Origin of the sequence: Helicobacter saguini (genome assembly GCF_000762875.2) — a bacterium.
GTDB lineage: Bacteria > Campylobacterota > Campylobacteria > Campylobacterales > Helicobacteraceae > Helicobacter_A > Helicobacter_A saguini.
In genome coordinates this window covers 1-115,343 of record NZ_JRMP02000001.1, presented here as the reverse complement: position 1 = coordinate 115,343, position 115,343 = coordinate 1, and the positions used below count along the sequence as shown (strand labels likewise).

Annotated in this window: 117 protein-coding genes, 1 other RNA gene and 4 pseudogenes (1 of these 122 running past the window's edge); 59 read left to right on the top strand and 63 right to left on the bottom strand. The window is 34.5% G+C overall.

Annotated elements, in window-relative coordinates; genetic code table 11:
• Positions 1 to 177: the 3' end of a TlpA family protein disulfide reductase gene (locus tag LS64_RS00565; protein ID WP_034570695.1), read on the top strand. The gene continues 459 nt to the left of window position 1, outside the view; the window shows 177 of its 636 coding nt (coding positions 460-636); its start codon lies off the left edge, out of view; the stop codon is at positions 175 to 177.
• Positions 170 to 667, top strand: a complete 498-nt coding sequence (locus tag LS64_RS00560) for a NuoB/complex I 20 kDa subunit family protein (protein WP_034570692.1) — start codon at positions 170 to 172, stop codon at positions 665 to 667. The genes LS64_RS00565 and LS64_RS00560 overlap by 8 nt, the downstream gene beginning before the upstream one ends.
• A gap of 29 nt (positions 668 to 696) precedes the next feature.
• On the opposite strand, the gene LS64_RS00555 is transcribed toward LS64_RS00560, so the two are convergent.
• From LS64_RS00555 to LS64_RS12235, 3 genes are all read right to left on the bottom strand, one after another.
• Positions 697 to 1,134, bottom strand: a complete 438-nt coding sequence (locus LS64_RS00555; RefSeq protein ID WP_034570690.1) for a hypothetical protein — start codon at positions 1,132 to 1,134, stop codon at positions 697 to 699.
• A gap of 145 nt (positions 1,135 to 1,279) precedes the next feature.
• Positions 1,280 to 1,528 (bottom strand): flagellar biosynthesis anti-sigma factor FlgM, encoded by a 249-nt coding sequence (locus LS64_RS00550; protein WP_034570688.1) that lies wholly within the window; start codon positions 1,526 to 1,528, stop codon positions 1,280 to 1,282.
• Positions 1,529 to 1,603: 75 nt separating this feature from the next.
• Entirely contained in the window at positions 1,604 to 1,774 is a 171-nt protein-coding gene (locus LS64_RS12235; protein WP_160659253.1) for a hypothetical protein, read from the bottom strand.
• Positions 1,775 to 1,951: 177 nt separating this feature from the next.
• On the opposite strand from LS64_RS12235, the gene LS64_RS00545 reads away from it, so the two are divergent.
• Entirely contained in the window at positions 1,952 to 3,628 is a 1,677-nt protein-coding gene (locus LS64_RS00545) for a peptidoglycan DD-metalloendopeptidase family protein (protein WP_052062369.1), read from the top strand.
• A 44-nt stretch (positions 3,629 to 3,672) separates the two neighbouring features.
• Here LS64_RS00545 and infA read toward each other — a convergent pair whose 3' ends face one another.
• Together infA and fliS are read right to left on the bottom strand one after the other, a co-directional pair.
• Positions 3,673 to 3,897 carry a translation initiation factor IF-1 gene (gene infA / locus LS64_RS00540; RefSeq protein WP_034570686.1) on the bottom strand — a complete coding sequence of 75 codons (225 nt, stop codon included), beginning with the start codon at positions 3,895 to 3,897 and terminating at the stop codon, positions 3,673 to 3,675.
• A gap of 210 nt (positions 3,898 to 4,107) precedes the next feature.
• Positions 4,108 to 4,506 (bottom strand): flagellar export chaperone FliS, encoded by a 399-nt coding sequence (fliS, locus tag LS64_RS00535; protein ID WP_034570684.1) that lies wholly within the window; start codon positions 4,504 to 4,506, stop codon positions 4,108 to 4,110.
• Positions 4,507 to 4,793: 287 nt separating this feature from the next.
• Here fliS and metG point away from each other — a divergent pair, with 287 nt between their 5' ends.
• Positions 4,794 to 6,926, top strand: coding sequence for a methionine--tRNA ligase (gene metG, locus LS64_RS00530; protein WP_034570681.1), 2,133 nt, complete (start codon positions 4,794 to 4,796; stop codon positions 6,924 to 6,926).
• An 82-nt stretch (positions 6,927 to 7,008) separates the two neighbouring features.
• On the opposite strand, the gene LS64_RS13875 is transcribed toward metG, so the two are convergent.
• Complete coding sequence (locus LS64_RS13875) at positions 7,009 to 7,422, bottom strand: CZB domain-containing protein (RefSeq protein WP_237416300.1); 414 nt, start codon at positions 7,420 to 7,422, stop codon at positions 7,009 to 7,011.
• Positions 7,423 to 7,476: 54 nt separating this feature from the next.
• Positions 7,477 to 8,028 (bottom strand): annotated as a pseudogene (locus LS64_RS13870) (methyl-accepting chemotaxis protein); the annotation flags it as partial.
• Positions 8,029 to 8,450: 422 nt separating this feature from the next.
• Between LS64_RS13870 and nth the strand changes: the two are divergent.
• The 3 genes from nth to LS64_RS00515 all read left to right on the top strand — a co-directional run bounded on the left by nth (position 8,451) and on the right by LS64_RS00515 (position 10,613).
• Positions 8,451 to 9,089, top strand: a complete 639-nt coding sequence (gene nth / locus LS64_RS00520; RefSeq protein ID WP_034570675.1) for an endonuclease III — start codon at positions 8,451 to 8,453, stop codon at positions 9,087 to 9,089.
• A 95-nt stretch (positions 9,090 to 9,184) separates the two neighbouring features.
• Positions 9,185 to 9,331 (top strand): hypothetical protein, encoded by a 147-nt coding sequence (locus LS64_RS12230; protein WP_160659254.1) that lies wholly within the window; start codon positions 9,185 to 9,187, stop codon positions 9,329 to 9,331.
• 52 nt (positions 9,332 to 9,383) lie between these two features.
• Entirely contained in the window at positions 9,384 to 10,613 is a 1,230-nt protein-coding gene (locus tag LS64_RS00515; protein ID WP_034570672.1) for a hypothetical protein, read from the top strand.
• Positions 10,614 to 10,737: 124 nt separating this feature from the next.
• On the opposite strand, the gene LS64_RS00510 is transcribed toward LS64_RS00515, so the two are convergent.
• From LS64_RS00510 to galE, 7 genes are read right to left on the bottom strand one after another with little or no spacing between them, the layout of a single operon-like run.
• The gene (locus tag LS64_RS00510) at positions 10,738 to 13,446 is read right to left on the bottom strand and encodes a hypothetical protein (protein ID WP_118949026.1); all 2,709 of its coding nucleotides are present in this window, start codon (positions 13,444 to 13,446) and stop codon (positions 10,738 to 10,740) included.
• A gap of 36 nt (positions 13,447 to 13,482) precedes the next feature.
• Positions 13,483 to 16,026 (bottom strand): hypothetical protein, encoded by a 2,544-nt coding sequence (locus LS64_RS00505; protein WP_118949027.1) that lies wholly within the window; start codon positions 16,024 to 16,026, stop codon positions 13,483 to 13,485.
• A gap of 20 nt (positions 16,027 to 16,046) precedes the next feature.
• A complete protein-coding gene (locus tag LS64_RS00500) occupies positions 16,047 to 16,313 on the bottom strand; it encodes a Txe/YoeB family addiction module toxin (RefSeq protein WP_034569653.1) in 267 nt (88 codons plus the stop codon).
• Positions 16,306 to 16,593 (bottom strand): type II toxin-antitoxin system RelB/DinJ family antitoxin, encoded by a 288-nt coding sequence (locus tag LS64_RS00495; RefSeq protein WP_034569656.1) that lies wholly within the window; start codon positions 16,591 to 16,593, stop codon positions 16,306 to 16,308. Before LS64_RS00495 ends, LS64_RS00500 begins: the two co-directional genes overlap by 8 nt.
• A gap of 35 nt (positions 16,594 to 16,628) precedes the next feature.
• Positions 16,629 to 18,089 (bottom strand): FAD-dependent oxidoreductase, encoded by a 1,461-nt coding sequence (locus tag LS64_RS00490; RefSeq protein WP_034569658.1) that lies wholly within the window; start codon positions 18,087 to 18,089, stop codon positions 16,629 to 16,631.
• The gene (locus LS64_RS00485) at positions 18,086 to 19,099 is read right to left on the bottom strand and encodes a GtrA family protein (RefSeq protein ID WP_138127216.1); all 1,014 of its coding nucleotides are present in this window, start codon (positions 19,097 to 19,099) and stop codon (positions 18,086 to 18,088) included. Before LS64_RS00485 ends, LS64_RS00490 begins: the two co-directional genes overlap by 4 nt.
• Positions 19,086 to 20,048 (bottom strand): UDP-glucose 4-epimerase GalE, encoded by a 963-nt coding sequence (galE, locus tag LS64_RS00480; protein WP_034569663.1) that lies wholly within the window; start codon positions 20,046 to 20,048, stop codon positions 19,086 to 19,088. Before galE ends, LS64_RS00485 begins: the two co-directional genes overlap by 14 nt.
• A gap of 16 nt (positions 20,049 to 20,064) precedes the next feature.
• On the opposite strand from galE, the gene LS64_RS13495 reads away from it, so the two are divergent.
• The gene (locus tag LS64_RS13495; RefSeq protein WP_272916631.1) at positions 20,065 to 20,193 is read left to right on the top strand and encodes a hypothetical protein; all 129 of its coding nucleotides are present in this window, start codon (positions 20,065 to 20,067) and stop codon (positions 20,191 to 20,193) included.
• Here LS64_RS13495 and LS64_RS00475 read toward each other — a convergent pair.
• A complete protein-coding gene (locus LS64_RS00475; RefSeq protein ID WP_118962121.1) occupies positions 20,183 to 20,716 on the bottom strand; it encodes an NAD-dependent epimerase/dehydratase family protein in 534 nt (177 codons plus the stop codon). The genes LS64_RS13495 and LS64_RS00475 overlap by 11 nt on opposite strands.
• 142 nt (positions 20,717 to 20,858) lie before the next feature.
• Between LS64_RS00475 and flgE the strand changes: the two genes are divergently transcribed.
• Positions 20,859 to 23,015 carry a flagellar hook protein FlgE gene (flgE, locus tag LS64_RS00470; protein WP_034569471.1) on the top strand — a complete coding sequence of 719 codons (2,157 nt, stop codon included), beginning with the start codon at positions 20,859 to 20,861 and terminating at the stop codon, positions 23,013 to 23,015.
• Between the two features lie 369 nt (positions 23,016 to 23,384).
• Here the strand turns inward: flgE and LS64_RS00465 are convergent.
• The 7 genes and pseudogenes from LS64_RS00465 to LS64_RS00435 all read right to left on the bottom strand — a co-directional run.
• Positions 23,385 to 23,855 (bottom strand): annotated as a pseudogene (locus LS64_RS00465) (phosphomethylpyrimidine synthase ThiC); the annotation flags it as partial.
• 23 nt (positions 23,856 to 23,878) lie between these two features.
• Entirely contained in the window at positions 23,879 to 24,484 is a 606-nt protein-coding gene (locus LS64_RS00460) for a YceI family protein (protein ID WP_034569627.1), read from the bottom strand.
• Between the two features lie 86 nt (positions 24,485 to 24,570).
• Positions 24,571 to 25,098: a MarR family winged helix-turn-helix transcriptional regulator gene (locus LS64_RS00455; protein WP_052062302.1), complete on the bottom strand. Its 528-nt coding sequence runs from the start codon at positions 25,096 to 25,098 to the stop codon at positions 24,571 to 24,573.
• Between the two features lie 160 nt (positions 25,099 to 25,258).
• The gene (locus LS64_RS00450) at positions 25,259 to 28,171 is read right to left on the bottom strand and encodes a TonB-dependent receptor (RefSeq protein WP_118949029.1); all 2,913 of its coding nucleotides are present in this window, start codon (positions 28,169 to 28,171) and stop codon (positions 25,259 to 25,261) included.
• Positions 28,172 to 28,705: 534 nt separating this feature from the next.
• Positions 28,706 to 30,235, bottom strand: a complete 1,530-nt coding sequence (gene purD / locus LS64_RS00445) for a phosphoribosylamine--glycine ligase (RefSeq protein WP_237416210.1) — start codon at positions 30,233 to 30,235, stop codon at positions 28,706 to 28,708.
• Positions 30,236 to 30,512: 277 nt separating this feature from the next.
• Entirely contained in the window at positions 30,513 to 30,704 is a 192-nt protein-coding gene (locus LS64_RS00440; RefSeq protein WP_034570613.1) for a hypothetical protein, read from the bottom strand.
• A gap of 39 nt (positions 30,705 to 30,743) precedes the next feature.
• Positions 30,744 to 31,403: an outer membrane beta-barrel protein gene (locus tag LS64_RS00435; protein WP_034570616.1), complete on the bottom strand. Its 660-nt coding sequence runs from the start codon at positions 31,401 to 31,403 to the stop codon at positions 30,744 to 30,746.
• 637 nt (positions 31,404 to 32,040) lie between these two features.
• Between LS64_RS00435 and LS64_RS00430 the strand changes: the two genes are divergently transcribed.
• Positions 32,041 to 32,244 carry a hypothetical protein gene (locus LS64_RS00430; RefSeq protein WP_034570619.1) on the top strand — a complete coding sequence of 68 codons (204 nt, stop codon included), beginning with the start codon at positions 32,041 to 32,043 and terminating at the stop codon, positions 32,242 to 32,244.
• A 62-nt stretch (positions 32,245 to 32,306) separates the two neighbouring features.
• Here the strand turns inward: LS64_RS00430 and LS64_RS00425 are convergent, their stop codons facing one another.
• The 4 genes from LS64_RS00425 to LS64_RS00410 form a co-directional block, all read right to left on the bottom strand.
• Positions 32,307 to 32,528 carry a type II toxin-antitoxin system RelE family toxin gene (locus LS64_RS00425; RefSeq protein ID WP_034570621.1) on the bottom strand — a complete coding sequence of 74 codons (222 nt, stop codon included), beginning with the start codon at positions 32,526 to 32,528 and terminating at the stop codon, positions 32,307 to 32,309.
• Between the two features lie 214 nt (positions 32,529 to 32,742).
• The gene (locus LS64_RS00420) at positions 32,743 to 33,564 is read right to left on the bottom strand and encodes a hypothetical protein (protein ID WP_034570623.1); all 822 of its coding nucleotides are present in this window, start codon (positions 33,562 to 33,564) and stop codon (positions 32,743 to 32,745) included.
• 37 nt (positions 33,565 to 33,601) lie between these two features.
• Entirely contained in the window at positions 33,602 to 34,258 is a 657-nt protein-coding gene (locus tag LS64_RS00415) for an outer membrane beta-barrel protein (protein WP_034570625.1), read from the bottom strand.
• Positions 34,259 to 34,390: 132 nt separating this feature from the next.
• Complete coding sequence (locus tag LS64_RS00410) at positions 34,391 to 35,107, bottom strand: hypothetical protein (RefSeq protein ID WP_034570628.1); 717 nt, start codon at positions 35,105 to 35,107, stop codon at positions 34,391 to 34,393.
• Between the two features lie 214 nt (positions 35,108 to 35,321).
• On the opposite strand from LS64_RS00410, the gene LS64_RS13865 reads away from it, so the two are divergent.
• From LS64_RS13865 to LS64_RS00350, 12 genes are all read left to right on the top strand, one after another.
• Positions 35,322 to 38,306 (top strand): hypothetical protein, encoded by a 2,985-nt coding sequence (locus LS64_RS13865; RefSeq protein ID WP_052062364.1) that lies wholly within the window; start codon positions 35,322 to 35,324, stop codon positions 38,304 to 38,306.
• A gap of 388 nt (positions 38,307 to 38,694) precedes the next feature.
• Entirely contained in the window at positions 38,695 to 39,954 is a 1,260-nt protein-coding gene (locus tag LS64_RS00400; protein ID WP_064773694.1) for a M23 family metallopeptidase, read from the top strand.
• A 4-nt stretch (positions 39,955 to 39,958) separates the two neighbouring features.
• Entirely contained in the window at positions 39,959 to 41,014 is a 1,056-nt protein-coding gene (locus LS64_RS00395) for a M23 family metallopeptidase (RefSeq protein ID WP_034570631.1), read from the top strand.
• Complete coding sequence (locus LS64_RS00390) at positions 40,912 to 41,331, top strand: bactofilin family protein (protein WP_034570633.1); 420 nt, start codon at positions 40,912 to 40,914, stop codon at positions 41,329 to 41,331. The genes LS64_RS00395 and LS64_RS00390 overlap by 103 nt, the downstream gene beginning before the upstream one ends.
• A gap of 140 nt (positions 41,332 to 41,471) precedes the next feature.
• Entirely contained in the window at positions 41,472 to 41,909 is a 438-nt protein-coding gene (locus LS64_RS00385; RefSeq protein ID WP_034570635.1) for a thioesterase, read from the top strand.
• A 345-nt stretch (positions 41,910 to 42,254) separates the two neighbouring features.
• Positions 42,255 to 42,824 (top strand): hypothetical protein, encoded by a 570-nt coding sequence (locus LS64_RS00380; protein WP_034570638.1) that lies wholly within the window; start codon positions 42,255 to 42,257, stop codon positions 42,822 to 42,824.
• A 24-nt stretch (positions 42,825 to 42,848) separates the two neighbouring features.
• Positions 42,849 to 43,445 (top strand): DUF4156 domain-containing protein, encoded by a 597-nt coding sequence (locus LS64_RS00375; protein WP_034570641.1) that lies wholly within the window; start codon positions 42,849 to 42,851, stop codon positions 43,443 to 43,445.
• A 31-nt stretch (positions 43,446 to 43,476) separates the two neighbouring features.
• Positions 43,477 to 44,067 carry a DUF4156 domain-containing protein gene (locus tag LS64_RS00370; protein WP_052062365.1) on the top strand — a complete coding sequence of 197 codons (591 nt, stop codon included), beginning with the start codon at positions 43,477 to 43,479 and terminating at the stop codon, positions 44,065 to 44,067.
• 399 nt (positions 44,068 to 44,466) lie between these two features.
• Entirely contained in the window at positions 44,467 to 44,751 is a 285-nt protein-coding gene (locus LS64_RS00365) for a ComEA family DNA-binding protein (protein WP_034570643.1), read from the top strand.
• A 131-nt stretch (positions 44,752 to 44,882) separates the two neighbouring features.
• A complete protein-coding gene (locus LS64_RS00360; RefSeq protein WP_052062366.1) occupies positions 44,883 to 45,602 on the top strand; it encodes a glycosyltransferase family 10 domain-containing protein in 720 nt (239 codons plus the stop codon).
• A 304-nt stretch (positions 45,603 to 45,906) separates the two neighbouring features.
• Positions 45,907 to 46,239: a hypothetical protein gene (locus tag LS64_RS00355; protein ID WP_052062367.1), complete on the top strand. Its 333-nt coding sequence runs from the start codon at positions 45,907 to 45,909 to the stop codon at positions 46,237 to 46,239.
• A gap of 81 nt (positions 46,240 to 46,320) precedes the next feature.
• The gene (locus LS64_RS00350; protein ID WP_034570646.1) at positions 46,321 to 46,659 is read left to right on the top strand and encodes a cupin domain-containing protein; all 339 of its coding nucleotides are present in this window, start codon (positions 46,321 to 46,323) and stop codon (positions 46,657 to 46,659) included.
• 7 nt (positions 46,660 to 46,666) lie between these two features.
• On the opposite strand, the gene LS64_RS00345 is transcribed toward LS64_RS00350, so the two are convergent.
• A complete protein-coding gene (locus tag LS64_RS00345; RefSeq protein WP_064773695.1) occupies positions 46,667 to 47,821 on the bottom strand; it encodes a glycosyltransferase family 2 protein in 1,155 nt (384 codons plus the stop codon).
• On the bottom strand, positions 47,814 to 49,178 hold the full coding sequence (locus LS64_RS00340; RefSeq protein WP_118988416.1) for a hypothetical protein: 1,365 nt from the start codon (positions 49,176 to 49,178) through the stop codon (positions 47,814 to 47,816). The genes LS64_RS00345 and LS64_RS00340 overlap by 8 nt, the downstream gene beginning before the upstream one ends.
• Before the next feature lie 726 nt (positions 49,179 to 49,904).
• Here LS64_RS00340 and LS64_RS00335 point away from each other — a divergent pair.
• Positions 49,905 to 50,258, top strand: a complete 354-nt coding sequence (locus tag LS64_RS00335) for a hypothetical protein (RefSeq protein ID WP_034569802.1) — start codon at positions 49,905 to 49,907, stop codon at positions 50,256 to 50,258.
• A gap of 402 nt (positions 50,259 to 50,660) precedes the next feature.
• On the opposite strand, the gene LS64_RS12225 is transcribed toward LS64_RS00335, so the two are convergent.
• The 7 genes from LS64_RS12225 to thiC form a co-directional block, all read right to left on the bottom strand.
• A complete protein-coding gene (locus tag LS64_RS12225; protein WP_160659258.1) occupies positions 50,661 to 50,819 on the bottom strand; it encodes a hypothetical protein in 159 nt (52 codons plus the stop codon).
• A gap of 172 nt (positions 50,820 to 50,991) precedes the next feature.
• A complete protein-coding gene (locus tag LS64_RS00330) occupies positions 50,992 to 51,195 on the bottom strand; it encodes a DUF4006 family protein (protein ID WP_034569799.1) in 204 nt (67 codons plus the stop codon).
• Positions 51,196 to 51,204: 9 nt separating this feature from the next.
• A complete protein-coding gene (ccoP, locus tag LS64_RS00325) occupies positions 51,205 to 52,092 on the bottom strand; it encodes a cytochrome-c oxidase, cbb3-type subunit III (protein ID WP_034569796.1) in 888 nt (295 codons plus the stop codon).
• Positions 52,076 to 52,318: a cytochrome c oxidase, cbb3-type, CcoQ subunit gene (locus tag LS64_RS00320; protein WP_237416211.1), complete on the bottom strand. Its 243-nt coding sequence runs from the start codon at positions 52,316 to 52,318 to the stop codon at positions 52,076 to 52,078. The genes ccoP and LS64_RS00320 overlap by 17 nt, the downstream gene beginning before the upstream one ends.
• Positions 52,319 to 52,339: 21 nt before the next feature.
• Positions 52,340 to 53,038, bottom strand: a complete 699-nt coding sequence (ccoO, locus tag LS64_RS00315; RefSeq protein WP_034569793.1) for a cytochrome-c oxidase, cbb3-type subunit II — start codon at positions 53,036 to 53,038, stop codon at positions 52,340 to 52,342.
• 10 nt (positions 53,039 to 53,048) lie between these two features.
• Positions 53,049 to 54,512: a cytochrome-c oxidase, cbb3-type subunit I gene (gene ccoN, locus LS64_RS00310; RefSeq protein WP_034569790.1), complete on the bottom strand. Its 1,464-nt coding sequence runs from the start codon at positions 54,510 to 54,512 to the stop codon at positions 53,049 to 53,051.
• 489 nt (positions 54,513 to 55,001) lie between these two features.
• Complete coding sequence (gene thiC / locus LS64_RS00305) at positions 55,002 to 56,366, bottom strand: phosphomethylpyrimidine synthase ThiC (RefSeq protein WP_118949031.1); 1,365 nt, start codon at positions 56,364 to 56,366, stop codon at positions 55,002 to 55,004.
• 188 nt (positions 56,367 to 56,554) lie between these two features.
• Here thiC and LS64_RS00300 point away from each other — a divergent pair, with 188 nt between their 5' ends.
• From LS64_RS00300 to mreC, 8 genes are all read left to right on the top strand, one after another.
• Complete coding sequence (locus LS64_RS00300) at positions 56,555 to 56,791, top strand: hypothetical protein (protein ID WP_034570036.1); 237 nt, start codon at positions 56,555 to 56,557, stop codon at positions 56,789 to 56,791.
• A 2-nt stretch (positions 56,792 to 56,793) separates the two neighbouring features.
• Positions 56,794 to 56,940: a hypothetical protein gene (locus LS64_RS12220; RefSeq protein WP_160659259.1), complete on the top strand. Its 147-nt coding sequence runs from the start codon at positions 56,794 to 56,796 to the stop codon at positions 56,938 to 56,940.
• 30 nt (positions 56,941 to 56,970) lie between these two features.
• Positions 56,971 to 58,404, top strand: coding sequence for a 2-C-methyl-D-erythritol 2,4-cyclodiphosphate synthase (gene ispF, locus LS64_RS00295; RefSeq protein WP_034570033.1), 1,434 nt, complete (start codon positions 56,971 to 56,973; stop codon positions 58,402 to 58,404).
• Between the two features lie 94 nt (positions 58,405 to 58,498).
• A complete protein-coding gene (locus tag LS64_RS00290) occupies positions 58,499 to 58,735 on the top strand; it encodes a DUF2442 domain-containing protein (RefSeq protein WP_034570031.1) in 237 nt (78 codons plus the stop codon).
• A complete protein-coding gene (locus tag LS64_RS00285) occupies positions 58,669 to 59,136 on the top strand; it encodes a hypothetical protein (protein ID WP_160659260.1) in 468 nt (155 codons plus the stop codon). The genes LS64_RS00290 and LS64_RS00285 overlap by 67 nt, the downstream gene beginning before the upstream one ends.
• Complete coding sequence (locus tag LS64_RS00280) at positions 59,124 to 60,008, top strand: DNA-binding transcriptional response regulator (RefSeq protein WP_034570026.1); 885 nt, start codon at positions 59,124 to 59,126, stop codon at positions 60,006 to 60,008. Before LS64_RS00285 ends, LS64_RS00280 begins: the two co-directional genes overlap by 13 nt.
• Entirely contained in the window at positions 59,986 to 61,173 is a 1,188-nt protein-coding gene (locus LS64_RS00275) for a sulfate adenylyltransferase (protein ID WP_034570023.1), read from the top strand. Before LS64_RS00280 ends, LS64_RS00275 begins: the two co-directional genes overlap by 23 nt.
• Positions 61,174 to 61,258: 85 nt before the next feature.
• Positions 61,259 to 62,065, top strand: coding sequence for a rod shape-determining protein MreC (mreC, locus tag LS64_RS00270; protein WP_238699457.1), 807 nt, complete (start codon positions 61,259 to 61,261; stop codon positions 62,063 to 62,065).
• Here the strand turns inward: mreC and LS64_RS12215 are convergent, their stop codons facing one another.
• The gene (locus tag LS64_RS12215; protein WP_160659261.1) at positions 62,066 to 62,215 is read right to left on the bottom strand and encodes a hypothetical protein; all 150 of its coding nucleotides are present in this window, start codon (positions 62,213 to 62,215) and stop codon (positions 62,066 to 62,068) included.
• A gap of 81 nt (positions 62,216 to 62,296) precedes the next feature.
• On the opposite strand from LS64_RS12215, the gene LS64_RS00265 reads away from it, so the two are divergent.
• The 7 genes from LS64_RS00265 (at position 62,297) to LS64_RS00240 (ending at position 66,128) form a co-directional block, all read left to right on the top strand.
• On the top strand, positions 62,297 to 63,841 hold the full coding sequence (locus tag LS64_RS00265; RefSeq protein ID WP_034570017.1) for a flagellin B: 1,545 nt from the start codon (positions 62,297 to 62,299) through the stop codon (positions 63,839 to 63,841).
• A gap of 247 nt (positions 63,842 to 64,088) precedes the next feature.
• On the top strand, positions 64,089 to 64,220 hold the full coding sequence (locus tag LS64_RS13490; protein WP_272916630.1) for a hypothetical protein: 132 nt from the start codon (positions 64,089 to 64,091) through the stop codon (positions 64,218 to 64,220).
• A gap of 36 nt (positions 64,221 to 64,256) precedes the next feature.
• A complete protein-coding gene (locus LS64_RS00260) occupies positions 64,257 to 64,496 on the top strand; it encodes a hypothetical protein (protein WP_118949034.1) in 240 nt (79 codons plus the stop codon).
• Position 64,497: 1 nt separating this feature from the next.
• On the top strand, positions 64,498 to 64,761 hold the full coding sequence (locus LS64_RS00255) for a type II toxin-antitoxin system RelE family toxin (protein WP_238699456.1): 264 nt from the start codon (positions 64,498 to 64,500) through the stop codon (positions 64,759 to 64,761).
• A 76-nt stretch (positions 64,762 to 64,837) separates the two neighbouring features.
• Complete coding sequence (locus LS64_RS00250) at positions 64,838 to 65,077, top strand: hypothetical protein (protein ID WP_118949035.1); 240 nt, start codon at positions 64,838 to 64,840, stop codon at positions 65,075 to 65,077.
• Positions 65,070 to 65,342, top strand: coding sequence for a type II toxin-antitoxin system RelE family toxin (locus LS64_RS00245; protein WP_034570507.1), 273 nt, complete (start codon positions 65,070 to 65,072; stop codon positions 65,340 to 65,342). Before LS64_RS00250 ends, LS64_RS00245 begins: the two co-directional genes overlap by 8 nt.
• 168 nt (positions 65,343 to 65,510) lie before the next feature.
• Complete coding sequence (locus LS64_RS00240; protein ID WP_034570510.1) at positions 65,511 to 66,128, top strand: hypothetical protein; 618 nt, start codon at positions 65,511 to 65,513, stop codon at positions 66,126 to 66,128.
• A gap of 44 nt (positions 66,129 to 66,172) precedes the next feature.
• Here the strand turns inward: LS64_RS00240 and LS64_RS00235 are convergent, their stop codons facing one another.
• Positions 66,173 to 67,126: a purine nucleoside phosphorylase YfiH/LACC1 family protein gene (locus LS64_RS00235; RefSeq protein ID WP_052062355.1), complete on the bottom strand. Its 954-nt coding sequence runs from the start codon at positions 67,124 to 67,126 to the stop codon at positions 66,173 to 66,175.
• A gap of 51 nt (positions 67,127 to 67,177) precedes the next feature.
• On the opposite strand from LS64_RS00235, the gene LS64_RS00230 reads away from it, so the two are divergent.
• From LS64_RS00230 to LS64_RS00220, 3 genes are all read left to right on the top strand, one after another.
• Positions 67,178 to 68,194 carry a tRNA nucleotidyltransferase/poly(A) polymerase-related protein gene (locus LS64_RS00230; RefSeq protein WP_034570513.1) on the top strand — a complete coding sequence of 339 codons (1,017 nt, stop codon included), beginning with the start codon at positions 67,178 to 67,180 and terminating at the stop codon, positions 68,192 to 68,194.
• A gap of 49 nt (positions 68,195 to 68,243) precedes the next feature.
• Positions 68,244 to 68,340, top strand: an RNA gene (gene ffs, locus LS64_RS00225) — signal recognition particle sRNA small type.
• Positions 68,341 to 68,536: 196 nt separating this feature from the next.
• Positions 68,537 to 69,715, top strand: a complete 1,179-nt coding sequence (locus LS64_RS00220) for a pyridoxal phosphate-dependent aminotransferase (RefSeq protein WP_034570515.1) — start codon at positions 68,537 to 68,539, stop codon at positions 69,713 to 69,715.
• A 77-nt stretch (positions 69,716 to 69,792) separates the two neighbouring features.
• On the opposite strand, the gene fliW is transcribed toward LS64_RS00220, so the two are convergent.
• The 5 genes from fliW to LS64_RS00195 form a co-directional block, all read right to left on the bottom strand.
• Entirely contained in the window at positions 69,793 to 70,188 is a 396-nt protein-coding gene (gene fliW / locus LS64_RS00215) for a flagellar assembly protein FliW (protein WP_034570518.1), read from the bottom strand.
• 274 nt (positions 70,189 to 70,462) lie between these two features.
• Positions 70,463 to 71,443: a hydroxymethylbilane synthase gene (hemC, locus tag LS64_RS00210; protein ID WP_052062356.1), complete on the bottom strand. Its 981-nt coding sequence runs from the start codon at positions 71,441 to 71,443 to the stop codon at positions 70,463 to 70,465.
• 94 nt (positions 71,444 to 71,537) lie between these two features.
• Positions 71,538 to 72,788: an ArsS family sensor histidine kinase gene (locus LS64_RS00205; RefSeq protein ID WP_034570522.1), complete on the bottom strand. Its 1,251-nt coding sequence runs from the start codon at positions 72,786 to 72,788 to the stop codon at positions 71,538 to 71,540.
• A gap of 45 nt (positions 72,789 to 72,833) precedes the next feature.
• Complete coding sequence (locus LS64_RS00200) at positions 72,834 to 73,358, bottom strand: hypothetical protein (protein WP_034570525.1); 525 nt, start codon at positions 73,356 to 73,358, stop codon at positions 72,834 to 72,836.
• Between the two features lie 266 nt (positions 73,359 to 73,624).
• Positions 73,625 to 74,059: a Dps family protein gene (locus tag LS64_RS00195; protein WP_034570528.1), complete on the bottom strand. Its 435-nt coding sequence runs from the start codon at positions 74,057 to 74,059 to the stop codon at positions 73,625 to 73,627.
• 220 nt (positions 74,060 to 74,279) lie between these two features.
• On the opposite strand from LS64_RS00195, the gene LS64_RS00190 reads away from it, so the two are divergent.
• Positions 74,280 to 75,302 (top strand): aspartate-semialdehyde dehydrogenase, encoded by a 1,023-nt coding sequence (locus LS64_RS00190; protein ID WP_034570531.1) that lies wholly within the window; start codon positions 74,280 to 74,282, stop codon positions 75,300 to 75,302.
• Positions 75,303 to 75,349: 47 nt separating this feature from the next.
• On the top strand, positions 75,350 to 76,192 hold the full coding sequence (locus tag LS64_RS00185; RefSeq protein ID WP_064773692.1) for a 3'-5' exonuclease: 843 nt from the start codon (positions 75,350 to 75,352) through the stop codon (positions 76,190 to 76,192).
• Between the two features lie 3 nt (positions 76,193 to 76,195).
• Here LS64_RS00185 and LS64_RS00180 read toward each other — a convergent pair whose 3' ends face one another.
• Together LS64_RS00180 and LS64_RS00175 are read right to left on the bottom strand one after the other, a co-directional pair.
• Entirely contained in the window at positions 76,196 to 77,470 is a 1,275-nt protein-coding gene (locus tag LS64_RS00180) for an adenylosuccinate synthase (protein ID WP_034570535.1), read from the bottom strand.
• A 3-nt stretch (positions 77,471 to 77,473) separates the two neighbouring features.
• Positions 77,474 to 78,328, bottom strand: coding sequence for an ATP phosphoribosyltransferase regulatory subunit (locus tag LS64_RS00175; protein ID WP_034570538.1), 855 nt, complete (start codon positions 78,326 to 78,328; stop codon positions 77,474 to 77,476).
• 212 nt (positions 78,329 to 78,540) lie between these two features.
• On the opposite strand from LS64_RS00175, the gene LS64_RS00170 reads away from it, so the two are divergent.
• Together LS64_RS00170 and glmS are read left to right on the top strand one after the other, a co-directional pair.
• Entirely contained in the window at positions 78,541 to 79,311 is a 771-nt protein-coding gene (locus LS64_RS00170) for a hypothetical protein (protein ID WP_034570540.1), read from the top strand.
• 31 nt (positions 79,312 to 79,342) lie between these two features.
• A complete protein-coding gene (gene glmS / locus LS64_RS00165) occupies positions 79,343 to 81,580 on the top strand; it encodes a glutamine--fructose-6-phosphate transaminase (isomerizing) (RefSeq protein ID WP_237416212.1) in 2,238 nt (745 codons plus the stop codon).
• 1 nt (position 81,581) lies between these two features.
• Here glmS and LS64_RS00160 read toward each other — a convergent pair whose 3' ends face one another.
• On the bottom strand, positions 81,582 to 82,829 hold the full coding sequence (locus LS64_RS00160) for an aminotransferase class I/II-fold pyridoxal phosphate-dependent enzyme (RefSeq protein WP_034570543.1): 1,248 nt from the start codon (positions 82,827 to 82,829) through the stop codon (positions 81,582 to 81,584).
• 74 nt (positions 82,830 to 82,903) lie between these two features.
• On the opposite strand from LS64_RS00160, the gene LS64_RS00155 reads away from it, so the two are divergent.
• The 3 genes from LS64_RS00155 to LS64_RS00145 are packed head-to-tail and all read left to right on the top strand — an operon-like array spanning position 82,904 to position 85,416.
• The gene (locus LS64_RS00155; RefSeq protein WP_052062357.1) at positions 82,904 to 83,461 is read left to right on the top strand and encodes a phosphatase PAP2 family protein; all 558 of its coding nucleotides are present in this window, start codon (positions 82,904 to 82,906) and stop codon (positions 83,459 to 83,461) included.
• Positions 83,448 to 84,164, top strand: a complete 717-nt coding sequence (locus tag LS64_RS00150; protein WP_034570546.1) for a hypothetical protein — start codon at positions 83,448 to 83,450, stop codon at positions 84,162 to 84,164. Before LS64_RS00155 ends, LS64_RS00150 begins: the two co-directional genes overlap by 14 nt.
• Positions 84,165 to 84,171: 7 nt before the next feature.
• Positions 84,172 to 85,416: a hypothetical protein gene (locus LS64_RS00145; protein ID WP_052062358.1), complete on the top strand. Its 1,245-nt coding sequence runs from the start codon at positions 84,172 to 84,174 to the stop codon at positions 85,414 to 85,416.
• A 45-nt stretch (positions 85,417 to 85,461) separates the two neighbouring features.
• Here LS64_RS00145 and LS64_RS00140 read toward each other — a convergent pair whose 3' ends face one another.
• Positions 85,462 to 86,070, bottom strand: coding sequence for a LysE/ArgO family amino acid transporter (locus tag LS64_RS00140; protein WP_034570549.1), 609 nt, complete (start codon positions 86,068 to 86,070; stop codon positions 85,462 to 85,464).
• Between the two features lie 129 nt (positions 86,071 to 86,199).
• Between LS64_RS00140 and LS64_RS00135 the strand changes: the two genes are divergently transcribed.
• Complete coding sequence (locus tag LS64_RS00135) at positions 86,200 to 87,285, top strand: FkbM family methyltransferase (protein WP_052062308.1); 1,086 nt, start codon at positions 86,200 to 86,202, stop codon at positions 87,283 to 87,285.
• Between the two features lie 134 nt (positions 87,286 to 87,419).
• Here the strand turns inward: LS64_RS00135 and secY are convergent, their stop codons facing one another.
• The 10 genes and pseudogenes from secY to LS64_RS00085 all read right to left on the bottom strand — a co-directional run bounded on the left by secY (position 87,420) and on the right by LS64_RS00085 (position 97,564).
• A complete protein-coding gene (secY, locus tag LS64_RS00130; RefSeq protein WP_034569706.1) occupies positions 87,420 to 88,679 on the bottom strand; it encodes a preprotein translocase subunit SecY in 1,260 nt (419 codons plus the stop codon).
• Between the two features lie 517 nt (positions 88,680 to 89,196).
• Positions 89,197 to 89,568 (bottom strand): hypothetical protein, encoded by a 372-nt coding sequence (locus tag LS64_RS00125; RefSeq protein WP_034569708.1) that lies wholly within the window; start codon positions 89,566 to 89,568, stop codon positions 89,197 to 89,199.
• Between the two features lie 212 nt (positions 89,569 to 89,780).
• A complete protein-coding gene (locus LS64_RS00120; RefSeq protein WP_034569710.1) occupies positions 89,781 to 90,371 on the bottom strand; it encodes a hypothetical protein in 591 nt (196 codons plus the stop codon).
• Positions 90,372 to 90,398: 27 nt separating this feature from the next.
• Entirely contained in the window at positions 90,399 to 92,315 is a 1,917-nt protein-coding gene (locus LS64_RS00115; RefSeq protein WP_118949039.1) for a hypothetical protein, read from the bottom strand.
• Complete coding sequence (locus tag LS64_RS00110; protein ID WP_034569444.1) at positions 92,315 to 93,424, bottom strand: DNA methyltransferase; 1,110 nt, start codon at positions 93,422 to 93,424, stop codon at positions 92,315 to 92,317. Before LS64_RS00110 ends, LS64_RS00115 begins: the two co-directional genes overlap by 1 nt.
• Positions 93,421 to 94,260, bottom strand: coding sequence for a DNA methyltransferase (locus tag LS64_RS00105; protein WP_034569441.1), 840 nt, complete (start codon positions 94,258 to 94,260; stop codon positions 93,421 to 93,423). The genes LS64_RS00110 and LS64_RS00105 overlap by 4 nt, the downstream gene beginning before the upstream one ends.
• A 52-nt stretch (positions 94,261 to 94,312) precedes the next feature.
• A pseudogene (locus LS64_RS00100) lies at positions 94,313 to 95,051 on the bottom strand (IS1595 family transposase).
• A 414-nt stretch (positions 95,052 to 95,465) separates the two neighbouring features.
• Positions 95,466 to 95,723 carry a plasmid mobilization protein gene (locus LS64_RS00095; RefSeq protein ID WP_034570045.1) on the bottom strand — a complete coding sequence of 86 codons (258 nt, stop codon included), beginning with the start codon at positions 95,721 to 95,723 and terminating at the stop codon, positions 95,466 to 95,468.
• Positions 95,724 to 95,817: 94 nt separating this feature from the next.
• A complete protein-coding gene (locus tag LS64_RS00090; RefSeq protein WP_034570048.1) occupies positions 95,818 to 96,801 on the bottom strand; it encodes a Fic family protein in 984 nt (327 codons plus the stop codon).
• Positions 96,802 to 96,913: 112 nt separating this feature from the next.
• Positions 96,914 to 97,564: an AAA family ATPase gene (locus tag LS64_RS00085; RefSeq protein ID WP_034570050.1), complete on the bottom strand. Its 651-nt coding sequence runs from the start codon at positions 97,562 to 97,564 to the stop codon at positions 96,914 to 96,916.
• A gap of 250 nt (positions 97,565 to 97,814) precedes the next feature.
• On the opposite strand from LS64_RS00085, the gene LS64_RS00080 reads away from it, so the two are divergent.
• The 4 genes from LS64_RS00080 to LS64_RS00065 all read left to right on the top strand — a co-directional run bounded on the left by LS64_RS00080 (position 97,815) and on the right by LS64_RS00065 (position 102,406).
• Entirely contained in the window at positions 97,815 to 98,240 is a 426-nt protein-coding gene (locus LS64_RS00080; protein WP_052062328.1) for a glycine-rich domain-containing protein, read from the top strand.
• 226 nt (positions 98,241 to 98,466) lie between these two features.
• Complete coding sequence (locus LS64_RS00075) at positions 98,467 to 98,853, top strand: hypothetical protein (RefSeq protein WP_138127214.1); 387 nt, start codon at positions 98,467 to 98,469, stop codon at positions 98,851 to 98,853.
• Positions 98,840 to 99,535 carry a P-loop NTPase family protein gene (locus LS64_RS00070; RefSeq protein ID WP_034570053.1) on the top strand — a complete coding sequence of 232 codons (696 nt, stop codon included), beginning with the start codon at positions 98,840 to 98,842 and terminating at the stop codon, positions 99,533 to 99,535. The genes LS64_RS00075 and LS64_RS00070 overlap by 14 nt, the downstream gene beginning before the upstream one ends.
• A 30-nt stretch (positions 99,536 to 99,565) precedes the next feature.
• Positions 99,566 to 102,406, top strand: coding sequence for an ATP-binding cassette domain-containing protein (locus LS64_RS00065; protein WP_034570056.1), 2,841 nt, complete (start codon positions 99,566 to 99,568; stop codon positions 102,404 to 102,406).
• Positions 102,407 to 102,435: 29 nt separating this feature from the next.
• Here the strand turns inward: LS64_RS00065 and LS64_RS00060 are convergent, their stop codons facing one another.
• From LS64_RS00060 to LS64_RS00040, 5 genes are all read right to left on the bottom strand, one after another.
• Positions 102,436 to 102,735, bottom strand: a complete 300-nt coding sequence (locus LS64_RS00060; RefSeq protein ID WP_034570059.1) for a hypothetical protein — start codon at positions 102,733 to 102,735, stop codon at positions 102,436 to 102,438.
• Positions 102,736 to 103,251 carry a helix-turn-helix domain-containing protein gene (locus LS64_RS00055; protein WP_052062330.1) on the bottom strand — a complete coding sequence of 172 codons (516 nt, stop codon included), beginning with the start codon at positions 103,249 to 103,251 and terminating at the stop codon, positions 102,736 to 102,738.
• Positions 103,252 to 103,339: 88 nt separating this feature from the next.
• Positions 103,340 to 104,035, bottom strand: coding sequence for a zeta toxin family protein (locus LS64_RS00050; RefSeq protein ID WP_052062331.1), 696 nt, complete (start codon positions 104,033 to 104,035; stop codon positions 103,340 to 103,342).
• Positions 104,029 to 104,235, bottom strand: a complete 207-nt coding sequence (locus LS64_RS00045) for a hypothetical protein (RefSeq protein WP_034570063.1) — start codon at positions 104,233 to 104,235, stop codon at positions 104,029 to 104,031. Before LS64_RS00045 ends, LS64_RS00050 begins: the two co-directional genes overlap by 7 nt.
• Positions 104,236 to 104,360: 125 nt before the next feature.
• Positions 104,361 to 104,564 (bottom strand): hypothetical protein, encoded by a 204-nt coding sequence (locus LS64_RS00040; RefSeq protein ID WP_118949043.1) that lies wholly within the window; start codon positions 104,562 to 104,564, stop codon positions 104,361 to 104,363.
• A 123-nt stretch (positions 104,565 to 104,687) separates the two neighbouring features.
• Between LS64_RS00040 and LS64_RS00035 the strand changes: the two genes are divergently transcribed.
• Both LS64_RS00035 and LS64_RS00030 read left to right on the top strand, forming a co-directional pair.
• Positions 104,688 to 105,554: a hypothetical protein gene (locus LS64_RS00035; protein ID WP_034570077.1), complete on the top strand. Its 867-nt coding sequence runs from the start codon at positions 104,688 to 104,690 to the stop codon at positions 105,552 to 105,554.
• A 148-nt stretch (positions 105,555 to 105,702) separates the two neighbouring features.
• Positions 105,703 to 107,133 carry a multidrug effflux MFS transporter gene (locus LS64_RS00030; RefSeq protein ID WP_081948257.1) on the top strand — a complete coding sequence of 477 codons (1,431 nt, stop codon included), beginning with the start codon at positions 105,703 to 105,705 and terminating at the stop codon, positions 107,131 to 107,133.
• A 13-nt stretch (positions 107,134 to 107,146) separates the two neighbouring features.
• Here the strand turns inward: LS64_RS00030 and LS64_RS00025 are convergent, their stop codons facing one another.
• A complete protein-coding gene (locus tag LS64_RS00025; protein ID WP_034570079.1) occupies positions 107,147 to 109,588 on the bottom strand; it encodes an LPS-assembly protein LptD in 2,442 nt (813 codons plus the stop codon).
• On the bottom strand, positions 109,572 to 110,207 hold the full coding sequence (locus LS64_RS00020; protein WP_237416213.1) for an RDD family protein: 636 nt from the start codon (positions 110,205 to 110,207) through the stop codon (positions 109,572 to 109,574). The genes LS64_RS00025 and LS64_RS00020 overlap by 17 nt, the downstream gene beginning before the upstream one ends.
• 322 nt (positions 110,208 to 110,529) lie before the next feature.
• Here LS64_RS00020 and LS64_RS12210 point away from each other — a divergent pair, with 322 nt between their 5' ends.
• The 4 genes and pseudogenes from LS64_RS12210 to LS64_RS00005 all read left to right on the top strand — a co-directional run.
• A complete protein-coding gene (locus tag LS64_RS12210) occupies positions 110,530 to 110,676 on the top strand; it encodes a hypothetical protein (protein ID WP_160659262.1) in 147 nt (48 codons plus the stop codon).
• 247 nt (positions 110,677 to 110,923) lie between these two features.
• Positions 110,924 to 111,220 (top strand): type II toxin-antitoxin system RelB/DinJ family antitoxin, encoded by a 297-nt coding sequence (locus LS64_RS00015; protein WP_052062332.1) that lies wholly within the window; start codon positions 110,924 to 110,926, stop codon positions 111,218 to 111,220.
• Positions 111,210 to 111,476, top strand: coding sequence for a type II toxin-antitoxin system YafQ family toxin (locus LS64_RS00010; protein WP_034570082.1), 267 nt, complete (start codon positions 111,210 to 111,212; stop codon positions 111,474 to 111,476). Before LS64_RS00015 ends, LS64_RS00010 begins: the two co-directional genes overlap by 11 nt.
• A gap of 633 nt (positions 111,477 to 112,109) precedes the next feature.
• Positions 112,110 to 115,343: pseudogene (locus LS64_RS00005) on the top strand (hypothetical protein); the annotation flags it as partial.

The window sequence follows — 115,343 nt, the reverse complement described above, 5'->3', positions numbered from 1 at the left end:
TTTATAATAGATTCTATAAAACGAAAGTTAAATGTAGAAAGACGCGATTTTAATGCGCCGCTTGCCTTAATCGTGGATAAAAACGGCGAAATTTTACAAATGATAGAAGGCGCAATCACTGAAGAAATGATAGAAAGCGACATAAATCTTAACTTTAAAGGAGATAAAAATGAATGAAGTAGCAGCGTTAAAAGGCGCACCTGTGGCACTTGGCAGTGTGGATAAGATTCTAAACTGGGGGCGGAGTAACTCGCTTTGGCCCCTTACTTATGGGCTTGCGTGTTGCGCGATTGAGATGATGGCAACGGGCGGTTCGCGATTTGATTTTGATAGATTTGGCATTATTTTTCGGGCTAGTCCTAGGCAGAGCGATGTGATGATAATCGCTGGGACGCTAACTAAGAAGCACGCGGAATTTACGCGCCGACTTTATGACCAAATGCCTGAGCCAAAGTGGGTCGTGTCAATGGGGAGTTGCGCGAATACGGGCGGTATGTTTAACACTTATGCGACCGTGCAAGGCGTAGATAGGATTATCCCTGTGGATATTTATCTGCCAGGATGTGCTCCTCGCCCTGAAACACTGCAGTATGCAATGATGGTTTTACAGCAAAAAATACGACGTGAAAAGGCACTGCCACTTGACAATAAAAAAAGACTTGTGTAATGTTATGACAATTAAGATTCTATAGAATCTTACGCGTTGATTTTAAGTAGTTTTGATTGCTCTACCTTGCTTTTGTAGTCAGCTTTTTCTCTTGGGATTAGCTTATCTGCCATTGATGTGTAAAATTCGCCAACTGCAAAGGCAAGTCGTGCGTAATGTGTATTTATCGCCTTTAGCTCCTCTAAGGTCTTTCGCATATTCCCTAGCAAATTATCACTTTTAGCGTCCAAAATATCGGCTAGTTTCAAATGCGGATACTGCTGTGTAAGGCTCAAAATCTCCCTATCAATCAAGCCCTTGCTAGTTTCAAACTCTTTTATAACGCCAACTTTTTGGCTAGCGCGTTCAAAAACTGCCTCGTGTTTAGCCTGCTTTATATCCTCGATGTCATCTTGTGTGAAAGTGATTAGCGACTTTAGCTTTTGTATAGCCGCTTCTAAGTAAGAATGTAGTGTATCGTTATTCATTTGCTTTTCCCTAGCTAAATAGCGGATAAGATTCTATGGAATTATGGAGAATTGCTTTATAGAATCTAGATTCTATAAAACTGCCATACGCAATGACAAAATAAAAAAACCCCTTAAAAATTAGAATCTTAACTCCGCTTTCTACCTAAGCATTAAGCAAACTTCGTGCCATTCTATCGCTTGTAGCGAATAAATCTAGCTTATAAGTCCCATTTTTTATCTCTTCTTTGATTTGAGCTACTCTATCAGCTCGACTTTTTCCGCCAAATATTTCGCTTACAGAATCATCTCTCACGCGTTCATTTCTATCATTTCTATCACTATTTTTGATAGCGTCTCTATCGCGGTTTTGAGCCTGTTGAATTGTAGCTGTTACACTTGCTGAAATTCTCATAGTTGTCTCCTTACATTTGGTTTAGTCCTATTTATCCTAAAAACTATATCGACAAATTTTTAAAAAACTTTAGAATCATTTTAATTTTTTACTCATTTCACTTTGGAAATTCTCCACGCTTGTCGTTCCGCCCTTTTGCTTACCACCGCCATAGCCAGCCTGCCCTTTATATGTGTAAAAAAGCACAAAAGCCATAACATACAGAAAGATTACGAAAACGACACTTGGATAAATCCAATCTTTCATAATAAAATCCTTAAAATGACTGAAAATAAAGCCTTTATATACAAAATAACGATATAATTACCCTTTTTCAACCTTTACATTTAGCTAATTTTCACTTATCCTTTAGTGAAAGCTTTAAAAGTTATTAGCAAATATAATGCCAAGATTCTATCATACTTTGCAAGGATTTATATTAATATGAGAGTTTTTTTTAGTTTTTTTTGTATTTTATTGCTTTTTAATGTCGTTTTTATACAGGCAGATTCTAAAGATTCTAATAAAAATATAGAATCTAAAAATGTAGATTCTAGAGATTCTAAAATTGCAAATTCTAAAAATATAGAATCTAAAGACGCTCACTCCCCCTCCCTTGCGGAGGGGGCTGGGGGGTGGGTCAATAACCACAATAAAAGAGAAAGCCATAATACTAAAATAGATTCTAATAAAAAGGATTCTATCAAAACACAAAATCTAGATTCTAACGACGTAACAGAACCCACCCCCCTAACCCCCCTCCGCAAGGGAGGGGGGAATCTCACCCTAGCAAGTTTAGAATCTAATAAAGATTCTAAAAAAGATTCTATAGAATCTAACTCGCAAGATTCTAAAAATATAGATTCTAAAGATTCTATAGAATCTAAACCACAAGAAACACCAAAAACCCCGCAAAAACAAAGCGGCTTTAACGCCACCTACGCCGAGCGATACGCTTGGAAATATGGCTCTACACTCTTAGGCTTTTTCGCACAAAATAATATTCCAGAATCTACATATTACAACCTAGCCCCAGAAGATAAAGAATTAGTCGCCGATGTCAAAACAGATTCTGACATTTATGTATTACGCGATAGCAAGGGCGCGCTATTACAAGCCTATTTGCCGCTAAATGCTGATATGCAGGTAAAAATATTCTATGATTTTAACGACAACGCATACAAGCTAGAAATCACGCCCATATTATCCCTGCGATTTGAGCAAAAAGTCATAGCCAAGATTCAAGATGGCGGCGGACCTAGCAAGGCTTTATATAACGCAACTCAAGATGGCGGCTTAAATCAAGAGTTTCTAAACGCATACAAAGCCCGCTACGTCGTGCAAAAGGGCGATAGAGTAGCCGTAATCTACACACGCAAATTTCGCTTAGGCAAAAATATCGGCACACCAGATGTCAAATCCATCGCTATAGAATCTAAGGGCAAATTCTACTACCTTTTTGGCTACAAAAATCGCTACTATGACGCGGATGGCAAGGAAATGGCAAACTTCTTTTTAATCACACCTGTAAAATATCGCCGCATTAGCTCGAAATTCTCAAGCGGGAGAAAACACCCCGTATTAGGCTATGTGCGACCACATTATGGCGTAGATTTTTCCGCCACGACAGGCACTCCAGTATATGCGGCAGGGGAGGGGATAATCGCCTTTTCAGGCGTAAAGGGTGGCTATGGCAAGGTAATCGAAATCAATCACGCAGGGGGCATTCGCACACTTTATGCACACTTAAGCAAAATCGGCAAGGCTAGTAAAATCGGTGCGCGTGTGCGGCAGGGCACATATATCGGCAATGTCGGTAGCACAGGACTTAGCACAGGACCACATTTACACTTTGGCGTGTATAAAAATAATAAGCCCATAAATCCGCTAGGGCAAATCAAAACGCAGCGAAGCGAACTAAGCGGAAATGATAAAAAGCAATTTTTGGAATACTCACGTGTGGAAAAGGATGTAATGGATAACTTTTTACAGAGTGCTGATTTAACAAACAACACATTCTACATTACAAAAGACCCGCTAGATTCCCCAGAATCCCACGACGAGGAAGAGCATGAAGATTCTAATGTAGGGCAAGATTCCACAACTAACAAACAAAAATAAAAAACTAATACTAAATCTAAGCAGCAACATTATGGTATTAATGGTTATTCACGTGGATGGCGAAGCACTATTCTACCTTTGTCTAAACTATATGGTGTTAGTTCGATTTGAACGTTATCGCCTGGTAATATTTTAATATTGTGCATTCGCATTTTACCTGAAATATGACATAGAACGATATGTCCATTCTGCAATTCCACACGAAAAGTCGTGCTAGGCAAAGCCTCAATTACTTTTCCATCAACCTTAATGACATCATCTTTCGCCATTAATTCTCCTTAGGAAATTTCATAATGTCTATAAATCAAAATTTATATTCTTGTATTTTAACCATTTTATTATAAGATTCTCGTATTTTTAAAAATATAACGTTGTTTTTTATATTATTTTAACAAAGTAAATGATAAAACCTTGCTAAAAAAAATAAAAGTTACGTTGAATAGATTTAAAGATTCTACAAGATATAGAATCTAAAAAAGTTACGCATTAGGTCGCCCTAGCTCTTCTTGATGGATTTCCCTCCACGCCTCTAGTAAGCCACGGGCTACATTCATAACAATATCGATTTTCTCGACATTATTCTCCATATTTGCCTGCGTTAGTAGCTTTATTTGATGCGTGTAAAGCCCTGTAAGATACACCGCGACCTCGCCGCCTCTATCGTAGTCTAGGACATTTAATAGCTCGGTGAAAATATCAGTCGTGCGGTTGATATAGTAGATTTTTTTCTCTATATCGATGTCCTCCTCCTCCATTATACGCTTTGCCTGACCCAAAAATCTCAAAATACCTTCATACAACATCTCGATAAGTTTGGCTGGACTTTCCACACTCACCGAATTTTGTTGATACATATTATGGGCATTATACGCTCTCATAATTTGCTCCTTAAATCTTGTTTGTCTTGCTTAGTGTAGCATTTCTACTAAATCGGCTAATTTCAAAATATTTTATACAAAAATGTATTATATTGTGAAAAAATTAAGATTATAGAATTTTAATTTACTAATTTAAATTGTTTGATAGTGGGTAAATTTTATTAAAATGAACCATAAATTTAAAAAAAAATTATTTTTTATTTCTAAAAAACTTAAAACCCAAATTTTTAAATTAGAATCTAGATTTATGTTACATAGACACAAGATTCTAAAAGCAAAGGACAAAAATGAAACGGCTTTTGACTACCCCTATTTATTATGTGAATGATGTGCCGCATATCGGGCATGCGTATTCTACGATTATCGCGGATGTGATTAAGAAATACTGGACACTGCAAGGCGATGATGTGTTCTTGCTTACAGGCACAGATGAGCACGGGCAAAAGATTGAAGAAGCGGCGCGAAAAAAGGGCATAAAAACGATTGAATATGCCAACACGATTGCTAACAAATTCCGCGATGTGTGGGATAAATTCCATATCGATTATAATAAATTTATCCGCACGACATATTTGGAGCATATTTTGAGCGTGCAAAAGGCATTTGAGATAATGTTTGATAAGGGCGACATTTACAAGGGCGAGTATGAAGGGCAGTATTGCGTTAGTTGCGAGAGCTTTTTTACGCAAACGCAAGTGCTTGATGGAATCTACTGCCCTGATTGTGGTAAAGAGACGCGTTTGGTGAAAGAAGAGAGCTACTTTTTTCGCCTTTCAAAATATCAAAATAAATTGCTTGAATGGTATAAAAATAATCCTGCGTGTATCCTGCCGCTACATAAAAAAAATGAAGTGATAAAATTTGTGGATAATTCTTTGCAGGATTTATCGATTACTAGGACGAGTTTTGAGTGGGGGATAAAAGTGCCGCTGAAGCTAAAAGATGATAAACATATCGTGTATGTGTGGCTTGATGCTTTAATGAACTATCCATCCGCGCTTGGCTATGGCTTGGATTACAATAATGCGCGTGAATTGTTGCAGCATAAAGCTGAGCAAAACCCTGCTTTAGAATCTAAAATGGAGTATTTTAAGCACACTTCACATGTCGTAGGTAAGGATATTTTGCGATTTCACGCGATATACTGGCCAGCGTTTTTAATGAGCCTTGAATTGCCGCTTCCAGAGCATATTTTCGTGCATGGATGGTGGACTATTGATGGTGTGAAAATGTCTAAAAGTATCGGTAATGTGATAAATCCGCTTGATATACTAGAAGCGTATCCGCTTGATATTTTCCGCTATTTTTTGCTAAAAGAAGTGCCTTTTGGGCAAGATGGCGACTTTAGCGAAAGGGCGTTGATTAATCGCAATAATGGCGAGTTGAGTAATGATTTAGGCAATCTTGTCAATCGGCTAATAGGAATGAGTGAAAAATATTTTGAGTATGATTTGAGCGATAGTTTTAGTATTGATAGATTCCAGCTAGAGCGTGAGAAAGTCGATGAACTGAGCCATGAAGCACTCGGCTTTATGAATAATATGCAGCCAAATAAATATTTAGAATCTATTTGGGAAATGCTGCACCTTGCAAATGCGATGATTACAAAATTTGCCCCTTGGGAGATGATGAAGCGTGGCGAAGTGCAAGAATGCAAAGAATTACTGAATCTAATTGCAAATATTTTGCTGAAAGTTTCGCTTTTGCTTTATCCTATTATGCCTACGACTTGTCTTAAGATTGCGGCTTGTTTAGGCGTTAAGATAGATTCTGTGGGCTTTCGTGGGTTTATCGTTGAGTTTGAATATAAACGCGATTTTAAGATTACAAAGATTGACGCGTTGTTTCCTAAGATTGATTCACCGCGAATGAAAAAAGATTCTAATGTTATTGCGAGTGAGAGCGAGGCTATAGAATCTAAAGGGAATTCCCCCACCCTTGCGGGAAATGCTACTTCTCTTCCCCCACACCTTGCGGGGGACACCACTCTTTCTTCCCCCCCCCTTGCGGGGGGGGCTAGGGGGGGGGTAAAATCCCACGCCCCAGATTCTAAAGATTCTCAAAAATCTAATATAGAATCTAAAAATATAGAATCTAAAATCACCCTAAGCGATTTTCAAAAAATCCATTTGAAAGTAGGCACAATTTTGAGTGCTGAAAAGCTAGAAAAAAGCGAAAAATTATTAAAGTTAAAAGTTGATTTAGGCGAAGAAAACCCAAGACAAATAATCGCAGGTATTTCACAATTTTATAACCCTGAAAGTTTAGTAAATTCGCAAGTGATAGTTTTAGCAAATCTTAAACCAGCCAAGCTAATGGGCGAGCTAAGCGAAGGAATGCTACTAGCCTGCAAAGATAGCAATGGCTTATCCCTTTTACGCCCAGAAAACCCCCGCCACCCCGGCACCCCCATAAGCTAGATTCTAAACTTAAATTACTAAATGAAGATTTTTTTATAATGAATTTATCTTTAGAATCTAGATTCTATCCCACAAAAAGATTCTATTCACTTTTGACTTTGTCACGTTCTATTTCGCTGTCTTTTGCAAGTTTTTCATTTTTCTCATGTAGCATATTATCGATTTCTTTTATGACGCCTTGCGTGGAGTTTTCAAAAATTGTGATATTTTTATCGATAAAATCCTTTGTGACAGGCTGTTTTTCCTTAAGCGGAATAGCCATCGCATTTGCATAACTATGCGTAGCAGCGTGATATTTCTCAAGCTCGCGATACCCTTGCGTATCCCTAAAGTGCTTGTATCCATCGCCTTCATAATACCACTTCCCAAGTCGGCAGCTTTTGTGGTCGACAATCGCAAAGTCAGGCGCCGCATCAATAACAAATGAATACAAGTTATTTTTATACACAAGGTGGTCGAGTTTGGCAAGGGAGCAGAAAATGAGATTGTTTATCATACGCAACATATAGCGAATACCGATGGTGCTACTTGAGATATTTCGCATCATATCAACGGTGGTATTGACATTTTCTCGCATCGTTTCGGTGATGCCATTGATTTCTTCGGTATTTACGTGGATGTCGCCGCTTTCTTGCTGCATTGCTTTTACGACTATGGCGATGTCTTTTGTGGCTTTTTGCGTTTTTTCGGCAAGTTTGCGAACTTCATCGGCTACGACCGCAAAGCCGCGTCCATGCTCTCCAGCGCGTGCTGCTTCAATCGCCGCATTTAACGCAAGTAAGTTTGTCTGCTCTGCAATATCATCAATTAGCGAAATCACATTTGTAATGTCGTTGCTTCGGCTGCTAAGGCTTTGGGCAAGTTGCTGTGCGTGCTGGACTTTATCGCATAGCTCGTTAATATCTTCCAAAGATTTTTCACTAATTTTCAAGCCCTCATGCGAGTTATCCGCGATAGATTCACTATTTGTTAGAATCTTGGTTAGCTCTTGAAAAGATTCAGCAAAGCTATTTTGCGTAGCGGTCAGTCCGCCCTTTAAAGCGACCAAATAAATGCCGACAATATCGACCCCGCCAAGCCTTTTATCACCAAAATTCGTCATATTCAAAATGAAAGTATCCAAGCCATCGACCTTTTTACTCACCACTAAATACAGCTGATTTTTGATACTTATGGCGTTTGGATGTGTTAGCAAAGTCGGCAAAACGCCCTTAATATCGGCAAGTATCGCCTTTGCATTGTCGTTGCTAAAGACGATTTCTTGCTTGTCATTTACCGCGAATATAAAATCACTAGCCGCCACCGCACTAAGCCCTTTATACAGGGCAACTTCAGCCTTTAGATTTTGTATTTCTGCCTCTTTTTGCTGCAAATCTTTTTTGAGAGAATTTGATGAGAACATTGTCTTTCCTTGCTTTGTCATTGTCTCCATTTTGTTATCACAAATTGAAACGTGTATTTTAACATTATTTTTGGGGAAATGCGGTAAAATGCTAATGTTTTAAATATCAAATAAGGATAAACATGACCTTAACACAAAAGGCGCAGATTCTAAAAACCTTATTTTTACAAAAATATGCGGACGCAAAAAGCGAGCTGCATTACACAAATATTTATGAGCTTTTAATCGCCGTGATGTTGTCCGCACAATGCACGGATAAACGCGTAAATATCGTCACACCCGCACTTTTTGCCAAGTATCCAAACGCGCTCGCCCTAAGCAAAGCCGATATTAATGATGTCAAAAATCTTATAAAATCAGTCTCATTTTTCAACAATAAAGCCAAAAATCTAATCGAAATGGCAAAAGCCGTAGTGCAGAAATTTGGCGGCGAAATCCCCACAAATCAAAAAGATTTAATGAGCCTAAAAGGTGTCGGACAAAAGAGTGCAAATGTCGTGCTAGGCGAGTTTTTAAAGCAAAATTATATGGCGGTGGATACGCATGTTTTTCGCGTTTCGCACCGATTAGGCTTAAGTGATTCAAAAAGCGCGCTGCAAACTGAGAGCGATTTAGAGGGGCTTTTTAAGAGCGATTTAAACGCGCTGCACCAAGCCTTTGTGCTATTTGGGCGATATGAGTGTAAGGCGGTAAATCCGCAGTGTGTGACCTGTTTTGTGAAAGAATATTGTGTAGATTCTAAGAATTTTAAACCGAAGTAATTAAATTTTAAAAATAATGTAAAAAAAATATTATTTTTTCAGTTTTTAGTCGATATAGTGCTAAACAAGTTTTAGGCAAGGTTAGAATCTGCTACGTGGAATCTACACCAAAAAGTGTGGAATCTATTAAGATAGAGACTACCAAAAGGGATAAAATCTATTATGATAGAATCTGTCAAAAGGCTAGAATCTATCATAAGAGAGACTGCCAAGCAAGGTTAGAATCTGCGTTAGAGTGGTAAGTGGATTATAATTTGCTTATATACTTGCTACATCAAAACATAAGGAAAGAAAATGACAAAAAAAATTGTTGGCTCAATTGTAGCGGCTGGGATTTTAGTTAGCGTTAGTAATGCGGCGACTATTACGCCATTTGGTCAAGTGGGTGTGATTGGTAACTTTGGCTTTGGTGATGGTAACTCTCGCCCTGGTGAAAGCGTAACAGGCTATCTAGGCGTAAGCGGTAACATAGGTGTTGATTTCAACTTTAGCGGCATTCGATTTGGTGCGGGAGCGTGGGCTGGATTTGCTCCTTTGACTATTGGTGCAGGTGGCGACTATACATCTAATGATTATGTGCATCGCTGGGATGGCGCTTTATTTAAACGCCCATTTGTTGAGTTAAGCGACTTGTATTTTGGCTATCAAGGCAATGGTTTAGATTTCTTAATCGGTCGATATAATGCAAATAAAATCTTACGCACAGCAGATTGGATTGGCGGGAATAATCAAGGTTTTGCTTTAGCGTATGACTCATCTTACTTTGGCGTGTGGGCTACTTGGGTAAATGACTATTTGCGAAATGGTTATAACGCAAGTAACAAAATCGGTAACACTGATGGACGCTATGGTATGGATATTTCAGGTATGGGTAACTACTCATCAAGCTGGAATAACTTTAATGTGCGAAATGAGCTATTTGCCGCTGGTATCGATGTGAAAATCGGTGAGTATTTTAGCCTTAGCCCTTATGCGCAATATTGGCTAAGAGATGGATGGAGCGATACGCTTCAGGCTGGTGCAAGACTTGCATTTAGCTTTAATGCTGGTCCTGTGAAATCGACTACTACAGGTCGCTTCTTGTGGTCAAATAACATTGATAACGGCGGAAATGGTTTTATGTGGCAAGCAGACCAAGAGTTCCTATTTATCGATATGATTAAGCTAGGTGGTGGTTATCTTAGCATCGGTGGTATCGGCTTAGGTAATAATACTATTGTGGATAGAACAAGATTCTACGGACAATATCTATATCCATTTAGCTACAATGGCACAGGCTTAAGCAATCGCGGCTACTTGAATGCGTATGTAGATACTTGGTATGTATTCACAGGATTTAAGCTAGGTGAAACACTAGATTTGGATATTCTATACGCAGATGGTGATTATAAAGAATTTTCAACAATTCTTAACTACAACATCTTAGAATCTGGTAGCTTTAAATGGTCTGTGGGCGGCGGCTATGTAACAAATGGCTTTGGTAACGCACACACAGGGCTTGTATATACTAAGGCGAAGTTTTAGTGCTTTAGAATCTTATTTTGTGGGGGTAGATTCTATTGTTTAGAATCTATTAAGGGGTGTTTTTTACTGCAACATAAATAAAATCTTTAATGCGTTTAGATTCTAACAAATGTTTTTTTGTGCGTTAGAATCTTGCAGATTCTGTCTTTGAACCTACTAAAATGTTTAAAATAATTACGTAAAATAGGGTGGGGATGAAGCCGAAGTAGAGTAGGATGAAATTCATGTGAGTGTGGATGTAGCTATGTGCCTTGCCCATGATATACCAGCTAAGTGGCGATAGTGCAAAGACAAATATTAGCACAACGCACAAACGCACTTCTTTTAAATCTAGCGCAAATATGCTAAAGCCTTTGGAATCTAAATTTTTATCATTTGAAAAATCTTTGGAATCTAAGCAAAATAATCTTTTAAACCAGCTAAAAATATTAAAAGAAGTGCTTTTAGAATCTAAAATCTTAGAATCTAAAGGACTTTTAGAATCTAAAGATGGCGTAGATTCTGTATTTTTAAAATCTAGAAAATCTTTATTAGAAAAAGCGGACTTTTTAGAATCTATATTACGATTCTTAAACGCACATACACACAAAATGCCAACGCTAATTAGCAGCAACACAAATGCGAGTGCCTTAACATCGCTAAAAATAAAATAAATATCGCCTAGCAAATATCTACTAATCACCTTAAACACACTAGCATTTAGCGAGTCCGCATAGCCGGGGTCAAAATCACTTGCCGAGCCGCCTATCATTCGGCGTAAATAATCTTGCTTGTAGATATTCTCTAAACCTTGCAAAATGCTGCCATCACCGCGTAAATAGCAATGATATATAAAGCACAGGCTAAAGCCAAAAATCGCTAACGCAAAAAGTAGAATAATCATTTTAAATAACGTGGTTTTCTCTAAAATAGGGTTTTGTGAGAGCGATAGGATTTTAGAATCTGTATTTAAAGTGGATGTTTGGGTGGAGTTTTTAGAATCTTTCTCTAAAAAAGGGTGGTGGGTGGGCGTTTGGGTTTTGGAATCTAAATTCTTAGAATCTTGCGTTTTAGATTCTATGGAATCTTTAGAATTTATTTTGGAATCTTGCAAATTAGATTCTGTATTTTTCTTAGAATCTTTACTTTTAGATTCCCAAAATGTAAGGCAAAATGCGATTAGAAATGGTGAAATCGCAAAAAGCGTAATGCTTGTGATATACTCATAACTACACGCCGCGCGAAATGTAAAGCTAAGGGTGAAAAGGGCGAGCAGTAAAACGCAGGTTTTATCGAGTTTTATAGAATCTGTTTTCTTAGAATCGATAGAATTTTGCGAAATAAAATCCATTTTCTTAGAATGCTTAGAATCTTGTTTATCAAAATTGTTAGAATCTTGCGAGTTAGATTCCGTAATTTTAGAATCTTTCGCTATTTTTTGCAGCCTTAGATAAAGCAAAGAAGTGAAAATAAAAGGCACAAACCACGCAAAATACAAATGATAAAGGTTATTACCATAATTTACCACGCCGCTACTTAGGAAAAGTGTCGCAAAAAACACGATACCAAAGGTGCGATTTATGATTTTTGCAAATAAAATGCTAGAAAATGTTATCACAAACGCACACAAAATCGCGGCTAGAAAGTAAAGCAAATTGAGTGAATCTAGATTCAAATGCCGATAAATATAAGAAGCAATAAAGCCCTGCAAGCCGATGGCACTTTTATAAACGCCGATAGTTTTGGGCGTTTCGTTATTTTCTAACATTTCATAGATTTGCATTGCTTGAGATGGCGTGGGGTAATAATCAATGGGATAAATAAGCCCAAAGCCCTGCGTATCAAGGTGATGAATGTCGGCGATAATCTTGCCAACGACACTTGCCTCTGTATCTTTTTGCCAAAATTTAAAGTCATTTGGGCTTACGATATGCAAAGCATTATTATAAAAACTGAAAGTTAAAAGAATAAAAGCTATTAAAATAGTAACTTTTTTATATTTGAATAAAATCTTTATTTTTGTTAGGAAAAATAGGGCGATTCCTGTTAGGTAATATTGCAAAAGTTTGAGTAGAAATGTGATTTTAAAATGGGTTTTGTAACTTATTTGTGTTGGTTTTATAGAATCTTGTGGCATTATAAAAGTTATAAAATTTTGGTTATTTGGGTGATTAAAGTTATAGATTTGGTAGTTTTCAAATTTATTAGATTCTATGTTTTTATTAGAATCTTTTTCTAAAATAGGTTGGTGAGCGGATGATAGGTTGCTTGAATCTTTAGCATTTATAGAATCTTGATTCTGTAAATTATTAGAATCTGCTTTATTATTTATAGAATTTTTAGAATCTATTTTAGAATTTTGTGAGTTGGATTCTATATTGTCTATATTTTTAGAATCTAGGTGTTGAGTTACCCCCCCCCCCCCATTGTTGTTATTAGATTCTAAAGCGTTTGCCTTGGATGTAACATTTGTTACTTCCTTAGAATCCGCACTAAAATTCATCTTAGAATCTGCGAATTTAAAGTCAATAATTTCAATATCGCTTAAATCTTTTTGCGCCCTAAAAATTTGATTTTTAAATTTTATTTTTGCGTTATATTCTATAAAATTTTTGGTGGTGTAATTTGCAGAATTTTCCTGCCTTGCAACACTTTTCCCACCCATCCCACCCTTTAAGGTATGAGCGGCAGGAAAATCCTGCAAGTTAGATTCTAGAATCTTAGAATCTTTATACTCCAAATTTGCTTCATAGATTCTATCCCTTGATACAAAAGATAAAATAAAAAACAACCCCACTAATAACGCAAATATTCCACTCCAAAACCACAATAATCGCTTCTCAAACCTACTCATTCCACACTCCAAAAAGACAAAAATAAAACCTAGATTCTACACAAAAAATGTTATCACAAATGCGCCTTTTGTTTGCGTGATTATAGGATTTTTGTCAAATTCTTTTGCTAGATTTGGGATTTTTATATGCAAATTATCATTGCCTTCACACACAAAAATGCTTACTTTTACCTTAGAATCTTTCTTTTTTAATTCCATAAATTTATCTCGCAAAAATATCATATCTTGCATACTATCTGTTTGATTAAACTTGCTAAAAGTCTCGTATTTTGGCGACTTACTAAGCTGATATGAGTAATAATCAAACACAGGTCTTGCCGGCACATACACAAAAATCTTAGAGTTAGAATCTATATTTTGTATAAGCTCCCTTACATTATGGTGCGTATATTCCCTTTTAAATGCGTGCTTTGACATTTGAAAAGTCGGCACAAATATAATAAAAATCAAAAATGCGCTGCAAATATTTCTAGTATTTTTACGCTGATAGAAAAATACGCCACCAAATGCAGCCAAAATAAAAAAAACAACGCTCATATACAAAGAAAGCCTGCTACCAAGCACACCACCATATCCAAAAGGATAAATCTTAAACCACGATAACGCAATATAAGTCGCCACGATAGCAAGTAGTCCCACGCACAAAGCGCGTTTATTTTTCCACAAAAATATATAACCAAAAATATTTAAAATCAAATAGAGCGTAGAGCCAAGATTCCCAAAGGCATTAAAACCGCTATAAACGCTAATCCAGTTGTCTTTAATAAATTTAGGATACGCACTTAAATTATGCGGTAGGAAATAATTAGCCCAAAAATCATAGAAATATTGCGTAGCTTGATAGCGGATATAAAGTAGGTAATAAGCTATTACAAAGGCGAGTAAAATAGCGATATAAAGGGCGTTTTGTTTGAAAAAATTTAAAGCGTTTTTGGTGTGATTAATAGGGTGGTGGGTGGGCGATAGGTTGTTAGATTCTATAGAATCTAGATTCTGTGAATTTTTAAAATCTGTTTGAAAATCTCGCAAATTAGATTCTGTAATATCGTTATTTAGGGCATTTTGCTTGGAAGTTACAAATGTTACATCCTTAGAATCTTTTGACGTAACATTTGTTACATCCTTAGAATCTTGCAAATTAGATTCTATAAAAGTATTAGAATCTTGCTTTAAATTCGCTTGAAAAATAGCGCGATAAAGATACCCAAAGCCCAAACCAAAGGCGATAAAAAGACTCGTGTAAGAAAAAAGAGAGCAAAAAATCGTTGCAATTATAAAGGTTTTAAAACTTTTGTTTGCAAGAAAAAGATAAACTAGTAAAAACGCAGCCGCAGCTTCACATTCATACTGCTTAAAGCTAGTAGAATAATACAAAAGTGCGTAACTACCGCAAACCAACACGATAAAAAAAGGCGTAAAAAAGCTAGATTTTATAGAATCTAAAAACGCAATTTTATATGTCAAAAATAGCACAAAAAGTCCGCTAATAAAGGGCAGAAAATAAAGCGAATATTCATTATAATGAAAGGGATAACCTATAATTTTACTAAGCACTAAAAAGCCCACAGGTGCGGCTTGTCCTTGTGTCAAAGGCTTAAAAAATAAATCTCTAAAAGGCGTATCATACATACTATAAGTTAGCGCGGCTTCATCAAGCCATAAATCTCTATAAAAAATATACTCAAAAGACCGCAATATCACGGCGATTAAAAGCATAAGCAAGGCGGCATTTGTTAAGATTCTATTGCTATTTTCTATTTTTTTAGCTAGTAAATAAAGTAAAATCGCGCCTAAATATATGCTTAAAATCATTGTTAGAAAGCTTAGTTTAAAATGGGTTTTATATGTTATTTGTGTTGGCTTTATAGAATCTTTTGGCATTATAAAAGTTATAAAATTTTGGTTATTTGGGTGGGTAAAGTTATATATTTGGTAGTTTTTAAATTTGTTAGATTCTATGGGCGTTTGGTTTTTAGAATCTGTATTGAAAGTGGGCGTTTGGTTATTAGAATCTTTCTCTAAAAAAGGGCTTTGTGGGGGCGTTTGGCTATTAGATTCTGTATTTAAAGAAGGGCGGTGGGCGGGCATTTGGTTATATTTTGTGGAATCTTTTGAATCTATATCATTAATAGGGCGGTAGGCGGGCGATAGGTTGTTAGATTCTATAGAATCTAGATTCTGTAAATTATTAGAATCTTGCAAGTTAGATTCTATATTTTTAGAATCTAAGGGCTTTACCCCCCCCCCCCCCCCGTTGTTATTAGATTCTAAGGCGTTTGTCTTGGATGTAACATTTGTTACTTCCTTAGAATCCGCTTTAAAATTCACGTTAGAATCTGCAAATTTAAAGTCAGTGATTTCAATATCGCTTAAATCTTTTTGCGCCCTAAAAATTTGATTTTTAAATTTTATTTTTGCTTCATATCTTACAAAATCATTAATATTACTAGAATCTTTATAATCCAAATTTGCTTCATAGATTCTATCCCTTGACAAAAAAGATAAAATAAAAAACAACCCCGCAACCAACGCAAATAAACCACTCCAAAACCACAACAAATTTCGCTCAAATCTACTCATAAAAACTCCAAAATACAAATTTATTTATCATTATAATGCGTTCCCACTTGCAAAATCTCGCATACATTATCATCAAATTTATACACAATGCGATTTTTAGAATCTATGCGCCGTGAGTAGCACCCACTTAGCTCGCCCTTTAGCTTTTCTGGCTTCCCTAAGCCGCTTTCACCATTTCGCGCGATGTCTTTTAGCAAATCATTGATTTTTAGCGTTTGCTTATGATTTATCCTTTGTATCTCATCGTATTGCAACCACGCATTTGCGGAAAACAAAATATTACGCATGGGCTTTCTCTTCTATTGTATTTTCTAGCTCATCTATTGTTTTTTCCACGACTTTCCCTTGTTCTATCTGTCTTATTGACTCTTTTATAAACGCGATATTTTCATCACTATAAAACGGGTCTTTTTTTATAGAAAGCTTCAAAGGCAGCCGCTGCTCCCTTACCGCCGCACTAAGAAACATCCGCAAAGCCGTTGGCGTATCTAGCCCTAGCTCACCAAACAACTTATCCGCCTTTGCCTTCAATTCTTTATCTACTTTTAACTGCATTAGTGTAGTCATATCTATACTCCTGTATTGAAATGTAATATTATACACTAACTTTCTTTAGATTCCATACTCTTTCCGCTCTCTTGATAGTCATAATCCGTGTTGATATTCCACAAATCTACATCTTTACCCAAGATTTTATCCGCACACATTAAGCCCATTAGAATGCTGTGGTCTTGATTATTGTATTTAAACGCCCCGTTTCGCCCGATAAAATACAAGTCCTTAAACTCGCCCAACGCCGCATAAATCTTATGCAAATTCTCCTTATAACCACGCTCATACACAGGGTAGCTTTTGTGGATTTTTAGCACTTTTGCATCCTTAATGAGATTAGAATCTTTCACTAATTTAGAATCTAATAAGTCCTTTTTGGCAATTTCTATCATAGAATCTGAATCTAGATTCCATAATTTTTCATCATCATTTGCCCAGTATTCAAGGCATAAGATTTCTGCGTTTTGTCCGCATATTAAGTCTTTTGTCCAGTTTGCAAAGTCGGTTATTCTGCCTGTTTGCGTGGCTTTGTTATGCACATAAATCCAGTTATCAGCGAAGATTCTAGAATCTTTAGAATCTATTTCTACATACACTAAAATTGTGTTTCTAAATTTTAAATTACTAGCCAAATCTTTAATGTTAGAATCTAATTCGCTCAAAGATAAAACCATATCTTTAAATGGCGCGGTGGATATTACAATGTCGCACTCGATTTCACGTTCTTTAGAATCTTCGCTCTTAGATTCTATAGAATCTTGCGAGTTAGATTCTATAAACCTAACCCCACACGCCTTTTTATCTTTCGTTAAAATCCCTGTAACCTTGCAATTTAGCAATATTTCCCCACCACTTTTAAGGATAGAATCCGCCATATTTTCATACACCACGCCACAGCCCTTTTTAGGATAGCTAAAGCAATCAACTAAAGTCTTGTGCTTTTTACCGCCGCCGCCAAAAAAGGCTGCTTTCGCTGCTTCATAAAGGTTTAAGCCCTTTATTCGTTGCGCTGCAAAGTCGCTGTCTAATTCATCGCATTTTATGCCCCAAAGTTTTTCAGTGTAGCTTTTGAAAAATATGCTATAAAGGCGATAGCCAAAGGCGTTTGCGACCCACGATTCAAAGCTATCTCCCTTAAAAGGACGTATTTTTGCCTTAAAATAGCTTAAAACGCACATAATAGATTCTATAATTCCTAGCTTTTTTAACGCATCAAAACCACGAAGTGGGTAATAAAAAAATTTGTTGTTATAAAAAATGCGTGTTAAGCGATTGACCTGCTCGTATTGCCCACGCGTGTGCGATAGCCAAAAGTCATTCAGCCGCTTATCCTTGCTAAAAAAGCGGTGCGGACCGACATCTACTATTTGATTAAACATTTTAAGGCTTTTACTCATACCACCGACACTTTCGCTCTCTTCTAAGATGACTACTTTGTAGCCATTTTCACTTAGCACTCTTGCAGCGGATAGTCCTGCTGGACCCGCACCTATGATTACTACTTTTTTCATTGTTGCTCCTTTTGGTTGATAGATTTTGTGGGCGATAGGTTTTTAGAATCTTTTAGACTAGAAACTTTGTTGTGAGTGGGATTCCCCCCTCCCTTGCGGAGGGGGGTTAGGGGGGTGGGTATTTGTGCGTTATTTTGTAGGTGGATGTTATCTTTTTTATAATCTAGATTTATAGAATCTTTTTGTATATTTTCGTTTTCTGTTTTATTAGAGTTTTTTACCCACCCCCCAGCCCCCTCCGCAAGGGAGGGGGAGTAAGCGTTTTTAGATTCTATATTTTTAGAATCCTTAAAAATATCGCTATTTGCGGAGTCTTTCTTGGATATAACATTTGTTACTTCCATAGAATCTTTAAAACTAAAAAACTTATGTCCTAAAAAGTTAAAGATAAAACTAGCCCCTATGCCACAAATGTGTGCGATAAATTCAATTATTTCTTTACTAAAATTTGTAAAAATATTTTGCAAAATCTTAAGGCTAAATACACTTACAACAAATGCCACACATAAGCCGACACTTGCCACAAGGCTAAATTTAAGGAATTTTTTTAATGTGTTTTTAGTGAAAATTTGCAAGGTAAAATTTTTCTTATATTTTGAAGGGTTGGAATGGGCGGGACTTTGGAATCTAAGAGAAATTTTACCTTGCAAATTTTTTTTAGATTCTATATTTTCTTTGGATGTAACATTTGTGCCATCCATAGAATCAGCCTTAAAAATAAAGCGATTGCTAAGATAAAAATTCACAAAATGCCCTAAAATATACGCCACAATCACGCTAAGCGAAAAGCTAAAATAAAAATTTAATAAAATGCGCGAAATAATATTCACACTAACCGCGATTAATGCCACAAGAAAATATCCGCTAAATTGCAAAATATGCTTTTTGTAGGGCTTAGATTCTATATTTTTAGAATCCTTAAGAATATCGCTATTTGCGGAATCTTTCTTGGATGCAACATTTGTATCATCCATAAAATTGCTTTTAGAATCCATACTAATACCTTGCATTTTTATGCCATTTTAATGCGGAAGCCAAAATAGATTCTATATTTTCAAAAATGCAATTAAAGCCTAAAATCTTAGCTGCCTTTTTGTTTGAGCCGATTAGTGCGGCTGGGTCGCCATCTCGGCGTGGGCAGATTCTATAATTTATTTTAGAATTAATAAGTTTTTCACACGCTTTTAGAATCTGAAAAACCGAAAAGCCCTGATTATTCCCAAGATTAAAAACTTCGCTAGTTCCGCCATTTAGCAAGTATTGCAGTGCCAAAATATGCGCACGTCCCAAATCATCCACATGGATATAATCGCGCACACAGCTACCATCAAAAGTATCATAATCATCGCCAAAGACGCTAAACTCAGCCCTTTTGCCTAACGCAGTAGCGATAATAAGCGGAATGGCGTGCGTTTCAGGATTGTGGCTCTCGCCGATATTAAACAACGCGGACGCCCCCGCAGCATTGAAATATCGCAGTGCCACATACTTTAAATCGTATGCGTGTGCGTAGTCCTTTAGCATATTTTCAATCACTAGCTTTGTGTAGCCATAAGGATTTATGGGCTTTTGGGCGGCAGATTCTGTAATGGGAAGGCGTTTTGGCACGCCATAAGTCGCACACGTGCTAGAAAAAATGATATTTTTACAGCCATTTTTTAGCATAGAATCTAGCAGATTTTGCGTATTTGCAATGTTATTTTTGTAGTATTTGGCAGGATTACTCACGCTCTCGCCAACATAGGCAAACGCGGCAAAATGGATAACCGCAATGATATTATATTGTGTGAAAATCTTGTCTAATAACGCAGTATCACTCAAATCGCCTTTAATGAAACTAGTTTTTTTATACGCATTATTCAAGGCATTTATAAGGGTTTTTATTTTTTTATTGTTAGAATCTTGCAAATTAGATTCTATATTTTTGGTTTCTTTGTTGTGGAATTTCGCCCTTTGAATCTGCTCTAAATTTTCAATGGGTGGGCAAGGGTGGGACTTTGAATCTAGAGCAGATTCAAAGGGCGAAATTTTATTTTTAGAATCTTGGGAGTTGGATTCTATATTTTTAGAATCCTTAAACGCATTTTTAGAATCTAAACTATGATACGGGGGGGGGGGGTAATCACTACATTCTCATTATTAACAAATCTTAGTAAATTATCAAGCGTAGAAAAATCAATAGATTCCATATTTTTAGAATCTATTTTAATTTTTGCATAGTCATTTTCGCTTAATTTTTCAATGGGTGGACAAGGGCGGGGCAAGGAATAAGAAGCAGAAAAACTACCCTGCGAAATTTTGTTATTCTTAGATTCTGTATTTTGTTTAGAATCTTTCTTTGCAGATTCTATATTTTTAGATTTATTTTGTGCGTTTTTTGTTGAATTTATAGAATCTTTTTTCGCAGATTCCATATTCTGTCCTAAATTTATAGAATCTTTTTTATCATTATTTTGCAAAGCAGATTCTATATCATCATTTAAGGAAAAGTTTAAAGCCTCTTTATGCCCATAGATAAGATTATCAAGCACGAGCGTGTGGTAACCCAAAGCATTCAAAAGCGCATTTGTATGCGAACCAATAAAGCCCGCCCCACCGGTAACCAAAACCACCTTTTTAGAATCCAAAACCACACCTTAAAATCAAAACTAAACCAAAATAATACCAAAAATTTCACAAATTACAGAATCTAAATTTATGCATCACAACCATTACTTTGGAATCACTTTTGCTTTTAACGAGTTTAATAATTTATTTAAAAGGATGTGCATGCTAAGGTCATTATGGTCAGGTGTGAGTGGCTTACAAGCTCACCAAGTAGCATTAGATGTAGAATCTAATAACATAGCAAATGTTAATACGGTAGGTTTCAAATATTCTCGTGCGTCTTTCGTGGATATGCTCTCACAAGTAAAGCAAATAGCGACTTCGCCTTATAAAAATGGATTAGGCGGGCAAAACGACTTTTCAGTCGGTATGGGTGTTGGGATTAACGCTACTACAAAAGTGTTTTCTCAAGGTAATACGCAAAATACAGATGTTAAGACTGACTTAGCTATTGAGGGTGATGGATTTTTCATTATTAGCCGCGATAGGGGCGAGACTAAAAACTATACACGTGATGGTGAGTTTTTGTTTGACGCTAAGGGCAATCTTGTTACGAATGGTGGCTATGTAGTGCAAGGGTGGAATCGCCCCCCACTAGACCAAGGCTCTGGCTCTATGATGACTGATAATGAGTTTTTTAAAGTGGATAACACAGGTCCATTAGAATCTATACAAGTAGACCCAGGTATGGTTATGCCTGCGCGACCTACTAGTAAAGTAACACTTCGTGCGAATTTAAGTGCTGGACGACATGTAGAAGATATTAGCAATGTTTCGGCTTTAGATTCTACGACTTATACTGCATCAGATGGCGTAAGTCCAAAGTATGATTCTAAAGGGAATCTTACTCAGTTAGCAGAAGATATGGGTGCGTTATTTAATGGTGATGGTGACTCTTTTACGCTAAGTGAAAATCAAGGCTTTTGGATGAGCTATCGCACTTCTCGCCTTGTAAATACGGTAGTAGCGACTAAAGAGCCTAGCATAGTATTTATTAATGGGCAAAAAGTTAGCTTTACTAACGACTCAGGCTTAAGTGGCACTAGCACACTATCAGCGGCGGTATCTGCGGTAAATGCGGTGCGAGATAAGACAGGTATTGAAGCTTATGTAGATAATGGTCAAATAAGACTTGAAAATAGAAATGAAATGGATGGCGATGTAAATACGAAAAATATCGTAATTACAAAAAGTGGGACAGGCGCTTTTGCTAACTTTGTAGAAGGCGATAAAGATATTACCGCTTTCCGCTATCGATATACGCAAAGCCAAGACCCAGATTCTACCACAGGGCAGTTTAAAACGACTGAAGATTTGCGTGCGTTAATGCAATATGATGCAAATATGATAAAAAGCCCGGGTAAAGAATATAAAGAAAGCACAGCAACCGTTAGTGTAACGCTAAATCGCTATGGTATGTTTGAAATGGTGAATAAAGACGATGATAATGGCGTGACTGAAAACTTGCAAATTACCGCTAGTGCGTATAGTAGCGATAAGGTTTCAAGCAATATCCTTTTGCGTGATACGATGAGAGCTATGAATACAGCATCACTAATTGAAGGCGGGGCTAGCACTGCAAGTGCGAAAATCACTCACGCAAGACATGCGACAAGTATTGATATGTTTGATAGCCTTGGTAGTAAGCACACTATTAGATTTGAATTTACCAAAAGTGGTAATAAAGAATGGACATTTAGAGCAATCGTGCCTGAACCAGCGCAATTTATCGGCGGAAGTGCGGATATGCCAAATGTCTTTGAGGGCGGACGCGTTAGCTTTAATAACGATGGTAGTTTAGGCGGGATGAATCCACCTATTTTACAATTTGACCCAAAAAATGGTAGTGAATCTCCGCAGAGACTAGAGCTAAGCTTTGGTAAAAATAAAACCTTTGATGGTCTAACTAGCGTGGATAAACGAAGCGAGACATACAATATCGCGCAAAATGGCTATAACGCTGGGGACTTAATGGATGTGCGATTTGACTCTAATGGTGCATTGCTTGGCGCATTTAGTAATGGTAAAACACTAGCACTAGCGCAAGTTGGTCTTGCTAACTTTGCTAACTCCGCAGGTTTGCAAGCTGAGGGTAATAATATCTTTAGTGAAACAGGTAACAGCGGCGAGCCAATAGTTGGTGCGGCAAATACAGGGCGAAGAGGTGGCGTAAGCGGCTCAAAGCTAGAAATGTCTAACGTCGATTTATCCCGCGCCCTAACACAGCTAATCGTAGTGCAAAGAGGCTTCCAAGCAAACTCAAAAGCCATCACTACAAGCGACCAGATTCTAAACACACTTTTGAGCTTAAAGCAATAATCCCCCCTTTAGATTCTATTAATCGTTTTATAGAATCTTTTGTATAGCTTAGATTCTATGATTTTATAGAATCCCCCCTTTTAGATTCTATAAATTTAAAGAATCGTTAGAATCTAGATTCTATAACTCTCTTAGAATCTTGTTTTAGAATTTATTTATTGCTTTATAGAATCTTTTGTGGCTTTAAGATTCTAACCACGCTTTTGCTTAAAGATTCTATAAATTTATAAAATCTTTAGAATCTAAATTCTGTTTTAGATTCATATTCCCAACATTTCGCTTTTTAGATTCTATAAGATTTTAGAATCTTATTTTAACTTTTTACTATTCATTAGAATCTAATTTTAGATTCTATAATTCTATAGAATCTTATTTCGTGGTGTATTCTTCTTCTTTGTAGTTTTTGAAGATTTCTTGTGTGATTTTGTAACTGCAGAATTTTGGTCCGCACATCGAGCAGAACTCGGCGTCTTTGAATACTTCTTGTGGCAGGCTCTCATCGTGAAATTCACGCGCTCTATCGCCATCTAATGCCAACTCAAACTGCTTATTCCAGTCAAACGCATACCTTGCATCACTCATCAAATCATCTTGCACCCTGGCGCCCACTCTCCCACGTGCTATATCTGCGGCGTGTGCGGCGATTTTATACGCGATAATTCCCTCACGCACGTCATTTGCGTTAGGTAATCCAAGGTGCTCTTTTGGCGTGACATAGCAAAGCATTGCCACGCCTTTCCACGCCGCACATACAGGGCGTAATGAATCGCCTAAGCTTAACGAAACATCGTATTCTTGGCATATTTTTAGAATCTCATCATAGTATTCATAAAATGGATTTTACTTGTGAGAATAATACCACGCTATTCCCATTTTGTCTCTATAATGATTTTCACTTTGTCGCTACTCATGCTGCTGCCTTTCATATTAAAATCCTTGATGTTGATTTGACTTTCTAGATTCAAAGTTAGATTTTTAGAATCTAAATTGCTTTTAAACACAATCTCGCGGCTAATACCATGAAGCGTTAGAATGCCCTTAAGCTCGGCATTTTCGGCGTTAAAACTTCTCATTTTAAAACTGCCACGCGGAAACTTTTCACTATCAAAATAATCGCTATTTAGCAAATGTTTATCACGCCCATCACTATCGCTAAATACCGAGTCGATGGCTATTTCGCCCACTAGCTGCAAGATTTCGCCACTCTCACTTAGCATCAAAAGCCCGCCAAAACGCCGAAAGATTCCATCCACGCCAACAAAGCCAAACTTTTTCGTGCTAAATGCGATGATAGAATCTTTTTTTATTTTATACATTTTGCCCTGCATATTAGAATCTAGTAGCTTAGAATCTAGCGTAAATACCGCATTTTGCGACTTATCAAGCTTCTTTAAAGAGCTGCCACTAAGAGCAATCCCGCCAAATCCAAACACCAAAATTACCGCCAAAATACCAACAATTTTTTTCATTTTTTATCCTTTGTTTTGAGTTTTAGAATCTAGATTCTAAAGTATCATATTTTAAGCATTAAGATGATAATTTAAAATCAAAATTGCTACAAATTAAGCCCTTTTACTGCCTTGTATAGCAGTGTGTGCAGGGTTTCATATTCGCTATCACTTAAGATTTGCAAAAAGATTTCGCTGTGTAATTCGCCCATTATTTCATAAGTTTTTAGTGCGATTTCTTTGCCTTTTTTGGTTAAAATGATGTTGTTTTCACGCCTATTTTGCGGATTTTGGACGCGTTTTATTAGCTTTTTTGCTTCTAGTTTGTCGATTTTTTCTCGTATTTGATTTTTATCAGTTGGCATTTGCGTGAAAGATAGCATTTGTGAGAGTTCTAATTGATTAAATTTATCTTTAAGACAAAGCCATAAAATTACGCAGTCTATATGTGAAAGTTCTAAATATTCTAACTTTTTATTAAATTCATTAGAAATATAGTCACTTAATTTTTTACATAAAAATCCACAACGACTATAAAAATCTATTTTTTTACGTTTTTTAGAATCTTTAGAATCTTGCTTTTTAGATTCTATAATTTGTATTTTTTGCGTTAAATCTTTAGAATCTTTTTTCATTACTTTCCTTTATAAAAGATTATAAACAAAAATGATTATACTAAAAAAGGATAATAATGTCAAATGAATATTAGAATCTATAGACTTTAATGTAAGGATATAATTACTAAAGAATACTTTATGTGTTTTGTGAATTTGCATAAATGTTAGAATCTAGATTCTAAAACTTATAGCCTACTTGTAGCCAATATGACCTACCTACTTCATACACAGGCACGGCTTGCAATGCACCACTTGAGTATGACACATTAAGATTTGCCAATGCTATATTTCGTCTATCTGTAACATTAAAAATATCAAGATTTACATATAAAGTATTTCCCTTAAATATATCTATATCAAAGCCAAAACGCATATCCCAATTAAAACTAGCAGGAACATTATATAATCTATATGTTGTTACTTCTGTTAAAGCACCATCAATCACAAAGCTATCTTTATGATATAAATCGCTTATCATAGCCTCATAACTACTTCTAAATCTAAAAAAGTTACTTAAAGTCAAATTGATTTTCCATACTTTGAATCTATGTATGCTAGAGAATCTAAATGTCTGTGGTCTCATAAAATTATCCGCTGGACGCTCACTATATCGCATAAGATTCCCATTATAGCTTATATATTCATCATTTACACTGCTACCTGCTAGACTTTCTGTATAATCTGTATAATTTCTTTTTACATTTGTATAATCATAAGCTAGTAAATAAAAATGTTTAATACCAAAAGTATCAATTTCTCTAGCATTAGAAATGCTTAAAGTTAGCACGCCGCTATCACTTTTCCCATGATTATCATAGCCCCTATATAAGCAAGTATTATTTGCATTTCGCTCTAAACAAGTCCCTACCACTTCATCTCTACCAAATCTATGTATATATTTAAGGCTAATATCAAACATATAGAATCTTTGCATTATCCCACCCATTAGTTCATCACTATATGGCACTTTTAGTTGTTTAAAATCAGTTGTAATCTTAGTTTGTGTTTGTATCTCAGCATTTTGCCAGCTTGTAGTTTCAGCATTTCGTATTAAGTCCCACTGCAAAGCTTCTCTGCCAGCCATTAATGCGTAGGTATAAAGATTACGTCCATAATATCTATTATATCCAAAGGTAAGTTGTGAAGAAAAATTCTTTGCGTTTTGCATTTTATTCCATGGGGCTTCATAATTAATAGAAAAACGTGGAGCAAATGTAGCCTTATTCATATATGTATCATAATCTAAACGCAGCCCAAAACGCGAATTTATAGCTCCACCTTTAAGTCCTAAGTCAAATTTTATAGAATCTTCTAAAAATAATGCACCTTGAATATTATCTACATTAATTTTCCCTGCTTTTAGCATATTTACATGTCTAAAATATTGTCCATTATTATTTGCCCATTCTTTTTTTAAGGCATTTTGCGTAAAGACATTTACATCTACAATACCATTGCTACACCAATTTGTATCACTACATATTTGCCCTTGTGCTAATGGCATAAGTGTCCTGTTTGTTGAGCCACCAGGGACAGCCGCGGCAAATATAGCATCGCTAATTCTTTCATAAAACGCATTAACATATCCAAATTCTACTCCAGCTAAAAATTTAGATTCTAAGAATCTGTATTCTAAAGCTTTAAAATTTTGCATTACTTTTATATTAAAACTAAGCTGCTTTGTTTCCACATTTCCATAGCTTCCTTCTTGCTGTTGCTTACCATTTCCTGTTCTGCCCGGATTCCAATTTTTATCAGTGCTTAAAATCCAATTTTTTAAATAATCAGCACTATATCTTGAGCCTTGCGTTAGATTAAAATTAGTTTGTGTGGTTAGGTTTCCCAAAGCATTATCATAAAATACTTTGATACCAGCCAAATGACCACCGCTTAGCATAGAAATATCAGAATCTTTTATATTAATACGAAAATAATCATTATTTTGCGGCATATATCCATAGCTTCCTTCAACTCTTAGATTCTCACCTATATCATAATGTCCTTTTATAAAAAAGTTATAGCTTTGTCGTTTTTGTGTTTTTTCTTTAGAATCTAGTGTTAAATCCATTTGATTACCTTGTGAATAAGCATTTAGCGGGATAAAGCTTTGCGTTGTGGTAAAACTAGCGATAATTCCAGCATTTTCACTAAATTTAGATTCAAAGCTAGATTTAAAAAGATGCTTTATAAATCGTGGTTGGTTTCCTGCATCAGTAGAATTTATAAAATCTAAATATTCATCATTATTTGGTAAGTATAAATGATAATTTGTAAGACTTGTTTGCCCAACTCTTGCATCACCTTGCGTTATTTGATAGCTTATATTAGCAGCAAATTTTTTCTTAGCATTTTTTGTATTTGCCTCTATTACACCACCGCTAAATCCGCCATACGCCGCACTTATATTACTATCTAATACTATTATAGAATCTAAAAGCGAAGTATCAACATTATATCCTTGTGATTTACCACCTGTTACTGAATCATATAAGCTCCAAGCCCCAGAGCCAGAAGCCCTAGTGTTTGCTGGGTCTAAGTCATTATTCATATTAAAGCCATCAAGCTGAAAGTTATTTTGATAATATAAGCCGCCGCTAATTGAAATATTAGCAGGGTCTATTTCGCCCGGAGTGGTGCTTTTTAGCTGGGCGTTATCAAATTGCACATTTGGTAAAATTTTAAGAATGCTTGTAATATCACCATTACCGCTAGGATTAGATTCTAGCATTTCTCTATTTAATACGCCGCTACTACTTTGATAAGTCTTAAGTGTGCTATTTGCCGTTGTGGTTACGGCGTTTAGTTTGTAAGATTCTATTGTGTCGTTTTTAAAATCTTTTGTCGTGCTTTTAGAATCTGTGGTGTTAGAATCTTTCTCACTTGTAGGGTGGTGGGTGGGCGATAGGTTAGAATCTTGCGAATTAGATTCTATATTTTGCGACGTTTTATTATTCGCTAAAGATAGAATCTTATCACTAATAGGGCGGTAAGCGGCGTTTAGAGAATTAGATTCTATAAAATCTTTCTTTTTAATAGGGTGGTGGGTGGGCGATAGGTTATTAGATTCTATAGAATCCTTTTTATCCAACAAGGCGAGGTTAGTTCTATAAATACATTAGAATCTAGATTCCCCCCCCCCATTTGTAGCAAATACATTATGAACGCATATCACACCAACAAAGACAAAACAATAAATATTGCGTAAAAAACTCATTTTAAGCCTTTAAATTTAAATTAAAGAATTATTCCTATTTTTTAATTAAATTAAGCTTAAAAAACTATTATTTATATATTTCTCTATAAAATAAATTTTCACAAAACAGATTCTACAAAATCCAAAATCAGTTTAATAAATCATAGTATTTAGATTCTATATTTTTTAAAAAAAGGGTGATAGGGTGAGCGTTTGGGTAATTTGCAAAGCAAAAATTAAAATCTAGATTCTAAAAGCTTACATTATACCACAAGGACATATCCTAAGATTTTATATCTTTAGAATCTTGCATAGTTTTAGATTCTGTGTTAGAATCTATATTTGAATCCTTTAGAGAAAGATTGTTTCCATTCTCTACTTGCGAAACGACTTGGTTAAGGAATCTGCGTTTGAGGATTTATTTTTTAGATTCTAAATTGCTTGATATGCAATATCTTTCCTATAATGCTTACCCTTAAAATCGATATTTTCCACAAGTTTATATGCATTATTTCTTGCCTCAGTGATAGTGTCGCCCAGCCCCACAGCCAAAATAGAACGCCCACTATTTGCATAAATCTCATTATTTTTCACACTCACATTTGCAAAAATATAATGCCCCAAATTAGATTCTATAGAATCTAAAATCGCAGAATCTATAGAAGTCAAATTAGAATCTAAAGGCGTCTTAAAGCTAACCAAAGCCGGATAATCACCCTTAAAAGCCAAAGCTGATTTAGAATCTAAAGCATAATCCGCACTACTCATCACCACACACACGGCACTTTTATTTTTTATTTTCACACTAGACTTATCAAGCGAAACCCCACGCGCATAAGATTCCAACAATTCCAGCAGCGAAGATTCAAATAACGGCATAAGCACCTCGCACTCCGGGTCACCAAATCGCACATTAAATTCTAGCAAATACGGCTCACCATTCACAATCATAAGCCCAGCAAACAGCACACCCTGATAACCGCGACCATCCGCAGCATATAAAGCCTTAAAAGTCGGCGTCAAAATTCTATCCTTAATTTTCTGCTCCAACGCCGCATCATACAACCTTGCAGGGAAATGCGAGTGCGAAGTATAAGCGCCCATCCCACCGGTATTTACGCCCTTATCTCCATCAAGTAGCCTTTTATGGTCTTGACAGGGCGGCAGCAGCGTATAATCCACGCCATTACTAAGGGCAAAAATGCTTAGCTCATAGCCTTGTAAATACTCCTCAATCACCACTTCGCGCCCTGCCTCGCCAAAAAGCTCTCCACGCAACATAGATTCTAACTTTGCCCTTGCCTCATCTTTAGAATCTAGTATCAAAACGCCCTTGCCACCGCAAAGTCCGCTTGCTTTTAAAACAATAGGAAGCTTTAAAGATTCTATAAATTTATCGGCTTCATGGATAGAATCTAGGGTGAATTTTTTGTATTTGGCTGTCGGCACACCCAAATCGCTTACAAAGCTTTTCATAAAAACTTTTGAGTTCTCAAGCTCCGCATTAGCCCTGCTTGGTGCAAAAACTAGGATATTTTTCGCCCATAAAAAATCGCTCAAACCCGCTACAATGGGCGCTTCAGGTCCTATAATCACTAGATAGATTCTATGTTTTTGTATGTTTTCATAAAGCTCGTTAAAATCTTTATAGCTCAAAGCCTTAGCATTCAAAAACTTCGTAGCCGCCGCATTTTCTGGCGCGAAATATATCTCATCCAAATCATTTTTTTTCTCTAACTTTTGCTGATACAAAGTAAGCGCGATAGCATACTCACGCCCACCATTTCCTATTATTAGCACATTTTTCATACTCACAACCTTAGATTCCATAAAATGCGGATATTTTACAATATTTATGTTAGATTCAAAGATTTTTGAAAACAAAGCGGATAACTTGCAGTAAAAAGCCCAGAAATGCGCTACCCTTGTTGATTGTGTAAGCCCAACAAAACCTACAAACAAACGGGCTTTAGAATCTAATTAGGCGGCAGATTCTAAAACGCGAAACACGTCCTTCATCGCTAAAAGCAAAACGAAAACACCGAACACACATAGACTAGCTTTCCACCCAAAAATTATTTTAAATAGACTACCAATTTTTAAGAGAAACCCGCAACTTCCAGACAATAAAATTATAACCAAAAAAATCCCAGAATCTATAATCCAGATTCTATAAAGTTTTAAAAATACAAATTAGATTCTATAGAATCTAATATCTCATTAGTAATGCGATAGGCAGCTATAGAATCTTAAATGGAAAATGCCTATTTATCAACTCTATTTCACTATCACTTTTATACAAATAACTATTTAGGGATAAAAAAGAGATTCTATCAATAGGGAAGCATATAGCATCACTAGCTAGAATCTTAGGAAAGAAAAGACAAAAGATTAAAAAGGTAATGCTAAGGTTTAGCTTATGTTTAACCATAACAACTTACCTTTTTAAATTACACTAGATTTATAGAATCTAGAAAATAAACTTATACCCTACATTAAAGCGAATAGGGTTGTATGCACCAACGATACCATATCTAAACATATCTGCTAAGTCCTCAGCACTCATACCGCCACCAGCAAAGCCTATCATGTTGTATGACAAAATAGGCAAAGACGCCGTAATATCCACACGACTATGCTCGCCTAAGCCAAAAGTAAATCCAGCTCTACCATAAATAGGAATGTTAAGCCCTAGCATAATAGACTGCCCTGCAAGGTCTCTAGCAGCGGTATTTATCCCCGCTCCAACACCCAAAAATGCACCTACACTAAAACTACCGCTATTATAAAAATTAGCAAGTAAATCAAGGTTTAAATTCACATCAATGATATTTAAAGTAACACCATGAAAATATCCCTGTCCATAGCCAAGCTGCAAAAATGTGCGAAGTCCCACATATCCGCTACCACCAAAAAACCACTCACCACCAACATTTAAGCCGACATTCCAGCCATCTATGCTGTATTTTGTGAAGTTTTGATAGCTCTCTTTTGCCAAGCCATTATCTAGCTTAGGGAAAGCACTATCATACCCAGCATCAATACCTACAAATGCCCTAGCCCACGCTACTTGCACCAAAGACGCACTCAATGCAAGTGCTAAAGTTCCATTTATTAGCAACTTTTTCATATTTCATCCTTTTAAATTGAGATTAAATCGTTTTAGAACTTAGCATAAGATTCTAAATACAAAAACATAAATCGGCATAATACCACAAAACAAAAAAAAAAAAAGCGAAAATTTAGTATTTTTTTGTAATTTTTGTGTCATTTTTTATGGCTTTTAACTTTTGAAGTTGAAAATTATAGAATCTGTAATGTTGTTAGAATCTAGATTCTATACGTCATTGCGAGTGAGCGAAGAGAGCGAAGCAATCCATACTTTATAGATTGCCACGTTGACAAGTCAGTTCGCAATGACAAAAGGATAGATTGCCACGAAAATTCTTGCGAATTTTCTCGCAATGACGTAAATTATAGAATCTAGATTCTATAATTTGTATCAAAAGGCGACATATTTAGTGACAATATAGAATCTAATTTTGCAATATACAAAAGTTTTAAATTTACAGAATCTATTCTCGTTGAATGCCTAGTCAAATCCACTTAATAAGGCGGGAGGTAGTTTTAAGGCTACCCCCTCTTTTAAAGCTACCTTTTTAGCAAGATACTAAATTTGCAACCAAAGATTACAAATTTTATGTATAATACCTTTCTGGAGCTTTTGTTGTTATGCTTTCTCATAACAAACTCCTTATTAAGAAATTTTGCCCCTACGCCCCAAAGATTCTATAGAATCTATGGAATCTAAAAAGGTTTCGGGGCTTTTTTATTATACAAACATTCTTTTAAAATCATTAAATGCTATTTTCAAATCACTTTGCTTTTTAAGAACAACAAAACAAATCGCCTTGCCACTTTTAGAAAAGATGCTTTTAAAACCGCGTAAGATTCCAAAAATAAGGTTATAAATAGAATCTAAATTGCGTTTAATACGCGTCTTTAAGTGTGGAGATTTCTATCACTTGGATTATTAGCTCTTTTTGTTTGATTTTAGGCTTATGCGGTAGTTTCCTACACGCCACCGCCACGTATTTTCCATACTTTGCATCTTTTTGCAGTTTGATAAAAGTGTGGGATTTGGCTCCTCTGCTAATCGCCCTAAAAAATCTCTTACCTTAAACACTCCAGCCGCATTGCCAAAAGAGCGTTTGTGTAAGTATTTTTCCACCTTTTTGGTTAATGCGACTTCCATTTTGCCATCTCTTCATCGAGTTCTTTTTTTATGCGTGCGGCTTCCTCTGGATGTTGTCTCGCCCACCCACCACCCTATTTTTAGAGTGTATAGAATCTAGCTTCTACGTCATTGCAAGATTTTTCGCAAGAAAAATCGTGGCAATCTAAGTCGGTTTTATGGATTGCTTCGGGCTTCGCTCCTCGCAATGACGTAAAGTTATAGAATCTAGCTTCTAAAAATACCTTCTAAATACAAGATTTATCATATAAGGGCGGGTGGTGTATGTTTCATCATAATCTACATATCCATTGTTACCACTTTTGCTATCTACGGCATCTACAAATGGCATAGAAAAACGCAAGATTATTTCGCCATTGCCCAAATTTGGACCGACAGCATAGCTAATACCAGCGATAAAATGCAGCGGATACGAATACATTATCCCCTCGCCTCTATCTTGCGTATCATTTTCACTGCTAAAATAGGATGAATTTCTTAGCTTAGCATGATAGACTACGCTCTGATAGACACCACCTAAACCACCTATAATACCAAACCTACCAAGACGCAAAGTGGCAGTAGCATTTAGGGCAAATCTCATCATATAAGCTTCCACACTTGCAAAGCTACCATCAGTGTATTTATAATCATAGCTCCAGTTCTTTAGTGTAACAGAATTTGGCAGCAAACCATTCCCCATAAATGCAAAGCCAAAATCCCCCCATAAATCAAACTCCACAATCTTAGTAAAACGCAGCTTAACACCCGCCTCTAAGAGAAACCCACCGCCAAACTGCGATATATCACAAGTCCCACTTTTACACATCTTATTGACAGGATTGCTAGTAGAATTTAAATCATGCCAAGGCTGATATGGGACATAATTAGGACTTTGCGTATAATCCACAGGTATATTTTCTGTAACCTTTGCGTCATTATACACACCCATTACACCAGCCCCTAAGGTAAATACCGCAAATCTATCACTAGCATCCGCCTTTAAACCCTGAAATGCCGCAAATAGTGACAACATTACAAGTATTAACTTTTTCATATTCGCTCTCCTTTTTTGGAATCTTAGCAAATAGATTCTAAAATAATATCTTAGCTCCCAAATTAAAAGTAATAGGCGCGTAAATTATCCTAGAATCTACACCAGCCAAAGCCTGCATAATAGGTATTCGCACTAAAAATTCAACCTGCACAAGATTATTTGTTGTAACAAAAAGTCCAACTCTACCATTACTCCCAACATTCATACTTCTAGCCTCATAAACTCTATTAGGACTACCAGTGGCTACTCTAGTGGTAGTATCTAGATTCATAGCATAGTAGTTGCCCTCAAGCCCAGCGATAAGCCCAAATCGAGTGTTATCACCATTAACAAAATTAAGCAGTGTATCAACGCCTAGATACGCGCCAAAGCCATTATCATCTTCCTCATCTTCATTGCTACCATGCACACCATAACTTGTACCACCAAGCCCTAGTATCCATCTAAGCGTTAGAATCTTATTAATCGAATGCTGCGTGCCGATATTCAAATTAACACTAAAGCCTTGTATCCGTATATGCGGCTCTTTATAAAACAAGCTACTGCCAAAAGATACATCACCAGCACTCCCAAACCTTTGCGAACTAATCCTAGCATACTCAATACCGCCCTCTATCCCAACAAAAAACTTAGCCTGCAATGCACTTGCACTTAACGCAATCATAAACAACGCTATAAAACTTAACCTTTTCATATCTACTCTCCTTTTTAGAATCTATTTTTGGTATTTTGTATTTTGGTATTTTGATATTATAGAATCTATTTTATTTATAGAATCTGTTTTAAGATAAATCGTCAAGATTTTTTAGATGATAGAATCTAGATTCTATTCCCCCTTAACCTTTTTCCAAAATTTATCACTATATTTTTTCTCATAGGTTTCATCGTGGTTTTTGCTGTATTTTTCAAAGAATTGCGGGGCGTTTTGTTTGCAAGTTTGCTTGTCAATAAGCGCAAAATAAGGTCGCCCAATGCCAAGAAATGGCACAAACTTCGCATTCACTTCAATGCAATAGATATTATCAGCCTTTGGGATAAACTCTAAAGTTTCCCTAAAGCCCAAATTTCGTGCATAAATCACTGCCTTTTCATCCACGCGCGTAAGGTCGATAATCTTTGCCATAGGCTTCTTTGCAAAGCCTAGATACACGATATTTTGTGGCGTTTTGTAGGGCTTATTTTTATCAAAATCGCCATAATGCAAACTCAAAAAATACCCCGTCAAACCATTCAAAATATTGATATTTAGTTTGCTATAAATGTAGATTCTAGCCTTGCCTTTTGGGGGATTTTCAAAGCTAAAGTGCGTATTTTGCGTGTTAGATTCTATAGAATCTTTATTTTGCGTATTTTTCACGCTAGATTCTATAGCTTCGTTTTTCGTGTTTGATTCTATAGAATCTTTATTTGTTGTTTGCGAACTAGATTCTATAAAATCTTGCGTTGTAAAGCCATATTCATTATTTTCTGGCGTTTGTGTTTGTATTTTATATGAGCACCCACTAAATATCACACATATTAAAAAAGCTAAAAAATACCGCATTTCACTCTCCTTTTCCAAACAATAAATGCAAAATTATAGAATCTTTTTATTAAGTTTTTAGATTTTATAAAATCGCTTAAGATATTAACATCTAATTTTTGGCTTCTAGCATTTTGTAGAATTTAGTCAATATTTTTGAATGTTTGAATCTAAGATTTTGTGCTAGAATTTGTGTTTTTGATTGTGATTTTATGGAATCTTTTTAAGGGCGTTTATGAATATTTATGATTATATGGATTCTAAGGCGGCGGAGTATAATAAGTTTGACCCTACGCGTGTGCGGCGACTTTGGGCAATGCTAAAACCTTTCATCAATTTGAAATGCTATAAAGTCCATATTATCGGCACAAATGGCAAGGGAAGTACCGGGCGATTTATAGCGCAAAGTCTGCGAGAAAATGCGCCAAAATTTATAGAATCTAAACTTTTAGAGAATCTAGATTCTAAAAATACGCAGATTATAGAATCTAAAAACGCAAAAGATTCTAGTCATATTGAGCAAAGCGAAATATCTAATACAAAATCTAAGAAAAAAGATTCTACAAAATTAGAAAATATAGAATCTAGATTCTATAAAAATACTGAATCTAAAAAAGCCAAAGTTTTGCATTTCATTTCGCCGCATTTGTTTGAATTTAGGGAGCGGTTTTTTTTGAATGATTCTAGCGTGGCAATGGACGAATTACAAAAGGCGCACGAGTATTTGCAGGGCTTTGATTTTATCAATGAAGCGAGTTATTTTGAGTATGCGACTTTTTTGGCGTTGGTTTTGGCGCGTGATTGCGATTATTTGGTGATGGAAGCAGGCGTGGGCGGCGAGTTTGACAGCACATCGGTGATTGATTATAATGCTACGATTTTTACCAAGATAGGCATTGACCATAAGGATTTGCTAGGCGAGAGTTTGCAAGAGATTGCATTAACGAAGCTCAAAGCCGCACAGGGTCGCATTTTCACGCATTTTCAAGAGCCTTTGGTAATGGATATGTTTTCTCGCCTTGATGAGATTGTGGATTTAGATTCTAAAGATATTAAAGATTCCAACAATGAAAAATCGCAAGGGCAAATTTCCTTTAGATTCCAAAGTCCCACCCATTCCCACCCTTCAAAATATAAAGAAAATTTGCCCTTGCGATTTTCTACAAAAAACCAAGATTCTAAAGATAAAAGCTTTTTGCCCTTTGAATCTACTTTAGATTCCTTGCCCCGCCCTTGCCCCCCCACAAAAAATATAAAGCAGATTCAAAGGGCGAAAAGTCAAGAAAATAAAAACACAGAATCTATAAGCCGAGATTTTGCAGATTCTGTGGAATCTAGTTTTAATATCACATATCTAACGCGTAAGGATGTGGAAAATGTCGATGTGGTAAAGTATGCGAAAAGTTATAAAATTCCTTACTTTCTAAAAGAAAACTTAGCTTTGGCGAATTTGTTTTTAGAATCTATAAATGTGCCTTTGCTTAGTGAGCGATTAAATCTGCGTGGGCGATGTGAAGTCTTAGCCCCGAATATAATCATTGATGTAGGGCATAATGAAATGGCAGCAAACGCGGTGTTATCACAAGTTAAAGAATATTTTAAAGATTCTAAAAATATGGAATCTATTGTGGAATCTAACGACAAAGATTCTAAAAACATAGAATCTAAGAATGAAGATTCTATAAAAAAACAAAATTCGCACCTGCACCCTTTGTCTCATGTTCCCACCCGACCACCCATTTGTAAGATTAATACAAATCCTGCAGGTGCGAATTTTGCAAATACACAAGATTCTAAAAAATTTACGCTAATTTATAATAGCTATAAAAATAAGGAAGTGGAGAAAATTTTAAGCATTTTTAAGGATAGTGTAGAGAAAGTTATTGTGTTTAAAGTTATAAATGATAGAATTTTGCCTGAGTGTGAAATGAAAAAAATCTTAGAAAAGTTAGGAATTTCGTATCTTTTTTTTGACCCACAAAAACATGAAAATATAGAATCTAAGTCGCAAGATTCTAAAAATTTACAGAATCTAGATTCTAAAGATTCTATAAATTTAGAATCTAAAACGCAAAATTCGCAGGATATTTTTCCTTTAGATTCAATGTCCCACCCTTACCCACCCACTGAAAAATTAAAGGAAAATTATCCTGCGAATTTTACTGATAACGTCAATGAAAACATAGAATCTAAAAAAGAAGATTCTAAAAAAATAGTGAATCTAGATTCTAACAACGCACAATTACCCACCCCCCTAACCCCCCTCCGCAAGGGAGGGGGGAACACTCCCAAAACAATTAAAGATACACACAACGCAAAAGATTATACAGAATCTAGATTCTATGAATATATTGAATCTAAAAATGTTGAAAAAGAAAATGCAAAAGATTCTATAAAAACAAACAAAAAAGAAGTCGAGCAAAGCGAGACATTTAATGGAAACGTGCGTAGCACGAACCTTGTGAGTCCCGCCCGCTTTGCAGTGCTAAAAAGCGAAAAAGCGAATGCAGAAGTGCATTCGCCGCTTTTTAGCAAAGAAGCGGATAAGCGGGGCTCTCCCCCTTTAAGACAAAAAAGCGGCTGCTTTTTTTCGCAAAGGGGGAGCGGGGAGGGGGATTTGCGCTTTTTTGCGCAAAGTGCAAAAGAAAACCAGAATAACGATACACAAAATCTTGACGCCGACAATAACTTAGATTCTATAGAATCTAAAAATGTTTTGTTTAAAAATGGCGACCAAGAAAAATTAGATTCTATGGAATCTAGATTCTATGAAAATACTGAATCTAGTAATTTAGATTCTAAAAACTTAGAAATTATAGAATCTAATATGCAAAATTCTAAAAATATCGAATCTATAAACCAAGATTCTAACACGCAAAATTCGCAGTTGCAAGATTTGTGTCATGTTTCCACCCAACCACCCTTTTTTAAGATTAATACAAATCCTGCAACTGCGAATTTTGCTAACCACGAGAATGAAAACATAGAATCTAAAAAAGAAGATTCTAAAGAAAATACCAAATTTGCAGAATCTAAAAATAAAATTAGCAATTTTGAAACAAAAAGGTGTGATAATGATAAACAAAAGACTTTAAAACTTGACAGGTTAAACGAAAAATTGATAGAATCTAAGACTAATTATTTAGTTTTTGGTAGTTTTTCGTTAGCGGAACAATTTTTGCGTTTTTATGACAAATATTTGCGAGATTCTAAAGACTAGATTCTATAAGCGTAGCAAAAAGCTTAATCATAGCGAAGTGGAGAGCTAAAAAGTAAAGGCTTTAAACTCAAAAGTTGTAAGAGTAATTTGCCACGCAAAATATCGCAGTTTATAGAATCTAAAAGTCTATAGAATCTAAAATATTCTAAAAGCTAGATTTTAAAGTTGTGGATTGCCACGATTTGCCACGCAAGTCTCGCAGTGACAAAAGCAAATTTAGAATCTAAACACAAAATTTGTGATAAAAATGCAAAGTGGGGTTCAAAAAGCGAAAACATTTCTTAGAATCTAAGATGAATTTTAGTAATTTAAGAAATTAGATTGCCACGCTTTGCAATAAAGGCAATAAGAGCAATAACGAAGCAACAAAAAGCAAAAAAGGAAAATAGTGAAAAAGCAGCAAAAGCACATCGATAAGCAAAAGCAAAGCCTTACCATTACCATCGTTGATGAGAATGGCTCAAGGCAATTCACCCTTGCTAGACTTGCGCAAAAATTTATTGCGTATGGCGTAGCAGGGCTGCTTTTTCTAATTATTGCTGGGTATTTTGCGATGACTTATTGCATTGAGAAATTTGATAAGATTAATCTAGCGAAACAAGAAGCATATAGGGAATTTCAAAGCGTGTATGAGCAAAATTCCTTTTTGCAAGATGATATACAAAGTAAGAGCGATGAGCTGGCTGCTATGCGTGAGCGTGTGGCTGATTTGGAAAAAATGATGAATGTTTATGCCTTTAACGCTAAAAAGCAAAATGCGGAAGTGACTGATTTAAGCAACCTAGATTCTACGCAAATGGATACGATTTTGCAGATTATCCCAAATGGGAATCCTGTGAATTTATATGAGATGAAGCAAAAGGCAAAGTCGAGCAAAGAAGCCTACGTGCTAGTAAATAGCGGCTATACGCCAAGTAGCAATAGTAGCGTTGGCTATGATTATTTCACACCTGTGGTGCAGCCAGTGCGCGCTACTGCCGATGGCATTGTGGAATCTACGCGGGAGAATAATCAAAAATATGGCTATGGGAATCTTGTGCGTTTAAGCCACGTGCTAGGCTTTAGCACCGCTTATACTAATTTGTCAAATGTGAAAGTGAAGCAAGGGCAGTTTGTTAGCAAGGGCGAGATTATCGGCTATACGACTGCAAGTCCGGGCAAAAATAGCACGAGCCTTTATTATGAAGTGCGATTTTTAAGTGAAGGGCTTGATACACTAAGCTTTATTGAGTGGGATAAGGCGAATTTTAACTCCATATTTGATACGAATAAAAATGCGAATATTAATATCGATGGGCTAATGTGGGCGTTGAATGATATTATAAAATTGAATGATATTTCTACGCATTTGGCGGATAAAGATTCTAACGAGCAAGATTCTATAGAATCTAAAAATACAAATATTTCACTAAACACTAAACAAGATTCTATAGAATCTAAGTCGCAAGATTCTATAAATATAGAATCTAAAAATATAGAATCTAAAATCTCTACAAATTTAAAACAAGATTCTATAAATACAGATTCTAAAAATATAGAATCTAAAATCGCCCTAAATAGTATTGAACGCTTTTTTACTAACGCAAAAGATTCTAATAAAAAATTACAGAATCTAGATTCCACATCAGCCCAAAAGATAGCAAAGTAGCCCCATGACAGCAGATTCTATCAAAAAGGATAAACGCCTTGTTATAATGATTACAGGCATAAATGGTAGCAAGTTTATAAATGTGGATATGATTTTCCGCCAGCTTGCTTATTATGTCGCCACTTTCGTGCTTACGCTTGTGCTTTTTGCCTTTGCAAGCGTTATGATTATTAATAAAGAGATTAATGATACGCGGCTTAGAAATGAAAATTTGCTAAGTCAATTTAGCGATATGCAAAGCAAAAATGAGGAGCTAAATAAGCTACTGCAAGAAAAGGATGAGGAAATAGCCCTAGTTGGCGATAGGTTTGAAAATATAGAATCTAGCATCGGCTTTAAGAGAGAAGATTCTATAGAATCTAGCGAGATAGAATCTATAAAAGATTCTAACACCCTAGCAAATGATATGCAAGATTCAATACTGCGTGATGTAAATAATGAGGAGAGTTCGCTAATACAGCGTATGGATGCGACTAGCATTTCAGCACTGCAAAAGTCTTTCATTATGAAATTTATACCAAATGGTTCGCCTTTGGGCTATAAGCCTAGCATTTCGGGCAATTATGGCAAACGTTATCACCCTATTTTAAAAATCTATCACATCCACACAGGCACGGATATGGCAGCTACGATTAATACGCCTGTGTATGCTACAGCCGATGGCGTTGTAGATTGGGCTAGTAATAGTGGGAATGGCGGCTATGGCAAGCTTGTGAAAGTCTCGCACGCCTTTGGTTTTCGCACTTATTACGCGCATTTGAATGATATAAAGGTACAACGTGGCGAGTTTGTGAAAAAGGGACAGCTAATCGCACTCACTGGCTCGACAGGCACTAGCACAGGTCCGCACCTGCACTATGAGATACGTTTTTTAGGGCAGCCGCTTGATCCCATTAATTTCGTTAATTGGGATATGCAAAATTTTAATTCAATCTTTGAAAAGGAAAGGAGAATAACATGGGATTCTTTAGTGGAGATGATAAACAACCTAATGGGAAAGAGACAACAGGAGGCGCAGCGACAATCATTGCTGCAAATACCAGATTTAAAGGCGAGATAGACACGGACTGCCACTTTCACACTGATGGCGAGTTTGTAGGGACAATTCATTCTAAAAACACCGTGAATGTAGGGAAAACAGGCGTTATCACAGGCGATGTATTCGCACAAAAAGTGATAATCAGCGGAAAGGTCACAGGGAATGTGGAGGCAAAATCCATTGAGATTCTAGCCGGGGGACGATTAGAGGGCGAAATAGCAAGTGATGAGCTAGTAATCGAACGCAAGGGAATGTTCTTAGGGCAAAGCAAAAACTCGCTAAAAGACCCACAAATGCTAATCAACAAACCGGTAGAAAAGCTAGAGATTAAAAAATAGATTCTATAGATCTGAGTTGAGAAATTTACCGCGAAATATTTAAAAACATTAAGATTACACATTATTGCATTTTTAAGTATTTTATATTAAACTACACTTTGATTTATTGTGATTGTATTAATATGTTTAAGGAGTTAAAAATGGCAGATGAATTAGAGAATGAGAATTTAAGTAACCATTTAGGAGACAGGACGGTAGCGCGTGATATAAATTTCCGCCTTAGTGGCGAGCTTGTGGGCTTAGGGCATAACATTTCTAAGGTGAAATTTGTGCCTGTGGAGGATATGTGCGTGGATAGTAGGCTTATTCATAGTGGGTTTATTTTTAGTGCGGCTGCGCATTGCGCTCTCACTGCGTTAAATAAAAAAAATAGCCTAATTATCGGCTCTGATGCGAAGTTCTTAGCACCCATCGAGCTAGGGCATGAGGTCATTTTCAAAGGCGAGGCACTCCAAGATGACACCAAAAAATGCGAGGTAAAAGTCGAGGGCTTTTTGCTTGATATTAAGGTTTTTTATGGTATGTTTTACATCGCGGTGTTTGATAAAAAGATATTTAAGATAAAGTTTGATGAGTGATTGCAAGCATAAAAGTATTCTAAAATCTTGTTCGTAGTGATTTTTTTAAAGATTATTATATTATTTTTTGTTTATTTTTATGATTTTAGATTGTTTTTTGATACTATAAAACGTGCAAGTTCGATAAATATGATATTTTCTAACAAGATTTTAGCTTTAAAGAAATTATTTTTACACTAAATATTTAACTTAATTATAAAAAAAATAAATTTTTGCTTATATTTTTTCAATATTTTTGTTTTTTTTCTTGATTTTCTTATTATTTTTTGATAGCATAACGATAGAAAAACTTAAGAGCATGTTCTCTGTAAGTATTTTTAAATTTTATTATTGAAGGTGTAAAAGATGTTGAATTATAAACAAGTCTTAAGTCGATCTGCAAAGATTGGTTTATTGGCAGGTTCGGTTGTAATGTTAGTTGCTTGCAGTGGTAATAATGGACCAAAGAAAGTCAAGGGCAATGGTTATGGTTTTGATGAAGTAAAGCCTGATGCTAGACAGTTTGCTGTTTATAAACAGGTAGGTTATTCACTTGATCCACAATTGCCAGCTTATGAGCCCAAAACTCTCAATGAGAATGCTCGTGGTATTGCTGTGGCTTATAGTGTTCCTTATAACTGCAAAGTTTTAGGTGAGGTAGAAGGCAAAGATGATACAGAAGGTAGAGCTGGACCTACTTTTGAAAAAATTCGAGATGGTGCTCAAAATGACCTGAAGAATCAAGCAGGTGATCTTGTGCGAGGTGGTCAAAGATTGATGCTTTCTGTTACTAAAGAGGCTATGATTTGTCAAGTTAGAACAAAGAAAGACCAATATCAAGAGTATGATTGCACACTTTGGAATAAGCTTCCTACGAATTCTAAAATTCTTTCATATAGAATTCATGCGAATGTTTTTGAATGTGGCGAAAAGTAGTGATTTTGTATAAAGGTGAAAATTATGTTGGTTAAAAGTATTACGAATTTTATTAAAATCGGTTTAGTTGCTAGTGTAGCATCGTTCTCGCTTACAAGTTTTGCAGTTGCGGATGATGTAAATGTGGAAGACACACAATCTTATTCTGCACAAGATAAGGCACTTAGGGAAAGAAATGTAAATATTGATGTGGCTCGTGAATTGACGATTACTAAGTCAGCGTCAGATTCTAGGTATAAGCTTCCTAGTTTGCCACCATATGTTCCAGCTCCATTATTGGAAGAGGCTAAGGGTATAGCTGTTTTGAATGGTATTCCACTTAATTGTAAATTACTAGGTGAAACTGAGGGTATCGACAGTTCAGATGGTAAGTTGGCTCCTTCTTTTGAACAAATTAGAGAAGGTGCATTAAATGCCTTGAGAAACAAGACTATAGACCTTGTAGATTCTAGAGATAGAGTTGTGCTTGTTCCTGTAAAAGAGGCTATGACTTGTGAGTTAAGAACAGAGGGCGATCAGTTTGATGAAAAAGATTGTACGACTTGGACTCAAATACCAAGCAATGGTAAGATTTTATATTATAGGGTTCATGCAAATGTTTTTGATTGTGGTGCAAGATAGCATATAAAAAAATTAAGTTGAAGGTGGAAAGATGTCAAAATTATTAAATACAAAAATGGTTGGCAATGTTGCAAAAATTACATTGGCTGTTAGTGCTGTATCTCTTTTAGTTGCTTGCGGTGGCAGTCAACCTAAGAAAAGCAGTGGTTCGAAAGGTAAGGTTAGTTATAGCAAAGAGGTTGAGGTTACAGTTGATGCTGCTAGAGAAATCACAGTTACTAAGGTTGCACCTTATATCAAACTTCCTCAGTTGCCCGCTTATGAGCCTAAAAAACTCAACGAGGATGCAAGAGGTATAGCTGTAGCTTATAGTGTTCCTTATACTTGTAAGCTGTTAGGTGAGGTGGAAGGTAAAGATAGCTCAGATGGTAAGATTCCTCCGTCATTTGAAGATATTCGTGAAGGTGCTACAAATGATTTAAGAAATCATGCCGCTGAACTTGTAAATGAAGATAGCAGGATTTTGGTTAAACTAACTAAAGAAGCTATGATTTGCGAAATGAGAGTGAATGATGGTAAATACGAAGAAAAAGATTGTACCGCTTGGGAAAAAATACCTCAAAATGGTAAAATCTTGTCTTATAGGATACATGCCAATGTATTTGAATGTGGAACAAAATAGGTTTTCTATACACTCTTACTCTAAAACTGCTTATTTACGCTAGATATAATAAATTATATGGTTAAAACTACCATATATTGAAAGCAGATTCATTGATAATTGCATTTTGATTTTTTTTATTATTTGAAGTATTTGACTTTTTTGTTTGTTTTAATAAAATTCTGCAACATATTAGAGTCTTAATATATTGTACCTTAAATTATAATTTTATAGATTAACGCCATATAGTTTATCTTAGATTATAGGAATTATTCTAGATTGTAGCAAAATTTAATATTAAACAATAAAAGACGTTTATTTTTTTGCGACTCATAAAATAAAAATTTAACAAAAATATTTCATATTGCTGTATTTTTAGATACAATAGTGAAATTATTTTAGGACATCAAAGGAGTCTATATGTTATCAAGTGGTTTAAAAAAAATGTTTGTTTTGATACTAATTTTATGGTTTGGTGGTTTTATGTTTGCTAAGGTAAATATTAATATTGCAAGTGAAAAGGAATTGACCACATTGAATGGTATTGGTCCTTCAAAAGCAAAAGCAATTATTGAGTATCGCAATAAAACTCGCTTTAAAAATAAAGAAGACATTATGAATGTAAAGGGTATAGGACAAGGACTTTATGATAAAATTAAGGATGAAATCATCGTAACAACACCACCAAATCCACCGAGAAAATAACTTTTATCCTTCGTTAATTACTTACGCAAAATATTTATATTAGTTTTATAATATACGCGAAAGTTTTTTAGAATCTATTTTGTGTGATTTTAATATTTTATACTAAGAATAAATTTATAAAGAGAATTTAAGTGAAAAAGAATATAAAACTTCGCATTCTAGACTGGCACACACAAGACACAGAGCAAAATTTCTATGAAAATTTTTATGTCAAATTATTACAGGATAAATTTAATGTGATTTATTCCAAAGAGCCAGATTTTATCATTTATGGACCTTATGGTTATGAGCATTTACGATATGATTGTGTTAGGATTTATGCCACAGGAGAAAATGTTAGGGCTGATTTTAATGCAGCTGATTATGCTATTGACTTTGATTGCTTAGAGTTTGAAGATAGACATTTTCAAATTAATTATGCACTTTTGCGAGATGATTTTAAGATAATTGTCAATAAACATTTAAGTGAAACCAAAGATATAAAATTTAAAACAAAATTTTGTGGTTATATGGTTAGCAATGTATGGCATCCATTCACTGATACTAGAGAAGAAGTTTTCAAAGCTCTAAATGAATATAAAAAAGTAGATTCTGGTGGAAAACATGCAAACAATATAGGCTTTGCCATAAAAAACAAAATTGAATGGCTAAAAGATTACAAATTTAATCTATGTTTTGAAAACTCAAGCTATCCAGGATATTTAACCGAAAAGCTATTTGATGCCTTTGCTGCGGGTTGTGTGCCGATATACTGGGGCGATACATCCTTGCGACTTATGGACTTAGATTCTAAAAAAGATTCTAAAGATATAGAATCTAGTTGTGTAACGGGGGGGGGTAACTCACTCTAGTAATAAATATATAGAATCTAGAACTTTAGATTCTAAAAATTTCAAAAATTTAAACTACGAAAATAATAAAGTTATAAAATCTAGTCCGCAAGATTCTATAAAAGAATCCACAAAAGATTCTAATATAGAATTTAAAAATACAAAATACAAAAACCTAAAAATTGATACAAAACTCCCGCATATTTCACAAGATTTAATAAAGTATAGAATTAACCCAAAATCTTTTATAAACGCGCATGATTTCCCTGATATAGATTCGCTAATTGCCGAAGTTAAACGCATTGATAATGACAAAGAAGCATATTTGCAAATGCTAAAAGAGCCTGTTTTTCTAAATGATATAAACGAGCTAAAAGCCCATAAAGAAAAGTTAAAAGCCTTTTTAGAATCTATTTTTTCCCAAAGCCCAAAAGATGCCTTTCGCCGCGGCAAAGGTCAATGGCTATGGATAAAAAATGAAAATGCAAAAAAGATTCTATATTTTGATAAAGAAATGCAAAAAATACAAGGTTTATCAACATTGCTTCGCTATCACAAACTAGCCAAGTTTATAAACGATATGATTGTTTATCGTTTAAAACCAAGAGATTTTATAAAAAAACTTAGGCGATTTTTATCTAAAACACACAGTAACTAACATATTGTCTTAACATCAGTTAAAAAATTTTCTTATCTTAAAATATAAAATTCCAAAAATAGATTCTAAAAAGGATAACAAATGCAAATAATAAGTTGGAAAAATGCCACGTTTAAGGCAGGTGAAGTAAATATCGAAGTGATGACACAAAATGATTCTGCAAAAGAGATAAGAATAGCAATGGCAAAAGATTCTGTAATGAAAGAGCATAAAGCGCCATTTAGCATTTTCGTGCAAGTGCTAAGTGGTAGCATTGAGTTTGAGGTGCAAGGGCAAAAGCTTGATATGCAAACGCTTGATATGATAGCCTTAGATGCGAATATACCGCATTCTCTAAAGGCGAGACAAGATTCTATAATCCGCTTAAGCCTTGCTAAAAATGATAGTGTATCGCGTGTTAGTGCGGTGCTGAAGCAATAGATTCTAATCACACAACAGATTCTATAAAGTATTTTGGGCGGTGTTTGGTTTCGGCGTAGATTTTGGCGATGTATTCGCCGATTATGCCTAGACTTAGCATTTGGATACCGCTAAAAAAGCTAAGGGGGATAAGCGTGGATGCCCAGCCGATTTCATAAGATTCAGTAAAAAAACGCACATAAAGCACATAAACGCCTAGCAGCAAAGAGAAAATAAAAAAAACAAAGCCCAAAGTAGCGACAAGCCTCAAAGGCGCAATAGAGAAACTCGTAATCCCGCCCCACGCAAACGCCAGCATTTTCCTAAGCGGATATTTGCTAACTCCTGCCTCGCGTCTCAAGCGATTATAGCCCACGCACGCACTCTTAAAGCCTAAAAGCGGAATAATGCCACGCAAAAATAAATTTGCCTCCTTAAACTGCAATAAAGATTCTAAAGCGCGGTGCGATAAAAGGCGAAAATCCGCGTGATTATGCACGATATTTACACCCAAAAACTTCATAAAATCATAGAAAAACACCGCACTTTTGCGTTTGAAAATCGAGTCGGTTTCGCGATTTTGCCGCACACCATACACAATATCACAGCCATTTTTATACTCGCTAATAAATTGCGAAAACACGCCAATATCATCCTGCAAATCCGCATCAATGCTAATAACACAATCACACTTATCTTTGACAAAGGAAAGCCCGGCTAGCAAGGCGTTTTGATGCCCTACATTGCGTGAAAGCTTTATGGCGGTTGTGTGGATTTTATTATTAAAAGGGTGGCTAGATTCTATAGAATCTAAATTAGATTCTGTGATTTTAAAAGCGTTGCTAGATTCTATAGAATCTAACCTATCGTCCACCCACCACCCTTTTAAAGGGGAGTTAGATTCTATAATTTTATTAGAATCTTTAGAATCTAGGGCGAATTTTTGCAACATCTCCCACGTATTATCCTTACTCCCATCATCAATGTAGCATATAAAACTTTTAGAATCTATCTTAGATTCCATAATCAACTCGCTTAGTTTTTCACACATTTTTGTATGCGTTAGATTTATGATTTCACTTTCATTATAGCAAGGAATAACAACGCTTAAAATGGGCTTTTTATCGCGGCTAGATTCTATAAAACTAGATTCTGTAATATTAGATTCTATATTTCTATTCATTGACATTATCCTTAGAATCTTTAGAATCTTCATCATTAGAATCTTCTAAAAAAATTTTAATATACTTAGTAGTAAAACCATAATATTGCATCCAAGAGCTTATCGTGCTATTGCTAAAGCTTTTAGAATCTGTTGTGATATTTTGCATTTGCAAGTGATATTTTTGTATATCTTGCGGGGTTATTATTAGCTTATCTAAGCCCTTTTCTTCAGCATTTTTATAAAGTAAGATAAGATTATTTATAGAATCTTTATAAGGACTAAGACGTTTAAACTCGCTCTCATACACGCTTATACTATCGCAAATTAAGGCAGCCACGCCACTTATCAAAAACGTATTTATTATTAATCTAATAATAAAAATCCTAGAATACCTAAACGCAAGGACAAATGAAAATAATGTTAGCAAAATGATAATGCAAGGGAAATAAATGCCAGGCACACGAATTGCCGCAAAGCCCAACATCCCAACAATGCCGATAGTTAAAAGGGCAAATTGAATATAAAGAATCTTGGCAATTTTGCGTTTTATTAGAATATAAATAAAGATTCCAAAACATATAATTATCGCAGCTACAAGCAATTGATTAATATGTAAAAAGTAATAATTTTTAATAAAAGCTCTAATATATGTAATCATAGAATCTAAATAGCTAAAATCAGCAATCATCTCCCTTTGCGTCCTACCACGCCCTGAAAATGTCGTCATAGCCACACTTAAAGGCACAAGCACAATAAAAGAAATAATATAAAACCACATATTAATATTTTTATAGAATCTAGTAGCAATGTAATAAAGGGCGATAAATACGCAAAGTCCAAAAACTATAAGGCTTGAGGGCTCTATTTGGAAACTAGCAAAATACACAAACAGTAAGGTCAAAGGAATATTTATAGTAGAATCAGCACTATATCGATACTCCACATTAAATAAAAAATAATGCAAAATGGGTAAAAATACAAGCATTGATAGTCCAGCCGAGCCAAGATATGCGGCAAAATTGATATAATCAGCCCTATGAAATATGCAAATAATAATTAGCGAAGTAAATATAAAAATAATCCTAAAATCCTTCTTGCCGTTTAGAAAATACACTAAAAGCGAATATGAAATAAAGGCTAAAAAATAAAACACACATACAAAAAAACTAGCCACGATTTTATATGCAATAGTCACGCTAAGTCCAAAAGAAATCAAAATCTCACCAAAAGGACGAAGGCTTAAAGCCATCAAAATATCAGCGATATGCCGACCCCGCTGCCACAAAATAGGGGTAAATGCGTGAGCAAAATTAGTAGGGGAATAAAACACAGAGGCATTTGAGGTATAAAGAAAATCATCACCAAAAGGAAACATAATCGCTCCAAAGCTAAGACAGAGCAAGGCAAGGAAAATGATGTAAGCGTAAAAAAAGATATTTGATAAGGTTTTGTTAGAATCTTGGGTTTTAGATTCTATGTTGTAGTTTTGGTTAGAATCTTTATTGTTAAAATCTTGGTTTTTGGTATGGTTTTGTGCAGATTCGCTTTGTTTAGAATCTATTTTGGCGGAATTTTTATGATTAGATTCTATATCTTTATTAATATCACTAGGATTTATAGAATCTTGTTTATTAATATAGCTCTGTTTAGATTCTATAGAATCTTTAACATCGATATTTTTATTTATAGATTCTGTAATATTTATAGAATCTTTGTTGCGTTTAAAAAGAGACGAAATTAATAGGTATTTACCCCCCCCCCCCCATTATCACATTTAATCTTAGAATCTAGCATAATCTCTCCTTAAAAAAATACATAATTATAGAATCTAAATATGAAGATTAGATGCATTTAAACTACTTTAGTAGTTTCTTTATAATGGAATACAATTTGCTTTATTCAAAGTTAGAGTATATATTGTTATTATCTCAGTTTAAGCTTATATAATATGAAGATTCTATAAGTTTAGCAGATTTGCATATATCTTTGTTTATGTTAGTCCTTGTGAGTAAGATAGCCTTTTGCTATTAAATCCCAAGTTTGTGTTTATATTATTCTTAAGTAGAGCTACTTTTGTATAATGTGAATGTAAAGGTAATTTATGAAGCCAATAGATAAATTAGAGGATGAGGAATTGTTTGATAAAATACAGGGTATATTTAAAATTGCAAGTGCATTTGCTCCTTTTTTGCTTAAAAGGTTTTGGAATCCAATAAAACTATTTAAGTTTGGAAAGCTAGGACTTAGCCTAAAAGGCGACATAACTTCTATGAAAAATGTCTCAAATGACAAAAAGATAGATTATGCTGTTAGTGCATTAACTAAAATATTAATTTTTAGAAGAGAAAATAGAGAAGAATTTGAAGAATTATTTGAGGCACTAGAGGATGTTGTAAGAAAATATGATGAAAATCCAATAGAAATAAAAGATAGTATTCTAAAAGTAATGGAATAATATTACAAAATCTAAATTACTCAAATTATCTTGCTTTAAAAGTTTTGTAGTTTTGTCATGTATTTTGTGCATAAAATCTTTTTTGAACAATAAACTTTCAAGCTTTAGAGTGTATAAGATATAAACACTCGCAAGGCTTTACACTTACTAATTCAAATTATACAACTAGTATGTCTATACGGCGTGGAGATAGTGGTAAGGGGAAATCGTTAGAACGATTGTAAAGATTGCCACACAAAATAGAACCGCCGCTGTGAATTTTTCTAATGCTGTAAATTTCATTTTTTATCCTTTAAAATAAATTTTGCCTTTTTATAGAATCTTGCTTAGTAAATACCCATCGCCCTTTTTAAGTCAATGGATAGAATCTAGATTCTATAAACAAATGCAAGAAAACCTAAGCTAGATTCTAAAAATAGAATCTAGCAACCTACAAACTAAAATACCAAAAAGTTTTAAAATATAGAATCTAATTGACGAATACCTATCGCCCGCCCACCACCCTTTTTTAGAGTGGATAGAATCTAACTTTCGCTTCGCAAAGCCTAAAAGCCCACCCACCACCCTTTTAAAAGAAGTGGATAGATTCTATAAATCTTAAAACTTTAAAAAACAAAGAACAAATTAGAATCTAGTTTGACGATTTCCTACGCCTATCCTAAAAAGGATAGAATCTAGATTCTATAGATTGCCACGCCTTGCCAAATAAACAAGTCTCGCAATGACAAAAACCCTACTTCTCAAGCGGCTTAAAGGCGTTTTGATTAGCGGTGTTTTTCTTTTGCAAATCCTGCGTATCAAGCGTGTAATACTTAGTCGCCGTATCGCTTTGAATGCGTATCGCATTATAGCCCACGATAGCCGCCGCACCAACCACAAGCAAGACTGCCAACAAATACCCAACCAAACTATTCAAAATATTCACAATCGTTTGCATACTCACTCCTTAATCAATATTCTTTTTAGCCGCGATAAACACTTGCAAGGCTTCGTATTCTTTATCGCTAAGATTTAGATACTCAAAGTTAGGCATAACGCCGATGTTGCCCTTTTTGCCGTGTTTTAACACATTTTCCAAAAACTCTTTTTTACCATAAAGAGCTAGGTTTGGAGCGGGGCTTTCCTCAGTCCATTGTCCATTTTCACCATGGCAGCTAAAGCAAGTGCCATCGCCATTAAATAGCTCCTTGCCATGTGCGACTAGCTCGGCGTCATAGTTGCGTGATTTATCACCTACGATTTCAGCCATTACATATTGCGCTACAGCTTGGATGTCCTTGTCTTCGGTTAGTAAGCCCTCGCTCATCATCATCTCATTAGTATCAAGATTAGCCAAATACAATCCAGCACTACCATGCTTAATCGTATCAATTACGCCATCAACCTTGCCCCAGTGAGTAAGATTCTGTGCCTTGCCATCGTTGCCCTCAGCGGTTAAGCCATGACATTGTGCGCACTGAACCATAAAGATTTGCTCGCCCATTTCACGCAATCCTGCCTCATCCAAATTCGCATGGATAGTCTCAAATCGTGCGTTATATGCCTTTGACTCCTCGTTATACTCGCCGATTTGCGAATATGAGTTAAGCGGATAGCCGATAAGCACATACCATATAGCCCACACGATTAGGACTAATAGTGATAAAAGCCACCCGGTAGGAATGTTATTACTAAACTCGCGAATGCCATCCCACTCATGCGACGTAAGCTCTCCACCGCCACTTTCAGTTTTCATCTTTTTAATAAGATTCCAAACGGTTACAATAGTTAGCAATAGAATAACTATCGCGCCTATAAACCCTATTAGATTCACATGATCACTTAACCAACCCATTATCTTCTCCTTTCACTTTTGTATCATCACAAGATTCTATCAACTCGTCATTTAAGTCGTCATTTAAGGCTAACTTAGCATATTTCTCATAATCTACCTTGCCTGTGCGTTGCGCCCTGTAAAGATAAATGATATAAGAATAAAGCCAAATCACCAAAAACACAATGCTAAAAAAGTAAATCCCTTTTAGACTAAAAAAAAACTCCATCGCAGTTATCTTTTCCATAATAAATCCTTTTAGATTCCATTATTTCACAATGCGACTTTGACCCAAGCTATTTAAGTAAGCAATCAAGGCTACGATTTCAGTAATCTCGCCATTACCATCGTTAAATATTTGAGTAGTTTTCTCATTTTTCATCTCTTCTACCACTTTTGCGGCGTCCTCTTTAAACTGGGCTTGAGCTTGCTCTAGTGTGCCTAGTTTAATGCTATTTTTCATACCATCAACATCATAAGGAACATTAAAGACTTTCTTTTGCGTTAAAGCCTCTGCATACGCAGTCTCAAAATCAACCTTTTTAGTATAAAGGTGCTTGTATGCTGGCATAATAGAATTAGGCACGACAGATATAGGCTCCCACATGTGATTAGCATGCCAGTCGCTACTACTTCTATCGCCGATTCTATGCAAATCTGGACCTGTGCGTTTAGAGCCCCAAAGGAAAGGTCTATCATACGCATACTCACCGCTAAGGCTGTGCATACCATATCTCATAACCTCGCTTTTAAATTCACGAATAAGCTGTGAGTGGCAGTTATAGCAGCCCTCTTTCATATATACATCACGTCCAGCAGTCTCTAGCACGGTTAGCGGTCGTAAGCCCTCAATAGGCTGTGATGACTTTCTAAAGTCAGGGATAATCTGCACTAGCCCAGCAATAGAGAAAGCAACCAAAAAGGCTACCGTAAAAAAGAATGGGTTTTTTTCAAGCCAACTAAACATTTAATCCTCCTTAAGACGCCATAGGTGAAGCAAACTCAGGCTCTTTTTTAAGCTCTTTAGCTGCTACAATGGTCATAACAATATTATAGATAAACATCACAAAGCCTACTAAGTATAACGCACCGCCTAAAGCTCTTAGCGTATAATAAGGCTTAAGCTGTATAACGGTATCAATAAATGAATACTTAAGCTGACCTAGCTCAGTAATATCTCTCCACATCATACCCTGCACGATACCAGCAATCCACATTGATGAGAAGTAGAATACAATACCTACCATCATAATCCAGAATTGCGCTTCGATTATCTTTTTAGAATAGATTTCTCTACCAAATAATCGTGGCAATAAGTGATAAATCGTAGCAATGATAGTAAATGCCACCCAGCCTAAAGCCGCGTCATGGACGTGTCCTACAATCCAGTCAGTGAAGTGTGCTAAAGCATTTACCGACTTAATAGACTGAATAGGACCTTCCAAAGTAGCTAGCATATACCAAGTAGATGCTAATACTAAGAACTTAATGAGCGGAGACTCTTTTAACTGATGCCATTGACCGCGCATTGTAAGTAGCATATTTATAGCCGTTCCCCATGATGGCAAGATAAGCACAACAGAGAAAACAGAGCCTAGAGACTGCACCCAGTCAGGCACCGTTGAGTAAATCAAATGGTGACCACCAGCCCAAATATACACAAACATTAAGCTCCAAAATGAAAATAACGTAAGCTTATATGAAAACACAGGCTGCCCAGATTCCTTAGGTAACACATAGTATATAAGACCGATGATACCAGAAGTGAAAACAAATGCCACCGCATTATGCCCCCACCACCACTGAATCAGCGCGTCATTAGTCCCAGCATACATTGATACGCTATGCCATATACTACCCAAACCTGTGACAAGTCGTGTAGGAACAGCCAAGTTATTAAAGATAAATAGCACGGAAATCGCAGTAAATGTAGCGATAAAATACCATAAAGATATATAAATCACCTTTTCTCTACGCACCGCCATAGACCCAAAAAGGCTAGTCCCCCAAAGCACCCAAGTTAGCACGATAAAAATATCGCCTATCCAAGGCAGCTCTGAATACTCCTTAGACTGCGTAATACCCGCAAATAGCGTATATAACGCAATCGCCAAAGTAATAACATACACAACCAAGTGCAATACACCAACAAGCTTTAAAAACGGATGGTCATGGTAGGTAATCTTTAAGACGCGCTGTCCAAAATAATACCATCCAGCCCACATACCGCTCAATGTGAAACCATAAATAATCACATTTGTATGTAGCGGTCGCAATCTACCAAAGATAGAATACTCACCCGCTATATAGTTTAAATTCGGCACCGCAAGCTGTGCTGCCAAAATCACACCGATTAACATACCAAGAAAACCCGTTACCACGCAAATAAGCAAAAACCACTTAGCAAGCGAGTAATCATATTGCTTCACGTTATCTTGCATACAATCTCCTTCTTCAAATTTGAGTTAAAAGAACATTTTGTTATTATAGTATTCTTATTATTAGTCGAAACTTAAAGTTAATAAAAAGTTAATATTTTTTGCATATTTTTTGCAGAAAAATAACAATAATGTGAAATTTTTGTGAAATCTAGATTCTAGGTTTTAAAAAATATTACCAAAATATTTTTTTGTTTCTTTTGGGTTTGCAGTTTTACTATTCGCTTGCCATTATCTGTTAGATTTATATTGTAATTGTGTATAGCGTTTAGAAGTTTGCTGGGAAGTCTATAAAACAATATACTTCACATTTGGCTTTTATCATAGAATTTTAGATTCTATAACTTTGTAATGTCTCGTTTTTATAGAATTTTGTTTTAGATTCATATTCCCAACATTTTTGCTTTTTAGATTCTATAAGATTTTAGAATCTTATTTTAACTTTTTATTATTCATTAGAATCTAATTTTAGATTCTATAATTCTTAGAATCTTATTTCGTGGTGTATTCTTCCTCTTTGTAGTTTTTGAAGATTTCTTGTGTGATTTTGTAACTGCAGAATTTTGGTCCGCACATCGAGCAGAACTCGGCGTCTTTGAATACTTCTTGAGGCAAGCTCTCATCGTGAAATTCACGGGCACGCTCACCATCAAGAGCTAACTCAAATTGCTTATTCCAGTCAAACGCATATCTTGCATCACTCATCAAATCATCTTGCACCCTTGAGCCAACTCTACCGCGTGCAATATCTGCGGCATGTGCGGCGATTTTGTAAGCGATTATTCCCTCCCGTACATCATTTGCATTCGGTAGACCAAGGTGTTCTTTTGGTGTTACATAACAAAGCATTGCTACACCTTTCCACGCCGCTACACACGCACCAATCGCACTTGCGATATGGTCGTATCCCGCGGCGATGTCAGTTACCAAAGGTCCTAGCACATAAAACGGTGCTTCATTACAATATTCTTTTTGCAACTCCACATTTCTTTCAATTTGATTAAGTGGGACATGTCCTGGTCCTTCAATCATTACCTGCACGTCTTTGTCATACGCTCTTTTAGCTAACTCGCCCAACACTTTTAATTCGCTAAATTGTGCCTCATCACTAGCATCAGCTAGACATCCCGGACGAAGCGAATCACCTAACGATAGCGAAACATCGTATTCTTGACATATTTTTAGAATCTCGTCGTAATATTCATAAAACGGATTTTGCTTGTGATAGTGCAACATCCAGCTTGCCATAAGGCTGCCGCCGCGTGAGACTATGCCCATTTTGCGTTTTGAAACCGCTGGCATGTGTTCCAAAAGGAAGCCGCAGTGTATCGTAAAGTAACTTACGCCTTGCTGTGCCTGTTTCAATAATACACTTAACATCGTGTCAATGTCAAGTTTTAACACATCATTTTGCACATCGTGTAATATTTGATACATAGGCACGGTGCCGATAGGCACACTAGATTCAGCGATTATGGCGGTGCGAATTTTGTCTAAGTCCCCGCCTGTGCTTAAGTCCATTACGGTATCTGCGCCGTATTTTATGCTTGTTTTGAGTTTGGTTACTTCTTCATCGATGTCTTCGACAAGCTGGGAGCTGCCGATGTTTGAATTGATTTTCGTGCGAAGTGCCACGCCGATGCCCATAGGCTCTAGGGACTTGTGGTTGATGTTTGCTGGGATTATTAGGCGTCCTTTTGCGATTTCTTTGCGGATTGTCTCGGCTGGGAGATTCTCGATATTTGCGACATATTTCATCTCTTCTGTGATTATGCCTTTTTTAGCGTAGTGCAGTTGCGTTCTAATCTTATCGTTGCTTCGTTTTTCTATCCAAGTGTTGCGTATATTTTCGCTCATAATGTGTCCTTTTAGAATCTAGATTCTATAAATGTGGATAATTATAGTGAAAAAAGATGTATTTTTTATGTATTTTTATATTTTATGTTTAGCGTTGCGAAAGTTTAAAAAATGTAGAAAATAGTAACATTTCTTTTGGAATTATTATATAATTGTGTAATTTTTTATATGTTTTGCTATGGAATGGTATGAAAAATAGTTTTGATAGGATTTTGGATAATCTTGAAAGGTTGCTTGGTGGGTTGCTACTTTCGCTTATAGGTATGGTTTCGTATTTGTTTGTGAATAGTGATAAGCTGAGTGCTTTTAAGTTTGGTTTGTTGTTATTTTGTATAGCGACGTTTATTGTAGCTGCTATACTAACCGCTATTACTTACTTTCATTATTTTAATGAAGTAAGAGAAATGGAAAAGAAAAAGGAATAGAAATGGAAACGTTTGCATTGATTTTTAGTGCGGTGATGGTTTTTATTATGGTTGTGTTTTTGGTTTGGTGCTTTGGATTTTATGGTCCTAGAATGATTCTAAAGCACGAAAAAATGCAAAAAGATTCTAAAAGTGTATCCAAAGAGTAGATTCTATAAATTTATATAAAAGAGAAAAAGTTGAAAAAATTGACTTTAGTTATTATGGCGGCGGGTGATTCGCTTAGGTTTTGTGATTCTGCTGAATCTAGTTTTGTGGGTTCTAAAGATTTTATGGAATCTAAGTTTATAGAATCTAGTTTAAAAGATTCTAAAAATTGCATAGAATCTAAAATACAAAATGATAAAAAAGATTCTAAAAGTTATACAGAATCTAAAATGCAAGATTTTATAGAATCTAATCTTATAGAATCTAAAAAGCCAAATGTAAAAAAGCAATGGATACGAATAAATACTACGCCACTTTGGCTTATTGTATTGCAAAATCTAAGTAAGCAGATTCTAACTTCTTTAGCAAAATTAGATTCTATAAAACTTACGCAAATTATTATCACCGCATCCACCACAGATTTACATTATATGAAAAAGCTCTGTCCTACGAATTTAGATTCTACGAATATTCCTATACATATTATTCAGGGGGGCAATACTCGCTATAATTCTTTAAAAAACGCCCTTGCATTTATAGAATCTAATTTGCAAGATTCTATAGATTCTCATTTTGTTATGGTAAATGATTGCGCTAGATTCAACACACAGCTAAAAGTGATACACGATTTGTTAGAATCTTTATCGTGCGAAAATAATGATTGTATCGCCCCTTTTATAAATATTAGCGATACTGCGATTTACCTAGAAGATTCTAATATTACGCACCTTAAAAGAGAAAATTTGAAACTTATCCAAACCCCACAAATTAGCAAATTAGGCAAACTTATAGAATCTACAAAATTAAATATAGATTTTAGCGATGAGACAAGTGCGATAAATGCGTTAAAAAATGCGACTATCAAATTGATAGATGGCGATAAACAAATGAATAAACTTACCACAACGCAGGATTTGGGCTTACTAAAACCGCTATTTGACGCGCTAGATTCTAAGCTAGATTCTAGTCAAACATTGATAGGGCAGGGTAGTGATATTCACGCCTTTGAATCTAATAAAATAATGTATCTTTGTGGCGTTCGCATAGAATCTAAAGTCGGCTTTAAAGCGCATAGCGATGGCGATGTGGGCATCCACGCTATAATCGATGCGATTTTGGGCGCGATGAATTGCGGCGATATAGGCGAGCTTTTCCCTGATAGCGACAACGCTTATAAGAACGCGGATTCTAAGATTCTATTAAAACGCGTTTATGATTACACGCTTAGCGTTGGCTTAGAAATAGTAAATATTGATGTTACGCTAATCGCGCAAACTCCAAAGATTTCGCCATATAAATCACAAATGCAAGAAGCCCTAGCCCATATTTTATATTTGCAAAAATCTCAAATTAGCATAAAGGCTACAACGGCAGAACACTTAGGCTTTATCGGTCGCAAAGAAGGCATTTTAGCCACCGCCATAACGCAACTAAAACCACGCAACATATTTAAGGAAATGAGATGATAAGATTAGAAAAGATAGAATCTAATAATTCGCGAAGCGAAAAATCTCAAAACGCCACGAAATTACAGAATCTAGATTCTATAAAGGATAAAAAATGAATATTTTAAAAGCTAAAAATGTAAGTTTTGATGAGAATTATTTGAATGTTACGCTAGAAGATGAACGCATTATTTCTACGCCGCTAAAATGGTATAAAGAGCTAGAAAATGCAAGTATCAAAGAGCTTAAAAAATGGCGTTTTATCTGTGATAATACAGGCATTGAATGGGAGAATTTAGACTGCCATTTAAGTGTAGAATCTATGTTAAAATCGCATATAAAGGTAGCGTAATGATAGAATCTAAACTTTATAAAAATGCTAACTTAGATTCTAAAAAAGTTATAGAATCTACAATGCAAGATTCTAAAGATATTATAGAATCTAATTTTACGCAAAATTCGCAGTTGCAAAATTTGTATAAATCTATTCCCAAAGGGCGACCCTTTTTTAAGATTAATATAAAAAGCGCGAATGCGAATTTTGATAACACACGAGATTCTGTAGAATCTAAAAACGCAAAAGATTCTAAGAAAAATAACGTAGATGTTTCGCATTCGCTCAACATGACAAAAAATATAGAATCTAGATTCTATAACAAACTAGATTCTATAAAAAATAAAATAGATTGTCGCAACGATAAAACCAACCCATTCCATCATATCAAAAAGGAGCAAGTAAAATGGAAATTTTAATAATTGAAAGCGAGGCTTATTTAGCCCAAAGTATCGCTACAAAGTTAGCCGATACAGGGCATAATAGCCACACGATTAGCAGCCTAGAAGAGATAGCAAACGATAGCAAAAGCTATGATATTGTGCTACTTAGCATTAGCGCGGTTGATGCGGATTTAAGCGAGATTATAGAGCATTATAAAGATTCTATAATCATACTTATGGTGTCCTATGTGACTGATGATACCGTTAGTAAGCCGCTTAAAAATGGCGTACGTGACTACATCGTAAAGCCCTTTATGATGGATGAGCTAGTGCGTAAAATCGAGCATTACAGAGCCTTTAAGGAGTTAGAGAGCGATATTAGATTCTATAAATCTTATTTTAGATTTATCCAAGATGAGCTGCAGATTCCTGAGTTGCCTGATATGCTGCCCCCTATGCTAATTAAGGCTAGCTCACAAAGAAGTGCTGATATTTATGCGATGAAATATGCAATTGAGCGTGGATTGCGTTTAGAATTTATTAGCTTAAAAAATATAGAATGGAAAACTTATAATTTTGATAAATACAAAAACTACTACATTATAAATATTGAGAATCTTAAAAAGCAAGAACGCAAGGAATTTTTAGAAAAAGCGTTGAATTTTAATATGATTCTAAGCCTTATTGCTGATGAAAAGGTTAGCTTTCCAAATGTGGTAGATATTACAAATATGGCGAATAATCTTGAAATCGGTAGCGAGATTCTAAGTATCAAAGAATATGAGCGAATCGTAATTACGAAGTTTGAAGGTCGCTATCCAGATGTAGAACTCGCCAAAAAGCTAGGAATGAGCCGAAAATCTCTATGGGAAAAAAGGAAAAAATATGGCATCACAAGGAAAAAATAAACAACTTTATATCGACAAAGAAGCCATTTCAGTATTAAATCTTGCTAGTGAAGGCTTACTTTACCCTGTAAGTGGGCTAATGAATGAAAAGGAAATGAATGAAGTAAATAAAAGCGGAATGTATAAAGGCAGCAGCTATCCGTGTCCATTTTTGCTAAGTCCTAGTGGGAAGCGAAATAAGCAGGTGTTAGAATCTGTTAAGAAAGGCGAAGTGCTAGACTTTATCACAGATGGGGTAAAAGTGGGAAGTATCAAAGTAGATTCCACATTTAAAATCAATAAGCAAGAGCGAATGTATAAAATAATGGGCGGCGACTTTGCGTCAAAACGCATACAAGAAATAGAGCATAGAATCGGCGAAATCGGCATAAGTGGCAAGTATGAGCTAGAGCATAACGAAGTAGCAATCAATAAGGAGCGTTTGCAAAAAAAGATAAAACAACTAGGAGCAAAGCGAATATCTGGTATGGTAATGCGCGCATCTCCACTGCATAGAGTGCATGAGGAGCTAATGCGAAAAGCCTTAGAAGAGTGCGATTTATTAGTAATATTCTTGCTAAAGCCATATCGAAATGACTTAATAAGCTATGATTTAAGGCTAAAATGCACGGAGTTTTTAGTAGAAAATTATTTAATGAAAGAAAAAGTAATCATAATCCCACATGATGATACTTACCTATATGCTGGGCAAAATAATATGATTATGAGTGCGTTAGTCGCGCGTAATTATGGCTGCACGAAGTTTTTAGTAGGTGAAAATAATCGCGGTCTTTCAGTGTATTATTTAAATAATGAAATCCATAGCATATTTGATTCACTAACAGGCTTTAATATTGAGGTAAAAATTGTAAGTGAATATGTCTATTGCGATGTGTGCCGCACTATCGTTTCTACACGCGTTTGTCCGCATGGACATCATCATCACATTAATTATAATACAGAATCTATGATAGAATTTTTCCGCTTAGGACTTTTGCCCCCAGCAATGCTAGTTCGCCGTCAAATATCAGCAATGATGCTAGCTAGTCTTTTCCCAAATAGATTTAAAGTCCTTGACCGCCTATACTATGACATCCTGCCTTCACATGGAATCTTGCAAAATAGCGGCGAAGAAGAATTCTACCTCCGCCTAATGCAACTCTACCAAGCCACCTCGCTAAACTAGATTCTATAAAATCTATAGAATCTAATCTAGATTCTATCTTTTATGCTAAGATTCTACTTTTATAGAATCTATAGGATTTATTATCGTGCGATTTTTTGCTATCTTTTTACTTATTATTGTTTTATGCGGAGTAGTAGGCTTTGTGCCCACTTTGCGACAGCAAGTATTAAATATTTCTTTTTATATAAAATCATTTTATGATTCTAAAAAGGAAAATGTTTCGCTATTTATTGATAACTATACAAATCAAGCACAACGCATAAAAGAAATGCGCGAGCAAATTAAAACATTAGAGCAGCAAAACATTAAGTATGAATCTTTACAAGCAGAGTATGATAGCCTGCATTATGCGACAGATATTGAGCGGCATTATATTGACCCAGATGTGCATTTAGTAAAGGTGCTAAGTTACGCTACGCTTGGCGTTTATACAAAGATTTGGATTGATTATAATGAGACAAGGAATGAAAGAAAGATTTTTGGACTAATTAAAGATGGCTATGCTATCGGCATTGCAAAGTGGGTTGGCAATAGTTTGCAGGGCATTTTAAATGGCGATATGGAGTGTAGTTATAGCGTGTATATCGGCGATAATCGTGTGCCTGGAATCTTACGCACTACGCAAGGGGGCATTGTCGTGGATTATATCCCTGCTTGGCAGAGCGTTAAAAGTGGCGATTTAGTGCGGACAAGTGGGCTAGATGGTATCTTTTTTGAAGGCGTGCAAGTTGGAATCTTAGGGAATGTAAAATATGAAAACGGCTATTTAAAAGCCGAAATAACGCCCTATAATTTTAGCAATCGTCTAAGCTATGTATGGCTTGTCGATACTAAAATCGAACAAGCAGTAACATTACACGAAAGCCTAATCGAGCAAGAGCAAGGTAATTAGTCAAATAATAGAATTTAAAAACACAAAATTAGATTCTATTTTGTTTTGCAAATTCCTAAACACTCGCACACCACCCTTTTTTGTGAGTGTATAGAATCTAGATTCTATATAGAATATAAAATAGAATATAAAATCCCGAAAATGTATCAATTTTTACATAGAATATAGTGGTTTGGGAACAAACTTTGCTTTTAGCTTTGCGTATTCAAATTTTTCGCAAAGGATGCAAAGATGAGTTTTAGGATAAATACTAATATTTCAGCGCTAAACGCGCATACCATTGGTGTGCAAAACAACAGGTTTATACACAACTCGTTGGAAAAGTTAAGTTCTGGGTTACGGATTAATAAGGCAGCAGATGACGCCTCTGGTATGTCGATTGCGGATAGTTTGCGTAGTCAGGCGAGTTCATTAGGACAAGCTATTGCCAACGCAAACGATGCTATTGGTATGATACAGGTAGCGGATAAGGCTATGGATGAGCAGCTAAAGATTCTAGATACCGTAAAGGTAAAAGCAATCCAAGCAGCTCAAGATGGTCAAACTACTGAATCAAGACGTGCATTGCAAAATGACATCGTAAGGCTACTAGAGGAGCTAGATAACATTGCTAACACTACTAGCTATAATGGTCAGCAAATGCTATCTGGTGCGTTTTCTAATAAAGAGTTTCAAATCGGTGCATATTCTAACACTACCGTGAAAGCGTCAATTGGTCCTACAAGTAGTGATAAAATTGGTCATGTTAGATTAGAATCTAGCTCGGTTACAGGTATTGGTATGTTAGCTAGTGCGGGTGCTAAAAACTTAAAAGAAATCGCATTGCGTTTCCGTCAAGTAGATGGTAAGAAAGACTATAAGCTTGAGACTGCGGTCGTTTCTACATCTGCTGGAACAGGTATAGGGCTACTTGCTGATACTATTAATAAGTTTAGCGATACTTTGGGTGTTAGAGCGTATGCTACCGTTATAGGCACAGGGGCATTACCGGTGCAAAGTGGAACCGTTAATGGCTTAGTTGTCAATGGGACTACAATCGGGACTATTAATGATGTGCGTAAAAATGACTCAGATGGTCGTCTAATCAATGCCTTTAACTCAATCAAAGAGCGAACAGGTGTGGAAGCGTATGTGGATATTGAAGGTCGATTGAATCTAAGAAGCTTAGATGGTCGCGCTATATCAGTGCATGTGGAAGGTAAAACAGGTAAAGTGCTAGGTGGCGGTAGCTTTAATGGTGTAGATGGTAATAATCACGCTATTGTTGGGCGCTTAAGTCTAGTTAGGACTGATGCTAGGGATATTTTGATAAGTGGGACAAACTTTAGTAATGTCGGCTTCCACTCAGCTCAAGGTATCGCGCAATACACAGTGAATCTTCGCTCTGTTCGCGGAAATATGGATAAAAACATAGCAAGTGCGTGTGGTGCGAATGGTAACGCTGCGATGGCTGAGCAAAATAAATGGGGTATCGGGGCTGGTGTAACATCTTTGCGTGGTGCGATGGTTGTTATGGATATGGCTGAATCTGCAACTCGTCAGCTAGATAAAATCCGCGCTGATATGGGTTCTGTGCAAATGCAGCTTGTTGCGACAATCAACAACATTTCTATTACTCAAGTTAATGTTAAAGCGGCTGAAAGTCAAATTAGAGATGTGGATTTCGCGGCTGAATCTGCGACATTCTCTAAACATAACATCTTGGCACAAAGTGGTAGCTTTGCAATGGCACAAGCCAACGCGGTGCAACAAAATGTTTTAAGACTACTTCAGTAGTTTTATTGCTACTTAGATTCTATGTTTTGTGTAGAATCTTTTTTTACAAATTTTACAAAGGCTGGATTCTGTATAGAATCTAGCCTTTTTTACGTTTTAGATTCTATCCATCATCAAAAAGGGCGGTGGGTGGGCGTTTAGGCTAAGAATATAGAATCTAAACTTAATTTTTAAATATTTTCTTTTCTATCTATTTACGCCCAAGCCACCCTTTAAGGTAAAAAATATTTTATAGAATCTAGATTCTATGTTTTTTAGATTAGCAGCAAAAGTCGCAGTTGTAAGATTTACTTTAATCTTAAAAAAGGGTGGCAGGGTGGGAATAGATTACAATAAATCTTGCAACTGCGACTTTTGCGTTTTAGATTCTATATTTTAAGATATAATGTTGCAACTTTTACACAAAGGATTTAGTATGTATTATAGTTTTAAGATTAAAGTTAGAACGCCAGATGAAAAGCTTTTAAAGCAAATAAGAGAGCTAGTGAAAAATCACGACCACGCAAGTATTAGTGTGAAAAAGGAAAAAATGTATCCAGTCGCTGAAGCCCCGGCGATAAAAGAGATACAAGCATATCCATTTACACCAGAGCAAAAAGAGCAAATAAGACGCGAAGTTTTGGCAGAATGCGGGTTATTAAAAGAAAATGTATAATGTGATAGTTACAAACAAGGCGAGTAAAGAGCTATCTAAAATCAATAAAACTAATCCAGTGGAAGGCTCAAAAATAGAATCTCTGCTTTATGAAACGCTCCCAAATACTCCTAATCCGCTCATTCTGCCAAATGCTAAAAAGCTAAAAAGCCAAGAGAATAAATATCGTTGGCGTGTGGGAAACTACCGCGTTATAGGCGAAGTTTATAACAATATCCTAACCATAGAAATCATAAAAATCGCAAATAGAAAAGATGCGTATTAGATTCTAGAATCTATTTTGCATTTTAGATTCTATATTTTAGGATATAATGTTGCAACTTTTACACAAAGGATTTAGTATGTATTATAGTTTTAAAATTAAGGTTAGAACGCCAGATGAAAAACTTTTAGAGCAAATAAGAGAGCTAGTGAAAAATCACGACCACGCAAGCATTAGCGTGAAAAAGGAAAAGGTGTGGGACGTCGCCGAAGCCCCAGCGATAAAGAAAATACAAGCCTATCCATTCACAGAAGAGGAGCTAGATAAATTACGCAAAGAAGTTTTAGCAGAATGTGGGTTATTAAAAGAAAATGTATAAAGTCGAAGTCACAAATAAAGCGAGTAAAGAGCTAGACAAAATCATTGAAAGCAACCCGGGACGTGGCAGGCAAATAGAAATATTGCTTTATGAAACGCTCCCAAATACTCCTAATCCTTTTGCCTTGCCAAATGCCAAAAAGCTAAAAAGCGAGGAGAATAAATATCGTTGGCGTGTAGGAAATTACCGCGTTATAGGCGAAGTTTATAATAATATCCTAACCATTGAAATCATAAAAATCGCAAATAGAAAAGATGCGTATTAGAATCTAGCCTTTATATAGAATCTTTTTTAGATTCTATAAACCCTAGAATCTTTCACGTCACTAGATTCCATAAAAACCAACCATCCAGTCATATACCTGACAAAAACTTTGACTCCTTAATGCAAAGCAAATACAATGCAAAGGTTAAAATATTTAAGGAGAAAAATTATGAAAAATCTTACTTTAAAGGCGATACTTGCTTTGGCGTTAAGCTTTAGTAGTATGAGTGCGCAAAATAGTGGCTTTTTTGTCGGGCTGCAAGGCGGCATCGCCCTAAATTCTTCAAGCGGTCAAGTGGCAACGCAAAATGCCTTTGCAATGCAGGATAATGTCGTTTTCAATCTCATTTATGGTGCGCGTTTGGGCTATATTGCGAGTTTTAATGAGTTTAATGGGCTTCGTATTTATGGCGATTTTAGCGCTGGTTGGTTTAATGCGTTTGGGCAGGATTATTACAATATGAGTGGGGGTGCTGGGCTTGATTATTTGGCGAGTTTCAGTGAGCATTTTGGTATGTTTTTTGGGCTTGGGTATAACTATAATTTTGGCAAGCTAATGGACGCGATAGGCAGCAGGGCGAACCCGCACAATCCGTATGCAAATCTTGGCTTTGCGTGGAATGTTAGCATTGTGCGAATTGAGCTTGGAGCAAAAGTGCCGTTTTTAAATTTCTTTAATGCGGAGGCGATTTTAATTGACCCAAATGACGCTACAAATGTGATTAGCGCGAAACAAACAATCCGCACTCACGCACAAATCTATCTAAACCTTGATTTTGTGTTTTAGATTCTATGAAATTCCAAATATAAAAGATATGTTATGATTAAAATCTAGATTCTAACACTAGCAAAGATTCCAAAGCGACCTGTGCTTTTTTCATTCTGCAAGCTAGCACGGCGATGCGAAAAGTAGCGAGTATCACAGCATGTGCAAATGGGCGAAATGTCAATATTAGATTCTAACATACCATTTTCTTGCATTTCATCACGCAGCATCGCAATCATATCAAGGCGATTGTCACGGATATATCGCGGCTCAAATTCGCTTTTTAAATCGCCGATTTCATAGCAGCACTGCCTTATACTAGGGCTAATAAACGCCTTTAAATCACGCGCATTTACGCCAAAATCATCTTGCAAAATTTTTATCGCATTGCTTAGAATCTTTTTTTGCACGCCAAGACGACCTGCATGTAATAACGCAAAAACTTTTTTATTAGAATTATAAAGCAAAATTGCGTTGCAATCAGCCACCATAATAAGCCCTACAAACGCGGGATTATCGCAGATTAGCCCATCAAATTCGCCTAAATTTATCTCATTTAAATCTTGTGTTTTTTCACTTTTAAAAGATTCTATACTTTGCGTTTTTATCAAATTTGGCGTGTAGAATCTGGCTTCATTTTGCCTTATAGCAATGATATGATTTGAGTGAATTTGCCTTAAATAGAGCAAAGTTTTTTTATTTTTATTATTTTTAGAATCTAGATTCACTAAATTTTTAGAATCTTTAGAATCTAGATTCTGTAATTTTTTAGAATCTTTTTTCAAGTCTTGCAAACTAGATTCTATAATCCCAGAATCTTTAGAATCTGCGAAATATTTTTGCAAAATTAAAGCTCGATTTTGTGCCACATCCTGCGGATTATCCCCCACGTGATAGGCGATATTTAGTCTATCAAAGGGCGTTTTGCTAACACCAAAGCCACTAGATTCTAAAGTAGATTCTAAACCCCTATCACTCAAAACCGCGCAAATATCGCCATCGCAATCTAAAATTTTCATTCAAAGCCTTTAAAAAATCTCGTTAAAATTATAGAATCTAAAAGGAAAAATATGCAAAAAGATTCTATAGATTCTAAAAAAAATACTGAAATAATTGAGGTTGAAGTAGAGATTTTTGATTATTTTAATGGCTTGCAAGATTTGCAAGAAAAAAAAATAAAGTGCGTTGGAGACGCCTTTGAGCGATTTAGCGAAGATGCTTTGAGAATTTTACGCGCCCTACGTTTTGCCGCTACTTTGCCAAATAATTTTGCTATAGAATCTAGCACAAAAATGGCTATTTTTGAACTTAAAAATTTGCTAAAACATATTTCAAAAGAAAGGATAAATGCGGAGATTTCGCGGCTTATTTTGGGTAAAAATGTTACGCAGATTTTGAGTGAGTTTAAAGAGATTTTTTTGCAAGAAATGCCGATTTTATCGAGTTTAAGCGATAGTGAATTTAAGCGGAATATTACTGCTTTAAATTACGCACCAAATGATTTAGAAGTGCGTTTGAGTGTGCTTTTTTTTGGCTTAGAAAATGTTAGCAAAACCTTAAAATCACTAAAATTTTCACGCAAAAATATTGCAAATATCACCGCAATTTTGGGCGTGGAAAAAGTGATAGAATCTAGTTTAAAATCTAGCTTAGATTCTATAATTTTGGATAAAAAAAGTCTTAAAAAATTGCTATTAAAATATGAAAAATATCCACACGCAAATATTGTTTTAAAATGGATAGAAATGCGTGTAGCCCTAGATTCTGTGGCTTTAAAATCTAGCTTAGATTCTAAAAAATCTAGCAATTTTAAGCCAAAAAAACACAATTTAGATTCTAAAAAAATGCTAGATTTATATAGCGAAATTACTAGCAAAAATGAATGTTTTTATATCTCGCATTTGGCAATAAATGGGAGCGATATTTTAGGGCTTTTTAGGGCGTTAAATGTGGAGTTTAATGGTAGTAAAATAGGGCAGATTCTAAACATTTTGATTGTTGAAATAATTGAAGAAAAATTGCAAAATAACAAAGAAATTTTACTAAAAAGAGCAAGGGAAATTATAGAATCTAACCTGATGCAATGAGCACATATAGAAATATTTAAGAAATAAAGATATAATAACCATTGCCCTTTTGTTAGCCCTATGCAATAGAGTTTGTAAGCAATGCTTCAGGATGGGAACATAGCAGAGCACTTGCAAATTTTATGTGCCATTGGTTCCTGACAGAAGGGTTTTACTCGACTATAAAATTTAAATAAACTTTACACAAGTCATTAGTGTAAAATACTCCAAAATTTGTTACATATCAATTTTACAATTATATTTATTTATCAAAACAAATGTGTTTTATAAAGTATTATTGTATAATTTGTGATATTTAGAATCTAAGTTTTATAGAATCTAGATTTTAGCAAGGAGCGTAAAATGAAACCATATTCACACAGGATTCAAAGTTTAAGCGAGTCAGCGACTATTGCGGTGGCGACTTTGGCTAGAAAACTCAAAAGTGAGGGCAAAGATGTGCTTAGTTTTAGCGCAGGTGAGCCAGATTTTGACACGCCGCAAATCATCAAAGATGAGGCGATACGTGCGCTAAACTGCGGCTTTACCAAATACACGTCAGTCGCCGGTATCCCAGAGCTGCTAACTGCGATAAAAGACAAGCTAAAACGCGACAATAACCTTGATTATGACACGAGCGAGATTATCGTTAGCAATGGCGCAAAGCAGTCGCTTTTCAACACTTTTCAGGCGTTAATTGATAGCGGCGATGAGGTCATTATCCCTGCGCCTTACTGGGTTACATATCCTGAGCTTGTGATTTATAGCGGTGGGAAGCCTGTGTTTATTAACACGAGTGAAGAGTATGAGTTTAAGGCACGGGCGCGTGATTTCGAGCAAGCGATAACGAGCAAAACTAAGGCGATTGTGCTTACAAGTCCATCAAATCCAACAGGTATGATTTATACCAAAAAGGAGCTAGAATCTATCGCGAAAGTGGCTGTGGATAATGATTTGTGGGTGATAAGCGATGAGATGTATGAGAAGCTAATTTATGAGGGGGAATTTACGTCTATCGGCTCTTTGGGAGATGAGATTCTGAAAAGGACGATTACCATAAATGGCTTAAGCAAAAGCGTGGCAATGACTGGCTGGCGGATGGGCTATGCGGCTAGCAAGGATAAAAAGCTAGTTAAGATGATGGATAATTTGCAAAGTCAATGCACATCAAATATTAATTCGATAACACAAAAGGCATCAATTCCGGCGTTGAATGGCGCGGCAGACCCGGATATTAACTATATGAGAGAGGCGTTTAAGGAGCGGCGCGACTTTGCGTGTGATTTAATCGCGGAGATTCCAGGCATTAGTGTCGTTAAGCCGCATGGGGCGTTTTATCTTTTTATTAATATCCAAAATATTCGTGGCTTTAATGGCGATAGTATGGCGGTGTGCAAGGCGTTATTAGAAAAAGTTGGCATTGCTTTAGTGCCCGGGGCTGCCTTTGGTATGGATGGCTTTGTTAGGATGAGCTTTGCATGTAGTCTAGACCAGCTAAAAGAGGGCTTTATAAGGTTTGATAAATTTGTGAAAGAGTGCTAAACCTTTGTGTTAAATACTTAACAAATTAAAAAATCTCCAATCCACAAATAAATCAATGAACTTTTATGCACTTCCTACTATTTCGCGTCTTGCGGGTAGTAATTAGCAATAGGCTCTGCAAGGCTGTATTGCGGGTATTTAATGCTATCAAGGACGATTTGAGCCATTGTGAAATTATCAAAATTAAAGACAAGTGGGGCTAGAAAGTTAATCGTGGAGCGTTCAATCGGGTTTTGCATAACCATAATATTCGCCGTCAAAATATTCTTAGAATTTTCCAAATCAAGCAGCAGTTTCAACGCCATAGGCACCTCAAACTCATACTCACGCAACGCAAAAGGATTAACCAAAGTAAAGATAGGCGCGGAATCATTAGCATTCGTTAAACGCAAAAAAATCTCATCTAGCTTTTCTAGCTTCATCTTATCGACATGCTCAAAACCCAAAATCGGCGATTTAACCTCAAAAATCATACTTTTCTCCAAAAAATAGCAATAACTCGTAGATTCTATAAATGCAAAATTGATTCCCAAAAACCGCGTTAAAGTTAATTGCGAAACGCTTAGCAAAAATGTATTTTAGCAAAAAGTTGATAAATATGCAAACATAAAGTAAATTTTTGTGCATTTGAGTGTTTAGATTCTATAGAATCTTTATGGTGTGGATAGAATCTAGATTCTATAAATCAAGTTTAATTTGAGTAAGATTTGCTATTTATAATAGGCTTTTTAGTTTAAATTCTAGAATCTAGCCCCCGTGCGTTTCAGCTAAGATTCTATCCACGCCGTTGGCTTTCAGTGTGTTTATCATACTTTGCAAGACATATTCTACCTCGCCGCGCTCACATGTAGCAGAATCTCGCAGCACATTTTTAGCGTCCAAAGTGCCGACAATACAAGAAATCTTAAGCCGATTTTCCTTTAGAATCTGCGCGTGGATACCTATGGGCGAATTGCACCCACCGCCCAAAAGCGCGATAAACGCCCGTTCAATGCCACAACTCAAAGCCGCATCCTTATTATGCAAAGATTCCAAAACCTTACACACAGCCAAGTCGCGAAAATGCGGCGAATACTTCGGGTCGCGGCACTGAAGCCCAAGTGCGCCTTGTGCCATCGCGGGTATCATTTCATCCGTGCTAAAGTATTGAATGTGCGGGATTTCACTCTCGATGCCAAGCCGCTTTAGCCCAGCCGCAGCCAAGATTATAGCGTCATACTCGCCACTTTTTAGCTTATTTAGCCGCGTTTGGATATTCCCGCGAAGCCCCTTAGAATCTAAATCGCTCCGCATAAGCTTTAACTGCAAACTACGCCTAAGCGAAGTCGTGCCAACTTTGGCATTTTTGGGAAGTTCGCTCACATTTGCGTAACGTTCGCTAAGCAAGCAATCGCGTGCATCTTCGCGTTTTGTCACCGCCGCTAGACTAAGTCGCGCGCTCTCAATTACAGGCATATCCTTTAGCGAATGCACGGCAAAATCGATTTTTTCGCTCAAAAGCTCACTCTCGATTTCTTTGGTGAAAAGTCCCTTGCCACCGACATTTGCAAGGGGGCTATCTAGCAGTTTATCGCCACTTGTTTTAATGCTTTTTAGCCGCACTTTCACGCCCTTTGCCTCCAGCCTATCCTTGATGTGATTAGCCTGCCAGAGTGCCAGCAGCGAGCCGCGCGTGCCAAGCACCATTTCCTTGTCCTTAAACTCATTGATATAACGCTCTGCCAACATTTTCGCTCCCTATTTGCTCGTTAAGATTCTAGATTCTATAACTTTACCTTATTTTTTTAAAGATTCTTAGAATCTATATTGCTAAATATTTTCTCTATCTCCCAATCTCGCAGTAGTTTTCTACAATGCAATCGTGGATTAGGAAAATGTTATAGCCATCTAAATAGTGATATGTAAGGCGGAAGTTTTGTGCATCAAGTGTGCTTTTTACAATATACATCCCTAGCCCAAAGCCTTGCGACATAGGATTTTTTATATCCTTAAAATAGGGCTTAAAATATTCGTTTATATCAAGTTTCAGCCGCTCCCCTTTATTTTTGACAATCAAATCTTGCCCTTTAGATTCTATAATCACTTGCTTATTTTCGCTATATTTTATCGCATTATCCGCTAGATTCTTTATTGCAAGTGAAAATAAATCCACATCCACTTTCAGCAAATCATTATTAGAATCTAGTAGCACATTATTTTGCGTAGCTTTATCTAAAATTAGCATTTCTATAACTTTATCTACAAGCTCACTTAGCATTATCTCAACTTTTTTGACATTATATGTTTGACTAGCTAACTCTTCTACTTTTGCAAATTCATTAATCAAAGTATTTAGTCGCTCAAAAACACTACACAAACGCTCTTTTTGCTTAGGATTACTTAGCATTTCAGCGATGATTCTACCCTTTGTAATGGGCGTTTTAAGCTCGTGCATAACGCTTCTAAGAAACAAGAAACGCGACTCATCTACCGCATTAATCTTGCCCACACAGCGATTAAATTCCCGCACAAGCTCACCTATCTCATCTTGATTTGTTACGCCATATTTAATCTTGCGGAAAACATTCTCACGGCTCATTTCTATAATCTCATACTTGATATAATTTAGCGGGATAAGCCGCTTCATAATAGTAATATATATCACAATTAGCAATATACAGCCCAAAAGCGTGATAGTATAATACTTACTCCAGCTAAAAGTGCTAGAATCTTTATATACAATGAAATTTTTATGCGTCCTAAGCGTAATATAAATATCATCGCCATCTTGAGTGATACCTATATTAAACGCACCGACTTTTGGAACTTTTGTATCTTCTAGTAGCCTTTTTTTAATATCATTTGTGAGTGCTACTTCATGGAAATTCTCCTCTTCTAAGAAGTTTTTAATATCTTGCAAACTCGCATTAAACTGCCGCATACGCCCTATCGCGCTAACTAATGTATTGTATTGCTTTATAGAATCTAGACTTGGCTGCACCTTTGCATAAAAAAGTGAAATAACCAAAAAGCTAATAAACGCAAAAGCAAAAAGCAAAGTGATTTGAAAAAAAATGGAGGTGTTTTTCCACATATTATTCTCGTTTTGATATAGAATCTTTTTTAAGATTCTATAAGATTATTTAAATTTATTGTCTGGATTAGAGAGAATCGCTTTTCTAGAGCTTTCCATTAAGTCATTGTCTATGGATTGCTCTTTATTTTCTGTATCATTAAGTATATCATCTATATCATCATCTATTACATCTAGGAAATTAGGGTCATTTTTTGCTAGGTCAAGCAAATTTAATGAATTCATAAACACACAAGCTTGAGGCAATATAGAATTTGTGCTAGGCAAATAAATTTGTATAATGCTAGAAAAAGGGATTATCACATTGGTAGCAAAATTATCCTTGCCAAATCCCGCTTCGAAGCTAAGTTCATCATCAAAGATTTCAATTGATTCAAATGTAAAACCAGCTAAAATAAAATCAATTATAGGGTGAAAGCCTTGCTTAATTTCATGTGGTAAGGGTGGATTAAATTTCACGGAACTGGTCTTACATTGCAGTGAAAAATGTGTGTTAGAGTGAAGCAAAGCGTTTATTATTTGTTCGCTATGTTTTGTTAATAAACTTCTTAGATTCTGTAAGTTTTTCATTGTTTCTCTTTTTTTGTGTTTTTGGAATTATACATAAAAAGTTTTTAAAAGCATAAATTGTAATTTTATTGCTAATATATTTTTGTATTTTTAAACAATTTAGAATCTACTTTTATTGTTTTATCAATAAAAACTCATTCCAACTATAACACACAACACATAACACATTTAAAAGTTTATCCGCATACTTAAAATATACTATTATGTTAAATATTTAGATTCTGTTTAGAATCTAATATTAAATCTATTATTGCAAATTTTAATCTTTATGCAAGTTGGGCTTTTAGCATCCAAATTGCCTTTTCTAAATGCGCGATTTGAGAATCTGCCAAGCCTTGCGTTGTGCTATCTTCTTTTTCAGCGGCGACAATTGAAAGCTTTTGAAACTTACCCAAAAAATATTCATAATCTTTTAAAATCGCCTCCAAAACATCCTTTGATTTAAAATCACTTTTGCTTTCCTCTTTGATTTTAGCCGCTTTGAGTGCTGATTCTAGCGTCACATAGGGCGTTTCACCTAGCTGGATAATGCGTTCCGCCACATCATCAAAAACATCCGCAAATTCCTCATAAATCTTTTCAGTTGCCGCATGCACCTGCGGAAAATCCTTGCCTTTCACATTCCAGTGAAAATTATGCACTTTCATAAAAAACACGATTGAATCCGCCTGCAACTGCTTTAAAATCTTGACTTGTTCCATATTTTCATCCTTTAAATAAAATGTAGATTCTATGATTGTAACATAAAATAGAAACAAGTTAGCAATTTTATATGCTCTTTGTTATAAATTTATATATTTATTAGTTTTCATAATATGTTATATTCAAAACTCTAAAATAAGATTACTTTAAATATTTTAAGTAAAATTATTAAAATTTTTAATCTATGTAATCTTGTAACACAAAAAACGGAGAGAAACCATGCAAGAAAAAAAATACAATGTCGCTATTGTCGGTGCTAGCGGTGCGGTAGGCGAGGAGCTATTATTGCTTTTAGAGCAGCGAAATTTCCCCATTAAAAACATTATCCCCCTTGCAAGTAGCCGCAGTATTGGGCGTAGCGTGACTTTCAAGGGCAAGGAATACCCTATTTTAGAGACTACGCACGATATTTTTAGGCAACAAAATGTGGAGATTGCCTTTTTTAGCGCGGGTGGCAGCGTGAGTAAGGAATACGCGAAAAGTGCGATAAATGCGGGTGCGCTTGTCATTGACAACACGAGCCACTTTCGCATGGATAAGGATGTGCCACTTGTCGTCCCTGAGGTAAATCCGGGCGACATTCGCAAGGATTCTAAGCTGATTGCTAATCCAAACTGCTCCACGATTCAAATGGTGCATATTTTATCGCCGTTAAATAGGGCGTTTGGCGGCATTACACGTGTGGATGTTAGCACTTATCAGGCGGTTAGTGGCGCGGGGAAAAAGGGTATGGAGGAGCTAATTTTGCAAATGCAAAAGTTCTTTAATTTCGAGCTAGATTCTATCACGCCGCACGCATTTCCGCACCGCATTGCGCTTAATCTTATCCCGCATATTGATGTGTTTCTTGAAAATGACTACACAAAAGAGGAAATGAAAATGGTAAATGAAACGCAAAAGATTATGCACACGGACTTTGCGGTATCCGCGACTTGCGTGCGTGTGCCGATTTTGCGTAGTCATAGCGAGAGTTTGAGTATTCGGTTTAGGGACGCGGTCGATGTTGGTAAAGCGCGTGAAATCTTAGAATCTAGCGAGGCGGTAGTCCTGCTTGATAAGCCTAGTGAGAATAAATATCCTATGCCAATAATTGCCACGGATACCGATGAGACCTATGTGGGACGCATTCGCGTGGATAATTTTGATAAGAAAATCTTGCACCTTTTTTGCGTAGCTGACCAAGTGCGCGTGGGCGCTGCAACAAACGCCATTAAAATCGCTGAGAAGTGGATAAAGTTATAGAATCTAATATCCTTAATCATATACTTCTTTAAATCTTAAGGACCAAAATGCTAAACAATAAATACGATAGATATTTTGCTTTATGTGATAATCTTCCGCTAGATATAGAATCTTTTTGTGATGAAATAACACAAATTTTTAGCGAATATGACGGGCTAGAAAATGACTGCATTATCGAAGTTATGATAGGAAATAACGCTCCATTTTTTAGGACAAAGGACAATAAAATCGATATAAATACTAAGATAAAAACACTGCAAGATTCTACCCTGTGCTTTGTAGATATTGAAGCGACAGGGACAAAAAATGTCCAAAGTGGGCAGATTATTGAAATCGGTGCGTTAAAAGTGCGAAATAACGAGATTATCGATACGTTTGAGAGTTTTGTGTATAGCCCTTATGTGCCAGAAGATATTGTCGCACTCACAGGCATTACATCTTATATGCTTGAGAATGCACCAAAGATTGGGCGTGTGCTAAAGGATTTTAGAATCTTTCTAGCCGATAGCGTGTTTGTCGCGCATAATGTGAGCTTTGATTATAATTTTATAAGTGATAGTTTGGCGTATTATGGGCTGCCTTGTTTGCTAAATGCGAGATTTTGCACGGTTGATTTAAGTCGCAGAGTGATACCATCCACTAAACATTCGCTATCTTTTCTTAATGAAATGTTAGGTATAAATAATTTTACAAGCCACAGGGCGTTAGCCGATGCGATTACATCTTATGAAATATATAAAATCTGCACATTAAGTCTGCCAAAAAGTATAGAATCCGCGCAAGATTTAATCAACTTTAGCAAAGGAAAAATCACCTATCCAAAACGCGCCACAAGTAAAAACACCTTGACAAAGCATACAAGCAAGTATGAATTAGGTAATGCAATTTAATAATTATCGCGCGATTAAATCCTCGCGTTCAGGGCTTGTGGAAATATAGGCGATTTTGCAGCCTACAAAGTCTTCTATGAAATTTATATAGTTTTGCGCTTCTGGTGGTAAATCATCAAACTTGCGAATACCACGCACGCTCCCAGCCCAGCCTACAAACTCTTTATATATCGGGTCTACGTCTAAATCATCTGGCACATACTCTATCTCTTCATTATGATAGCGATATTTCACACACGCATTTATGTATTCAAAATTATCTAGCACATCTATTTTCATTAGGGCTAATTTCGTGCAGCCATTTAGCCGCACTGCGTGACGCAACGCTACTAAGTCTAGCCAACCACAGCGACGTGGTCTGCCCGTTGTCGCGCCAAACTCATGTCCTTTTTCTTGCAATTTCTCGCCTAGCTCATTTTCTAGTAGTTCAGTTGGAAACTCACCATTACCCACACGCGTGCAATATGCTTTTGCCACGCCGATTACTTCACCTATATCGCTAGTGTTTAGCCCTGTGCCGCTTAGCGCCCCTGCGATACTTGTCGTGCTACTTGTAACGAATGGATATGTGCCGTGGTCAATATCTAGCATACTGCCTTGCGCTCCTTCTAATAGAATCTTTTTGCCCTGCTTTTGTGCATCCCAAAGTAGCAAAGTAGTATCGGTTATAAAGGGCTTAAAACGTGCCGCAAAACCGCTTAGCTCCGCCATTATAGAATCTAGATTCAAATTATTATTTGGCAAACGAGAAGATATAGAATCTAAATTCGCCTTTATCTTAGAACGCAAAGATTCTAAGCGATATAAATCCCCGATTTGAATCCCACATCTTGAGATTTTATCCGCATACGCTGGTCCTATGCCCTTGCCTGTCGTGCCTATTGCCTTTGTGCGATTTTTCTCATTTGCATTATCTAGTAAAATGTGATATGGTAAAATGATATGCGCTTTATTTGAAATAAAAAGCCGCCCTACTAAAGGGCTTTTCTCTGCAATATCGCCCTTAGAATCAAAGCTCTCCTCAAACTGATTCATCTCCATATCTAGCTCACCTAAGTCAATTACCACGCCATTTGCAAGCACATTCTTACAATTTTTATACAAGATTCCACTAGGGAGCAGGTGCAAAGTGTAGGTTTTACCATCAACGACTATTGTGTGTCCTGCGTTATTCCCCCCTTGATACCGCACGACATACTCAAACTTAGAAGCCAAGTTATCAACAATCTTACCCTTGCCCTCATCGCCCCATTGAATACCTAAAATAACATCAGCCATATTCTATCCTTTCAATTTATTTTGCTTTAGCAAACGATACACAACGCTATCTGTGTAGATTCCAAAGCCACAACTCTGCGTATTATCAACGCAATATTTTCCACCGGCTAAAAAAGTGCTATTATCCAAAAACATCTTAAAAAACAAATCATCATAATAATCCACCGGCGCACAAAGCAGGGGCGAACAAAGTGTGTTTTCATACCCACAAGCGCAAAAATGGATTAAAGATTCTATATCTTCTTTTAGGAAATGCGGCATAGTCCTTTTAGCAGATTCTAAATCTTTTAAATTATTTACAAGCAAGAGTCTAGCAATAAAATCTATACTTTGCAATTTTTCCACATTTAATCTTGTAAAATATTCGTAATCTAAGCCAGATTCTAAAGCGCACTTTTTAGCAATCTTAGTATTTGTGATTTGCAAAATAGGCTTAATATCTAGCTTTTCAAATATCGCTATGGCTAAATCTATCATTTTTGGCATTTCTTTTTCATCAAGGCACTCCGCACCTATTTGATTATACTCAAAGGTAGGATAGCTAAAGACAGGCTGGATATAGAACCATTTTTTTTGATTAGTGCTACGACCTAGCCTTTTTGTGATTATGCGAATGACGTCTATTGTGCTATCATTTCGCATTGATACTTGATAGTTATTCTCGCTACTTAGGCTTATCACATCGCGGTTTAGAAAGCTTTTTTGATGCTGCTGAAAGACAAATATAGGCGTGGTAATCTCGCTAAAATCGCTCTCATAAAACAAACTCGCACAAAGATTCTCAACATCTCGCTTTAACCTAGCTGACAAGCCAAAGTGTAGCTTACTGCCTTTTGGAATCTCATGCTCTAAAATCATTGCCTTTAGCCTTTGTGTTTGAAATTCATAAGCTAGAATTATAATTTGTTGTTGTTAATAAAAGGTGTTTTACCTCTATGAATTTTAATAGTTGTGGTATCGAATAGAATCTTAATGTAATTGTGATAAATTTATCACTACAAAACATTTTTTAATTGAAAAATAAAACTTTTTTGATAGCATTTTATATCTTAAACGTTGAAAGGATGTATATGGCTTGGGTAAAGAATATTTGCATTATGCTTATTGCTTTAACTTTATTTGCTGGCGGGATTTTGTTTTATATATTTGTCATTGAAAAATGGAATGGCAAGGATGTTGTTAAAACTGACGAAATGAATATAACTCAAAATATATCAATTAAAAAGAGTGTAATGCCTAGCACATTTCAAGGAAATATCGAAATTGTAGGGACTAATAAGTTAAGAGAATTAGACAATATAGATTCTAAACAAAAAAATAGAATAACGCAGGATTTTAATAGTATTATTACTGCTATTAAGGAATATTCAAATATTTGTAATGGCGGTGGTTATTCTCTTGGATTAAAAGATTATTATGATAATAATGTGCGCAAAAAAGGCTATGATGCAAGGAGTCAAATCGAATGTAAAATCAGTGAAACGCAAAAAAATTCATATAACGACTTGCTTAATAAAATTAATAAGATTATAGATTCTAATGAATATCTAGACATTGTAATTCATCCATTAAACCCCATAATTACAGAGCAAGAAAATGACAAATATATACAAGAATTACAATATGACCTACTAAGTAAAATTGATAATATTGCAAAAGAGTATGAAAAAAGATTAAATAAGACATGTAAGACATCAAATATTAACTTTGATTCTATCCATTATCCAATGCTAAAAAGTGCTAGTATGTCATTAAGCACACAAGATTCGAACATAGAGCTACCTATTACAAAAGAAGAGAATATCACAAGTAGAGCAAATGTTGTGATGGTATGTAATTAAGTTTAACTTGTAAGTTTAAATAGGAAAAAAGATGTGTGGGATTGTTGGATTTATCGGTTGTAAAGAGAAAAAAGAAGTTATTATAAATGGGCTAAAAGAGCTTGAATATCGTGGGTATGATAGTGCTGGTATGGCGGTGCTACTTACGCCTAGCCTTTCTAGTGTTTCTTTAGAATCTAATAGTAAAGATTCTAAGTTACAAAGCCTATCTAGTGTGGCTAGTAGTTTTTTAGAATCTAAGGATTCTAATTTGCAAAGCCATATTAAACCAAACACAGATTCTAAACAAAATATAGAATCTAGTTTGCAAGATTCTAAAAAAGATTCTAAAAACATAGATTATGACGATAAAACAGATTTTAAACATTCACAAAATATGGAATCTAAGAGCAAAGATTCTAAGAAAAATACAAAAGTTAAGGGCGTAGATTCTAAAGATTCTAAAAAAATACAGAATCTAGATTCTAAAAACACTGAATTTTTAGCAAATTCTCACAATGATAAAAATACAGAATCTAAAAACGCAAATTTTAAAGATTCTAAACCCTGCATAGAATCTAACAACATAGAATCTTTTCGCGCCGTAGGCAAGTTGGTTAATCTTGAAAATGAAATAGGTGAAAGCACATTCAAAGGCTTTGGCGTAGCAATCGGTCACACAAGGTGGGCAACACACGGCGCTCCAACGCAAATAAACGCCCACCCACACACCGCCACACACGCAAGTCTCGTGCATAATGGCATTATCGAAAACTACAAAGAGTTAAAAGCCGAGCTAGAAAGCAATGGCGTGAGTTTCAAAAGCCAGACAGACACCGAAGTAATCGTGCATTTGTTTGAATTTTATGCGCGTGAATTTACCCCAGAAATCGCATTTAAAAAAACAATAGAGCGTCTTAGCGGGAGTTACGCCATTTTGCTAATCACAAAGCTAGAGCCAACTAAGATTTTTTACGCACGTTTGCACTCGCCCTTAATGATAGGGATAAATAGCAAGGAAACCCTGCAAATTACGGAATCTAACACGCAAAAACCGCACGAAATATATTTCGCCAGCTCCGATGCCGCCCTTGTAGGACTTGTCGATAAAGTCGCATATATAAATGATGGCGAGTGCGGCTACATGGACATTTATAGCTTCAATACGCTAAAAAATATAGAATCTTTCAAAGCCACAAAAGGCGCGGCGCAAAAGGATGGCTACCGCTTTTTTATGGAAAAGGAAATCTATGAGCAAGAAGCGGTTTTGCTAGAGACGATGATGGGGCGCGTGAGTGAAGGTAAAATCGCCCTAGATGAGCTAGATTCTACCTTTTTTACGCGGTTTCGCAATATCGCAATTTGCGCGTGTGGGACGAGCTATCATAGCGCGTTAGTTGGCAAATATTTGATTGAGCGAAAGGCGCGTGTGCGCGTTTCTACGCATATTGCAAGTGAGTTTCGCTATGCAAAGCCTGTGCTTGATAGCGATGAGCTTTTTATCGTCATTTCGCAAAGTGGCGAGACGGCGGACACACTTCAGGCGTTAAAACTTGCCAAAGATAAGGGGCTGCCAACATTGGCGATTTGCAATGTCGATAATAGCGCGATGGTGCGGCTGGCGGACTATGCGATTTTAACGCGCGCTGGCATTGAAAAGGGCGTGGCAAGCACGAAAGCCTTTGCTACGCAGGTTATGCTACTTTGGATTTTTAGCGTTTTGCTTGGCATAAAGCGTGGGAAAATCGATAAAATCGGCGTAAAAAGCGAGATAAATGCGATGATAAACGCACAAAAAGCAACGAAAGTTGATAGCAAAATGCACGATAGGCTGAAACGCTTGTCACGGCGGTATTTGCATGGGCATGGCTTTTTTTTCATAGGGCGCGATATTTTTTATCCTTTGGCTCTTGAAGGGGCGTTAAAACTCAAAGAAATTAGCTACCTACACGCTGAAGGCTATCCTAGCGGTGAAATGAAGCACGGACCCATTGCCCTAGCTGATAGTGAGCTTTTCACCCTTGCTCTAATGCCAAAAAATCTGCTTTATGATAAGACTAAAAGCAATGTAGAAGAGCTAATTGCGCGAGATTCTACAATTTGTGCGATTACGCCTTTGGAGTTTGAACTAGCCGATGATTTAGTTAAGATTCCAAAATTTAATAGCTATATGGAAGAATTTTTTTCTATGATGGTAATCTTGCAACTACTAGCCCTAGAAATCGCCATTCGCCTAAATCGAGACGTCGATATGCCACGAAACCTAGCCAAAAGCGTAACCGTGGAGTAGACTAGAATCTAGAATCTTTTAAAATTTCAAGCAATTTTAGAATCTGTTCCCTTCTTATGTCGCAGTGTAAAGAGATTCTAAGGCGGGCGGTATTGCGTGGGACGCTTGGCTCTTTTATGGCTGGAGCGAAAATTCCGTGATTTAATAGAATCTTTGAAAGATTTAGTGCTTTTTTATTTTCGCCTAAAATTAGCGAAATGATGTGTGCATCGCCTTTTAGCGTGATTTTAGATTCTAAAAAATCGCTTTTAGAATCTAATAAAGGCAAGTTAGATTCTATAAATTCGCCTTTAGAATCTAAAAAAATCTCACCGAATTTTTCTCTAAAAAAGTTAGAAATTTCGCTTAATTTTTTTCTTTCACTTCGCATATTTAGAATTTTTTTAAAAATAAATAATGTGTAAGCCACATTAATAGGCGGCAAAGCAGTCGAAAAAATAAAGCCACGCGCCTTATTAATAAAAAAAACTTTATAGATTCTATCGCATATCACACACGCCCCGATAGAATTAATCGCCTTGCCAAAGGTAAAAATGAGAAAATCAATATCCTTTGCCAAGCCCAAATCTTGCGCCAAGCCCAAACCATCGCGACCCACAGCGCCCACACTATGCGCACAATCGATATAAAGTAGCACATTTTTACCCCTTTTTTGATACTCATTCTTAAGGTTAATTAAATCTTGCAAAGGAGCGAAATCACCATCCATACTAAAAAGCTCTTCACTTAAAATAACGATATTATCGTGCTTTGTAGCATGTGATTCAAGCAAATTTTGCAAGTCATTTATATCATTATGCGCGTATCGCTTGAAATTTGCCCTGCCAAGTTTTAAGCCATCAATGATACTTGCATGGGCAAATTTATCGCAAAGAAATATCGTATTTTGCAGCGTTACAAGGGCTTGCAAACAAGAAATATTAAGGTGATAACCGCTATTAAAAACTAAAGCATCTTTATTCTCAAACTTACTAGCTAAAAAAGATTCTAACCTTTCAAAAATACTAAAATCATTATTTAAGATTCTAGAACTACTACTAGAAAAATACAAATCTTTAGAATCTATAGAATCTAAAAACTCTTGTTTTAATAACTTATTACTCGATAAATTCAAATAATCATTACTTGATAGATTTAGAATCTTCCCATTAGAATCTTGCAAATCTTTAGAATCCAAAAACTGCTTTAAGATTCTATAATTATCATCATTTTTCAAGGCATTTAAAATATTTTCTATTTGTTTTTTCATTTTTTTCCTTTTTATTTTAAAAAAGATTCTAGAATCTTTTTTTTGTTTTGTCAAAATGATTTTTTAGGATTTATATGTTTGTCTTGCCTATTGAAATTATTTCGTTTTTTTTAAATTTAAAGCCTTTTTCACAAAGTGGGGTGGCGACTTATGGCGATATTATGCAATTTTTTATCTTTTTTATTCTAATATTTCTAATTATAAAAAAAGATAAGTTAGGAATTTTGCAGCTTTTTATATCTAGCATTATTGCTCTTGGCATTATGCTTTTACTTAAGCATTATTTTAGCACGACACTGCGATTTTATCACGAAAATATTGCGCGAATTTCCCAGCGACCCGATGTTTTGAGCGATTTTGATGGCTTTCCTAGTGGGCATACGACTGCGGCGTTTATTGCGTGTGGCTTTATTTGGGCGAAATTTGGCGTGAAATTTGGGCTAATTGCCTTTATTTTTGCCGCGTTTGTGGGGCTTTCGCGCATTTATGTGATGCGGCATACGACTTTGCAGGTGATTTGTGGGGCGATTTTGGGATTTTTCACTGCGTTTATAGTTGTAAAAAAGCTAACTTTTAAGCAAAAAAGTTCAACACAGAATCTAACTAAAAAGGAAAAAAATGCGGAAAATTAAAACTTTTTTAATCGTTGGAATCTTAATCTCATTTATCGCTTCATTTTGCGAATTAGTTTTTACAAATGATTATGAAATGTCGCAAAATAGGCAAGATTCTATGGAATCTAAGTCGCAAGATTCTAATCTTTCGCCAAACCACAATATCAATGGAGAAAATATAGAATCTAATTTGCAAGATTCTACCTTTTCATCTGCTAAACACAATATTAATGAAAAAGATTCTATAGAATCTAAAAGCCACAAAAGCACGAGCAGCACGATATTTTTCGCCGCTTCATTAATAGGACAATTTATCTTTTTAGGCGGCTTATTTTTAATCGATAGAAAAGCAAAAAGCCTTCTTTCAGGCTATTACGCGACATTAATTTGCATTTGCGTGATTTTATATTTCCTACCAAAAAGCGAAGATAACACACTCACAATCCTGCTAGTCACGCTGTTTTTCTTTTTTTTATTATATCGATATTTGCGGATATGGACGCGGCTAAGTGGCATTTCGCTTTTCATTTACAGCTTTTATGCACTTATTTTGTGTATAATTTGCGGGATTTTTGTGCTAAAGTTTGGCTTTGTGGAGGCACGCGCGGTGGCTAGTTTCATCGTGGTGTTTATGATTGCCCCAGCTTTGATTATGTATTTTAGTGCAATTTTTTCACTTAAAAGTATCACATTTCATAACTTAGAAAAAGTCATAAAGTAGGGAAAATATGGAAAATGAAATTTATGCGCCCGTTTGCATTATCGCGTATAATCGCGCCGATAAGATTAAAAAGGTTATAGAATCTTTGGCGAAAAATCACTTGGCAGACAAAACGCGTGTGTATGTTTTTAGCGATGCGCCACGTGATAGTAAAGCCGCAAAAGGCGTAGCTGAAGTGCGGGAATATTTGCGAAGCTTAGTAGCTAAAGGAAATTCTAAGGATTTAGATTCTATAGAATCTATCACAAACGAAAATACAGAATCTAGATTCTATGAAAATATCGAATCTAATAATTTAGATTCTAAAAAGTTAGAAAATATAGAATCTAAAAACCTAGATTCTATAAACACGCAAGATTCTAACAAAACACAGAATCTAGATTCTATAGAATCTAAAAACATTGATTTTAAAATCTCACAGAATCTAGATTCTAAGAATGCAAACGAAACTATAGAATCTAATAACAACCCCCCCACAATTTTACCTTTCAAAAGCATCGAAATTATACAAGCCGAACACAATTTAGGCATAAAAGATTCCATAGTAAAATACGCTAATTTTATCTTTAAAAACAAGGGCTATGACCGCTTTATAGGGCTTGAAGATGATATTGAAACGCATGAGAATTTCTTGCAGTTTATGAATGACGCGCTGCAATTTTACAAGGATAATCCGCGCATTATGGCAATCACGGCGTTTAGCCACCAAAGTGCAAACCTAAAAAGTCGCACAATTAAAAATTATAAGCAAGATGTGCTTTTTACCTACGCCTTTCATAGCTGGGGCTGGGGGACTTGGCGTGATAGATGGGAAAATATCGACTGGTCGCACGCACAGAGTTATGCGTGGTTTATGCTAAATCCGTATCATCTGGTGCGTGGCAATATCTTGTCGTGGTTTCATCTTTTCGCACTCCCACGCTCTCAAAAAAAGGGTAAAATAAGCAATCTGTGGGATATTTATCTTAGCTACATCGCCTACAAGCAAGATAAGCTAGTCGTGTGGCCTGCAAGGCGTTCTTACACGCGTAACTTTGGCTTTGATGGCAGCGGCGTGCATACTTTTAATTTTGACGCAAATATCGTAAATTTCAGCTTTGATAACCCACCAGCCCACCTGCATTTCACTAACAAAATGAATTTAGGGCTTTGGTTTAACTTTAAACTTTCAATGCTTTATGGCGTGGATGTGTGGGTCTTTGGCTTTTTTAAGATGTTTGTGAAGAAGGTTTTTAAATTTATGAAAAAGTAACGAGTTAAAACTATTTATCCTTAAAACCCTTTGGTGTTTTAGATTCTATAAATTTTTAACGACAAACACAATAAGGCTATAAACTACGCAAAGCATAATAATTATGCTAAAAATATCCATAAATTTGGAAAATTTTTTGTTTAGCAAATATTTATTTAGGGCTTTTGCAAATAGGGCAATGGAGAAAAACCACGCAAATGACGCACTTAACGCACCACATAAAAATAAAATCTTAGAATCTAAGCTAAGAGATGCCGCACCTATCACAAATATCGTGTCTAGATATACTTGTGGGTTTAGGAATGTCACGGCTAGGGCGAAAAGTAGCGTTTTTATTAATGTTGTTTTAGCTTTCTTGTTATCTTGTATATTTTCATTCTTAATAAATGATATAAATGATAAAATTGCGTAATACAGGCAAAATATAATTCCACAAAATGCGATTATCAAGGATAGAATCTTGCTTTTTGAAAAGATTTCGCCTATGCCAAACACACCCAAACTAATCAAAATGCAGTCGCTTAAAAAGAAAATCAATGCCGTAAAAAAGACATATTTTCCTAATAAACACTGCTTTAATAGCAAAAGATTTTGCGCACCTATGCTGGCTGTAAGCGATATGGTAAGCAAAAATCCTTTAAAAAATGCGAACATTTTTGTCCTTTTTGTGGGTGAATGTATGTGGTAGAAAACAACCAAAATTTATTTAATATTTACTATCTGTTTTTTTTTTTTGTATCGTAAAAATCTTAATAAATCGTAAATATCACACAAGGAGAAAACATGGGATTTAAGATTTTTAGTAAAGAGAGAAAAATAAAAAACAAAGGGCAATATATAAGGACTAGGCATATTTATAGAATCTTTAATGTGCCTATTTTCTTTCGCGATTTTAATACATCGTATTTTAAAGATTCTGTGGATAAAAGTAAGCGAATGTTATGGGGGAATTATCCGCCGCATGTGCAAATAGGCGAGTTTATACACACTAATCCTAATTTTTTTCAACGATTACGCAATCTAATTAGCAATCTAGATTCTAAAGAGGCAAAAAAGATTCTAAAAATAATCATTCGATTAAAAGAATGCTACAACACGCCAGAGCATTGCATAGAGCTGCATGATATAGATGAGAAAAAGGCTTTAGATTCTATACAAACAAATTTTTTTGATAATATCTTGCAAGTTAGCGAAAATATTTGGTGTTATGAGGGATATTTTTTACCCATTTCGCATTTTTGTATGAATGCCTTTTATCACAAGCATGGAATGCACATTTTAGAATCTAGCACACTAAAAAAGATTAGAAATAAGGATTTTATCGATGTGGGTGGCTTTGTGGGCGATAGTGCTATTATTTTTGAACGAGAATTTTGTGATAAAAAGATTCACACTTTTGAGGCGACTAAAAGTAATTTTAAGCAGCTTTTAAAGACTTTGGAGCTAAATAAATCAAGTCGAATTATTCCTATAAATAAGGGCTTGGGTGCATGTGAAAGCACTTTAGAAATAAGTGTGGCTGATGGTAGCTCAAGCCTTAAAGATGACTTAAAAGAAATTATAGAATCTAGCCATAGCGAAATGGCTAGTATCATTACTTTAGATTCTTATGTGCGTGAAAATAATGTGGATGTGGGCTTTATAAAGGTTGATATAGAAGGCTTTGAGCAGGAATTTTTAAAGGGTGCGTTTGAGACTATTAGTCGCTTTAAACCTGCGATGTTAATTAGTGTTTATCACAATTTAGATGATTTCTTTGATATTAAACCACTTATACAATCTTGGAATCTAGGCTATACATTTAAGTTTGATAAGCCAGTTGATGGCTCTATTGCATGCGAGAGTGTGATATTTTGCGAAGTGTTATGAAGGTTAGGTTTTTATAAAAAGTTACATTTATCGCGTTATGTATCGTAAGCAATGGGATTTACACGCTTTTTGCGATAAATATTTTGACAAAAGTATCCAACACCATTTTAAAATTATGAATCGATTAAAAGTCGCTACAGCCCCACGGCGCTAAGGGTTTTATATTTGCTAGTGTATAGTTGCGCTTCTATTTTACGCATAGTGTCAATGGCGACTTGCACGACAATTAAAACTGAAGTCCCACCAAAGATAAAATGCACGCCGATTCCTTTCAAAAGTAGCCAAGGCAAAGTTGAGATTATAGCCAAATACAAAGAACCCCAAAATGTAAGATGTCCAGCGACTTTATTTAGATAATTCGCCGTATTTTCTCCGGGTCGTAAGCCCGGTATATAGCCATTTTGCCGCTTTAGATTATCCGCGATATCCTTTGCGTTAAACACAATGCTTGAATAAAAATAAGCAAAAAATATGATAAATAAAAACATAATAATGTTGTAAAGATAGCCATTTGGATTAATGTAATCGCCGATTGTAGCCCATATAGAATCAGGACTTGCCTGCTGCAAAATAGTCGATGGAAAGACCAAAAGTGCGGAAGCAAAAATCGGCGGAATAACGCCGCTTAGGTTAATCTTTATAGGAATGTAATTCATTATCCGCTTATTTTGATTTTGCATTATCACTTTTCTGGCGTAAGAAATCGGCACACGTCGCTCGGCTAGCTCGATATAAATAATCACAAACACGGTCGCAATAATCACCGCAAAGACAATTAAAAGCTGGAAAATATTCTTATCACCATTGCTAACCGCGCTAAACTCGCTACCTATCGCACTTGGAATCCCTGAAACGATACCAGCAAAAATAATCAAACTAATGCCATTTCCCACGCCCTTTTGCGTGATTTGCTCCCCTATCCACATAAGTAACATCGTGCCTGTTAGCATCGAAAAGACCGCCAAAGTCACAAACAAACTCATATTATTAATCACAATCGCCCCGCCATTGCCGATGCTCCGCAGCCCATACGCCACACTCGCAGACTGCACAATGGTAATGGCAATCGTTAGATAGCGGATAATCTGCATATACTGCTGCATACCATCGCGCTCCTTTTTCATCTTGCCGATATTTGCGAAAGTCGCGGACAACAATTCCATAATGATAGACGCCGTGATATAGGGCATAATGCCTAGCGAAATGATACTCACACGCTCGACTGCATTCCCGCTAAACATATTAAAAAGCCCTAAGGCATTACTCGCATTCGCGTCAAAAAATCGCTTGATTTCTAGCCCATCAATGCCCGGAATAGGCACATAAGAGAGCATTCGATACGCAAAAAGAAAGGCTAAAGTGATAAGAATTTTATTCAAAACGGATTTGTTCATCTACTTTTTCGTCCTAAATGTAAGTTTCAAATTTGTAATTATAGTGTAAAATCTTAAATTATATACTTTTCAAAGATTTAAAATTTATAGAAATTTATAGTTAAACTTAGATATATTGTTAGACTAGATTCTAAATGTTGTATATTTCAGCTCAGCATATCAGTAAAATTAGTAATTACAAACAACATAAGGAGAAAACTCCAATGCTTTAAAGGAAGATAATGTGAAAGAATGTTCTTAACTTAACCCAAACTTCAAAGGAAATAGTATAAAACATACCTTTGATTTAAGAACAATAATCATTTAAAATGACTACGAGTGAAATTCTAGCACAAGAAAACTTAAAGTAAGTTTAAATTAATAATAATTCTTATAAATTTTAAGTATGTTATGCGTAAACATAGAATCTACATTATCTAGAAGGGCTTTGTGAATAAACCGTAACCATAAAATAACGCTAAACATCATAAACATACAACACAAAGACAAATATCGCAGTAAATATTCACAATAACACTTATTGATTTTCTTTTGTTTCTTTGCTTTGAAGTGGATTCTTAAATAATTTATCACTCTTAATTTTTTCAATAGAATCTGCAGGGTTTTTCTTAAATGCTTCAAGATTAATATCCATGAGTTTTTCCATAAGTTCAGTTTTTTTATTATCATTTAACTTAGTTATTTCTTGTTTGTATCGCTCAAATGATTTTGCTAAAGATTCTTTATGCGCGTATTCTTGCTCAAGTTTTGTATATTTATTTAAGTTAATATTTGCGGCGGTCGCTGCCCATATAAATGGTATATTTATCGTAAATCTTACTATTATTGAGACTAAATCTATGTCCTTTAAATTTCCAAAATCTATTGTCTTAAAATTAAATATTCCCATAATTACTAAAATACAAACAAACACACCAAGTGCAATATATTTATTTTTTCTAGCAAATTCTGCTTGTTGATGAAACCCTCCTGCAAGACCAGCATCACTTGATAATTCTATAACCTTTTTTGCTTCTTGCTCTATTTCATTGAAGTTATTTAATCTTGTTTCTAGCTCTTGGTTGAGAGATTTTATATTTTTTTCTTTGTCGCCAAATATTTTTACATAGAAGTCATCCAGCTTTTTTTCTTTTTATTAAATTCACTAAAACTTTCATTAAAGTCATTATATTTAGAATCTTCATTGCCTATAATTTCATTGTATTTATTAGAAAAATCATTAATTTCTTTTGCAAGTTTATCTATTTTACTTTCTTTATTATCTTTATTGGCATATAAGTCATTATAACTTTCATTTATTTTGTTATATTTATCCATAAAATTAACACTTAAATCACCATTTTGATTATTAAATATTTGATTATACGAATCGTTGAAATGTTTTAATTTATTATCCATATCTTTTATAATATTATCTGATGCTATGTCCTGTATATACTCTATTCTGTTTTTACCATTACTTTGTATGTTTGTTATAAAGTTAAAACCTTCCTGCAATTCATCTATCATTGTTTGTACTTCTTGAGTTTTATCTTTTATAGATTCTAATTCTTTATTTATAATATTTTTTAAAGATTCATCGCTTTGGGTATCAATAAAAGCTTTGTTTAATGAATAGCTTTCTCGTAATTGTTGATAAAGCTCTTGGACTTCTTTTATCTTATTTTCTAATATTGTGTCATCTTTATTCATTTATAGCCTTTTTTGTGGTAAATTGTGCTATTCTAACATAAATGATTGATTTTTATCTATCCTATAAATCCTATCTAATTTAATTGTGCCACTCAATTTATTATTATGTTTTAGTGGTTCAAAAAACTCTATTAAATCTAAATTTATAAGCGCCACATTAAATAAAATATAAGTATGCTTAGAATCTGTTTTTATATCAAAAGTAAAAATATAATCGACATTGCTTATGTCTATAAAATATTTATCATATTTTGAGCCTAAACCCAAAAATAATTCATCAAATGAGTTATTATTAAGTTTATGCAAAAAAGTATTAATGGAATCTGTGTAATTATTTTTTAAATCATTAAGTTTTTTAGAATCTTCGCCTAATTTATTTGCTAAATCTTTATTTTCGTGCAAAAAGACATAAAATTTATCTTTTTGTTTTGAGGCAATAATATCTACATAAATCCGCTTAACACTCCTACCATCGCCTATAAGTATTGCTTTATCCCCTTGAGCTCCTGGATAGCTTACTGCTAATATTTCACAACCTATTTTTCTAAAAATTTCTACACTTGCTAGGGTAATAATATCCTCTTTTGCACTCTCAAAATCAAGGGGCATTAATGGTAATGGTGTTTTGTTGGTAGTGTTTTTAAGTGTATTTAGGTATTGTGTGGCAATTTTAGGATTCCAAGTAATCTCACATAAAAGATTATTGTTATAATCACATAATCTTAAGGCTTTTGTATTGATAAATATAGATTTATATACATTGTTAGCATAAGTTTGCAAGAAATTAACAAAAATCTCATCTTTTATTTGATAATGCTCAGAATCTATTGTTACAAAAATATCACTTATGCATATTGCAATATTAAAAGTTTCTTTTGTATTGATAAATATAGATTTATATACATTGTTAGCATAAGTTTGCAAGAAATTAACAAAAATCTCATCTTTTATTTGATAATGCTCAGAATCTATTGTTACAAAAATATCACTAAAAATATCATTGATACCTATTGCAATTTTAAAAATTTCTAAGGCATTTTTAGAATCTATTCCCTGTGATATTAAGTTATTAATTTGTAATAATTTTTTGGGAGAAAATGTATCAAAAAGAGCATCGTAGCTTTCTCTGCCGCTTTGTTGCTCTCTTTGTATAATAATTTTTGAAATGGTATTATTGTTAGAAAATAACATATTCATAAAAAATAAAATCCCCCTATCAGGATCCATTGCATGTCCAAAACGATTGATTTTAACAATAATATCATCACTTTCTTTTTGGAATCTTGTAGAATCCACAAAGATATTTTTTAGATTCTCTATATTTTCAACATTGTAATATTCTGTTTTTAAAGCATTTAGCAAAGCTTTATAGACTTCATTAAAATCATCATTATTTTTAATAAGTTTTATAATATTTTTTAAAATATTGCTTATTTCAAGGCTTTTTTCTATGCAAGAGAGCTTATTTTCATTTGTAATTAACAAATTATCTTTATCCTTAAAATCCATAAAATACACCACCGCATTATTATGCAAGGCTAAATTTATCTCATATTCTAAAGATATTTTATCACCACCGCCATTCTCTCCAAAAGAATTTTTAGAATACGGAGATATTTTTAACACAGGAATTTTAAAAATACTCGCCCAAAAATATACATCACTTCTTTGCATTTTATGGTCATCAGTTGGCACGGCGGTAGAATACTCTATAAGTAAAATAGGCATCTCTTGGTTGTTAGATATGATGCTTATTGCTAAATCAAAGCTCTTTAGTTTCAAAACTTTTTGCAAAATAGAATCATTTTCTAACAATTCATTTTTAAATTTTGAAAGATAGATATTTTTAATCTTAAGACTAGAATCTATTTCTAATAGGTAATCTTTAAAGTCTAATCCTTGCTCTAAACACTCCGCATAAATTCTTATTTCATCTATTATCATTAACAACTCTTTTGAAAAACTAAGATATGTTCTTTTTTATTTTTTGTTCTATAACTTTGCATAAAAGAACGACTGGTTTTATCTAACTCACTATAAGAATAATCAATGAGTGTCCAGCACAAAGTATTTGCTAGTTTTAAGATTTCCTCTTTTGCATTGTAAATTTCCCCTTGTAATTTGCCATCACCCATTACAAGCACGATATAGCCTTTATCTTTTAAGACTATTTGACATTCTTTAAAAATTTCTAATAAATCACTATTAAATTTCTCTTTAGGGAGCTTAAGGCTTGAATACTCTCTCCTTGAGCCTATTTCATTTTGCATAGAAAACTTAACATTAAAATCAAGCCATAGCATTCTGTGCTTGTGATATAAATAATAATCGTAAGTATTTGGATAAGGTGGAGAGGTTAAAATGAGCGATATAGAATCTTTTTGTGTTTTGTGGCTTAGATTTTTTGAATTATATAAAAAAACTTCTTGTTTTGTATAGCTAGATTCTATATTTACATTTGTAAAAATTTCAATAGCGCCATACAGCTTTTCAAAAAATTTTTCATAAACATAATTTTCACTAAGATATTTTTTATCAATACTTGCATATCTTGTATCTGATTCTTGATTAGAGACTAAATTGATGATTGATGAAAAAATTAAATTTAAAAATATTTTGTAGCTTTGCTTGTTTCTGCCTAAATGATTAATGCTTGTTTTAATGTTTGATAAAGCCTGAATACAATCACTTCTAAACCAATGGTTTATATTTTCATAATATTGTAAAAAATCACTCTCTTGCACTCTAAATTGTTCGAGTCTTAAAAAATCATCTTTAGTTAAATGAAGTAATTTAGCCTGTGTGATTAAAAATGCAACATAATTTACATCAAAACCAAAAGCGTTTTTGTTTAGATATTTTGCTGCCAGCAAAGTTGTGCCAGAACCACAAAATGGGTCTAATACAATATCGTTGTCGTGTGTATATTTTGATATAAATTCTAAAGCCAAATCTATGGGAAATTTAGCTGGATATGGATGGATTCTATCTAGCCTTCTTAAATGATTCAAATCATTATATTTTGTAAAATCACTATTAAGCGGTAAAGTCATAATGTTTTCCTTAGCACCACAATAAAGGAATGATTTTGATTGACATAAAAGACACTAGGATAGCCCAGTAACACTAGCCTTCTTCTTTCATTTTGGTCCCATATAATTAAATCGTGGTATTTAAATCCAGCTTCCTGTCCTAAATTAGCAATAATGGTGTGTAAATCCACATAAGGAATTTTATTTTTGGTGTCTCTAAAGTCTTTTACCACCCATACATTGTAACCACCATTTTTTGTTTTAACAAAAAGTTTTCTCATGAGTTCTAAAACCGCTGTTTTATATTTTTCTAAATCCATATTCCCTAAATCTTTATCATAGTTAGAATAAAGTCTTGTCGTGGCATTATTATCCACTACAAAAGCAGATTTTTTATGTCTTTTAGTTCTATCTTCTAGCACTTTGTGTATTAAATTTGCATATGGGGGTGAAGTAAGTGTTAATGTAACAGAATTATTATCAACTCCATCTATTAGCTCTAAACAATCGCCCTCAATAATATCACAGCTATTATTAAAAAGCAAATTAACACAATCTTTAATAGTATTATTTGCTATATCAAAAAATTCTTTGCTTAACTCAAATCCTATAAAATTTCTTTGCAATTCTATTGCACTTAATGCGGTTGTGCCTGTTCCTAAAAAAGGGTCTAAAATTAAATCATTCTTGCGAGAATATAAAGAAATCACTCTATCGCTTAATTTTTTTGGAAATGTTGCACCATGTTTTAAGGCGTTTCTAGTTCTAGCACTTGATAAATCATTCCACACAGAACGAGAATTGATAGCCCATTCTTTTGTATTTAAATCATTAAAAGATTCTTTTTCTTTTGGCATCACAACCTACTAATTAATAAAAATTATATGATTTTAACATAAAAAAATAGGCTCAAGACAACTTAAGCGGATGTTTTCTAATCAATTTTAGTAAAATTTTATACAAATCTTTACCTTCATTTTTCTAAAGAAACTTCGTTTTGACATTATATCTAAATTACTAAAGAAACTTCGTTTTCTGTTTCTTTTAAATGTAGGTAAAAATTTTCTTTTTTTATGCCTTTAAATTTTGCTAAACGATGCTTGGCATAACCCCAAAAATTTTCGATTCCATTGATGTGATTTTTACCATTTGCAAATTCATTTTCACTATGTTTTACACGATAATGAGCTAGCGCTCCATAATCAACCAAAGCGTCATAAGATTTCCACGTATCGCTATAAATTATAGAATCTTTAAGGGCTGAGAATTGCGTTATTATCGGCATTAGCTCGGTCTTGGAGCAATTTTTTACAATCTGCGTATATACTTTTCCATTGCGTTTTAGCATGCCAAATACAGGCGTTTTTTTGCTAGCTCCTCTGCCTTTTTTGCCCTTCACTCTTTTTGGTCCAAAGTAAGATTCATCCACTTCAATTTCGCCTTTTAATTGTGAAATTTTTTCGCATTCTTTTGCCATTAATTTGCGAATTTCTTTGAATATTTTGTTAAGAGAATTTCTAGAAATTTTGCAAATTTTTGCAATTTTTACTGCTTCAATATCAAGACAAAAATGCCACAAAATCTCTCTAAATTTAGCCTCCGAAATTCGTGAACGTATTATAAACCCATTTTTCATCGGTGTAATCATAACTTAAAGCCCCTTTAAAAGAGCTTAAGTTGTCTTGAGCCAAAAATATTAATCTATTCTATTTGTTGTTAAATTTTTACTTAATTTCTATAAATATTTATAATGCTTAATAAAAGGAATTTTCGTAAATTTTTAGCTTTACACAAAAACTTCTCAATTAGTTTACTTGTTTTGCAAAAATTGCAAAATTCTAAAATCGCTTTTAAGGAATATTTGTTATTTTTCTTTGCATTTTCCCTGCTTAAACAATCTTTAATGTCTAGATTATCTTTTGTGCTACGATGTGCTATTGTTATTGCTTGATTATCTTGTGAATAGATTCAAAGCTCTCGCACAAAAATTTCTCTTTTTTAGAATCTATATTGCTTGCATTTTGTATGTTTTGAATGATATTTTCTAGCATTTTAAGCTCTCTTAATTAAAAAGCTTTACTCTAAAATATTCAGCCATTGTTAAATGCTTATCATTTGCTAGTTTTTCTAGCATTTCTAGCTCTTCTTTGGTGCAGTAAAATGTGTAGGTTTTATTGCGTTTATTAGAGCTTTGCTTTCTGCCTCTTTTGCTTTTAGAATCTATTTTAGATTCTATATTATTTACAAAGTCTTTATTAGCTACAACATCCTTAAAAACAGCACTTTTATTTTTATCCATTTTTTTATCCAAAATACCCATTTTTAATTCCTTTAAAACTATTTTTAAATATATTTTAAAATTATATCATAATATTTTTAAATATATGTGTAAATAATTTAATATATATTTAAAATTAGTTTTTTAATATTTTATAATACCCACTTTTTTTAGCTCCTATGCGTTCTATATAGCCTTTAGTAGTTAGATTACTTATAGCTCTATTAATTGTTTTAAGCGATAGATTTAGCTTAGTTGCAATTTCTTTTTGCGTAATATTTGGCTTATTTTTTATAAGCTTTAAAATGGCTTTTTGCGTATTGTTTATTGAGACATTTATTGCGACATTTAATGGGTCATTTTTTAGTTCTTTTATAGCCTTAAGTATAGAATCTAACATATATTCTACAAAGATTTCACTGCTTGCAGATTTATCACTATCACTCAAAGCTTTATAATATTTTTTTTGCGTCTTTTTTATAATCTCTTCTATGGGTAAAAAATAAAAAACTTCATTGTAAATGCCTAAAAGTTTGCTTTGCCACATTCGCCCTATTCGCCCATTGCCATCGCTAAATGGATGGATAAATTCAAATTCATAATGAAAAATGCTAGATTTTATAAGCGCATGCAGCTCACTTTTTTTATACCAAGAAAGCAAATTTTTAATATGAGATTCTATAAAATTAGCTGGTGGTGGCAGGTGAATTAGCTTTTTATCTTTAAAAATCCCCACACTATCTTGCCTAAATTTTCCATTATCCTTAATTAAGCCCTGCATCATTATGGCGTGAGCTTTGAGTAAATCTTTGATACTTAGGGCATTAAAATCCATAATTTTTTCATACGCATTAAAAGCATTTTTTACTTCTAAAATCTCGTTTTTATCGCCTAGCACGGCTTTTCCTTCAATTATTGCACTAACTTGTTGCAAATTTAGCGTGTTATTTTCAATGGCAAGGGTGGCTCTTATGGTTTTAATGCGATTTTTTTTACGCAAATGTGGGGTTAGGATATGCTTATTATTTAGGTTTAGAATCTTTAGATTCTCGCATATTTCTACTACTAGATTTAGAATCTTTGGCGTGATTACAAATGGTGGTGTGTATTTTTCATTCATTTTATATTGCTTTTAAATTAATTTTAAATATATGTAAAATTAATATTTTAATATTATTAAATATATTTTTAGTAAATATAATATTAATTTTATAATTATTTAACATATATTTTTAATTATTTTTATATCTATTTAATAACTCTGTAAAAAAGTTGTTAAATTCATCTTTTGCCTTATTATTTTGGCTCTCACTTATACCTAAACCCTGCGTAGTAGCCATTCTAATAGCTTCTCTATCATATAAAATACTATCCATTAGCTCAATATTTTGCTTACATTTTTGCCTTACAATATTTTGAAATTCACTAATTTTATGCTGGAGTGCTACATTTGTAAAAGCCCTACTAATCACAACAAAGCACTTAGATTCTATATTTTTAGAATCTACATACAAATTTATCATATTATTTAGCACAGCCAAATCATATTGACTAGGATAAGTTGGGATTAAAATAATATCAGCAATGCTTAAGGCTATGCGAGATTCCTTGCTGTCCCTGCCGCCTGTATCAATTACAATGCTATCAAAGCTTTTTATATTTTGCTTTACTATATTTAGCAGATTTTCCCTTTCACTTTTATATGTAAATGCTGGGGCTAGATTTTCACTCTCTCTAATCTTAGTGAAAATCTCTCCACTTTTTTGTGGGTCGCTATCAATAAATAGCACTTTATCCTTGCAATCTTTTAGCTTAATTGCTAAATTTATCGCTAAAGTAGTCTTGCCGCTACCGCCTTTTTCATTCACCACTGCTATTATCATAAAACACCTTTTAAATACATGTTTAATTATTTAATATTGATTAAGAATATATTGTATTAAATTTTTTTATTAATTTATAGTATTTTTTTGTAAATATTACTTATTATAATAACGCAATTTTAAATTTTAAGGATTGAGTTATCTCATCACTAAATGCGTTGAATGGGGTTTTGGCTTAAAAATTTTGCAAATGCTATTGACTCTCTCTCTGGCTATAATTTGGTTTTTATTTTATCTTAAGGAGAAAGATATGTCAGCGAATGAGTTGAATGATGCGTTGGTTAAGAATGGTGTTAGAATTGTATCGCAAGAAAAGATTGATTCTGCTATGAGTAGTATTATTGAGGAAGTTGATTTTAGTAAGATTAATGCAAAATTAGAATCTTATTATAAGTGGGATAAGCAAAAGGTGATGATAGCTAATGATTTATATAAAAAGTTTTTGGCTTTGCATATCTGTTATCCACAATTAACTATTTCACCAAATGAAGTAATAGATGAATATTGGCACATGCACATCTTAGATACATTTGCATATCAAAAGATTGTGAAAAAATCTTTGGTAGATATTTACATCATTATCCGTATTTTGGGTTGGAGGGTGATGCTGATAAGCGAGATGAAGGATTTGAAGTTTCAAAAAAATTATTTGAATTGCATTTTGATACGGAATTAATAGGTGAAGCACATCCTTGTAAGCCTAAAACTTGTAAATAGTATTTTTTAAAGCTTGGTTTATAAAGAACATTGATAATGGAAGTGAAGTTGGATTTTCACATATCACAAGTGCATGAACGAATAGGACTAAATGGTAATATACCATTTTATATTGTTATGCTAAAAGATTCTCTTAAGATTCTATAAATAATGACTTCTTAGCTAAAAAAGAGCATTTGTTTAATGTGGTTTATGCGCAAGAAGTCCTTTATACAATCACTGATTTACATTCTCATGCAAGGTTAATTTATGATATATTAGAATCTAATGGTGTATATTTTGCTACCATTGGCTGCCACACTGATAATCCATTTTTTAATGAATGGCGTAGGGAAATTATACGAGAAGAGGAGAGTTATCCTGTTAATGAATATTCGCTTGATTATATAACAGAAATTTTTTCTAGCGTTGGATTTGAAGTGGGGCTTAAAAGACTAAGTGATGAATATTTTTGTATCTACCATCCACGCGTTATAAAAGAATTTGGCTCAATGATGAATCTAGTAAAACATTGCGATGAATATAAAATGCTATTTTGTTTTTATAAGGCTACCCATAATGATAAGAATTAAAAATGCGCATGAAAATAATTTAAAACATATTAGCCTAGATTTACCCCTCCATAAAATAATATGTATCTCGGGTGTAAGCGGTAGTGGCAAATCAAGTCTTATATATGATGTGATAGCAGCGCAATCTAAAAGAATAGAAAAAATAGATAGCAGGAATGCGTCTTTGGCTACTTTTAGCATAAAACCGCAGGTAGATTCCATAGAAAATTTACCATATTGTGAAGTGATAAAGCAGCAGGGCATAAGGGAGAGTATAAGCTCGAGTATTGCTACTATAAGTGGGCTACACGAATTATTGCGTGATGAATTTGTAAAGCAAGGGAATATTATAGGCAAAAGTGGGAACATCATTAAAAAGCCAACACCGCTAGAAATAGTAAAATTTATTGAAACTTATCGCAAAAACATAGAATCTAAATTATATGCGATAGTTTGCTATGATAAAATGGGGACTATAAAAGATGAAATAGCATTGCTTAAAAAACATAATATAAAAGAAGTTTTTTATTTTACTGATAAAAAGAAATTTGCGGCACGAAATATGGCTTATTTAGAAAAGCTAGATTATGATTTACATAATATTCTTGTGAGAGTCAATAATATTAAAGATATTGAAAAATATAGCGCTTTAGCATTAGATGGCTTTTTGTTTAGAAGTGAAAATGAAGAGATTGATTTTTAGAGGGATTTTATAGATTTAAGCGATGGCAGATTGTATCAAGCGCCAAGCCAACAATTATTAAGCTTTAATTCAACATCTAAAGATTCTGGAAAATGCGATAATTGCAATGGGCATGGCATTGTGGAAAATATTTATGAAAATGCACTTTTTACCAACAAAAGCCTCTCTAGTATAGATTGCGTGAATCTTAAGTTTGATGAAAAGGGCGGATATTACAAATATATTTTTTTGCCGCATGGTGATGTTGTGCGTGAATGCAAAAAAGCTAATATAGATATTACTAAAAGCTATTTTGAGATTACAAAAGATGCGCAAGATTTTGTTAAGGAAATATTTTTTACAAGAATGATAAAACATAAAAATAAAGATTCTATATCTATATTTTGGCACACAGAAATTTGCCCTATTTGCAATGGAACTAGATTAAACTATAAGGCAAATGCAATAAAATTATTTGATAAAAATATTAGTGAGATGTTGAATCTAAGCGTAGATGAAGCCTTAGTATTTTTAAAAGATAAGCCTTTGCATCATAAAAAAATATTAGATATTTTAGAATCTTTAAAGCTTGCAACGCTAGGATATTTAACATTAAATAGAACTCTTACAACCTTGAGCGGTGGGGAATCGCAGCGACTAAAACTAAGTCTAATTTTACATAGTAAATACAATGATTTATTATATATCCTAGATGAGCCATCAAGTGGATTGCATCCATATAATAACATGCAGATTTTTAGCATCATATCACAAATAGCAAAGCAAAAGAATACAATTTTAATAAGTGAGCATAATGAATTTTATAAACAACATAGCGACTTATTTATAGAGCTTGGTAAAGGTAGCGGTATAAATGGTGGCGAAATAATACATTGTGGCAAATACAATAAAAAAGATAATTCATTGAATATTAAATATAGAGAATCTAAAGATATTGATTTAAAACAAGCAATTTCTTTAAAGAATGTAACTTGTAATAATATTAAAGATGAAGATTTTATTTTTCCGCTAAATTGCTTAATAGCTGTAAGTGGCGTTAGCGGCAGTGGGAAGTCTAGTCTTTTAAAGGGAGTATTATTGCCATTATGTGAGCAATATATACAAATAAAAACAATAAATACTGATTTAGCACAAAAAGTAGAGAATCTAGATTCTATAAACAATATTGCTTACTTAGGGCAGGAGCAAATACATTCTAATAGCAGGAGCATAGTGGCTACTTATCTTGGGATCTTTGATCGCATTAGAGATTTATATGCTAGTTTGGATAAATCATTAGATAGTGGCTATTTTAGTTTTAACTCTAAAGTAGGTCAATGTGAATCCTGTGCTGGAAGTGGCAGTGTAGATGAGAATATTTGCCCTATATGTATGGGTAGTGGATATAAAAATATCGTGCTGTCAATTAAATATAATAATTTAAATATTCTTGAGTTTTTAGAAACAGAGTTGAGTATTATTAAGAAAATATTTAATGATTCTAAATTATCCTTAGTCATTGATACGCTTGATAGATTAGGATTATCATATTTGAGCTTTGGCAGAAGAGTTGATAGCTTAAGTGGTGGGGAGTCTCAACGATTGCGCCTAGCTAAACAAATGCTAAGCAATGAAAAAAATATCAAAAAGGGTAATTTTATCTTCATATTAGATGAGCCAAGCAAGGGGCTAGATTCTATAAGCATACAAAAGCTTTATAATTTATTTGATGATATTATCTCGCACAATAATACAATTATTGTCATAGAGCATAATTTAAATGTAATAAGAAATGCTGATTTCATCATAGATATAGGTGTAGGCGCTGGTGCAAATGGTGGTAAAAATATATTTAGTGGGTGCTGGGAAGATTTTTTGCATTGCAAAGATTCTATAACCGCACAATTTATAAATGGCAAGATAGAATCTAAAATTACAAATATTACAAACAATAACAATCTAACTTCAAGGCAGTATAATTTTGATGTCTCCAAATATCCATTTAATAAATTTTTATTAAATGATAAGCATTTTAGCATAGAACAGGATTTTACGGCTAACTATGAAATAGAATCTAGAAAGAACTATCTTTATTTTAAATCCTTTGATGAATTGCTTAAATATGGCTCACAAATAGATAAGAAAAATTTCTACTTTAATCCTTTAATAGAATTTTTATATAAATTTGAAAAAGTCCCTGCAAGCATAAAAACTAAGATTCTAAAAAAGCATAAAAATATTTTAGATTCTAAAGATGATTGGCACTGCATTATTCCAGCTAAAAGCTTGCTTGAAGCGTATCAAAAAGGATTAGGCATTGTTTATGTACTAAATAACAATAATATAGAATCTATTTTATCCACTAGATTTATATCTTTGGAGCAAAAAATTATTGGCGCGCCAATTATTAATCCTAAAACTTTTAGTCTTTATTTTAATCGCTGCGAATATTGCGATGGTGCTGCTAAACTTGATGTTTATGATAAAAACTTAATTATACAGGATACATCTAAAAGCATATTAGATTCTAATTTCTTAAAATTTAAGCTTAATTTAAAATTAAAGACAATTATTTCTAAATTTAAAAGCGAAGGGCTTTTTGATTTTACGCAAAGCTTTGATAGTTTAAATAATAAAGAGCAGAACATATTTTTATATGGATTTATAGAGTATGAATTTTTAAAACCAAATGGCAGAATAAATGCTAAAGGTGATTATATACGCTGGGAAGGGCTATATACTTACATTTATTACCATTTAGATTTTATACAAAATGCACGAGAAATTATAGATTCTAAGCATAAGATAGATTGCCCCTTTTGTGCTAAGGGATTAAAAAAAGAATTGCAGTTTTATGGATATAATGGCAAAAGCATTGTAGATTATTATTGATTTTATATGCTTCTGCAATCGCTCTCTTTCTAATAATTTTTTAGTTGTTCTATGCTAAATTGCAAGATTCTTTCCGCTTCCAATCGTCCATTATCGGTAGTAAAAACATAAGTTTTGTCTTTTGTTCTAGCGATAACTTTTGGATAAATAGAGACAAGTATATTTTCTTGTTGAATTTCACATTTTTCCGCAACTTTGTTGCCATAATAGTTGATTTTATCTTCTATAGTATCTTTCCATTCTTTTATATCATTTGGCGTAAAAGCATTATTTGTAATCCATATACGGATAAGATGTAGTGCTAAAAATTTTTCAATATACTCATTCATCTAAACTCCTTTGTTGTAATTTAGTTGCTGATTTATTTTTAGATGATTTTCATCTTTATATATCTCATTAAGACAATACTGAAACACGTCGCCTATCACCATGCGACCATTTTGCTCGTAACAAGGCATATTTAAAATTGAAACAAATGGAGCATAAGATTGCATAAAGTTTTGCTGCGATTTCATTTTATAATATTGATTTGCATATTTTAAAACTATATCTTCACTTTCGCTTTCATTATAAAGAATTGCATAGTTATGTTGAGCAAATATATTAGCAAATCTTTCGGCTGTTGCTAATATTATGGAAGGCTGAACATGAAAAGCATAATTGCAAACACGATATAATGTTTCTAATACAAGTGGGCTTTTGCCATTCTCTATTTTATTCCAAGCACTTGCTTGCTTGTTGCAAATATCGGCTAAAGTTGCCTGATGTATATTGCGTTCTAGGCGTAATTCTTTTAATACAATTACAAGAATTGTATTAAAATTTACATTTAAATTTTCATTCATAAATATTTTCCTTATAATTAAATTTAAAGAATTATAATATAATAATTTTAAAAAATCAAGGAATATTGATATTCCTATTAGGAATATTTTAAATTATTTTATCATTAATAATTTTTTCTAATTTTTCAATATCTAAATTAGAATCTAAAGTAGAATCAAAGAATTTTTCTATTTTAAGTCCAGCGATGTCGTTGCGAATAAAGATTTTAAGACTATCAGTAAAGCCACTTAAATAAACTTCATTTATATTTTTGGCAAGATTCTCACACACAATATCGTGTTTATCTTTCGGTGTATAGCGAGCTTCATTTGGCATTATATTACGCATTTTTTCATATCTCTCATTGCAAGACGTAGAGCTTATAGATTTATTGCAAGTTTGTATTAGTATATGCGTTTTATAGCCATTATCTTTAAAAAGTTTTAAGGTTTTAATGGGTGTCTCACTCGTCCTAAAAGTGCCTTCAATTACGATATTAAATCTGCCATTTATAGCTTTTTGCAAAATAGATTCTGTCATTTTAGCAGCAAAGTCTGCGGTTTTATTTACAGAGTCTTTCCCATATTTTTCTTGCAACTCTGCATATTGTGGATGATAGCGTCTATAATCATCGCCATTTATCACTATTACATTGTCCTGCAGTTGATTTTTGATTTTTTCTATTAAGCTAGATTTACCAGCACCAGGTTGTCCGCCTAGCACGAAACCTTGTGGATTATCTTGTGGTGTTTGATTTTTATAAACATCATGCCAAATTTTCTCTATAATTTCACTATTTAGCATAAGTTTGCACTTTCTAAAGAAATTTGCTTAATCTTTGCGATAGAATCTTTATAATCAATATCTTTACAATTAGTTTTGTATAAAAATTCTCTAATATCTTTTAAAGATTCCATAATTTCTAATTGATTATTTATATTTGCTTTAGCAATTTTACTTGCTACATATTCTAACAATACATCTTTTTCCATTAAAGTTGCCATATTTTTCCTTTATTTTAGAATCTAAACATTATTATAACATATTTTTTTTAAATATTTATAAAATATTTTACATATATGTAAAATTAATTATAAATTAATATTAAATATATTTTAAAATATTTTAATCACCTTTTTAAATTAATATTTTCCCTATTTTTTCGCATCATTTCTATAATATTTTTAAAATCCAAATTCGTAATTTTCTTATCTGCGATTTGTAAATAAGGGTCGCCACTGCCATAATGAAACTTTACAACTTCCACTTTAAAAAGCTTTTTAAGATTAGATTCTAAGCTTTTATCATTTGTGGCAGTTTTTTTATTTCGCAAGATTTTGTCCTTGTGTTAATTTTAAAGGCTAAATTGTAGCTTAAAAACTTTATAAATCTTAAATATTTTAGATTAAAATGTATGTTTTGAAATATTTAAGGGCTTTTTAAGGGAATGTGGAAAATGTTAAAAAAGTTATTAATTTTGATACTTTTTAGCTTTTTAGTTATGGGTGATTTAGAATCTAAAATTATAGAATCTAAAGTCAAAACTACAAATGCAAGTGAATTTTTAGATAGAGAAAGTTGCGAAAATCATAACTTGGATATTGAAATTTGCGACTTTATCCGCACGATGTATAGCGGATTGAATCTAGATTCTATTTATATGGATAGCACGGGCTTTACTCGCGACAACCCTAATTTCACAAAAAATAGACTTAAAAATCCTTTTTTTGTAAGCTTACTAACTAGCGCGTGTGAGCGTTTTGATGCTTTGAGTGATAAAAATTTGCAATATATTATGCAGCAAAATTTCGTGTTTAATGATATTTACACAGGGCAGGAGAGAGCATTGCTTCCAAATGTCGATGTTAGCACACTTAGAGGCTATTTTAAGGTGTCTTGCGATGATATAAAAAGTGATATTGCCGATATTGAAAAGAAAAAAACTATTGCGTTAAATACGCTAATGGATTCTATATTTGCAAGTGAGAAAAGGTCGCAGGCAAAATATGATAAAAATGTGGAGTGGGTGTTTAAAAGCACTTGTGAAAAAAAACGTGTGAGTGCGGCTGTATGCGAGTTTGCGAATGTGTGGTGGAATTTTTCGCGGCTAAATGAGAGTGATATGAGTATGGGCGATGATGTTATTAAGCTATTTTTAAGCTTTAGTAAAGATGGCTGTGAAGTTTCAAAAAAGCTAACAAAACAGGATAAAAAGTTCATTTTGAAATTAAATCTAGATTATAATGGCGCAAATTTAAGCCAAGATGAGCAGTTCTTTTTAATGTGTGATTTTTATGAAAAATCAAAAGGTTTAGTTGAATAGTTTATTATAAATTTTATAAGGAGTTAAGGTGGAAAATTCTAAAAATAATAATATTTTAGGAAATACAGAATCTAATTCAAAAAGTTCTAATATTTATAATAAAATGGATTCTAAAATTCACTCACAAGATTCTAAAAATGCTAAAGTTATGGAATCTAGAGCTTTAGATTCTAAAATTCACGTGCAAGATTCTATAAAAGATTCTAAAGTAGATTCTATAAAAGGCTTTGCAAAATTTCGCCTAATTTTTATTTTGGCATTTCTATCCGCCATCGCCCCGCTATCCACTGATATGTATCTGCCCGCACTCCCAAATGTCGCTAAAAGCTTTGCAGTCGATGACTTTTACGCCCAGCTAAGCCTTGCAAGTTTCTTCACAGCCTTTGCTTTTGGGCAGCTGCTTTATGGTCCATTGAGTGACATTTTTGGGCGTAAAAAGCCCTTGTATGTGGGCTTGGCGTTGTTTATTCTCTCAAGTGTTGGCTGCGTGCTGGTGGATTCGATACATTTGTTTATTGCGCTTCGGTTTTTTGAGGCACTCGGCGGCTACTCTGGCGTGGTGATTGCTAGGGCTATTGTGAATGATAGGTTTGAGGTAAAGGATGCTGTGGGCGTTTTTGCGCTTATGATGGTTGTTTCTTCGTTAGCGCCGATGTTATCGCCCTCTTTTGGCTCGATTTTGCTAAAGTTTTTTTCATGGCATAGCATTTTTGCTACACTCTTTATTTTGGGAGTTGTTCTTTTTTTTCTTGTGATGTTTTATTTGCCAGATTCTAAAAATTTCACTAAAGATTCTAAAGATTCTATAGAATCTAAACGTAATCTTAACAAATTAGATTCTAAAGATTCTAGCCAAATTCACCACGCACAAGATTCTATAGAATCTAATATCCTATCGCCCACTCACCACCCTACTACGAAGCCCCATTTTAACGCCTTTGCGACCTATCTTAGAATCTTAAAAGACAAAACTTTTATGATTTATATCATTTCTGGCGCACTTGCGATGGCGGCGATGTTTGCGTATATCACGGGCTCTAGCTTTGTTTTTATCAACATTTTTCATCTTAGTAGCGAGGGTTACGCGTTAATTTTTGCGATGAATGCGTGCGGATTTATCGTGTGTGCGAATGTGAATGCGCGGCTTGTAAAGAGTATTGATTGCGTGAAAATCATTAATGTCGCGTTTATTTTGATGTGTATTTTTAGCGTGATTCTCGCACTTGTTGGCATTTTGAGTAATAATGTGGTTGCAGATTCTAAGGATTTAAGCTTTATTGATTTTTTTAGTTTCAAAGCAGGCGTAAAGTTCGTATTTTTTGAACTTATGTTACTTTGCACCTTATCAATGTTAGGCTTTTTGCTCCCAAATATTACGACTTTAGCAATGGCTCGTTACAAGGATGTTAGCGGTTCGGCTTCCGCCCTACTTGGAGCTACACAATTTGGCTTAGCAGGGCTTACTAGCTTTTTAGTAGGAGCGCTAAATGCAAACACGACTATGCTTTTAGGCTGCGTGATGTGCGGCTGCGTTCTTTGCGGCACTTTTCTTTATTTTTTTGGAAAAGATTCTAAATGATAGAATCTATTAATTAATTTTGCTCCATTCTTGGGCGGAGGCGGTATGTGTAGTTGAATGTCGTTAGTGGGACGAATTTAAATTCCGCTCGCACATAGATATTATCAATTACATTTATTGTGCTGCCTTGCGCTAATATCGGTGTGCGGTTGCTCCCAGCCTTTATACCGATACCAAAGCACTTTATATCTTTATAGATTCCAAAGCCTAGATTAATAATATTATTTGTCCTAAAATCATAGCTAATATCCCCTACTATGCCAAAGTAGCCTAAATCGCCCTTAAACGCAGCATTTAGATAATTTGTCGCATCTACACTTGTAAATGCCAAAGTAACCGGGTCAAATTTCCACAACGCATCATCCCTTTTTAAATAATATGAAATAGATGCGACATACGAATCTTTCATATAGCTCGCACTAAAGGCAAGTTCAGTCACATTATTATAAAACCATGAGTAAAAAAAACTAGCACTTAGATTCAAACCTGCAATAGGCGAAGTGCCGATTTTATTCTCCATAGGAATTTTTAATGGGCTTTGTGAATCACTAAAATTAAAGCTTTGCGTTAATCGCCAGTAAAATAGCTCATTCCCACGTGAGCTATAAAAATAATTTGACATATTTATATCAAGACGTCTTGCACCACGCACTAGGTTAGTAAAGATTGTCGGGTCCCAAATATCTGCGCCATTTTGTATCCGCTCTAACACGCTTGTGCTTAAGTTGCCAAAAGATTCTATAACTTGTGGTCGCACAATGCCATTTGAGAAAAAGGCTCTATCAAAAGGCGAGTTAAACGTCATATTAAACTGCAGCGAGTGAAAAAACTTATTATACCGCCGTCCTATATCGCTATTCAAAGACAGGCGATAACTAAGATTAGCATAGTTTCCAAAGTCTTCATTACCCATTCTAGTAGGATTTGTCGGTGTGTTATATACCAAAGTGTTATCATTATCCATAGCGATTATGCTACCAGCGTTTGCATTTAGCCACGCCCCGATTGAAAAGTATTTGTTTAAAAAGGGCAGCTGAAAGCCAATAGGCAAATTTATCTCATTTAAAGCGTAGCCATAGCCCTGTTTTCGCAGACCATTTTTTAGCTGATAGTCAAAGGCGTAAAGTAGCTCTTTTATAAAAAGATTGCCCATATATTTGTGATATTGAAAATTTGGGACATTGTGCATTGTAGTCGCATTTGTCGCATCATATAGATTCAAATAATATCTTAAACTTAAGCCTACATAATGATTATTAGTCTGTGCGTAAAAATTAGCGCGAGAAATATAATGCGTAGTATTTAGAAAATATCGCACGTCATCTAAACGCAAATAGTCAATATCATTCATATATGCTACGTCAAAATACATTCCATTATCTATTTTAGTTTTCGCTCCAAAATATTTTTGTATCACATTTCGTTTTGAGTGTTTAAAATCAAAGCCATAAATGTGCTGATTTAACGCGTTAAGATTACTCATATATGAATCAAAATTGTAGAAATATTTAAAATGCATTAAATATTTATCATTGCTAGAATCTACTGCACGAAACTCAAAATTAGCCCCAACGCCTTTACTCGTTCGCACTTGTGGAGAAATTGTCATATCCCAAAAGTTTTGCAAGGCTAAATAATAAGGCTGAATATATGTAAAGCCATCTGTGCCGCTTGTGCCAAATGTTGGGTAAAGTAGTCCGCTTGTCCTTTCATTTATCATAGAAAATTGCAAATATGGTGAGTAAAATACAGGAATATCGCCTACGTAAATTCGTGGATTCCATAACGCTAAAGTCTTAGAATCTTGTTTATAATATCCGCTACTTGCATTAATACGCCACGCTGGACTAACATAGCTGCAACCGCTAACCATAGAATCTGCAAAGCGATAAGTATTTCTTTGCTGGCTAGCAGATTCTGCTGTAGTCCAAATACCTGTCTTTGTATCTTGGATATAAAAGGGGCGGATTATTCCATAGTTGATATTTAGATAGATTGTGGCTTGATTTGTAAAAACGCTTAGTTCATTGCCTTTGTAGATTCTAACATTGCCCTTAAGTCTAGCTTGTTTCAACGCCGGATTATAAGTTATTTCATCAGCTAAGATATAGGCTTCTTTATTTTTTAATATTGCATTGCCGCTTACTACCATATAGTTATCATAATGCTCGACACTATTGCCTAGTAATTCAAATAGCTTTGTTAAATCATTATCCTTTTTTTCTATGCCGCTTTTTTTCCCTTTTTCTAGCTCTTGCTTTTCTTCTTCGCTTAGGCTCTCTTTTGGCGGATTTATATATTGTATAGAATCTTGCTTTTGCTGCATGGAATCTTGCGTTGTGATTGTAGGGGATTGCTGCAAGATAAAGTTTTGCTCATCGGCATTTAGCGTTACGACTAAGATAAAAAGGATTGATAAGATTCTCACATTAAACTCGCTAATTTGATATAACAATAGTCTTACTCATCCTATCATAAAATGTGCGATTGAATCTATCCACAAACGCTGGGAAAAAGCCTATTAATAAACTTGTGCCAAGGATATATTTTAGCACGCTTCGCTTCATACAAGTATGCAAAGATGGCTTATCAAAATTATATACATTCACAACCTTTATTTTAACAATAATCTGTCCTAAAGATGCACCATAATAATAAAGGAAAATAAAATTATATAAAATATTTAAAAGGGCGCAAACTAAAAGATAGATTAAAACCACATCAATTGCTTCTTTTGCTTCTTTTCTAATGTCGTTTAGAATCTTGGAGTTATCTGGGTTAGAATCTAGATTGCGTGTTGTAGTTAGATTCTGTGAATTATTAGAATCTAATTCCAACTTATTAAGATTTAATAGCGACTCATAAGCCCTTGCGACCTTATCTTGCTGCTCTTGTGAAATAGTAAAAGATAAAATCAGCACAACCAAAATCATATCGATAAAATACGCCCCGATACGCAGCACCACAGGAGCGATTTTAAGATTTTCACGATAAAGGTCATTTTCTATTTTGTCATCATTACTCATATTATTTTGCTGCTTTTTAGAATCTGCCTTAAAATCATTTATATCCATTCACATCGCCTTTAGAATCTAGATTCTATCTTTTAAAAGGGTGGTGGGTGGGCGTTTGGGAATTTGCAAAGCAAAATATAAAATCTAATTTTGCCCTAACCAACCTTTTTGATACAAAATTGAAATTTTAGCTAAAAATTATAGAATCTAAGTAGTTAAGAATTTAAATCCACTTATAAGGCAGGGAAGTAGCTTTAAGGCTACCCCCTTTTGAAAGCTACCTTCTTAGCAAAATACTAAATTTGCAACCAAAGATTACAAATTTTATGTATAATACTTTTCTGGAGCTTTTGTTGTTATGTTTTTTCATAACAAACTCCTTATGAGTTGGATTTTGCCCCTACGCCCCAAAGATTTTATAGAATCTATAGAATCTAAAAAGGTTTCAGGGCTTTTTTATTATACAAATACTCTTTTAAAATCATTAAATACAAATCATAAATCTACCTTACCCACTTTGATAACCTAGATTCTATATTTATTTGAATTTTTAGCAAAAGTCGCAGTTGCAAACTTTTCTTTAATCTTAAAAAAAGGGTGGTTCTTTGGGAATAGATTTAAAAAAAGTTTGCAACTGCGACTTTTGCGTTTTAGATTCTATAGAATCTTAGAATCTAGATTCTATATTTTTTAACCTAATTGTGTAATTTATAGAATCTAGATTCTATATTTTATGGTAAAATACCTTAAATATATTGAATATTAAGGAGAAAATTATGTCAAGTGATATGATAAATGTAACATTTCGTATGAATAAGCAGGATAAAAAGGCTTTTGAGATGATTATTAATTCAATGGGGCTAAATCTTAGCTCGGCTTTTAATGTCTTTGCAAAGGCTGTGATACGCGATAATAGCATACCTTTTACGCTGCGTGGATATGAGATTCCAAATGCTGAGACTTTGCAGTCAATGCGAAATATCGAAAACAATGTCGATGTCGAGGATGTGACAATAGAGCAGCTAATCGCAGAATTTGAGGAAAAGAAAAAAAGGGAAGCAAATGAACATTAAGCGCGAGAAAAGTTTTATTAAGGATTTTAGTAAAACAAAACTTGCCGATTCGCAGTTTGAAAAGCTAATACATTATATAAGTTTGCTAGCAAAAGAGCAGCCCTTGCCACCTGAAAGCCTAGAGCACGCCCTGCATGGCGAGTATGTGGGATATAGGGAGTTTCATATCGGCGGAGATATGCTTGTGATTTATAAGATTATAGATGATACGCTTTATATCTCGCGGCTAGGCACACACGCCCAACTTTTTGAGTGAATGTAGAATCTATTTTTAAATAATGTGAGTGGGCATTTAGTAATGCAAGATTTAAGTTTTTAACACAAACATAAAATCCTAGATTCTATATGATTTTGTAAAAAGAATATGCTTTTAGAAAATCCACTTATAGGGCGAGAAAGTAGCTTTAAGTCTATCTACTTAGCCAAAATACTAAGTCTAACCTAAAAATACTAAATTTTAGATATAACGTTTTGAAGGAACTTTTCTTAATGTGCTTTCTTTTCATAGTAAGCTCCTTGTGAGTTAGATTATGCCCCTACGCCACAAAGACTTATAGAATCTATTTTTGGAATCCTGTCTCTTAGATTCTATATTTTTTGTAAAACATTTTGCTTTTCATTGATTTTTATATATTCAAATCCAACTTTATTTAGCAATTCAACTAGCTCATCTCTATTTTACGATACGTATTTCGTAGCCTTACTTTGAAAGCAAACCAAAAACACAGAATCTAGATTCTTTAAAATGGCTTGTTTATGGAATCTAAGTTATCAAAATGAAATATTTGCATTATTTTTGCATAAAAATTTTAGTTTTTTGAAATTTAATATTGCATTTTTTTTTTTTTTTTGTATTACAATTTTTTACTTTCTTTATGTGGGGGAAAATATGTTTAAGATTTTTAGGAATGTTATAGAATCTAAAATAGATTTTAATATTAAGAAAATTATTGAATTTAGGTTACTTTTATTTTTTTTATTCATTGCTAGTGCTAGTGCGTGGGATGTTAATTGCATAACAAGTCCTACTACAGATGGTTGCACGGCTGATGGTGATTATATACACTTGCCCGGTGTGCCAAATCCTGGTAGCACAGGAGAAACTAATGCTGGTGGTTGGAATACTATTTTTGGTGGTGCTTCAGATTCTAACAATTTAACCACTAAAAATAATGTAAAAATAGAAGTAGTAAGAATACATCAACTAAATGGAACTTCTACTCCTGTGGAGCTAGGCATAAAAGCTGGCGGTAAAATAGAAATAAACAATTTAACAAATAATCATAATTTTGGTATCGTATCAGTTGCATATAATGCTAGATTATTTACTAATGCAGACACATATATAAATAGTATAAATCATATAAATCGCACTGGTGGTAGCCCATTTCTTATAAGAGTTGAAAATGGTAAGAATTTATATGTAGGTAAGACAAACTTTGCCGAAAATGGCTTAAAAGGCTCTGTGGGTAGAATCTTGCTTGAAGGGCATGATGTAACAATAGGTGATGCTAATGGTAGATTCTCACAAGTATTAGATGTAACTGCTAGTGGTAAGCTAAATGTTACAAATATAGGCATTGAGCGATTATCTCAAGCTGACTTTATAGGCTTTGCTGTAGCACCTGAGAGTTATGCTGCATTTAGGAGTGAAGAAGAAGCAAATGTGCAAAATATTATAGGTTTCGCACATTCTCAAATTACAATAGATTCTAAAAAAGATATAAGAGTAGAAAATGCTACATTTTTTAGCCGTGATGAGCAGGGTAACTATTATGCTGATGGTTGTATCACTGATGCTTGTCGTGGATTAATACAACTTAGCTCAAATGGTGGAAATGTCTATATGAAACACTTAGCAGGTGGCACTTCTAATGAGAGTGGTATAGGCGCATATAACAGATTCAAAGTAAAGACTACTAATGGCGGAGACTTTTACGCTGGTAAGATAGAAGCGATGTCTCTTGCTACTGCATTAAATAACGGCTATTTAGACTTAAATGAAGTAGATGGAAATATTTATATAGATGATTTATATATGAGAAATTCTACAATGTATGGTGATAATTTTCATATGAATAATTTAACTATTTGGAAAGGGAATGCTACTACTTCTTTTTGCCCATCGTGGCTACCTGCTGGGTGGTGTAATCCTGATGCTGTCCCTGACCCTGATTCTAAGGGGGCTATATCACGGATTGAAGGTAGCATAGGTAAAAGCTTTATAAATAATCTTAGTTTAAATATAGGCACAAGTAATGGGGCTGATAGAGCACCTTTATGGTTTGATTGTGCTGGTAATGATGGCTGTAATAACAATAGCATATTAAATATAAACTTTGCAAACGCTAGGGCTACATCATATTTAAACGCAGAATCTATAAGAGATATTAACATAGAAGATATACGAATACAAGGAGCAGATGTAAAGCTAGGCAATGCTATCATAAATAACTTAGAATCTACTAGGACACAAGTAGGCTTTGGTAGCGACTTATTTGGTGGTAATACAAGTGTGGTAGCAAATGCACTAAATATTAATGAAACTTTACATATAAAAAATTCTAGCAAATTTGCAGGGTCTATGAAAGTGGATTTAAATAGCACAACAGGACATACTACTACACAAAACTTTGATAATTACTTAAAAGTAGATGTAGATTCTAATACATTAAAACGAATGAATGCAGGGCAGATTCAAGATTCTATAACAAAGGCAGAAAATACAATCACTACTACAAATCATAAAAATCAAAGTGGGACATATATCACTACAAGTGATAATAAACACTATCTTTTACTTCCTGGTATAAGAGATATGAGTGAGCTAAATAACTATAAAAGTGATAATATAACAGCGACAAACGCAGGAAACCTACTAATAGAACAAACAAAAATTGATAAAGGATTCTTAAATAATTATGGAATCATATTAGTAGATAATAGATGTTTAGAATCTACAGGGCAGTGTTTAGGCAATGGTGTAGATGGTGGTAAGCTAGAAATAGTAGGTGGCTTAAAAAGTGGAAATAATATCGATGGTGGATTAAATAACTACAATACGATAGATATAGGAGCAGGTGGTGCGGTAGCGGTAAATGGCAAGGTAAATAACTATGGAACTTTAATGTTTAGGATACAATCTGATTTTAACACTTTTGCGGACAAAATAAATGGCTCAAGAAATGGCTTACTGCAAGTAAATGGCTCTATCACGCTAGATATTAGCCCGGGTAGCACAGGGGCGTTTAAAGCTGATATTACCGATGCTAGAAGTCTAAACTACTTACGATTAAAAGGTGAAGGTCGCCCAAATGGCAATACACAAGCAAGTTATGAGCTAATAAAGGCATCGCCTGGAAGTAATATAACGATAAATTATACTTATACTTATGGTGATTATACTACTACTTTTAATCATAATGGAACTAATGCTAGTATCGCTACCAAAAAAGATTCTAATGGAGCTTGTGATAATGTAAATTGTCAAAGTAACGTAAATGGCGACACAAGCCAAGAAACCAAATGGACGCAAGGCGGGCTTAAAAACCCATGGGATATGGAAAAAAGTGAAGTAGATTCTAATAATGGCGGAAAAGTAGAAAAGCCCTTAGGTGAAAATATGAATAATGATTCTATTTTAGGGCGTCCAAACGATTCTGAGATTAAAATAGAAAAGCCAAGCCAAGCGGATAAATATGCTGATTGTAAGGTGAATGGAAATGATAAATATTGCGGCTTTGGTAATGATAAAAACGCAACAGAGGCTGAACGTGGATATGATTATGCAATAGAGCGAATGAAAAATAGCTTTACTATCACTTATCAAGGGGGCAACATCGATGGCAAATATTTGCAAGTAGAAAAGGTTGTGACCCCGCAAGTTATCGGCTTTAATGTGATAAAAAAGGAGATTTTTAATCCTAGTGGCAGTGAGATTCCATTATGTAACGCTGAATCTAGCAGCTTTGATTGTGTGCTTTATATGGAAGCAGGCGGGAATAATAGCTGGATAAATGCTTTGAAAAAGGAGAGCAAAAATAGCTATAACATTTTAAAAGATTTATTTTATAACGAAAATAGCGAGCTTTTAATGCTTATTCAGCTTGACCAAAGCCTAGCT

Excerpts from the sequence above, each read along its gene's own strand:
- LS64_RS00560 (WP_034570692.1), top strand. The coding sequence starts at position 170 with ATGAATGAAGTAGCAGCGTTAAAAGGCGCACCTGTGGCACTTGGCAGT.
- LS64_RS00555 (WP_034570690.1), bottom strand. The coding sequence starts at position 1,134 with ATGAATAACGATACACTACATTCTTACTTAGAAGCGGCTATACAAAAG.
- LS64_RS00550 (WP_034570688.1), bottom strand. The coding sequence starts at position 1,528 with ATGAGAATTTCAGCAAGTGTAACAGCTACAATTCAACAGGCTCAAAAC.
- LS64_RS12235 (WP_160659253.1), bottom strand. The coding sequence starts at position 1,774 with ATGAAAGATTGGATTTATCCAAGTGTCGTTTTCGTAATCTTTCTGTAT.
- LS64_RS00545 (WP_052062369.1), top strand. The coding sequence starts at position 1,952 with ATGAGAGTTTTTTTTAGTTTTTTTTGTATTTTATTGCTTTTTAATGTC.
- infA (WP_034570686.1), bottom strand. The coding sequence starts at position 3,897 with ATGGCGAAAGATGATGTCATTAAGGTTGATGGAAAAGTAATTGAGGCT.
- fliS (WP_034570684.1), bottom strand. The coding sequence starts at position 4,506 with ATGAGAGCGTATAATGCCCATAATATGTATCAACAAAATTCGGTGAGT.
- metG (WP_034570681.1), top strand. The coding sequence starts at position 4,794 with ATGAAACGGCTTTTGACTACCCCTATTTATTATGTGAATGATGTGCCG.
- LS64_RS13875 (WP_237416300.1), bottom strand. The coding sequence starts at position 7,422 with ATGATAAACAATCTCATTTTCTGCTCCCTTGCCAAACTCGACCACCTT.
- nth (WP_034570675.1), top strand. The coding sequence starts at position 8,451 with ATGACCTTAACACAAAAGGCGCAGATTCTAAAAACCTTATTTTTACAA.
- LS64_RS00515 (WP_034570672.1), top strand. The coding sequence starts at position 9,384 with ATGACAAAAAAAATTGTTGGCTCAATTGTAGCGGCTGGGATTTTAGTT.
- LS64_RS00510 (WP_118949026.1), bottom strand. The coding sequence starts at position 13,446 with ATGAGTAGGTTTGAGAAGCGATTATTGTGGTTTTGGAGTGGAATATTT.
- LS64_RS00505 (WP_118949027.1), bottom strand. The coding sequence starts at position 16,026 with ATGAGTAGATTTGAGCGAAATTTGTTGTGGTTTTGGAGTGGTTTATTT.
- LS64_RS00500 (WP_034569653.1), bottom strand. The coding sequence starts at position 16,313 with ATGCGTAATATTTTGTTTTCCGCAAATGCGTGGTTGCAATACGATGAG.
- LS64_RS00495 (WP_034569656.1), bottom strand. The coding sequence starts at position 16,593 with ATGACTACACTAATGCAGTTAAAAGTAGATAAAGAATTGAAGGCAAAG.
- LS64_RS00490 (WP_034569658.1), bottom strand. The coding sequence starts at position 18,089 with ATGAAAAAAGTAGTAATCATAGGTGCGGGTCCAGCAGGACTATCCGCT.
- LS64_RS00485 (WP_138127216.1), bottom strand. The coding sequence starts at position 19,099 with ATGCAAGGTATTAGTATGGATTCTAAAAGCAATTTTATGGATGATACA.
- LS64_RS13495 (WP_272916631.1), top strand. The coding sequence starts at position 20,065 with ATGGGTGGGCAAGGGTGGGACTTTGAATCTAGAGCAGATTCAAAGGGC.
- flgE (WP_034569471.1), top strand. The coding sequence starts at position 20,859 with ATGCTAAGGTCATTATGGTCAGGTGTGAGTGGCTTACAAGCTCACCAA.
- LS64_RS00460 (WP_034569627.1), bottom strand. The coding sequence starts at position 24,484 with ATGAAAAAAATTGTTGGTATTTTGGCGGTAATTTTGGTGTTTGGATTT.
- LS64_RS00455 (WP_052062302.1), bottom strand. The coding sequence starts at position 25,098 with ATGAAAAAAGATTCTAAAGATTTAACGCAAAAAATACAAATTATAGAA.
- LS64_RS00440 (WP_034570613.1), bottom strand. The coding sequence starts at position 30,704 with ATGGTTAAACATAAGCTAAACCTTAGCATTACCTTTTTAATCTTTTGT.
- LS64_RS00435 (WP_034570616.1), bottom strand. The coding sequence starts at position 31,403 with ATGAAAAAGTTGCTAATAAATGGAACTTTAGCACTTGCATTGAGTGCG.
- LS64_RS00425 (WP_034570621.1), bottom strand. The coding sequence starts at position 32,528 with ATGGAAGTCGCATTAACCAAAAAGGTGGAAAAATACTTACACAAACGC.
- LS64_RS00420 (WP_034570623.1), bottom strand. The coding sequence starts at position 33,564 with ATGAAAAAGTTAATACTTGTAATGTTGTCACTATTTGCGGCATTTCAG.
- LS64_RS00415 (WP_034570625.1), bottom strand. The coding sequence starts at position 34,258 with ATGAAAAGGTTAAGTTTTATAGCGTTGTTTATGATTGCGTTAAGTGCA.
- LS64_RS00410 (WP_034570628.1), bottom strand. The coding sequence starts at position 35,107 with ATGCGGTATTTTTTAGCTTTTTTAATATGTGTGATATTTAGTGGGTGC.
- LS64_RS13865 (WP_052062364.1), top strand. The coding sequence starts at position 35,322 with ATGAATATTTATGATTATATGGATTCTAAGGCGGCGGAGTATAATAAG.
- LS64_RS00395 (WP_034570631.1), top strand. The coding sequence starts at position 39,959 with ATGACAGCAGATTCTATCAAAAAGGATAAACGCCTTGTTATAATGATT.
- LS64_RS00390 (WP_034570633.1), top strand. The coding sequence starts at position 40,912 with ATGGGATTCTTTAGTGGAGATGATAAACAACCTAATGGGAAAGAGACA.
- LS64_RS00385 (WP_034570635.1), top strand. The coding sequence starts at position 41,472 with ATGGCAGATGAATTAGAGAATGAGAATTTAAGTAACCATTTAGGAGAC.
- LS64_RS00380 (WP_034570638.1), top strand. The coding sequence starts at position 42,255 with ATGTTGAATTATAAACAAGTCTTAAGTCGATCTGCAAAGATTGGTTTA.
- LS64_RS00375 (WP_034570641.1), top strand. The coding sequence starts at position 42,849 with ATGTTGGTTAAAAGTATTACGAATTTTATTAAAATCGGTTTAGTTGCT.
- LS64_RS00370 (WP_052062365.1), top strand. The coding sequence starts at position 43,477 with ATGTCAAAATTATTAAATACAAAAATGGTTGGCAATGTTGCAAAAATT.
- LS64_RS00365 (WP_034570643.1), top strand. The coding sequence starts at position 44,467 with ATGTTATCAAGTGGTTTAAAAAAAATGTTTGTTTTGATACTAATTTTA.
- LS64_RS00350 (WP_034570646.1), top strand. The coding sequence starts at position 46,321 with ATGCAAATAATAAGTTGGAAAAATGCCACGTTTAAGGCAGGTGAAGTA.
- LS64_RS00345 (WP_064773695.1), bottom strand. The coding sequence starts at position 47,821 with ATGAATAGAAATATAGAATCTAATATTACAGAATCTAGTTTTATAGAA.
- LS64_RS00340 (WP_118988416.1), bottom strand. The coding sequence starts at position 49,178 with ATGTTTCCTTTTGGTGATGATTTTCTTTATACCTCAAATGCCTCTGTG.
- LS64_RS00335 (WP_034569802.1), top strand. The coding sequence starts at position 49,905 with ATGAAGCCAATAGATAAATTAGAGGATGAGGAATTGTTTGATAAAATA.
- LS64_RS00330 (WP_034569799.1), bottom strand. The coding sequence starts at position 51,195 with ATGCAAACGATTGTGAATATTTTGAATAGTTTGGTTGGGTATTTGTTG.
- ccoP (WP_034569796.1), bottom strand. The coding sequence starts at position 52,092 with ATGGGTTGGTTAAGTGATCATGTGAATCTAATAGGGTTTATAGGCGCG.
- LS64_RS00320 (WP_237416211.1), bottom strand. The coding sequence starts at position 52,318 with ATGGAAAAGATAACTGCGATGGAGTTTTTTTTTAGTCTAAAAGGGATT.
- ccoO (WP_034569793.1), bottom strand. The coding sequence starts at position 53,038 with ATGTTTAGTTGGCTTGAAAAAAACCCATTCTTTTTTACGGTAGCCTTT.
- ccoN (WP_034569790.1), bottom strand. The coding sequence starts at position 54,512 with ATGCAAGATAACGTGAAGCAATATGATTACTCGCTTGCTAAGTGGTTT.
- thiC (WP_118949031.1), bottom strand. The coding sequence starts at position 56,366 with ATGAGCGAAAATATACGCAACACTTGGATAGAAAAACGAAGCAACGAT.
- LS64_RS00300 (WP_034570036.1), top strand. The coding sequence starts at position 56,555 with ATGAAAAATAGTTTTGATAGGATTTTGGATAATCTTGAAAGGTTGCTT.
- LS64_RS12220 (WP_160659259.1), top strand. The coding sequence starts at position 56,794 with ATGGAAACGTTTGCATTGATTTTTAGTGCGGTGATGGTTTTTATTATG.
- LS64_RS00290 (WP_034570031.1), top strand. The coding sequence starts at position 58,499 with ATGAATATTTTAAAAGCTAAAAATGTAAGTTTTGATGAGAATTATTTG.
- LS64_RS00285 (WP_160659260.1), top strand. The coding sequence starts at position 58,669 with ATGGGAGAATTTAGACTGCCATTTAAGTGTAGAATCTATGTTAAAATC.
- LS64_RS00280 (WP_034570026.1), top strand. The coding sequence starts at position 59,124 with ATGGAAATTTTAATAATTGAAAGCGAGGCTTATTTAGCCCAAAGTATC.
- LS64_RS00275 (WP_034570023.1), top strand. The coding sequence starts at position 59,986 with ATGGCATCACAAGGAAAAAATAAACAACTTTATATCGACAAAGAAGCC.
- LS64_RS00265 (WP_034570017.1), top strand. The coding sequence starts at position 62,297 with ATGAGTTTTAGGATAAATACTAATATTTCAGCGCTAAACGCGCATACC.
- LS64_RS13490 (WP_272916630.1), top strand. The coding sequence starts at position 64,089 with ATGTTTTTTAGATTAGCAGCAAAAGTCGCAGTTGTAAGATTTACTTTA.
- LS64_RS00260 (WP_118949034.1), top strand. The coding sequence starts at position 64,257 with ATGTATTATAGTTTTAAGATTAAAGTTAGAACGCCAGATGAAAAGCTT.
- LS64_RS00250 (WP_118949035.1), top strand. The coding sequence starts at position 64,838 with ATGTATTATAGTTTTAAAATTAAGGTTAGAACGCCAGATGAAAAACTT.
- LS64_RS00245 (WP_034570507.1), top strand. The coding sequence starts at position 65,070 with ATGTATAAAGTCGAAGTCACAAATAAAGCGAGTAAAGAGCTAGACAAA.
- LS64_RS00240 (WP_034570510.1), top strand. The coding sequence starts at position 65,511 with ATGAAAAATCTTACTTTAAAGGCGATACTTGCTTTGGCGTTAAGCTTT.
- LS64_RS00235 (WP_052062355.1), bottom strand. The coding sequence starts at position 67,126 with ATGAAAATTTTAGATTGCGATGGCGATATTTGCGCGGTTTTGAGTGAT.
- LS64_RS00230 (WP_034570513.1), top strand. The coding sequence starts at position 67,178 with ATGCAAAAAGATTCTATAGATTCTAAAAAAAATACTGAAATAATTGAG.
- LS64_RS00220 (WP_034570515.1), top strand. The coding sequence starts at position 68,537 with ATGAAACCATATTCACACAGGATTCAAAGTTTAAGCGAGTCAGCGACT.
- fliW (WP_034570518.1), bottom strand. The coding sequence starts at position 70,188 with ATGATTTTTGAGGTTAAATCGCCGATTTTGGGTTTTGAGCATGTCGAT.
- hemC (WP_052062356.1), bottom strand. The coding sequence starts at position 71,443 with ATGTTGGCAGAGCGTTATATCAATGAGTTTAAGGACAAGGAAATGGTG.
- LS64_RS00205 (WP_034570522.1), bottom strand. The coding sequence starts at position 72,788 with ATGTGGAAAAACACCTCCATTTTTTTTCAAATCACTTTGCTTTTTGCT.
- LS64_RS00200 (WP_034570525.1), bottom strand. The coding sequence starts at position 73,358 with ATGAAAAACTTACAGAATCTAAGAAGTTTATTAACAAAACATAGCGAA.
- LS64_RS00195 (WP_034570528.1), bottom strand. The coding sequence starts at position 74,059 with ATGGAACAAGTCAAGATTTTAAAGCAGTTGCAGGCGGATTCAATCGTG.
- LS64_RS00190 (WP_034570531.1), top strand. The coding sequence starts at position 74,280 with ATGCAAGAAAAAAAATACAATGTCGCTATTGTCGGTGCTAGCGGTGCG.
- LS64_RS00185 (WP_064773692.1), top strand. The coding sequence starts at position 75,350 with ATGCTAAACAATAAATACGATAGATATTTTGCTTTATGTGATAATCTT.
- LS64_RS00180 (WP_034570535.1), bottom strand. The coding sequence starts at position 77,470 with ATGGCTGATGTTATTTTAGGTATTCAATGGGGCGATGAGGGCAAGGGT.
- LS64_RS00175 (WP_034570538.1), bottom strand. The coding sequence starts at position 78,328 with ATGATTTTAGAGCATGAGATTCCAAAAGGCAGTAAGCTACACTTTGGC.
- LS64_RS00170 (WP_034570540.1), top strand. The coding sequence starts at position 78,541 with ATGGCTTGGGTAAAGAATATTTGCATTATGCTTATTGCTTTAACTTTA.
- glmS (WP_237416212.1), top strand. The coding sequence starts at position 79,343 with ATGTGTGGGATTGTTGGATTTATCGGTTGTAAAGAGAAAAAAGAAGTT.
- LS64_RS00160 (WP_034570543.1), bottom strand. The coding sequence starts at position 82,829 with ATGAAAAAACAAATAGAAAATATTTTAAATGCCTTGAAAAATGATGAT.
- LS64_RS00155 (WP_052062357.1), top strand. The coding sequence starts at position 82,904 with ATGTTTGTCTTGCCTATTGAAATTATTTCGTTTTTTTTAAATTTAAAG.
- LS64_RS00150 (WP_034570546.1), top strand. The coding sequence starts at position 83,448 with ATGCGGAAAATTAAAACTTTTTTAATCGTTGGAATCTTAATCTCATTT.
- LS64_RS00145 (WP_052062358.1), top strand. The coding sequence starts at position 84,172 with ATGGAAAATGAAATTTATGCGCCCGTTTGCATTATCGCGTATAATCGC.
- LS64_RS00140 (WP_034570549.1), bottom strand. The coding sequence starts at position 86,070 with ATGTTCGCATTTTTTAAAGGATTTTTGCTTACCATATCGCTTACAGCC.
- LS64_RS00135 (WP_052062308.1), top strand. The coding sequence starts at position 86,200 with ATGGGATTTAAGATTTTTAGTAAAGAGAGAAAAATAAAAAACAAAGGG.
- secY (WP_034569706.1), bottom strand. The coding sequence starts at position 88,679 with ATGAACAAATCCGTTTTGAATAAAATTCTTATCACTTTAGCCTTTCTT.
- LS64_RS00125 (WP_034569708.1), bottom strand. The coding sequence starts at position 89,568 with ATGGGAATATTTAATTTTAAGACAATAGATTTTGGAAATTTAAAGGAC.
- LS64_RS00120 (WP_034569710.1), bottom strand. The coding sequence starts at position 90,371 with ATGAATAAAGATGACACAATATTAGAAAATAAGATAAAAGAAGTCCAA.
- LS64_RS00115 (WP_118949039.1), bottom strand. The coding sequence starts at position 92,315 with ATGATAATAGATGAAATAAGAATTTATGCGGAGTGTTTAGAGCAAGGA.
- LS64_RS00110 (WP_034569444.1), bottom strand. The coding sequence starts at position 93,424 with ATGACTTTACCGCTTAATAGTGATTTTACAAAATATAATGATTTGAAT.
- LS64_RS00105 (WP_034569441.1), bottom strand. The coding sequence starts at position 94,260 with ATGCCAAAAGAAAAAGAATCTTTTAATGATTTAAATACAAAAGAATGG.
- LS64_RS00095 (WP_034570045.1), bottom strand. The coding sequence starts at position 95,723 with ATGGGTATTTTGGATAAAAAAATGGATAAAAATAAAAGTGCTGTTTTT.
- LS64_RS00090 (WP_034570048.1), bottom strand. The coding sequence starts at position 96,801 with ATGAATGAAAAATACACACCACCATTTGTAATCACGCCAAAGATTCTA.
- LS64_RS00085 (WP_034570050.1), bottom strand. The coding sequence starts at position 97,564 with ATGATAATAGCAGTGGTGAATGAAAAAGGCGGTAGCGGCAAGACTACT.
- LS64_RS00080 (WP_052062328.1), top strand. The coding sequence starts at position 97,815 with ATGTCAGCGAATGAGTTGAATGATGCGTTGGTTAAGAATGGTGTTAGA.
- LS64_RS00070 (WP_034570053.1), top strand. The coding sequence starts at position 98,840 with ATGATAAGAATTAAAAATGCGCATGAAAATAATTTAAAACATATTAGC.
- LS64_RS00060 (WP_034570059.1), bottom strand. The coding sequence starts at position 102,735 with ATGAATGAGTATATTGAAAAATTTTTAGCACTACATCTTATCCGTATA.
- LS64_RS00055 (WP_052062330.1), bottom strand. The coding sequence starts at position 103,251 with ATGAATGAAAATTTAAATGTAAATTTTAATACAATTCTTGTAATTGTA.
- LS64_RS00050 (WP_052062331.1), bottom strand. The coding sequence starts at position 104,035 with ATGCTAAATAGTGAAATTATAGAGAAAATTTGGCATGATGTTTATAAA.
- LS64_RS00045 (WP_034570063.1), bottom strand. The coding sequence starts at position 104,235 with ATGGCAACTTTAATGGAAAAAGATGTATTGTTAGAATATGTAGCAAGT.
- LS64_RS00035 (WP_034570077.1), top strand. The coding sequence starts at position 104,688 with ATGTTAAAAAAGTTATTAATTTTGATACTTTTTAGCTTTTTAGTTATG.
- LS64_RS00030 (WP_081948257.1), top strand. The coding sequence starts at position 105,703 with ATGGAATCTAGAGCTTTAGATTCTAAAATTCACGTGCAAGATTCTATA.
- LS64_RS00020 (WP_237416213.1), bottom strand. The coding sequence starts at position 110,207 with ATGGATATAAATGATTTTAAGGCAGATTCTAAAAAGCAGCAAAATAAT.
- LS64_RS12210 (WP_160659262.1), top strand. The coding sequence starts at position 110,530 with ATGAGTTGGATTTTGCCCCTACGCCCCAAAGATTTTATAGAATCTATA.
- LS64_RS00015 (WP_052062332.1), top strand. The coding sequence starts at position 110,924 with ATGTCAAGTGATATGATAAATGTAACATTTCGTATGAATAAGCAGGAT.
- LS64_RS00010 (WP_034570082.1), top strand. The coding sequence starts at position 111,210 with ATGAACATTAAGCGCGAGAAAAGTTTTATTAAGGATTTTAGTAAAACA.